This window comes from Agromyces allii (assembly GCF_009749385.1).
Taxonomy (GTDB): Bacteria; Actinomycetota; Actinomycetes; order Actinomycetales; family Microbacteriaceae; genus Agromyces; species Agromyces allii.
On record NZ_WBIN01000003.1, the window covers coordinates 283,864 to 373,439 of the forward strand.

Here is an 89,576-nt window from a genome sequence, read left to right on the forward strand (position 1 = left end):
GGACCGCCACCCTGTCAGGCGTGCTGACCACACCCGACGGGCCGATCGTCGGGCAGCTGGTCGTGCTGTCGCATGTTCGCGGCTACGACCGAGCATCCGCCATGACCGATGCCTCGGGAAGGTACTCGGTGACCGGACTGCTTCCCGGCACCTACGACCTCGATCTCGGATACATCGACCGCACTGGACTGGCCGGATGGGCTCCCGCCGGTTGGGACGGGGAGAGCGTGTCGCTCGGCCTCGGTGAGACGAGGTCCGGTGTCGACGTCGGGTACGAGAAGATGGGGTCGATCTCGGGTATCGTGCGCAATCCGGACGGCACTCCCGCGGCAGGACGCTGGGTGAGCGCAACGAGCGTCTCCCCTCTGCCGCTCAAGGACGGCCGGGGTAGCGGCAGCATCCGAACGGGGCCTGACGGCACGTTCGCGCTCGACGTACCTCCGGGCACCTGGAAGGTAGGTGTCGGGGAGTTGGCGGGCTCACCGTTCTTCGGCGGTTCGTGGGTCGAGGGCGGTCCAGTTGCACTCGACCACGCCGCAGCGACCGTGATCGCGGTCGACCCTGGTGAGGCCGTAGCGGGCATCGAGGCCACGCTGCAACTCGGGGCAACGGTCTCCGGCGTGCTGAAGGCCGCGGACGGCACGCGGTTCGAGGGCAGCGTGAACGTCTTCGTCGTCGACGTCGGAGGCGGATGGCAACGCCACGCCGCAGACGTGAACGGAGCCGGAGAGTACCGGGCCGACGGCCTCAAGCCCGGTCGGTACACGGTCGAGTTCGCATCGTATCCGTCGGATGAAGATCGCTGCACCGTACCGGAGTACGCCGGCGGCAGCCTCCAGTCGTCGAAGGCCGAGGTGTTCGACCTCGCTGCAGGCGAGTCGGCTCGGCGAGACGCGGAACTCCAGTACGGGACGGTGATCACCGGAACCGTGTCCACGCCGACCGGCCCGGCTCGGCAGACCAGAGTGAGCCTGCACCCGGCGTCGGGCGGCGGCTGGACGTGGGAGACCACGGACGACCAAGGCCGATACGAGATCTGTGCGACCTCGGCAGGCGACCACATCGTGGGCTTCCAACCGGACGGCGATGCGCTGCTCCCGCAATGGTGGCGGGACGCCGAAGGCGAAGACGCATCGACACCCCTCTCCGTCGTGCCCGGAACGGACGTGTCGGGCATCGACGCCCGACTGCGGGCCGGGGCGACCGTCGAGGGCGTCGCGAAGGGAGATGACGGGCGAGGACTCGCGTGGGTGACCGTCACGGCGAAGGGCAGAACTGCCGCGGGAACCGCGTGGACGAGTGTCGATCGCACCGACGCGGCCGGCGCCTTCTTGCTCGATGGCCTCCGCTCCGGGACGTACACGCTCAAATTCGAGCCGGACGGCGGCGTCGGGTACTCGACGACGTGGTTCGGGGGAGGCATCACCGAGGCTGGAGCCACGACCTTCGAGGTCGGACGGGAGAACCATCTGACCGGTCGCGACGTTCGCCTCGTGCGGGGTACGACACTCTCGGGCACGACGGTGGACAGCGTCACCGGGAGCCCGCTCGCCGGTGTCGTGGTCACGTGCAACGGCAGGTCGGCCAACTCCGATTCGCGCGGAGCCTTCACGATCACCGGACTCTCGCCGGGCGAGTGCGAGGTGGGCGCTACGCTCGACGGCTACTCCCTCCAGGCACGTCCGCGAGTTGCCATCGGCGCAGACGGCAACGTCGCCGTCGACCTCCCGCTCACCCCGTTCGCCTCGATCAGGGGCACGCTTCGCAGCGACGACGGCAAGGCACTGCAGTACGAGGCCTCACCGACGCTGTACCGGCTCGTGGGGGGGACCTATCGATACCAAGGCCAGGTGCGCGCCGATTCGTCCGCGCGATTCGCGTTCACGAGCCTCTACCCGGGCACGTACAAGGTCGCATTCCTCTCCAGCAACGGGTACGTCAACGAATGGTGGCCCGACGCGTCGAGCCTCGCTTCGGCGACGGCCATCGAGGTGGCTGCGGGCGAGCACCGAACGGGCATCGACGCGGTGTTGGCGGGAGGCCCGGTCGCGATCAAATCGGCGCCGAGGGTGACCGGAAGGTTCGCGGTCGGGTCGACGCTCACGGCGACCGTGGTGACGGAAACGCCGAACGCGCAGGTCGAGTATCGGTGGCTGGCCGACGGCATTCCCATCGAAGGCGCTGCCGGGAACACGCTCCTGCTGACCGCGGCCCAACTCGGCAAGTGGATCACGGTGGACGCCACGGTCAGCGCCGAGGGCAAGGTCAGCCGTACCCTGTCCTGGTCGGACAGCGAGGCGCGCGTGAAGCTCGGAACGATCGAGCTCGGGCAGCCGGATCTCACCGGCATCGGCCTGATCGGCGAGACGCTGACCGTGCAGGTCGCTCCGCCACCGCCGGGGGCGACGCTGGCGTACCGGTGGTACGCGCACGGCAGGCCCCTCGACGGCGCAACCGGTGCATCGCTGGTGCTGACGTCCGCCCATGTCGGAGCCGAGATCTGGGTCCTCGTCACCGGCTCGGGCGTCGGGTATGTCACGGCGAGCCGCTCGGCACCGGTGACCTACTACATCGACACCCGGCCGGTACAGCTCACGCCGCCGAACGTCGCCGGGACGGCGAAGGTGGGGCTGCCGGTGCAGGCGGGCGCGAGCACGAACACCCCCGGTGCGACCCTGTTGTACGCCTGGTCGGCCGACGGGCGGGTCATCGACGGGGCGACGGCCGAGACGTTCACTCCCGGGCTTCCGCAACTCGGCAAGAAGCTGTCGGTGCGGGTGACAGGAGTCGCGGCCGGGTACACCACGGTGTCGTCCACGTCGGCCATGACTGCCGCAGTGCTGCCGCCGAGCCTGTCGGCCCCGGAGGGCGGGCGCGTGCAGGGAGACCTGGTCGCGATCGCGGTCACCCGGTCGAAGGCGCGATTCGCACCCGGCCTGCCCGTCGTCTACATCGCGCTGGCCGCGCCTGCATCGGGTGGCGCTGACGCGCCCGTCGCGGTGTCGGGCGGGCCCGTGCTCCTGACCCCGCCCGACGGGTTGCCCGGGATGGTCTCCGCCGAGCTGGATCGTCTGCGGCCCGGGCGCATCGTGGTTCTGGGTGATGCGTCGGCGGTGGGCGCCTCCCTGATGTCCGAGCTGGCGGGTCATACGGCGGGCGGAGTCACGTTCGCCGACTGACCCCTACTCCCCGCTCGGGTGCGCTCCGGCCCGGTCGATGACCCACGCGTAGGCGAACGCGCGCTCGCGCCAGGCCGAGTAGCGGCCCGAGACGCCGCCGTGGCCGGCCGCCATCTCGATCTTCAGCAGCGGGTCGGCGCCCACCTCGCGCAGGCGAGCGACCCACTTCGCGGGCTCGACGTAGAGCACGCGCGTGTCGTTCAGCGAGGTGACCGCGAGGATCGGCGGGTAGTGCGTCTCGTGCACGTTCTCGAGGGGGGAGTACGACTTCATGTAGTGGTACACCTCCTCGTCGTCGAGCGGGTTGCCCCACTCGTCCCACTCGATGACGGTGAGCGGCAGCGACGGGTCGAGGATCGACGTCAGCGGGTCGACGAACGGCACCTCGGCGAGGATGCCCGAGAAGTACTTCGGGGCGATGTTCGCCACGGCGCCCATGAGGAGTCCGCCGGCGCTGCCGCCCTGCGCGACGAGCCGGTCGGGCGCGGTGATGTCGCGGTCGATGAGGTGCCGGGCCGCGGCCACGAAGTCGGTGAACGTGTTGCGCTTCTCGAGCTTCTTGCCGTGCTCGTACCAGAGTCGGCCCATCTCGCCGCCGCCGCGCACGTGGGCGATCGCGAACACCATGCCGCGGTCGAGCAGGGAGAGTCGGGGGATGCCGAATCCGGGGTCCATGGATGCCTCGTACGAGCCGTACCCGTAGAGCAGCGTGGGGGCGGGCTCGCCGAGGTCGACGAGGTCGTGGCGGTAGACGAGCGAGATCGGGATGCGCGTGCCGTCCTTCGCCGTGGCCCACTCGCGGCGCTGCGCGTAGCGGGTCGCGTCGTAGTCGCCGAGCACGGCCTGGCGCTTGCGCAGGCGGCGCTCGCCCGTGGCGACGACGAGGTCGAGCACGGTCGACGGCGTCACGAAGCTCGTGTAGCCGAGGCGCAGCATTGGCTGCTCCCATGCGGGGTTGCCGCGCAGGCCCACGGCGAAGAGCTCCTCGTCGAAGGCGAGTTCGTGGAGGGTGTCGTCGGGCGTCGCGTCGGCGGGGATCCCGGCGGGCGGCAGCTTCGCGATGGCGACGCGTGACAGCCCGTCACGGCGGTACTCGAGCGCCACGAAGTCGCGGAACGCGTCGACGCCCTCGAGTCGCACGCCCTCGCTGTGCGGCAGCAGCATGCGGCGCGGCCCCTCGGGGTCGGTGGCCGCGACCGAGACGAGCTCGAAGTTCACGGCGCCGTCGTTGTGCACGATGAGCAGGCGGTCCTTGCCGCCCGCGACGACGTGCTCGACGTCGTACTCGACGCCCTCCTTGCGCGGCCACACGACCCGGAACTCGCCCGTCGGGTCGTCGGCGTCGAGCAGGCGCGTCTCGCTCGTGATGTTCGAGCCGGCCTCGATCACGAGGTACCGGCGGCTGCGGGTGACCCCGACGCCCAGCCAGTAGCGCTCGTCGGGCTCGTGGAAGACCTTCACATCTTCGGATGTCGCGGTGCCGACCTCGTGGCGCCAGATGGTGTCGGGCCGCCACGACTCGTCGACGGTCGCGTAGAAGACGTATCGGCCAGACGGATCGAAGATCGCGCCGCCCGCAGTGCCCTGGATGACGTCGTCGAAGGTGCGCCCGCTGTCGTCGAGCGCGCGCAGGCGCAGCGTGTACCGCTCGTCGCCCTCGAGGTCGGTGCCGTAGAGCAGCGTCGTGCCGTCGGGCGTGATGTCGAAGCTGCCGAGCGAGTAGAACTCCTCGCCGTCGGCCTCGACGTTGTCGTCGAGGAGCACCTGCTCGCCCGGCAGACCCGCAGGGGCCGCAGCCGGCCCGCCCGCGGCATCCGTCGCCCCCGGAGTCTCGGAAGCCGCAGCCTCGAGCACCGGCGGCTCCCAGTCGTCGGGCCCGGCGATCGGCGCCCGGCAGTGGATGCCGTACTGCTGCCCCTCGACGGTACGCGTGTAGTACCACCAGTCGCCCTCGCGCGTGGGGACCGAGAGGTCGGTCTCCTTGGTGCGCGCGCGGATCTCCTCGAACAGCTGCTCCTGCAGCAACGAGAGGTGCTCGGTGCGCGCGTTCGTGTACGCGTTCTCCTCGTGCAGGTGGGCGAGGACCTCGGGGTCCTCCTTGGCGCGGAGCCACTCGTAGTCGTCGACCACGGTGTCGCCGTGGTGCGTGCGTTCGGTCGGGCGCTTCGGGGTCTTCGGCGGAGTCAGCACGCGCTCCACGCTACGCGCTTCGGCTTCGAGGTGACCAGCGGATGCCGGTGGCGGGCCGGCTGGGCAGGAATCCGAACTTGCGTTCCCGTGAAGTAAGGCTAGCCTTAGCTCATCCCACCCCTGCGCTTCTCTTGGAGACCCCCGTGCTCGCGACCTATCTGATCGGCCTCCGCGAAGGCCTCGAGGCGGGCCTCGTCGTCGGCATCCTGGTCGCGTACCTCGCGAAGCTCGGCCGCCGCGACCTGCTCGGCCGCCTCTGGATCGGCATCGGGCTCGCGATCGCCGTGGCACTCGGCATCGGTGCGGCCCTGACCTGGGGTCCGTACGCGATGACGTTCCAGGCGCAGGAGATCCTCGGCGGCGTGCTCTCGATCGTCGCGGTCGCGATGGTCACGTGGATGACTTTCTGGATGGGCACGCACGGCGCGGCGCTCTCGAAGGAGCTCCGCAGCAGCGTGGATGCCGCGATCGACCGCTCGTGGTTCGCCCTCGTCGTGCTCGGGGCCGTCTCGGTCGGCCGCGAGGGCATCGAGACCGCGCTCTTCGTCTGGGCCAATGCGGCCGGAGGCAGCGATCCGCTCTTCGCCACGCTCGGCGCCGTGCTCGGCATCCTCACCGCGGTCGTCATCTCGTGGGGCATCTCGCGCGGGCTCGTGCGCTTCAACCTCGGCCGCTTCTTCACGTGGACCGGCCTGTTCCTGATCTTCGTCGCCGCGGGCGTGCTCGCCTACGGCATCGGCGACCTGCAGGAGGCCTCGGTCATCCCCGGCTGGGGCACCCCGGCGTACAGCCTCGTCGCCATCGTGCCGCCGGGCAGCTGGTACGGCACGGTGCTCGCCGGCATCTTCAACTTCTCGCCCGAGCCGACGTGGGCGCAGGTCTTCGCCTGGGTCGGGTACGTCGTGATCACCGTTCCGCTGTACCTGCTGATGCTGCGTCGTCGCAGCCGGGCCCGTGCCGCCGCGGCAGCGGCCAAGGCCGCTGCCGCATCCGTCGCAGCATCCGCCGGTCGAGTAGTGACGCAGGAGCGTATCGAGACCCCATGACGGGCACCCGATTCCACCGAGCAGGGTCTCGATACGGCGCTGGCGCGCCTACTCGACCGACGAACAACCCCACCCAGATCAGGAGCATCAATGAACCGACGTGTCCTCGCGGCATCCGCCACCGCGACCGTGTTCGCGCTCGCCCTCTCGGGCTGCGTCGCGAAAGCCGACCTCGCCGAGGCGATCCCGGTCGCCATCACCGATGACGGATGCGCCGTGTCGGTCGACACCGCGAACGCCGGGGCCGTGACCTTCTCGCTCGAGAACACCGGCACCGACGTGAACGAGTTCGAGATCCTCGCCGACGACCAGCTGCGAATCGTGGGCGAGAAGGAGAACGTCACGCCCGGCCAGAAGGTCGACTTCGTCGCACAGCTCGAGCCCGGCGACTACTACACGGCCTGCAAGTTCCAGCAGGTGGGTGCGCCCATCGGGCTCGCCTCGTTCACGGTCACGGGCGAGGCGTCGAAGGTCTCCGCCGACGAGCAGGAGCTCAGCGACCAGGCCGTGACCGAGTACCTCGCCTACGTGCGCTCGCAGACCTCCGAGCTGCTGCCCCTCGTGCAGGAGCTCGCCGACGCCTACGCGGCCGGCGACGACGAGACCGCGCGCCGGCTGTTCGCCACGACCCGCGTGCCGTACGAGCGCATCGAGCCCACGGCAGAGGCGTTCGGCGACCTCGACCCGAAGATCGACTTCCGCGAGGTCGACGCCGTGGCCGACGGCATCGACTGGACCGGCTTCCACCGCATCGAGAAGGACCTGTGGCCGCCGGCTCAGGGCGACCTGAACTCCGACGGCCAGGACGCGTTCCTCGACTGGGCGCCGTCGACCCCCGAAGAGCGTCAGGCGTACGCCGACGGCCTCGTCGAGAACGTCACCCAGCTGCACGAGCTCGTGACGGCCGACGACTTCTCGGTCAGCCTCGCCGACATCTCGAACGGCGCCATCGCGCTGCTCGACGAGGTCGCCGCCGGCAAGATCACGGGCGAGGAGGACTGGTGGTCCGGCACCGACCTCTACGACTTCCAGGCCAACGTGCAGGGCGCCTACGTCGCGTTCGGCGCGGTGCGCGCGCTCGCCGAGTCCAAGGGCGACGAGGGCACGAAGCTCGCGGCCGAGATCGACGCGCAGTTCACGTCGCTCAACGAGGCGCTCGCCGCATACGGCTCGCTCGAGGAGGGCTTCGTGAACTACGCCGAGCTGACCGACGCCGACAAGAAGGCGTTGAGCGACCAGGTCAACGCCCTCGCCGAGCCGCTCTCCCAGTTGACGAGCACTATCCTCGGAGTCTGATGACCCGACCCGCAGCACCCGAACAGCCCGAGCAGGCCGCCGCAGACTCCGAATCCGGGGTCAGCCGCCGTCACCTGCTCGGGTTGTTCGGCGCGGGCGCCGCGGGTGCGGCCGTCGGTGTCGCCGCAGGTGCGGCGGGCGTCGGCGTGGCCATGTCGACCGGTGCGGCGAACGCGTCCGGCAGCGGTGCGGCATCCGCGTACCCCTTCTACGGCGAGCATCAGGCGGGCATCGTGACGCCGGCCCAAGACCGGCTGCACTTCGCCGCCTTCGACGTGTCGACCACGATCGACCGCGACGGGCTCATCGGGCTGCTGCGGGACTGGACGGATGCCGCGGCGCGCCTCACGCAGGGCCTCGAGGTGTCCGAGGGCGGTGCCGTCGGCGGCTCCGACTACGCACCGCCCGCCGACACGGGCGAGGCGCTCGGCCTGCCCGCCTCGGGGTTGACCATCACCTTCGGATTCGGCCCCGGCCTCTTCGCCGATGCCGACGGCGTCGACCGGTTCGGCCTCGCCGCTCGCCGACCCGCGTCGCTCGAACCACTGCCCCGCTTCCAGGGCGATGCACTGCAGCCCGAGCGCAGCGGCGGCGACCTCTGCATCCAGGCGTGCGCCGACGACCCGCAGGTCGCCGTGCACGCGATCCGCAACCTCAGCCGCATCGCGTTCGGCCGTGCGAGCCTGCGCTGGTCCCAGCTCGGGTTCGGCCGCACGTCGTCGACGTCCACGACGCAGCAGACCCCGCGCAACCTCTTCGGCTTCAAGGACGGCACGGCCAACATCAAGGCGGAAGAGACGGCGGATGTCTCGGAGCAGGTGTGGGTCGCGGCATCCGACGAGCCGGCGTGGCTGGCCGGCGGGTCGTACCTCGTGGCCCGACGCATCCGCATGATCATCGAGAACTGGGACCGCGTGCAGCTCGGCGAGCAGGAGATGCTCGTCGGCCGCTCGAAGGGATCCGGCGCGCCGATGTCGGGCGGCACCGAGTTCACCGAGCCCGACTTCGAGGCCGAGGGCCCGACCGGCGCCACGCTCATCGACACGAACTCGCACGTGAAGCTCGCGCACCCCACCGTCAACGGCGGCATGCGCATGCTGCGCCGCGGCTACAACTTCGTCGACGGCAACGACGAGCTCGGGCGCCTCGACGCCGGGCTGTTCTTCCTCTCGTTCCAGCGGTCGCCCGAGCAGTTCATCACCGTGCAGCGCAGCCTCGCGGCCGACGGGCTCAACGAGTACCTCAAGCACGTCGGGTCGGCGATCTTCGCGGTTCCCGGCGGCATCCGCTCGGGGGAGTACGTGGGGCAGGCGCTCTTCGCCTGAGGGGCCTGACGGGCCTCGCGGCCTTGACGTTCTGGGGCGTGCGTTTCGTCGAGTGACCGGGGCTCAGCCGTTGCCCTCGACGACCTTCCACTGGTCCTCGCCCTGCCACTGCAGGGTTCCCGTGACATGCTCGCCGTCGCGCACGGCGTTGAACTCGATGTCGCCCGGCTGCCCGCCGACGATGCCGGTGCCGCCGCCGAACGTCGGCTCCGAGTAGCCGAGGCTCACGAGCGCGGCGCTCCGCTGCGCCTGGTCCCAGGTGCCCGAGAGGAACGCGAGCAGGAGCACGGTCGAGAGGCCGCCGGCCACGAGTACGACGGTGCCGATGTCGCGCATCCAGCGCCGCCCGCGCAGCTGCCCGAAGAAGGTGAGCACGGCTCCGCCGATCACGACGAGCACGGGGAAGACGAGGGGCCACGGGCTCCATGGCTCGAGGGCGACCGTCGCGACATCCATCAGGCGAGGGTATCGGGTGCGGGCCCCGAGAATCCCGGGTGCTCGGCCGGACTACTCGATCACGACCACCAGCCACCGGTCGTCGCCCTGATGGCGGAGCACGCCCGAGACCGACTCGCCGCCGCGCTCGCCCTGGAAGGCGATGGGCGGAACCGTCCCGCCCGTGATGTCCATCGAGGCGGTGAACGTCGCCCACTCGAATCCGAGCTCGGCGAACGCCTTCTCACGCTGCCCGGAGTCCCAGATTCCCGACATCGACCACGCCATCATGCCCGCGGCCAGCAGGGCGATGACGACCCCGACGTAGCCGCTCTCGCGAAGCGGCTTCGACCGACGACGTGTTCCGATGACGGACGCCGCGATCGCCGCAGCCAGCAGCAGCGCCGGAAAGGCGAGAGGCCACGGATTCCAGGGCGCGAGCTCGATGACGACGTCGTCCACGAGGTCAGGTTAGTCCCGGCGGCCGGGCACCTCGAACGTGCTCGTTCGCACGCGCTCCGGGTGCCCGCTCCGACCGCCTCAGGGCGTGCTGTCGGAAATAGGTCGATCGCCCGATGGGCGGGTGCCGCCTCAGCGACGAGATTCAGTGCAACGAGGAACACCGGAGGAACCATGGACCACGCAGCAGGATTCACCGTCCTGAACCAGTACGGGGCCGACGCCGCGCAGGCCGAGGCGCGCTTCGCCCGGCAGCGGCTCGTGTCCGAGCAGCGTGCGCAGCAGGACGCCGAGCAGGCCACGACGCTCATCGTCGCGGCGCAGCGCAAGGCGAGCCGTCGCGGCCGGTGGCCGCGGTTTCCGCGCTCGCCGCGGATCGCGATCTGACGCCGTGCCGACGCGGGAGCGCGGCGCGGCACCGCGGGAGGAGATGAGTGCGAGCGGAGGAGGGGAACGCAGGGGCGGTCCTCCGCTCGCACTCATCTCCTCCCGCACGTTCGTGTGCGGAGCCGCCGCCTCAGGCGGCCGCGAGCACCGCTGCCCTGATCTGCGCGAGCGCGTCGGCGAGCTCGCGATCGCCGACGCCCGCGTAGCCGAGCACGATCCCGGGTCGGCCCGCACCCGCAGCGGCCGAGTAGTCGGCGAGGCGCGCGACCGCGATGCCGGCGGCATCCAGCCGCCCGATGACCGCGTCGACCACCTCGTGTCGGGGCAGTCGCAGCACCGCGTGCAGGCCGCCGTCGAGCCCGACGAGTTCCGTGGCGGGCAGATCGCCGAGCGCCGCGAGCAGGAGTTGCCGCCGGTGCGCGTAGTCGCGGCGGGTCGCCGCGATGTGGCGCCGCAGCGCGCCCGAGGTGAGGAGGTTCGCGACGGCGAGCTGCACGATGCCCGGCACGGGCGACGGGCTCTCGGTGCGCACGCGCTCGACGGCCGCCCGCAGGCCCTCGTCGCGCGGCAGCACGGCGTAGCCGAGCCGCAGCCACGGCGTGAGGATCTTCGAGAAGCTGCCGATGAGCACGACCCGGCGGTTCTCACGCATGCCGGTTTCATCGTCGGAGCGCGCGCCGGCGGCATCCGTCGCCGTGCGGCCTTGCGCGATCTGCGCATCGTGCCCGCTCGCCTCGCCGGCGGAACCGTCGAGCGACGCGAGCGTCGGCATCGGCGGCCCGACGTGGCGGAACTCGCTGTCGTAGTCGTCTTCGAGCACGAAGGCGCCCGTGCGGCGGGCGTGCTCGAGCAGTTCGAGTCGGGCCGCGACCGGCAGCCGGCCGCCCAGCGGGTACTGGTGGCTCGGGGTCACCAGGATCGCGTCGGGGGTGCGCGGCAGGCGCCGCAGCAGGTCGACGCGCAGGCCGTCGTCGCCGACCTCGACGGGCACGAGATCGGCCCCCGCCCGCTCGAGCATGCGGCGGGCGTTCGGGTACCCCGGATCCTCGACGGCCACGAGCGGCCGGCCGCCGCGCAGGTCGCCGAGCGCCGTGCCGATGAGGCTCGTCGCCTCGCTCGTTCCGGCGGTCACGAGGATGTCGTCGGGCTCGCAGGCGAACCCCCTCGCGTGCCGCACATGGTCGGCGACGGCCGCGCGCAGCAGGGGCTCGCCGAGTCTCGGCGGGTCGTCGACCGGCACGGCGACGGCCGCCGCCCGGCGCCAGGCCGCGCGCCACGCCCGCTCGTCGATGCGGGTCGTCGACGGCCGGCCGGGCAGCAGGTCGATGCGCGGGGGCATCGGGGCGGTCGCCGCCCGAGCGGGTTCGGGCGTACGTCGAGCGGTCTGCGCGACGTCCGCGACGTCCGCGACGGGGGGCTTCGCCGAGGTGCCGGATGCCGCGTGCGGGCGCCTGCGCGCGGCATCCGCGGTGCCGTGATCGATGTCGACGGCCTGGCGCTCACCGCTGCCCGCACCGCTGCCGCGCGGCCTGACGCTCCCGCCGGATCGCTCGCCGAGCGGCGCGACGAGCGTCGGGGCGCCCTGGCGCAGCTCGAGGTAGCCCTCGCCGGCGAGCTGCTCGTAGGCGCTCACGACCGAGCTGCGGGCCGTGCCGAGTTCGGCGGCGAGCAGGCGGGTGGAGGCGACGCGGTCGCCGGGGTGCAGCGCGCCCGTGAGGATCGCGTGTCGCATGGCGTCGACGATCTGGGCGACGACGGGGCGTTTGTCGAGGCGGTCGATGGCGAGCAGCGGCCCGTCCATGGGGACTCCGATCTGCAACTGGTCTGTCCAGTGTTGCACGAACTGGACTGTTCGCAAGTCCAGTCCGATCGGAGACTGGTGCACATGATGAGTTCCGACGCCCTGACCGACCTGGCACCCGACGCTGCACGGACGGCGCCTGCCGCGGGGGAGACCGGGCGCGCCGCGCACGTCGTGCAGAGCGCGCCGGCCGCGCAGGCCTCTGCCGCGACGACCCCCGTCCGCCGCATCCGCCGCCTGTCGGAGCGCCAGGTCGTCGATCGTGCCGCGCTCGACGCGCTGCTCGACGAGGAGCTCGTCGGCCACCTCACGGCCGTCGCCGACGGCGTGCCGATCGTCGTGCCGATGGGCTTCGCCCGCGTCGGCGATCACGTGCTCGTGCACGGCTCGACGGGCGGAGGCTTCGCGCTGCGGGCCGCGGCCGAGAAGTCGACGGTCGCGTTCGCGGTGACCGCGCTCGACGGACTCGTCTACGCGCGCTCGCTCTTCGACAGCTCGATGAACTACCGCAGCGCGGTCGTCTACGGCGTGCTCGAGACGGTCGACGACGATGAGACGGATGCCGCGCTCCTCGCGCTCTCCGAGCGGCTCATGCCGGGCCGGCCCGCCGAGGTTCGCGAGACGATCCGCAAGGAGGTCGCGGCGACGCGGGTGCTGCGCCTGCGGCTCGACGACGTGGTCATGAAGGTGCGTGCGGCCGGCGTCTCCGAGACGCCCGACGACGGCGAGGACCACACGGTGTGGGCGGGCGTCGTGCCGCTCACGCGCACCTGGGGAATGCCGGAACGCTCGGCGCTGACCCCGGTGCAGACCCCGACCCCGGAATCGGTGGTCGCTCTGACGACGCGATCCGCCCCGGATCGCAGACTGCCATAAGGCTCAGCGGAATCTTCGCGGGCCGAGATTCGGAAGGAGGTGCGCCATGTTCATGTTCGTCATCACGCTCGCGGTCCTCGCGATCGCAGCCATCGCGTCGAGCTTCGTCGATGTCGCCCGTGACGGCTACCGCCGTACCCCGACCCTCCAGCACTGAACCCCCATGCCGCGTGTGCGCCCGCCGTCTTCGACTCGACGGGCGGACGCCGCGCTCAGCCGGTCTTCGTCCAATCGAGGTTGATGACATCGCCGATGTAGACGTTCTCGCCGAAGTCGTGCACCTGCGCGTTCATGCGCAGCAACTGCTGCTGCGGCAGGTCGAAGCGCTGCGCGATGTCGAAGAAGCTGTCTCCTTCGACCACCGTGTAGCTCGTCGGCATGCCCGACGCGTCGACCACGGGGGTGCCGGTCGCGCCGTCGCGCGCACCGAGGTCGTACGCCGGCCCGGGCTCGACGACGGGTGCGGGGGCGTTCGGCACGGGCTCGGGCTCGGGCGCAGGCGCGGGCTCGGCGACCGGCGGGGGAGTCGGCGTGGGCGTCGGGGTCGGCTCGGGTTCGGGCGTCGCGGTGACCGTCGCGATGATGGTCACGGGCGGTGGGGTCGGTGCCGGAACGCAACCGCTGAGCGCGAGCACGCCGGCCAGTGCGCCACCGGTCATCGCGATCATCAGCCCGGCGGATGCCGCCGCGCCGCCGCCACTTCGATGCATTCCGCCTCCGCCTCGCCCGCCGTTCGGCGTCCCTCCTTCGGGGCGCACCGTCACCCAGACTCACGGATGCCGCGCTCGCGCGCAAGGGTCTTCTCGTCGGGAACCTCGGCATGATGCCGCGCACGGGCCCCGCTGTCGGCGGTGCGTGGCACGATGAGGAGGTGACCACGTCTGCGCCGGCCATGATCGGCCGGGACGCCGACCTCGCGAGGCTCCTCGAACGCCTCGACGAGGTGCGATCCGGGTCGCCCTTCACGGTCATCATCGGGGGCGAGGCCGGCATCGGCAAGACGCGCCTCGTGCGCGAGTTCGCCCTCAGCCTCGACGGCGAGGTGCGCTTCGTCGTCGGCCAGTGCGTCGACCTCGGCAGCGTCGCGGCGCCGTACGCGCCCGTCAAGGCCGCCCTCCGGGCGCTCGTCGCCGACGTGGGCGCCGAGCGCGTGCTCGACGTCGTCGGCCCCGGGCGCGGGGCGCTGACGGCGCTCCTGCCCGAGCTCGCGGCATCCGCCGGCTCCGACTCGTCGGCCGAGGGCGCGGGCGGCTCGGCTGACGCGGGCACGGCTGACGCGGGCTCGGCTGACGCCGGCGCGGCGCGCGAGGGCACGGGCGCCGAGACCGGTGACGGTGCGCGCGACGGCGGGCCCGCGGCATCCGACGCCCGGAGCCGACCGGCGGCCCCGATCCGCGGCGATGCGGCGACGAGCCAGCTGCACGAGGCCATCGCGGTGCTGCTCGAGACCCTCTCGAAAGAGAAGCCGATCGTCTTCGTCATCGAAGACCTGCACTGGATCGACGCGGCCAGCCTCGCGATGCTCCGATTCCTCATGCGCGTGCTCGGGTCGAGCCGTGTGCTCACGGTGCTCACGTACCGCAGCGAAGACGTCACGCGCGGGCACCCGGTGCGCGGGTTCCTCGCCGAGGCCGACCGCGATCGCTGGGTCGACCGGCAGGAGCTCTCGCGGCTGACGCCCGACGACGCGATGGCGCTCGTCTCCTCGCTCGCGCCCGACCGTGCGCCGACGATCGAGGCCGCCGAGACCATCGTGCGGCGTGGCGACGGCGTGCCGTTCCTCATCGAGGAGCTCATCGGCCTCGACGGCTGCCGCACCGACGACGACGTGCCCGAGACGCTGCGCGACCTGCTGCTCGCCCGCTACGAACGGCTCGGCGAACCCGCCCAGCGCCTGCTGCGCCTGCTCTCGATCGGCGGGGTGCGGGTGCCGCACGCGCTGCTCGAGGCCGTCTACGCGGGCGAGGCGGAGCCGCTCGACGCCGAGGCGCTCGATGCGGCGGCACGCGAGGCCGTGCTCGGCGGCGTGCTCACCGTCGAGGGATCCGACTACGCGTTCCGTCACGCGCTCGTGCGCGAGGCGATCCTCGCCGACCTGCTGCCGGGCGAACGCGCCAGGTACCACGGCCGCTACGCGCGCGCCTACGAGACCGCGGCGCACGGGTCGCGGCGCCTCGCAGCCGAGATCTCGTTCCACTGGCTCGGGGCCAACGACGCCGCCAAGGCGTTCCCGGCCACGATCAAGGCCATGGGCGAGGCGCGGGCCGCGGCCGCCTACGCATCCGCCGCGCAGCTCGGCGAGCGGGCGATCGGCCTCTGGGAGGTCGTGCCCGACGCCGCGGTGACCGCGGGCATGGGCAAGCTCGAGCTCATGGGCCGAACGGCCTCCTATCTCCGCAGCGCCGGCGAGGGCGAGCGCGGGCTGGCGCTCGTCAAGGCCGCGCTCGACGAGTGCCCGCCCGACGACCCGCAGTACCCCCGACTGCTGCGCGACACGGGGCTCTACCTCGCGAACGTCGGTCGCCCGGGCTCGATCCCGCTCCTCGAGCAGGCGCTCGAGGTGCTCGGCGACGACGGCTCCGACGACCTCCGCGCCACGGTGCTCATCGCGCTCGCGGGCCGCCTCATGATCGAGGCCAGGCTCGACGAGGCCGTCGCCATGGCCGAGCAGGCCTACGTCGCCGCCGACCGCGTCGGCTCCGCACGCTACGCGTCGGTCGCGCTCAACATCCAGGGGGTCAGCGTCGCCACGAACGGCGACGTGCCCGGTGGGCTCGCGCTGCTCGACCGGGCGCACGAGCTCGCCCTCGGCGACGGCTCGTCGCTGCTGCGGTACTGGGTCAACGCCTCCGACCTGCACTACCTGATCGGCAACCACGCCGAGGCCGTGCGCCTCGCCGAAGAGGGGCTCGCGCGCGCCAAAGACCAGGGCGTCGAGCGCAGCTCGGGCGTGCTGCTCGCCTCCAACGCCGTCGACCCGCTGCTGGCGCTCGGCGAGTGGGAGCGTGCCGAACGCCTCACCGAGCGAGCCCTCGCGCTCGACCCGGCCCTGCCGCTCAACGTCTACCTGCACCGGGCGCGCATCTGGACGGCCCTCTGGCGGGGAGACGTGAACCGCGCCGCCGAGCTGCACCGATCGCTCCGCCCCGCCATGAACCGCGTCATGGACGCCGAGGTGCAGACCATGCTCGGCATCGGTCGCGTCGCCGCCGAGATCGCCCTCGCCCAGGGCGACCCCGCGGAGGCCTGGCGCGAGGTCCGCGTCGTCGTGCAGGCCGACCGGCACACGCTCCCCGGCTACGCCCTGCCGTTCCTCTGGGTCGCCGGGCGCACGATCGCCGCGGTGCGCAGTCGCGTCGTGCTGCAGGGCAACGACCGCGCTGGCGACGCCGGCGGTTCGCTCGCCGCTCCCGCCCTCGGGTCCTTGGCCGACGAGGTCGAGCGGGCGGTGCCCGTGATCCTCTCGCTCTTCGACCGCATGGCGTTCTGGCCCACCGCGCCGCTCTGGCGGGCCCTCTTCGACGCCGAGCTCGCCGTCGCCGCGGTGCCGGGGTCGCACGCGGCATCCGGAATCCCCGGAACGGATGCCGCAGCCTGGCGCGCCGCGTTCGAGCAGACGACCGAGCCGACCTCGCCCCGATACCTGGGCTCCTACGCGTTGCTGCGCCAGGGCGAGGCCGAACTCGCCGCCGCCGATCGTGCCGGCGCGCGCACGACGCTCCAGGCCGCGCACACGCAGGCCGTGACCGGCGGTGTGACCGCGGTCGTCGAGCAGATCGTGCGTGTCGCCTCGGCCGCGGGCATCGCGCTCGACGGGGTCGGCGGCGGCGCGGCGGCGCGGGCCGCGCAGACCGCGCGCGAGGTCCGCGATGCGAGAGGCGGACGCTCCGCCGGCGGGCTGGGCGATGACCGGGTTCTCGAGGGCTCGAACATCGCCGAGTCGCCCACCGCCGACGCCGTCGAGGCCGCTGCCGCCGTCGACGAGCTCACGACCCGCGAGCGCCAGGTGCTCGAACTCATCGCCGAGGGGCTCAGCAACCGCCAGATCGGCGAGCGGCTCTACATCAGCGGCAAGACCGTGAGCGTGCACGTCTCGGCGATCCTCCGCAAGCTCGGCGCCTCGACGCGCGCCGAGGCCGCGTTCCGCGCGGGCGTGCTGCGCTGACGCGGCGTGCCGACGCCGGTCGGGTCGACCACCGGCATCCGCGCTGTGAGATCGCTGCGTTCGGCGCTCCGTGCGCCGCATCGGGCGTAGCGTGAGGGGAGACCCATACCTACGCATCGGAGGCACGATGAGCCGGCTCGACGAGATCCCCTTCACCACGATGGACGGCGGCACCGCCTCCCTCGCCGACTACGGCGGCCAGGCCGTCATGATCGTGAACGTGGCGTCGCGATGCGGCCTCGCGCCGCAGTACGAGAAGCTCGAGGCGCTGCAGAAGCAGTACGGCGACCGGGGCTTCACGGTGATCGGGTTTCCGAGCAACCAGTTCCTCCAGGAGCTCTCGACGAACGAGGCCGTGAGCGAGTACTGCTCGACCACGTGGGGCATCACCTTCCCGATCGTCGACCGCGTGCGGGTCAACGGCAAGAAGGAGCACCCGCTCTACACCGAGCTGAAGCAGACTCCCGACGCCGAGGGCAAGGCGGGCAAGGTCAGCTGGAACTTCGAGAAGTTCCTCGTGGGCGCCGATCGCAGCGTGCACCGGTTCCGCCCGCGCACCGAGCCCGACGCACCCGAGGTCATCGCGGCGATCGAGGCCTCGCTGCCCGTTCAGGCCGACGAGGCCGAGCCGCAGCCCGCCGAGTAGGCAGCGGCACCGCTGCCCAGGACGCCGCCGGCGGTCGCCCGCCGTCCGATCGCGAAGTGCAGGAGATCGGCCGCCATCTCGCCGGTGGGCCGGGGATGACGCCCGATCTCCTGCATGTGCCCGGGGCCGTCAGGCGCGCGTCGCGCCGCGGAACTCCGGCGTGGTCCACACCTCGGCGAGCCGCACGACGGTTGCGGCCGCCGCGGCCATCTCCTGCACCGACGCCCACTCGCGCACCGAGTGGAACTCGTGCCCTCCCGTGAAGAGGTTCGGCGTCGGAAGCCCCATGGCGCTCAGCTGCGAGCCGTCGGTGCCCCCGCGGATCGACGTGCGGAGGGGATCGAGCCCCTCGGCGCGGATCGCCAGCTCAGCGGCATCCGTCACCTGCGGGAACAGGTCGACGAAGCTGCGCATGTTCGGGTACTGCGGCGTGATCTCGACCGTGGCGCGGGCACGGGGCTCGCGGGCGACGACCTCGGCCACGGTGCGGCGGAGCACCTCGCCGTGCGCGGCCAGCAGCTCGTCGTCGAAGTCGCGCAGGATCGTGCGGATCACGGCGTGCGCCGCCGAGCCCTGCACCTCGTACACGTGGATGAACCCCTCGCGGCCCGACGTGCGCTCGGGCGTCAGGTCGTCGGGCAGCGCCGCGACGATCTCGGCCGCGAGGCGGGCCGCGTTCACGAGCTTGCCGGTCGCGAATCCGGGGTGCACCTCGTGGCCCTCGATCGTGACGATGCCCTCGGTGGCCGAGAACGTCTCGTCCTGCAGTTCGCCGAGCTCGGAGCCGTCGACCGTGTAGGCGCACAGCGCGCCGAAGCCCTCGACGTCGAAGCGGTGCGCGCCGCGGCCGATCTCCTCGTCGGGCGTGAACGCGAGGCGCAGGGTCGGCCGGGGCAGTTCGGGATGCGCGAGCAGGTGCGCCACCGCCGTCAGGATCGCGGCGACGCCCGCCTTGTCGTCGGCGCCGAGCAGCGTGTCGCCCGAGCTCGTGACGAGGTCGTGGCCGACGTGGTCGCGCAGCTCGGCGATCTCGTCGGGGTCGAGCACCGTGCCGCCGCGGGGCAGCTCGATGCGGCCGCCGTCGTAGGCGCGGTGCACGATCGGCTCGACGCCGTCGCCGGGTGCGTCGGGGCTCGTGTCCATGTGCGCGATGAGGCCGATCACCGGCACGGGCCCGTCGGCCGACGAGATCGTGGCGGGCAGCGTCGCGTACGCGTAGCCGTCGGCGTCGAGCACGGCGTCGTCGAGGCCGAGCGCGAGCAGGTCGGCGACGAGCACGCGCCCGAGGTCGAGCTGGCGGGCCGAGCTGGGCGATCCCTCGCCGTCGCGGTCGGACTGCGTGCCGACGCGCACGTAGCGGCCGAAGCGCTCCAGCAGCCCGGGGGCGAGCGACTCGGCGAGGGGGGAGGTGAACGGAGCGGGCGATACGGCGGCCATCCCTCCAGCGTGCCACAGCGGCGCGATGGCGGGGGATGTCGCGCCTCGAGCGCCTCGAGCGGCTCGAGCGCCTCGGGTCAGTGCGGCTTCGTGCGGTGCGCGTCGTCACCGTGCCGGTGCACGGGCTCGTCGTCGGCCTGCGCGTGGTGCTCGTGCTCGTGCTTGTGCTCGCCCTGCGAGAGCGGGAGCCCGCACCGGCGGCAGTACTCGGCCTTCAGCTCGTCGAAGCGCTCATGGGAGACGTGATGCTCGGCGTGCTCTGAATCAGCCATGTCGTTCCCCGTTCCGTCGCAGCCGTGTGCAGTCGATTCTCGTGAGATCCGCAGGGCGGGTCAACCGCCTGCGGGCGGGTAGCGTTGTCGCGACCCCGAGGAGCACCACCGCATGAAGCCCGGACCCAGGCGCAGCATCAGTCAGGCCGACATCGTCGACGCCGCATTCGAGATCTTCGAGGAGAAGGGCGGCGACGCCGTCTCGATCCGCGGGGTCGCCGCGCGACTCGGCCTCACGCCCACGGCGATGTACACGTACTTCACGTCGAAGAACGCGCTCCAGCGGGCCATGGTCGAGCAGGTGTTCTCGAAGCTCGACCTGGCCGCGGCATCCGACCCGTCCGTGGCGTGGCGCGCGCGGGTGCGCACCCTCGCGGCCGACCTGCGGGCGCGGTTCGCCGAGCACCCGGGTGCGGTCGTGCTCGTCGCGAGCGGTCCGCTCGACGGGCGTCACGCCCTGACCTTCGGCGAGACCCTGCTCGAGGGCTTCACGAGCGGTGGGATGCCGCTGGCCGACGCCGCGCGGGCCACGGTCGCCGTGCGGGCCTACGTGCTCGGTGCGATCACGCTGGATGCCGCGGCGGCCGGCACCGACACCGACGCGGCCGATGCGCCCGCACCGCTCTGGACCGAGGCCACGCAGCATCCGCTCACCGAGTCCGCCGCGCTGCTGGGCGACGACGACGCCTTCGCGACGGGCCTGGATCGCCTGCTCGACGGTTTCGGGCTGCCGCCCGCCGCCTAGCCCCGCCCGTTGCGCCGCCTCGGCGCCTCGCCGGCTGCCCGCACATGCGACGAGGCGCCGACCCCGAAGGGCCGACGCCTCGCCGCGACATCCGCTCGGATCAGCCCTTGGGGGCGGTGATCTTCACGAGTGCCGCACGGTTGCCGAGCAGCGGGAGCTGCACCTCGACCCCGGTGCCGTAGCCGACCCCGGCGTCACCGGGGTTGCCCGTGCCGAGCACCATTCCGCCGGCCGGTTCGCCGTACAGGTCGGTGGCAGGCGTGCCATCGGGGTTGACGATGCGCGTCGAGTACGGCGCGTCGCCGACCGAGGGAACCACGACGGAGCCGTTCGCGTATCGCCAGAACAGCGAGTTGTTGCGGAACTCCAGGCCGGGCACCCAGCCCTGGTTGTCGGTGAACTTCTTCACCGCGGGCAGGGCCGGGATGTCGGTGCAGTACTCGGTGAGCGCCTCATCGGTGATGCACTCCTTGAAGGGGTACGTCTTCTGCACGCCGAACGCCGCGTTCGAGGACTGCGCCCTCGACGGCAGGTTCTTCAGCGTCGTCGGGTCGACCGTGGCCGCAGCACCGGTGCGTCGCAGCGGGTCGAAGTGGCTGTCGACGATCAACAGGCCGCCCTTCGCTCCACCGCTCGGCAGTGCCGTGAGGTTCGACTGCACGTGGTTCGCGTCGCCGTACGTGGTGTCGCGGTACCAGACGAGCGCGCCGGGGGCGTTGTACTTGATCTTGTCGACCTTCCACGCGCCCTCGTCGGTCTGGTACACCGTGTCGTAGGCGTACTTCAGGCCCTCGTCGAACCCGTCGAAGTTGCGCCACTCGACCAGGTAGTACTGCGCCTTCGTCGAGGTGCCGGTGTCGATGCGCCAGCCGGGGCCGGTGCTCGCAGCCCACGATGCGACCGTCTTGGTCCAGCCGTTCTCGCCGGACTCGACGTCGTCGCTCCACGTCGGTGCTCCGTCGACGACCAGCGAGAAGTCGTCGGAGAACCAACCGCGGTCCTGGTAGGCCGCGTCGGTCGCGAGCCGCAGGCGCACGCCGATCGTCTGGCCGGCGTAGGCCGAGACGTCGATGTAGTCGTGGCGCCAGCCGTCGGTCGAACCCGTGAGGCCGTACTTGCGCCCGTCGAACGTGGCGAGGTTGCCGTTGGGGTCGGGGTAGCCGTCGGGCGTCGTGACCTCACCGCCCGCCTCGGTCAGGACCTTCTGGTCGGTCCACGTGGTGCCGCCGTCGGTCGAGATCTCGACGAAGCCGAAGTCCCAGTCCTCTTCGATCACGTAGTCGTTCCACATCCAGAACTTCGCGTCGGTCGCGCCGGCGGGCACGTCGATGTTGCGAGCGAGCCGGATGTCGGCCCAGTCCTGGTCGGCGCCGGTGTACCACGCGTTGGCACCGCTGTGCGGCGTCGCGAGCGTGACGACCTTGTCGGGCAGGTTGATCTTGACGCCGTCCTTCGTGCCCTTGAGCGGGCGCGAGTTCTGCCCGATCAGCACGGACTTCGCCGTGTCGCCCGGGTTCACGATCTGCGGGTCGGCCCAGCCGAGCACCCACTTGTCCCAGAGGCCCATGTGCGTGGGCATCGACTGGAAGATGGGGCCGGAGTGCGATCCCGACGACATGAGGTCCCAGAAGTCGACGTCGGAGTCGCCGACGCCCGAGGTGTCGTAGAGGTCGGGCAGACCGAGGTCGTGACCGTACTCGTGAGCGAACACGCCGACGCCCGAGTCCTCGGGCTGCACGATGTAGTTCGACAGCTTGAGGTTCGTCCCGGGGATGTCGGCTCCGCCTGCGACGGCGGAGGAGTGCGCCCAGATGGCGTACGTGCCCTCGTCGCCGCCGCCGCCGGACTTGTCGGCACCGGCGTGCACGAGCACGACGTGGTCGATCACGCCGTCGGGCTCGTTGAAGTTGCCGTCGCCGTCGCGGTCGCCCTGGTCCTCGATGTCGTAGTCGGCCCAGGGGAAGTTCGGCTGCGCCGCTGCGAGGGCCTGCACGGCGTCGACGGGCAGCTGGCCTGCGCCGAGCGGGTTGTCGGGGTGGCCCTGCATGTCCTGCATCGCGCCGGCCTCGTAGACGCCTTCGTCGTTCAGGTGGCAGACGCTCGCGCCGTAGTAGGCCTCGGAGTGCGGCACCTTGACCCACGGCGTCGCCGTGCCGGTCACGGTGTAGGCGCCCTGCGACATCTCCTCGTACATGGCCTTCATGGTGTAGCCCGAGATGTCGATGCCCTTCTTGCCATCGGGGCCCTTGAGGTCCTTGCGCACACGCTCGGTGATGCCCTTCTTCGAGAAGAGCATGTCGTTGTAGTGCTTCGGCGAGAAGTCGGGAACCCACATCGAGTTGTTGTCGAGGTTCGCGAGGTTGGCCGGGTTGGGGAGGTTGTTGTGCAGCGGTCCGCTCTGCACGTCGCCCGGCTTGCAGTCGGAGGCGCCGAACGAGGTCGGCACCTGCACGCCCGTGAAGTCGTCGGCGGCGTTCTCGTCGAACTCGACGAGGATCGTCAGGAGCTTCGCGGTCTGCGTCTCCTTCGCCGACTTGTAGAGGCTCTTCAGCCACTTCGGGCTCTTGCCGCTCTTGATCGACTTCGATTCGAGCTTCGAGAGTCCTGCGGCCGCGATCGGGTTGCCTGCCGTGAACTTGCGCTCGAGTGCGTCGGCCTTCACGAGTGCAGCCTGCTGCTCCTGCGCGTCCACCCCCGCATCGACCTTCTGATCCACGCCGAACGCGGCTTCGGCGCGCGGCTCGACGTAGTTCATGTAGTACTCGGAGTCGCTGATGATCGGCGCCTCGTATGGTGCTGCTGTTGCGGTCGAACCGACCACTCCCGTTGCCGCCAGTGTGGCGGCCGCGAGAGCGATGACCGGGACGATCGCCACCGCGCGCTTTTTCGCACGCGTGGAGATTCCAGACATTCTTCTCCCCTCGGTGCGGCCGACGAGAAGGGTCGTCGGCCGCGACGTCGTCCGTCGGTAGGCGGACGTAAGGGGGAATCTATCTGTGGCCCGTTCGGGGGGTAAACCCTGAACCTATGGATTCGCAGAATATTTGCGTCGAGGGTCCTGTGATGTCGATCGTGCGCGTCGAATGGTCACGATGTGCACATCCGCGTCATCAGCTCGGTCGAAATGACGGATGCCGCGACGCGACCGCTCGGCGAGGGGTCGCCGATCAGCGCCACGGCCGCGTGAACACGATGCGTGGCGGATGCCGCAGAGCGGGCGTCAGCCGAGCAGCAGCCCGCGAAGCTGGTCGGTCGAGTGCACGACCGCCATGGCGCCGTCGGCCTCGGCGGGGGAGCCGTAGCCCCACTCCACGAGGATCGTCGGCACGCCGTTCGCGGAGGCGCCGAGCGTGTCGTAGCCGCGGTCGCCCACCATCACGGAGTTCGTGGTGTCGATGCCGAGCGCCTGAAGGCGACGCAGCGCCTCGGCGACGACATCCGCCTTCGTGCTGCGCGACTCGTCGTCGCTCGCGCCCGCGATGACGGTGAAGTAGCGGCTGAGGTCGGCGTTCTCGAGCACGGCGTGGGCCATGGACTCGGGCTTCGACGTCGCGAGGGCGATCGGCACGCCCGCGCCGTGCAGGCGCTCGAGCACGCCGGCGACGCCCGGGAACACCGGGGAGTGCAGCAGGCGGTTCGCGTAGTCGGCGCGGTAGGTCTCGAGCGCGAGTTCGGCGCCGGCGTCGTCGAAGCCGCCCATGAGACGCAGGCTGTCGAGCAGCGGCGGGCCGACGTAGGCGAGCAGCTGCTCGTCGCTGGGAACGTCGAGGCCGAGCTCGGCGAACATGCGCGCGAGCGAGGCGGTGATGTCGGCTGCGGAGTCGACGATGGTGCCGTCGAGGTCGAACAGCACGGCGGCCCAGGTTCGGGTGGGCGCCAAGGCGTTGGTGTGGCTGGGGGAGATCACCTCGTCATCCTAAGGCCGGATAATCCGAGTGACACTCAGGTTTCGTTCGAAACGCCGCCCGGGCCTCGGACGGGTGCCGCGGGCGGGGTGTCCCGCGCAGGGGTGTCCTCCGTCTCGTCGGCTCGGTAGCCTGACCTCGGGGTACGCCGATCGGCGGGAACGGGGGATGCCATGTCCATCGAGGAGCGTCGTCGTTCGCGACGAGGATTCGCGCACGCGGCGACGACGGTCGCGGCGGCCTTCGCGGTCGCACTCGCGCTCGCCGGATGCGCGTCCTCAGGCGGGACGTCCGCGAGCACGTCGCCGAGTGAATCCGCCAGCACGGGCGCGCTTCCTCCCGTGATCGTCGACCTCGGCGACGCCGACGGCACGACCGTCGAGGTCGCGGTCGGGCACTCGATCGACCTCGTCGGCGACGACGAGCACTTCACGGAATGGACCGCCGAGATCGCCGACCCCTCGATCGTCGAGTTCGTGCCGGGCCACGACGACGGCTCGGCCCAGTTCAACCCGGGCCTCACGGCGACCGCCGTCGGCCAGACCGAGGTCTCGCTCTCGAACGACGCATCCGGCGACGAGGTCGCCTTCACGGTGGTCGTCACCGAATAGCGGCCGGCGCGGAGCAGCGGAGCCGCGGAGCCGCGGCGCGCGTCGAGCCCGCCAGCGCCTCAGAACAGCCGCGAGTCGCTGTCGTCGAGTCCGCGCATGGCGTCGTAGTCGAGCACGACGCAGCGGATGCCGCGGTCTTCAGCCAGGGTGCGGGCCTGGGGCTTGATCTCCTGTGCGGCGAACACGCCGCTCACGGGCGCGAGGAGCGGATCGCGGTTCATGAGCTCGAGGTAGCGGGTGAGCTGCTCGACGCCGTCGATGTCGCCGCGACGCTTGAGCTCGACCGCGACCGAGGCGCCCGAGGCGTCCGTCGCGAGGATGTCGACCGGGCCGATGGCCGTCATGTACTCGCGGCGCACGAGCCGGTGGCCGTCGCCGAGGAGTTCGATCTGCTCGGCGAGCAGCTTCTGCAGGTGCGCCTCGACGCCGTCCTTCTGCAGGCCGGGGTCGATGCCGAGCTCGTGCGACGAGTCGTGCAGCACCTCGTGGATCGAGACGATGAGCTGGTCGGCCGTCTTCTTGTGCGTGACCTTCCAGACCTCGACGACGCCGGCTGCTGCCTGGGCCTCGTCGGGCAGCGTCGTCTCGAGCGTGCACGGCGGGCTCATCCAGTTGAGCGGCTTGTAGCTGCCGCCGTCGGAGTGCACGAGCAGCGAGCCGTCGCCCTTGACCATGAGCAGGCGCTGGGCGAGTGGGAGATGGGCCGAGAGCCGCCCCGCGTAGTCGACGGAGCAGCGGGCGATGACGAGACGCACCCGTCGAGTTTAGGCGTCGGATGCCGCGGCGGAGGCCCCGCCCGACGTACCCGTCGCGTGTCGGAGTCGCTCGGTACGCTTCAGACGCAGCACCGTCGCAGCACCGTCGCCGAGCCGGCGACCGCCCGAAAGGATCGGCGATGATCGAGATCGCACGCGTCACGCGCACGTCCACCGCGCCGGGATCCCGGTTCTTCGAGCGGTGGTGCGACCTCCCGTCCCACCCCGAGTGGGCGCCGAGCATGGAGTACTTCGTCCTCGACGGCCCGTTCGCGCTCGGAGCGACCGGTCGCTCGCGTGCGGTCGGCGGGATCGAGACCCGGTTCACGGTCACCCGCATCGGGCCGGGCTGGGCCTACGCCGACACGACCGACCTCGACGGGGCTTCGCTTACGGTGCTGCACGAAGCCGTCGACGGCGAGCACGACACGGTCGTCACCCTCACGGGGCTGCTCGACGGCCCGGCGCAGGCCGGACTCGGCGCGCGACTCGCGCCCGGACTCCGCCTCGCGCTCGACCACGACCTGGCATCGCTCGTGAGGCTGCTCGAGTCCGAGTAGCGCCCGATCCGGTCGGCACGCGTCGTCGCATGGTGCGGTCGGTCAGGCGGTGCCGGTCGTACCCGTCGTCTCGGGGTGCTCTTCGACTCCCGTCGCGCCGGGCTTGCCGGTGCGCTCGCGCGCCGCGGGTGCGGCGAGTCCGGCCATGACCATGAGCACCAGGATCACGAGCAGCGCGTTCAGCAGCCCGAACTGCTCGCCGAGGAACCCGATGAACGGCGGGCCTACGAGGAATGCGCAGTAGCCGATGATCGCGACCGCGCTCACGCGGGCCGCGGCCTGGGCACGGTCGGGCACGTCGGCGGCGGCCGACATGCCGACCGGGAAGCCCATCGAGGCGCCCACGCCCCAGAGCACGGTGCCGACGATGATGACCCAGAGCTCGCTGCCGAAGATGAACATGCTGAGGCCGATGACGCCGGTCGCGGCGAGCACGCGCAGCGTGAGCACGCGGCCGAAGCGGTCGATGAGCGGACCGCCGAGCACCCGCGCGGTGGTCATCGACACGGCGAAGACCGTGAAGACCGCGGCGCCTGCAGCGGGCTCGAGGCCGTGCCCGTCGACGGCGGCGAGCGTGAGCCAGTCGTTCGCCGATCCCTCGGCGAACGACATGCCGAGCATGATGACGCCGATGAGCAGCAGCTGCACGTCGCCCCAGACCCGGAGGCCGTCGCGGAGGCGCTCGCCGAACGGACGGCGCGGCGCGGCATCCGCTCGCCCTGCCGAAGCAGTGGACGCATCGGCGGGGTCGCCGAGTTCGGTGCGATGCGGCACGAACCGCACGGCGATCACCGCGCCCACGGCGATGATCGCGGCGATCGTGCCGAGGTGCGTGAAGACGGCGATGTCGAGGGCGGCCGCGGCGGCCGCGATGCCCGCGCCGGCGACCGTGCCGAACGAGAAGAACGCGTGCATGAGCGGCATGACCGTGCGGCCGATCTCGCGTTCGGCTTCAGCGCCCTCGACGTTCATCATGACGTCGACCGCGCCGTTGCCGAAGCCGGCGAAGGCGAGCCCGATCGCGATGAGCGGCACCGAGGGCGCCAGGGATCCGCCGATGCCGATGAGCACGAGGCCCAGCGAGACCGAGATGAGCGTGCCGGCCATGCCGATGCGGGCGCCGAACCGCGCCATGAGCGGCGGCGCGGCGATGAGGCCGAGCACCGACGCGATCGAGCCCGAGAGGATCACGAGCCCGACGCCCTGCGTGCTGAGGCCCGTCTCGTCGCGCACCTCGGGCAGCCGCGCGACCCAGCTCGCGAGGCTCAGCCCCGAGAGGAAGAAGATCGCGAAGACGGCGTTGCGCCATGCGGTGAGGCCCTTGCGGGTCGTGGTCGGTGCGCTCATGCTGCTCGGCTTCGTTGTCGGGGAGAGGACGGGGGTCCTCGCTGATCGGTGCGGCCGGCCATGGGTCGAATCGATTCGATACCGGCACTGAAACTGTATCGGCGCGGTTGCGCCGTCGCAACACGACCCGGTCGGGCGGCCGGCTCGACCGTTCGCCCGCCCGGCCAGTCGTCCCGAATTGCGCGTTCCGGGCGACGGCTCGGCGACGAAACGCGCATCCCGGCTGATCGCGCATGCACGCCGAGCTCGCGGGCGAAGCGGGTTCGTCGCCTGCCCGAATCCGCCAGGAGCGTGCATCCGGAGTGCGCGAAAGTCCCGCTTTCCCGCACTTGCACGCAGCGCGAATCCGTGGATATGGTCCAACCTGCTAAACGATTAACAGCCGGGGCCGAAGCTCCGGCCGACCGATCGAACCGTGTCCAAAGGAGGACCATGCGCCACGTCCCGAAGTCCCGCATCACCGCGTCGCTCGCCGTCTCGGCGGCCGCGGCCATCGCCCTGGCCGGATGCTCCGGCGCAGCCGGCGGCGCCGAGGCCGATGGCGACGTCACGCTCACCTACGCGATCTGGGACCAGAACCAGCAGCCGGCGATGCAGCAGATCGCCGACGCGTTCACCGAGGAGCACCCGAACGTCGACGTCGAGATCCAGCTCACGCCGTACAAGGAGTACTTCACGAAGCTGCAGACCGCGGTCTCCGGCGGTGCGGCGGCCGACGTCTTCTGGATGAACGGCCCGAACTTCCAGCTCTACGCGGGCAACGGCGTGCTCGCCCCGCTCGACGGCGACGGGATCGACACCGCCGACTACCCGGCCGGGCTCGTCGACCTGTACACGTACGACGGCGACCTCTACGGCGCCCCCAAGGACTTCGACACCGTGGCCCTCTGGTACAACACGGCGCTCTTCGACGCGGCCGGCGTCGAGTACCCGTCTGCCGACTGGACCTGGGACGACCTGAAGGCGGCCGCCGCGAAGCTCTCCGACCCGGCGACCGGCGTCTACGGCATCGCCGCGAGCCAGTACGGACAGGAGAACTTCTACAACTCGATCGCCCAGGCGGGCGGCGAGGTCGTCTCGGCCGACGGCACCACCACGGGCTACGACAGCCCCGAGGCGCTCGCCGGCATCGAGCTCTGGACCGACCTCATCGCCGACGGCTCCTCGCCGACCGCGCAGCAGATGACCGACACCAACCCCGAGGACTTCTTCCTCTCGGGCAAGGTCGCCATGTTCCAGAACGGCTCGTGGGCCGCGATCGCCTACGCGGACAACCCCGACCTCGCCGGCTCGGTGAACGTCGCCCCGCTGCCCTCGGGCGCCGAGGGCAACCAGAGCGTGATCCACGGCGTCGCGAACGTCGCGAACGCGAAGAGCGCGCACGTCGACCTCGCCAAGGAGTTCGCCGAGTTCGCCAGCTCAGAGCAGGCCGCCGACATCCAGGCCGACTCCGGCACCGTGATCCCCGCGTTCAACGGCACCCAGCAGGCCTGGGTCGACGCCCTGCCGCAGTTCGACCTCCAGGTCTACATCGACGCGCTCGACGACGCCGTGCCCTACCCGGTCTCGAAGAACACGTCCGCATGGACCTCGATCGAGAGCGAGGTGCTCTCGCAGGTCTGGGCGGGGACTCTCACGCCGAAGGACGGCCTCGCGCAGCTCGCCGAGCAGATGCAGGCCGCGCTGGACGCCGAGGCGGAGTGACCCGATGACCGACCTGATCGCGCAGCGTGCCGCGGCGCCGATCTCCGAGCTCGACCGGGGGCGGCAGGACGCCGCCCCCGGCGGGCCCGAGGGCTCGGCCCGACCCGGCGGACCATCGGCCAGGGCCGGCCGCACGCGTCGCCGAGGCCCCTCGCAGTCCGCGTGGTGGGCGCTCGTGTTCATCGGCCCGACCGCGGTGGGCCTCCTGGCCTTCTACATCTGGCCGACGATCCGCACCCTCATCCTCTCGTTCACGAAGTCGGGCCCCTTCGGCGGATCCGAGTTCGTGGGGTTCGACAACTACGTCCGGCTCATGCAGGACCCCGAGCTGCTCGGTGCCCTGCGCAACACGGCGGTGTACACGATCATCGCGCTCGTGGGCATCCCGATCGCGGTCGCCATCGCCGCCCTGCTGAACACCGCGGGACTCCGGGGACGAAGCGTCTACCGCACGCTCTACTTCATCCCCGTGGTCACCATGCCGGCGGCGATCGCGCTCGTCTGGCGCATGATCTACAACGGCGACTACGGCGTCCTCAACGAGATGCTCGGCGCCGTCGGCATCGACGGCAGGTCGTGGCTCACCGACCCGAGCACCGCGCTCGTCGCCATCGCGGCCGTCGGCATCTGGGCCGGACTCGGCACGAACATCGTCATCTTCCTCGCGGGCCTGCAGGGCATCCCCGACACGATCATGGAGGCCGCCGACCTCGACGGCGCCGGACCCGTGCGCAAGTTCTTCTCGATCACGATCCCGCTGCTGAGCCCGAGCATCTTCTTCGTGAGCGTCATCAGCGTGATCGGCGCGCTGCAGGTGTTCGACCTCATCTACATGATGCTCGGCCGCAGCAACCCGGCCATGCCGAACACCCGCACGATCGTCTACCTCTTCTACGAGGCGGGGTTCCTCGACAACGAACGCGGGTACGCGGCGGCCATCGCCTTCCTGCTGCTGCTGATCATCCTCGTGCTCACGGTCGTGCAGTTCCGGCTCCAGAAGAAGTGGGTGCACTATGAGTGACCTCTCGCTCGACACCAGGGCGATGACGGGGGCGGATGCCGCGTCCGCGACATCCGCCGACCGACGCCGTCCCGTCGGCCGCCGCCCGCACCGCGGCCACTGGCTCGTGCACCTGCTGCTGGCCGCCGGCGCGATCGTCATGGTCTTCCCGTTCGTCTGGCAGGCGCTCACCGCGTTCAAGACGTTCCAGGACTCCGTGCAGGTGCCGCCGGTGGTGATTCCCGACCCGTGGGTGTTCACGAACTTCGCCGAGGTCTTCGACTCGATGCCCTTCGGCCAGATGTTCCTCAATTCGGTGCTGCTCACGGTCGGCCGCACGATCGGCCAGGTCGTGCTGTGCACGATGGCCGGCTACGCGTTCGCGCGCATCCCGTTCCGCGGCCGCAATGCGCTCTTCGTGGTGTTCCTCTCGGTGCTCATGGTGCCGTCGCAGCTCTACCTGCTGCCGCAGTACGAGATCATCCAGACGCTCGGGTGGATCAACACGCTCCAGGCGCTCATCGTGCCCGGCCTGTTCAGCGCCTTCGGCACGTTCCTGATGCGGCAGTTCTTCATGTCGATGCCGTCGGAGCTCGAGGAGGCCGCCCGCATCGACGGCGCCAACCCGTGGCAGACGTTCTGGCGCATCATGGTGCCGCTCGCGAAGCCGGGCATCATCGCGCTCACGGTCTTCACGGTGCTGTGGTCGTGGAACGATCTGCTCTGGCCGCTCGTCGTGACCACCGACCCCGCGAAGATGCCGCTCTCGGTGGGCCTGTCGCAGCTCGTCGGGCTGCACGGCACTGACTACCCTGTGCTCATGGCGGGCGCCCTGCTCGCGACGCTGCCGATGCTCGTCACGTTCATGATCCTGCAGAAGCAGTTCATCCAGGGCATCGCGTTCTCGGGAACGAAGGGGTGACGGATGGCGCATCCAGCTGAGTCCGCCGCGCCGAAGCGCCGCCCCACCCTGCGCATGGTCGCCGACCTCGCGGGCGTCTCGACCGCGACCGTCTCGTACGTGTTCTCGGGCCGCTCCGGATCGAACGGGTCGGGCGTCGCCGAGGACACGGCACGTCGGGTGCTCGCCGCCGCCGAGGAGCTGCACTACCGGCCGAACCGCTCGGCGCGCGCCATGCGCACCGGCCGCACGGGCATGGTCCAGCTCTCGCTGCACATGCTGAGCGACCCGTGGTCGCTCGCCGTCGCCGATGCGGTCAACGTCGAGGCGAACCGGCACGGCCTGACCACGCTGATCCTCGCCGACGGCGACTGGCACACGGCCCTCGACCGCGTCGAGAGCGACGTCGCCTACCTCGACGGCGCCGGGCACGACGACGTCGCACGCCGCAAGCTCGCCGACCTCGTCGACCGCGGCCAGCGGCTCGTCGTCTTCTCGGAGCACCTCGAGCCCGACGGCTACGACGTGATCCGGTCCGACGCGATCCCGGGCTGCCACCTCGCGATGGCGCACCTGCTCGAACGGCACACCGAGATCGGATGCCTCGTCGCCGAGGCCGCGGTCACGGGAGCCGCTCATGGCGTCACGAGGTACACCCCGTACCTCGAGGGCCTGCGGGCGCATGGCATCGAGCCCGACCCCGAGTGGACGGCGACCTTCGGCGACTCGCAGGCCAGCGCGTTCCAGGCCGCCGTGCGCCTGCTCTCGGGCGAGCGTCGGCCGACCGCGATCTACGCCTCGACCGACTTCGCGGCGATCGCGGCGATCAACGCGGCGCACATGCTCGGGCTGCGGGTGCCGCACGACGTCGCCGTCGTCGGCATCGGCAACACGCCCGACGCGCAGCTCGTCGCACCGACCCTCACGACCGTCGGCCCGACCGACTTCTACGAGCGCCAGGCCGAGCTCATCATCGGGCGCGCGCTCGAGCCCGAGCGATCCGCGGGGGAGCTGCACGAGTTCCCGTGGTCGGTGCATCCGGGCGGCTCGACCGACCTCGACGCGCCCGCGCCGCGACCCGGCGTCTGACCCGGCGCCCGACCCGGCGCCCGACCCGACCCCGGCCACGCGACCCGCCGCAGCCCGCGCTCGACGCGCATCGGCGGCGTCCGTCGCCCTCACCGTCTTCACCACCCTGTAAGGAGCACCACCAGTGGATCTCACCATCGGCATCGTCGGCTTCGGCGCACGCGCGAGCCTCAGGCACGAGGCGCACCGCCCGGGAGAGGGCAGTCGCATCACCGCGGTCTGCGACCTCTCCGAGCCGGCGCGCGCGGCGGCCTCGGCCGAATACCCCGACGCGCTCGTCACCGACTCGCTCGACGAGCTGCTCGCCTCCGGCATCGACGCCGTCATGGTGCTCACGCCCGACGACACGCACGCCCGCATCGCGATCGCCGCCCTCGAGGCGGGCGTCGCCGTGTTCTGCGAGAAGCCGCTCGCGATCGACCTCGCCGACGCCGACGCGGTGCTCGAGACCGCCCGACGTACGGGCTCCCGCCTGTACGTCGGGCACAACATGCGGCACATGCCGGTGGTCGTGCTCATGCGCAGGCTCATCCTCGAGGGGCGCATCGGCGAGGTGAAGGCGGTCTGGTGCCGGCACTTCGTCGGCAACGGCGGCGACTACTACTTCAAGGACTGGCACGCCGATCGGCGCCGCACGACCGGCCTGCTGCTGCAGAAGGGCGCGCACGACCTCGACGTCATCCACTGGCTCGCGGGCGCCTACGCCGACCGCGTCTCGGCGATGGGCTCGCTCAGCGTCTACGGCGGCATCGAGGACCGCCGCGACCGGTCGGGCGAGCGCATGCCCGACTGGTTCAGCCTCGACAACTGGCCGCCCGCCTCGCTCACCGGCCTGAACCCGGTCGTCGACGTCGAAGACGTGTCGATGGTGAACCTGCACCTGTCGAACGGCGTGCTCGCGAGCTACCAGCAGTGCCACTTCGCACCCGACTACTGGCGCAACTACACGGTCATCGGCACCGAGGGGCGCATCGAGAACTTCGGCGACACCGCGGGCTCGACCGTCGGGCTCTGGAACCGTCGCCACCAGGGTGCGGCCGCACCCGACGAGTCGTTCGTGGTGCCCGAGGTCGCCGACGCCGGGCACGAGGGCGCCGATGCACTGCTCGTCGCCGAGTTCCTGCGATTCGTGCGCGCCGGAGGACTCACGGAGACCTCGCCCGTCGCCGCCCGCGAGGCGGTCGCGGCCGGCATCCTCGCGACCGAGTCGCTGCGCGGCGACGGAGGTGCGCTCGCCGTACCGGCGCTCGCCGACGACCTGGTCGCCTACTTCGAGCGAGGGCAGGTCGAGGCCGACGCATTCGCCGGGGCATCCGCCACCGCCGTCTGACCACGTGCAGGAGATTCGGATGCATCCCCGCCCCGCAGCGAGGATGCAGCCCGATCTCCTGTACGGCGAAGCGCCCCGGCGGCCTGCGGGAGACCGCGGCCGTCGCTCGCGCGCGCATCCGCGCCCGATACGATGGATTCGCCATCCGGCGCACCCACCGGACCACTTCGCATGGGCCGCCGCATCCAGCGGCCCGTGCACCGAACAACGAGGTATCGATGAAGGCCCTCTTCAAGCGCGCACCCGGCGCAGGTTTCGAGTACACCGATCGGCCCGAGCCCGAGCCCGGCCCGGCCGACGTGAAGATCCGGGTGCTCCGCACGGGCATCTGCGGAACCGACCTCCACATCGAGGCGTGGGACGACTGGGCCGCTGCGAACATCGCGACGCCGCTCGTGCCCGGTCACGAGTTCTACGGCGAGGTCGTCGAGGTCGGCCCCCTGGTGCACGACATCGCCGTCGGCGACAAGGTCTCGGGCGAGGGGCACGTCGTCTGCGGCATGTGCCGCAACTGCCGCGCCGGCCGTCGCCAGATGTGCATCCGCACGCTCGGCGTCGGACTGCACCGCGACGGCGCGTTCGCCGAGTACATCGTCATCCCGGGCGAGAACGTGTGGGTGCACCACTCGCCCGTCGAGCCCGACGTCGGCGCCATCTTCGATCCGTTCGGCAACGCCGTGCACACCGCGCTCGCCTTCTCGGTCGTCGGTGAAGACGTGCTCGTCACGGGCTGCGGCCCCATCGGCCTCATGTCGATCGCGGTCGCCCGCCACGTCGGCGCCCGGTTCATCGTGGCGACGGATGTCTCGCCCGCACGCCTCGAGCTCGCGCGCACGATGGGCGCAGACGCCGTCGTCGACGTGTCGAAGGAGCGCGTGCGCTCGGCACAGGAGCAGCTCGGCATGCGCGAGGGCTTCGACGTCGGATTCGAGATGTCGGGGTCGCCGCGCGCGCTGCCCGAGATGATCGAGAACATGAACCACGGCGGGCGCATCGCGATGCTCGGCCTGCCGAGCGAGCCCTACGCGATCGACTGGGGCAAGGTCGTGACGCACATGCTCACGGTGAAGGGCATCTACGGCCGCGAGATGTTCGAGACGTGGAACTCGATGAGCGCGATGCTGCAGACCAGCCCCGTGCTGGGCGAGCGCGTCGCGTCGATCATCTCGGAGCGGCACCCGGCGCGCGAGTGGCGCCAGGCGTTCGACACCGCCAGGGCGGCGGGCGTCGGCAAGGTCATCCTCGACTGGACGGAGGTCTGAGCATGTACGGATCGGTGAAGGACCAACTGCGGGCGGAGCTCGACGAGATCGACGCGGCCGGGCTCACCAAGCGCGAGCGCGGCATCCTCGGGCCGCAGTCGTCGGAGGTGTCGGTCGCCGGGCACGACGTGCTGAACTTCTGCGCGAACAACTACCTCGGCCTCGCGAACGACCCGCGCATCGTCGCGGCCGCGCACCGCGGGCTCGACGAGTGGGGCTACGGCATGGCGAGCGTGCGCTTCATCTGCGGCACGCAGGAGCAGCACCTCGAGCTCGAGCGGCGCGTCTCGGAGTTCCTCGGCTACGACGACACGATCCTCTTCTCGTCGTGCTTCGACGCCAACGGCGGGGTCTTCGAGACGCTCTTCGGGCCCGACGACGCGATCATCTCCGACGAGCTCAACCACGCGTCGATCATCGACGGCATCCGCCTCTCGAAGGCGCGCCGGTACCGCTACAAGAACCGCGACCTCGCCGACCTCGAGGTGCAGCTCGCCGCGGCATCCGATGCCCGTCGTCGCGTGATCGTGACCGACGGCGTCTTCTCGATGGACGGGTACATCGCACCCCTGGCCGAGATCTGCGACCTGGCAGACCGGTACGGCGCCCTCGTGTTCGTCGACGACTCGCACGCCGTCGGGTTCGTCGGCGCGAACGGCCGGGGAACGCCCGAGCTCTGCGGCGTCGAAGGGCGGGTCGACATCACGACCGGCACGTTCGGCAAGGCGCTCGGCGGGGCATCCGGCGGGTACGTGTCGGCCAGGCAGGAGATCGTCGACCTGCTGCGCCAGCGCGCCCGCCCGTACCTCTTCTCGAACACGCTCGCACCCGCGATCGTCGCCGGCACGCTCGAGGCGCTGTCGCTGCTCGAGTCGTCGGGCGACCTGCGCGAGCGGTTGAACGCGAACGCCGCACTGTTCCGTTCGTTGATGACGGAGGCCGCGTTCGACCTGCTGCCTGGCGAGCACGCGATCGTGCCCGTCATGTTCGGCGACGCCGTGGTCACCGGTCGCGTGGCCGAGGAGCTGCAGAAGCGCGGGGTCTACGTGACGGCGTTCTCGTTCCCCGTGGTGCCGCGCGGGGCGGCGCGCATCCGCGTGCAGCTCTCGGCCGCGCACTCCGAAGACGAGATCCGCCGGTGCGTCGCCGCGTTCGTCGAGGCGCGCGCAGCGGTCTGACGGGTCGCCGACCGCCGGTCGAGGAGGCGCGCCAGCGCCGTATCGAGGCCAGCGCGACCGCACGACTCACGCTGGTCTCGATACGCTCCTCCGTCGCTACTCGACCGGCGGAAGGGCGTCAGCGGCCGCGCTCGCCGACGCGCATCGCGAGCGACGCGGGCAGCAGGCGCGTGAGGCCGATGAGCGCCCGGTAGCGCAGCGACGGGATCGACACCGCCTTGCCGCGTGCGGCGTCGCGCAGGCCCTCGGCGACCACGGAGCGGGCGTCGAGCCACATCCAGTCGGGCACGCCCTCCTTGCCCTTGGCCAGCCCCATGCGCTCGTGGAAGCTCGTGTGGGTGAAGCCGGGGCACACGGCCGTCGTGGTCACGCCCTGCACGCCGTACCGGTCGTTCGACCAGCGGCTGAAGGCGATGAGCCAGCCCTTGCATGCGCCGTAGGTCGATCGGGGGATGAACCCGGCCACCGAGGCGACGTTGATGATGCGCCCTCGCCCGCGCGGCAGCATCTGCCCCAGCGCCGCATGGCTCAGCCGCATGGGCACCTCGACGTGCAGTTCGAGGTGCTTCACCTCGTCGTCGATGTCGTTCGAGGCGAAGTCGAGCGGCAGCCCGAACCCCGCGTTGTTCACCAGGAGCTCGATCGGGCGCTCGGCGTCGGCGATGCGCGCGACCACCTTCGCGAGGTGCCGGCGCTTGAGCAGGTCGGCCGGCAGCACCTCGACACCGACGCCGTACTTCGCACGGATGCGGCCGGCGACCTGCTCGAGGGCGTCGCGATCGCGGGCCACGAGCACGAGGTCGGCGCCGGTCATGGCGATCTGGCGGGCGAACTCGGCTCCGAGGCCCGAGCTCGCACCCGTGATGAGTGCGGTCTTCGGCATGCGGCCCAGCCTAGGGCTCGGCATCCGTTCTCGAATCGATTCGAGGTCGATGACCTATGATCGGGCGTATCGGCGACCCCGCCGAACCGCCACCAGAGGATGCCCGAGCATGTCCGAGTCCGCCCGACCGACCCTGTCCGACGTCGCCGCGCGCGCCGGCGTCTCGGCCTCGACGGCCTCCCTCGCGTTCAGCGGGTCGGGCCCCGTCTCCGACGCCACGAAGGAGCGCGTGCTCGCCGCGGCCACCGAACTCGGCTACGCGGGCCCCGATCCGCGTGCCCGCTCGCTCCGCCGCGGACGCTCGGGCATCGTCGGCGTCGTGCTCGAGCAGCGCGTGCGCACGGCGTTCCTCGACCCCGTGAAGATCCAGATGCTCGACGGCATCACCGAGGGCATCGCGCCGCTCGGCGCCGGCCTGCTGCTGCTCACCGACGTGGGCGCCGTCGACCTGCCCGTCGTCGACACCACGGGCGGGGTCGCCGCCGCTCCGGCGCTCAGCGTCGAGAACGCCCCGGTCGACGCCGTCGTGCTCATCGGCTGCAGCCCGCGCCTCAGCCAGACCGTCGCAGCCCTACGCCGTCGCGGCATCCCGACCGTCGCCATCGAGGGCGCGGCCGGCTCCGACATCCCCGAGATCTCGATCGACAACCGCGACGCGACCCGACGCGGCGCCCAGCACCTGCGCGACCTCGGACACACGGATGCCGCGATCGTGACGCTCCCGCTCGACCCCGCCCGTACGCGCGGCCCGCTCACCGCGGCGCTCGAGGCCGGCAGCACGTCCGACACCGCGAGCGAACGCCTGCGCGGGGCCCGCGAGGTCTTCCCGAACGCGACCGGACGCTCGGCCGCCGCGAGCTCGATCGAGGAGGGCCTCGAGGCCGGCCGCGTGCTGCTCGCCGACCCCGCGACCCGCCCCACGGCGATCATCGCGCAGAGCGACCTGCTCGCCGCGGGCGTGCTGCAGGCCGCCGAGGAGCTCGGCGTCGCCGTGCCGGCCGAGGTGAGCGTGCTCGGGTTCGACGGCATCCGCGTCGACGGGCTCCAGCACGACCTCACGACGCTCGTGCAGCCGTCGGTGGCGAAGGGACGTGCCGCCGGCGAGGCCGTCGTGCGCATGCTCGCCGACGACGGCGGGGAGCCGCCCGCCTCGCGCTGCTTCACGAGCGTGCTGCACGTCGGCGAGACCACCGCCCCGCCCCGCGCGCACTGAGCGGCGACGCGCGCACGACGCGCGCACGTGTTCCGAACCCCATGGGCGGACCGCGGCTGCCTAGGCTGGGCGACATGGCCATCGACCTCGCATCCGTCTACCGCGACCTCCACCAGAACCCCGAGCTCTCCTTCCAGGAGCACCGCACCGCCGGCATCGTGGCCGAGGCGCTCACGGGCCTCGGTCTCGACGTGACCACCGGCATCGGGCGCACGGGCGTCGTGGGTGTGCTCGCCAACGGCGACGGCCCCACCGTGCTGCTCCGCGCCGACATGGACGGACTGCCGGTGCTCGAGGCGACGGGCTTGCCGTACGCCAGCACCGCCAGGGGAACCGACCACGAGGGAACCGAGGTCCCGATCATGCACGCGTGCGGGCACGACGTGCACGTGACCTGCCTGCTCGGTGCGACCGAACGCCTGGTCGCCGACCGCGACTCCTGGTCGGGCACGCTCGTCGCGCTCTTCCAGCCCGCCGAGGAGTTCGGCGGGGGAGCCGAGGCCATGGTCGCCGACGGGCTCTACGAACGGGTGCCCAAGCCCGATGTGGTGCTCGGCCAGCACGTCGCGCCGTTCCCGGCCGGGTTCGTCGGACTCCACTCGGGCGCGGCGATGGCGGGCGCGGATTCCCTCAACGTGCGCATCCACGGCACCGGCGGGCACGGCTCCCGCCCCGAGGCCACGGTCGACCCCGTGTACCTCGCCGCCTCCACGACGGTTCGCCTGCAGGGCATCGTCGCCCGCGAGGTCGCGCCGACGGATGCCGCGGTCGTCACGGTCGGCCGCCTGCACGCCGGAACCAAGAACAACATCATCCCCGCCGAGGCGACGCTCGGGCTGAGCGTGCGCACCTTCGACGAGTCCGTGCGCGCAAAGGTGCTCGGCTCGATCGAGCGGATCGTGCAGGCCGAGGCCGTCGCCGCGGGGGCGCCGAAGCCGCCCGAGATCACGTACGACGAGCGCTTCCCGGTGACGGTGAACGAGCCGGCCGCCACGGCACGCACCGCGGCCGCGCTGCGTGCCGCGATCGGCGACCAGCGCGTCATCGACCCGGGCGTTGTGTCCGGAAGCGAAGACGTGGGCGTCCTCGCGACGGCCGCCGGCGTTCCGCTCGTGTACTGGTTCCTCGGCGGGGCCGACCCGTCGCTGTTCGGCGACGCCTTGGCGACCGGGCGCATGCCCGAGGACATCCCCTCGAACCACTCGCCCCACTTCGCGCCGCTCATCGAGCCGACGCTCGAGGTGGGCGTCTCGACGCTCGTGGCCGCCGCGCGCGAGTGGCTCGGCGCGAGCTGACCCGGGGCGAGGTGACACGGCTCGAGCGCTGGCGCGCGGCTCAGGCGGTGGCGCCCGTGATCATCCACGTGGCGCCGCGCGCCCGCAGCGACAGCGTCACCGCGCGGGCGGCGAGGTAGCCGATCGCGAACGATGCGGTGAGCAGCGCGAGCGCCGTCGCACTCGGCAGGCCCGCGGCATCCGCCCACCAGATCGTGCCGAGCGCGAGCGGCACGAACACCGCGAGGTTCACGAGGCCGGTCCAGGCGAGGTAGCGGGCGTCGCCCGCGCCGATCAGCACGCCGTCGAGCACGAACACGAGGCCGCCGAGCGGGGCCGAGAGGCCGAGCACGACGAGCGAGGGCGGCAGCAGCGCCGCGACCTCGGCCGACGACGTGAACAGGGCCGGAAGCACCCACGCGGTCGCGATGACGAGCGCACCGAGCACGACGCCCGAGACCACGCCCCACTGCACGCATCGGCGCAGCACCGCCCGCACCTGCTCGACGTCGCCCTCGCCGAGGCCCTTGCCGATGAGCGCCTGCGCCGCGATCGCGAGGGCGTCGAGCGCGAACCCCAGCGTGAAGTAGATCGTGATCGCCACCTGGTAGGCGGCGAGTTCGTCGGGCCCGAGCGAGGTCGCCGCCCACGTCGCGAGCAGCAGCGCCGCGCGCAGGCTCACCGTGCGGAGGAACAGCCAGCCGCCCGACGTCGCACCGCGCAGCACGCCGGCATGGTGCGGCCACGGGCTCGCGCCCACTCGTGCCGTGTGCCGCGCGACGACCACGACGTAGACGAGCACCATGCCCCACTGGGCGATGACCGTGCCCACCGCCGACCCCGCGATGCCCCAGCCGAGCCCGTAGATGAAGACGAAGTTCAGGGCGATGTTCGCCGCGAACCCGATGCCCGCGACCCAGAGCGGCGTCGTCGTGTCTTGGAGGCCGCGCAGCAGGCCCGTGGCCGCGAACACGAGCAGCATCGCGGGCAGGCCGAGCATCGAGATCGACAGATATGCGGATGCCGCGGCCGCGACCTCTGCCGACGGCCCGAACACGCCGACGAGCCACGGGGTCGCGAACCACCCCAGCACCGCGAGCACGGCACCGAGCCCGGCCGCCAGCCACAGGCCGTCGACGCCCGCCGAGACCGCCGCCCGTTCGTCGCCCGCACCGAGCCTCCGCGCGACCATCGGCGTCGTCGCGTAGGCGAGGAACACCATGAGCCCGATGATCGTCTGCAGCACGGCGCTCGCGATGCCGAGACCGGCCAGCGGCGTCGCGCCCAGGTGCCCGACCATCGCCGTGTCGGCGAGCAGGAAGAGCGGCTCGGCGATGAGCGCGCCGAGGGCCGGCACGGCGAGCCGGAGGATGTCGCGGTCGACGGTGCGCGTCGGCTGCGACGGTGGGGCTGGGGGCGTGGTTTCGGCGTCCATGTGCGGAGTCGAGCCTATGCCGGGCCTCCGACGCGGCATCCGCCCGCTCGGAGGGTCGCGCCCCTGCTCGACGCCGGGGCGCGGCATCCGCTCATCGGATGTCGACGATCTCCTTGCCGAGCGGCGCGAGCGAGACCGGGATCAGCTTGAAGTCGGCGATGCCGAGCGGGATGCCGATGATCGTGATGCAGAGCAGCACGCCCGAGACGAGGTGGGCGATGGCCAGCCAGATGCCGGCGAGCAGGAACCAGATCACGTTGCCGATGAACGACCACGCGCCGCTCGTGGGCTTGGCGACGACCGTGCGGCCGAACGGCCACAGCGCGTAGAGGCCGATGCGGAACGACGCGATGCCCCACGGGATCGTGACGATGAGGATGCACATGATCACGCCGGCGGCGAGGTAGCCCAGGAACAGCCAGAAGCCCGAGAGCACGAGCCAGATGATGTTGAGCACGGTCGACATGCGCCGATTCAATCAGGTTCCGGATGCGACGGCTCGCTCGGTCACCCGGCTCACGCCTTGGGCGCGTCGCCCTCGTCGGCCGCCTGCTCGAAGGCGCGCTCCCACTCCTGCAGCTCGGAGCGCTTGCCGATGAGCCCGTCGAGGGAGACCTGGAAGTGCAGTCCGCGGCGGGCGTTCACCTGCTTGATGTTCTGCACGAGCTCCTCGGAGACGGCCGTCACGGCGTTGCGCACCTCGCGGACGCGCTCGTCGGGGTCGTCCCAGAGCTGGGGGTGCGTGAGGATGTCGAGCAGGTAGTCGCGGTCGAGCGCACCCGTGAGCCGGCGCAGGGTGGCGTCGAGCTCGATCGCGGCGAGCCCCCGCTGGTCGGCGCCGCTGCGCTGGTCGAGCCGGGTGAACAGCTCCTCGACGTTGGTCGCGATGCCGGAGATGTCGGTCGCGGTCTGGGCGGCCACCTGATTGCCGGTCGCGCCGACCTGCGCGTAGGAGGTGCTGAGCGATCGAAGGGTCGCGACATGCCGGCGGATGGCGTCGGGCAGCCGGGTGTCACGGGCGCCGAGCGCCCCGCGTCGCCTCGACCGGATCACGCCGAACACGGTGGCAGCCCCTGCGGCGATCACGGCCGCGCCGATCGCGAGGCCGAGCACGAGCGACCCGCCGCCGTCGGCTCCGCCGATCCCGGGGGTCGGTGCCGACGCCTCCTGCACGCCCTGCACGGTCTCGGTCAGGGCCGGGCCGAGTCCGCCGGCGGTCGACTCGGCCTCGTTCGCGATGCGCATGGCCTCGCCGGCGTCGAGCACGCCCGACCCGGCCGACAGGTCGCCGCCGACGGCCACGATGATCGTGTCGAAGTCGGTCGTCTGGCTCAGCTGGGTGACGATGTCGGGACCGGATGCCTCGAGCGCCGCGTTGTCGGAGAACACCGCGACGCCGATCGACGAGTCGCCGACCTGCGCCTGCAGCTGGCCCTGGAGCGTCGACGCGTCGGAGACCTCGGGCGAGACGTAGACCGAGCCGCTCTGCAGGGCGTCGGTGGCGTCGTCGATGTAGCCGCCGCTGTCGGCGAAGACCACCGTGAACGGCAGGAGGGTGGAGGGCACGGCGGCGAGATCGGAGGTGGCGGTGGGGTGCGTCATCCGTCGCCCTAGAAGTTGTTGATGACCGACGCGAACACGAGGTCGATCTTGGCGGGGTCGGAGGCGTCGAACCACTGCCCGCCGGTCGCCTCGGCGATGCGCTGCAGGGCGCCGGTGTCGGCCCCCTCGCCGTATGCGATCGGGAAGATGCGCACGGGGGCGTCGCCGCCGCCTTCGCCGCTCGACTTGCCGATCTTCGTGATGAGCGAGTCGATCGAGATCGACGAGTCGGTGTCCTGCCCGTCGGAGAGCACGACGATCGCGTTGATGCGGCCGGGCTCGGCGCGCGCGGTCATCTCTTCATAGGCGGCGGCGATCGCGTCGTAGAGCGGGGTGCCCTGGCGGTTCGCGTAGCGCAGGTCGGCGATCGAGGAGCGCAGCGTCTCGCCGTCGGAGCCGAGCGGTGAGACGCCGCGCAGCTCGATGAGGTTCTTGCCCGCGGCCGACTCGACATCGGTCGTGAACGCCCACACGCCGACCTCGTCGGTCGAACGGAAGTGGCCGAGCGTCGCCTGCGCGCCCTCGATGGCACCGTCGAGCTTCGAGCGGCCGTCGCCGATCGGGTCGTCCATCGAGCCCGAGACGTCGATGACCTCGAGCACCGACGACGGCTTGCGGATCTGCGTCCACTGGTCGAGCGCAGCCGAGACGACGTCGACGGCGGGGCGCGGCAGCGTGATCGCCGGACCGGCGGGGTCGACGCCGAACCGCTCGGTGAAGAGGTTGCCGAGCGGCACCGACTCGTCGAGCGGGCGGAATCCGTACAGCGGCAGGATGCTCTGCGCCGGTTCAGTGGCGAGGAAGTCGATGAACGCCGCGCCCGCGGTCGCCTGCGCCTCGGTGACCCAGTCGGCGCCCAGCACGGTCACGGGGTTGTCCGACCAGATCGAGCCGCCCGAGGGGTACACCGCGACGAGCTTCTCCTTCGGCGGCGTGAGGGTCTCGCCGGGCTGCACGGTGTGCGAGTCGGGGTTGCCCTGGTTGTAGTTCAGCAGGGAGGTCTCCTCGAGCGCGACGGCCGAGACGTAGCCCGACCCGCCCGAGCCGTTCTGCGTCTCGTCGTAGAGCGTGGTGAGCACCTTGCCCGTGGTGTCGCCGTAGTGGATCACGCACTCCTCGAACACGCGCGAGAACTCCTCGGCCGCGGCGACGTCGTCTGCCGTGAGGTCGGTCGTCTTGCCGGACGCCTCGTACGACTGCATGAGGATCGCCGAGAGGCCCGTGGTCGACGTGTTCGGGTTCGTCTTCGAGATCTTGAACGAGCCCCAGATCGGCTTGCCGACGCTTCCCCAGCCGGCGGGGTCGGCGCACAGCTTCTCGAAGTCGGCGATGCCGATCTCGGCGTCGGGCCAGCCGAGCGCCTTCGCCATCGTCTCGGGCACGCCGAACACGACGGGCGTGTGCGTGAACGACACGGGCTCGCCGACGAGGGACGGGGATGCCGCGGCCGCGACGCGCTCCGTCCACACCGTCGATGCGGGCGACCACAGGGTGGGCCAGCGGCGCGGGTCGTCATCGGGCCAGTCGCCGCCCGCGGTGAGGAACCGGGTCGCATCGCCGGAGGACACGTTCACGGGGCGCACGGTCGCGCACTCGTCGAGCGCGTCGTGCTCGGGCGACTCCTTGAACGCCTTGGCGAGGGCATCGAGCATGTTCACCTTCTCGGAGGAGGTCGCGACGACCACGCTCGTGCACCCGTCGTCGACGAAGTCGCCGCCGTCGGCGGTGCTGCCGTCGGAGGTGTCGCCGCCGAACGTGCATGCGCTCAGGGCGAGGGCCGCCACCGTCACGAACGCCATCGCGAGCGACGCGCGCGCACCCCGTTTCGAGGTCGTCGGGAACGGGAAGCGAGCGGCCGTGCGCCGCGGAACGGGTGCCATGGGAACAGGGTACGTCCCACGGGCACTGTGCAAGAGACCTCGAGTGCACTCGGTCCTCTGCAGAGCAGGATTCGCCCCTCCGGAACGGCGAAGGCCGGTCCCCTCGGAGTGAGGGGACCGGCCTTCGGGCGATCGGTCTATGAGTCGATCAGTTGGAGTACCACGTGAATTCGTTGCACCCGTACGCCTCGAAGTACTCGCCCTCGTAGACGTACCAGTACACGGTGCTGTCGTACGACTCCGTGTTCTCGTAGATGTCGCTGACCATGCCCGTCGGGGCGTTGAGCGCCGCCACGTAGCAGTAGTCGTTGCCGTACGAGACGTACGCGCCGGGCCTCACCATGGAGCCCACATGGGCGATGCCGTCGCCGGGCATGGTCCACGAGACGTAGCCGGTTCCGTCGAAGCGCACCCATGAGCCGCAATTGGAGGTCACCACGTAGCTGTCGTCGGCGAGGATGGTCATCATGCGGCGGCCGCTTCCGGCGTCGCCGCCGTAGACCGAGCTCTCCGAACCGCTGAGGTCGGAGAGCCTCCACCAACGGCAGTCGGCGGTGTTCGTCGCCGAGGTGAAGTACGTGCCGGGCTGGATGTCGATGCCGACGCGGTACACGCCGTCACCGCCGAGACTGGCGGGCCGCGGCGCGATCTTTCCCGTGTTCACGGTCACCCGCAGTGTCGTGTAGTTCGCCTTCGTGAACGTGACGACGACCGACAGCAGCTTGCCCGCGTCGATGTTTCCGAGCGTGTAGGTGGACGCGGTCTGCCCGCCGATCCGGCTCCCGAGGCGGTACCACTGATAGGTGGCGGTGGCGGTGCTGGGCCAGTACTTGCCGAGGTTCACCGTGAGCTTCGATCCGGATCGCTGCAGGCCCGAGATCGTCGGAGACGCGATGATCGTGCCGGCGGCGATCTTCGACGTTCCGGCCGTGGTCACCGCGACCTGGTTGTAGCCGGTCTTCGTTCCGGTCACCGTCGCGGAGATCGACGTGCCGAAGTCCGCCGTGGTGACGGCATAGGTCGCGCCGTTCGCGCCGGCGATGGCCACGCCGTTGCGGAGCCACTGGTAGGCGAGCTTGACGGGCGCCGGACCCCACGCGCCCGCGCTGACGGCGAGGGTGCCGCCGACGGCTCGGGAGCCCGACAGCTTCGGCGTTCCGGCCGTCAGCGTTCCGCGCGCGATCTTGGAGGTGCCGGCCGAGGTCAGGACGAGCTGGTTGTAGGCCGTCTTCGTGCCGGTGACCCTGATCGCGATCGAGGTGTCGCGGTCGCTCGGGGTGAGGACGTAGGTCGTGCCGGTCGCCCCCGCGATGGGCGCGCCGTCGCGCAGCCACTGGAAGGCGAGCTTGACGGGCGCCGGACCCCAGGTGCCCGCGGTGAAGCCGAGCGTGCCGCCGACGGCGCGCGTGCCCCAGATCTTCGGTGCGGGTGCGGTCAGCGTGCCCCGGACGACCGTGATCGGGAGCGACGTGCGGTTCGCCGTCGTGTAGGAGGTCAGTCGGCCGCTGACCGTGACGGACAGGGCCGTGCCCAGGTCGGTGGGGGCGATGGCGTACGTCGCCGCGGTGGCGCCGGCGATGGCGATGCCGTTGCGGCGCCACTGGTAGCTGAGCGCGGGCGCCGGGCTCCAGACCCCGGGAGCGGCGGTCACGGTCTGTCCGACGGCCACCTGGCCCGTCACGGTGGGATTCGGAGCCGAGCCGAACGAGCCGGTGGTGACGGCGGCGGTCGGTGCCGAGGTGAGCGTGACGCCGGTGTAGCCCGCGAGCGTTCCGGTCACCGTGACGGTGAAGGTCGCACCGAGGTCTGCGGAGGTGGGCGTGTACGACGAGCCGGTCGACACCGCGGCGTTGCTGCCGCTGCGCTTCCAGACGTAGGTGTAGGTCGTGCCGGGAGTCCAGTTCGGCGAGACGGTGAAGGGCGAGCCCACCTTGGCCGTGCCGACGATGACCGGCGTCGTGGTGGCGAGCGCACCCGCAGCGACCGGCGCGGTCGCGGCCGACGACGTCGTCGCCGAAGTCCAGCCCTGCCGGGTCGCCGTCACCGAGACCGTGAGCGCCGAGCCGGCGTCTTCGGGAACAGGCGTGTACGTCGCCGCGGTCGCATCGGCGATCGCGACTCCGCCGCGGTTCCACTGGTAGCCGAAGGCGAGGCCCGAGACGTTCCACCCGCCCGGGTCGGCCGTCAGGGTCGACCCGATGGCCGCGATGCCCGCGATGGTCGGATCCGCGATCGCGGCGACGGCGGCAGGGAGGAGTCGGATGTCGACCGGCGCGGCGGCAACGCCCCCCGTGACGACGACGCCGTCGAGGATCTCGGGCTGTGCGGAGAGGGAGGGAGCCCAGGTGCGGAGGGTGTCGGACGGGGGCGTGCAGGCGTCGGCGCCGACGGCGTAGGTGCCGTCGGCCAGGGCCGTGACGGTGTACGCCCCGGCCGCGTCGGTGCGGACCTCGGGGGTGAGTTGGACGGGCGACCACGCGGTGCCGTCGAAGGTCTCGACGGTGATGCAGAGGTCACCGGCGGCTGCGCCGGCCGGGTCGGTCACCGTGCCGGTGATCGAGGCGACGGAGGTGGGCGGTTCGACGTCGTCGGCGAACGCGGGCGCACCGGGCAGAAGGGTCGCGAGCAGGAGCGCGGCGGTGGTGGTCGCGACCACCGATGCCCGTCGACTGCTGTGGGAAATGGACAAGGTTCTCCGTTCTGGGGAGTCGGGTTGATAGAGCATAGTCAGGCGCCGGAACCCCGGATGACCGTATTCCACAGCGCCCCCTCGAAGTGGGGGCAGGAATCCTTACTCCGAACGCACGCTGCGAGTGCGCCATGAGTCGCGCCGGCGGCATCCGCTCGTCGGTGCACCGACATAGGGTGGAATGCATGACCGACGTCTCGCTCACCTCCGGCATCGTGCACGACGAACTCGACGATGCGGTGCGACCGCAGGACGACCTGTTCCGTCACGTCAACGGCAAGTGGATCGCGCGCACCGAGATTCCGGCCGACAAGGCGCGCTACGGCTCGTTCATCGTGCTGCACGAAGAGGCCGAGCAGGCCGTGCGCGAGATCATCCAGGAGTCGCAGGCGGCGGAGCCGGGCACCGAGGCGCGCAAGGTCGGCGACCTCTTCGCGAGCTTCCTCAACGAGGAGCGCGCGAACCTGCTGGGCGCGACGCCCATCGCGGGCCAGCTCGGCGAGGTGTCGCTCGTGAGCTCGGTGCCGAGCTTCCTCGAGACCCTCGGTCGCCTCGAGCGCCAGGGCGTCTCGGGCCTGGTCCAGCTCTTCGTCGACAACGACCCGGGCGACCCCGAGCGCTACCTCGTGTTCGCCGAGCAGGGCGGCATCGGCCTGCCCGACGAGAGCTACTTCCGCGAGGAGCGGTTCGCGCCGATCCGCGAGGCGTACCTGGCGCTGCTCGAGCGCATGTTCAGGCTCGCCCGCCTCGACGACCCGGCGGCCAGCGCCCGGCGCGTGTTCGACCTCGAGACCGAGATCGCGGCCGCCCACTGGAACAACGTCGAGACCCGCGACAGCCACAAGACCTACAACCTGTACTCCTGGGCGGATGCCGCGGCCGCCGCCGGGGGCACCTCGACCGTGTTCGACCTCGCCGTGTGGCGCGACGCCATGGGCGTGCCCGAGGGCGCGTTCGACGAGATCGTGCTGCGGGAGCCGTCGTTCGTCGAGGCGCTCGGAGCGCTCGTCACCGAAGACCGCCTGCCCGCGCTCAAGGACTGGCTCGCCTGGCAGATCATCCGCGCGAACGCGGCGTACCTCTCCGAAGACTTCGTCGAGGCGAACTTCGACTTCTACGGCCGCACGCTGAGCGGCACCCCGCAGATCCGCGAACGCTGGAAGCGCGGCGTCTCGATCGTCGAGGGCGCCATGGGCGAGGCCGTCGGCCGCATCTACGTCGAGCGGCACTTCCCGCCCGCCGCCAAGGGGGCGATGGACGAGCTCGTCGCCAACCTCATCGAGGCCTACCGCCAGTCGATCACCTCGCTCGAGTGGATGGGCGCCGAGACGCGCGAGCGGGCGCTCGACAAGCTGGGCAAGTTCACGCCGAAGATCGGGTTCCCGGTCAAGTGGCGCGACTACTCCACGCTCGAGATCGTCGCCGACGACTTGGTCGCGAACGTGCGCGCCACCGCAGAGTTCACCTTCCTGCGCGAGATCGGCAAGCTCGGCAAGCCGATCGACCGCGACGAGTGGTTCATGACCCCGCAGACCATCAACGCGTACTACAACCCGGGCTTCAACGAGATCGTGTTCCCCGCGGCCATCCTGCAGTTCCCCTTCTTCGATCAGGGTCGGGATGCCGCGGCGAACTACGGTGCGATCGGCGCCGTCATCGGCCATGAGATCGGCCACGGTTTCGACGACCAGGGTTCGAAGTACGACGGCGACGGGCGCCTCACCGACTGGTGGACCGAGGCCGACCGCTCGGCGTTCGAGGAGCGCACGAAGGCCCTCATCGAGCAGTACGACGCACTCGTGCCGGCGCAGCTCGTCGGCGAGGGCGCGACCGCGGGTTCCGATGAGTCGGAGGCCTCGGAGCAGCACGTTAACGGCGCCCTCACGATCGGCGAGAACATCGGCGACCTGGGCGGGCTCGCCATCGCCTGGAAGGCCTACGTCATCTCGCTCGACGGCGCCGAGCCGCCCGTGATCGACGGCCTCACCGGCGTGCAGCGCTTCTTCCTGTCCTGGGCGCAGGCCTGGCAGCAGAAGGGTCGCGACGCCGAGGTGATCCGCCTGCTCGCGATCGATCCGCACTCGCCGAACGAGTTCCGCTGCAACCAGATCGTGCGCAACATCGAGGAGTTCTACACTGGGTTCGATGTCACTCCCGATGACACGCTCTGGCTCGACCCGGCCGAGCGCGTGACCATCTGGTAGGCCAGCCGCCCCACCGGCTCATCCGACCCCCGTCCGACGCATCCGTGCGCGCGGCCCGCTGAGGCTCGCACACCGATCAGGCCCAGAAAGACCGTGCTAGCAACGTGGTGACGCCGTCGCAGGGATCCGAGCGAAGAGCGCGCCATTCCAACGTGCACCGGGGCAAGCACCGGGGCGTCGAACCGGCCGAGAGCTTCGCCCGCGGCTTCCAGGCCCTGAGCGATCTCGCGCTCGCCGGGGTGCAGGTCACGGCCCGCGCGACCGACCTCGCGACCGGCAAGGAGCTGTTCTCGGTCGACGACCACGTCGTCATGCCGACCGCATCGATCGGCAAGGTGCTCCTGCTCGTCGAGGTCGCCTCGCGCCTGACGGGCACGAGCGCCGAGTCGTTCACGGTGCTCGACCGCGCGCCGCGAGACGCCGTCGGCGACTCGGGCATCTGGCAGCACCTGCAGTCCCCGTCGTTGCCGCTGGCCGACCTCGCGGCCATGATCGGCGCGACGAGCGACAACCTCGCCACGAACGTGCTGCTCCGCCACGTCGGCCTCGAGGCCGTGCGCGCCCGCACCGAGGCGCTCGGCCTCACCCGTACCGCGCTGCTCGACCTCGTGCGCGACCACCGAGGCCCCGACGACGCCCCGCAGCTCTCGATCGGCTCGGCGAAGGAGCTCACGTGGCTCTTCGCCTCGCTCGCGCGCGGCGAGATCGTGAGCCCCGAGGTCTCGCAGCGGGTCATCGGGTGGCTGTCGCTCAACTCAGACCTGTCGATGGTGGCGAGTGCGTTCGGCCTCGACCCGCTCGCGCACCGCACGCCCGATCACGGCGTGCTGCTCGTCAACAAGACCGGCACCGACGGCGGCGTGCGCAGCGAGGTCGGCGTGCTGCGCGGCCCGCGCGCGAGCGTCTCGTACGCCGTCTCGACCTACTTCGCCGACACCGGCCTCTCGTCGCGCCTCGCAGTGCTCGACGGCATGCGCGCGGTCGGCATGGACCTGCTCGAGTACGTGCACTGACCGTCCACGGTCGAGGTGGCGCGCAGCGCTACTCGACCGGTGATCCGGGCGGGCGCGGCAGCGCGGCGAGCAGCGCGATGCCGTCGACCACCGCGGTGGCGGTCTCGGGGGCCTTCAGGATCCTGAAGTGCCCGACCGCGGCGACCTGCACGTTCGTCGCCCCGTCGAGCACGCTGCCCTCGGGCACGTGGGGGTCGAACACGCCGAAGACAGACACGATGCGGCCGTTGACCGTGGCCGAGCCGCCGAGTCGCACGATGGTCTCGTCGGTCGGACGGAGGTCCCGCATGGTGCGGTTCACGAACATCCGGGCGTAGCGGGAGCCGGCGAACGGCGTGCAGATCGCGACGACGCCGAGCACGCCGACGTCGGGCGCCGAGGTCGGGTCATCGGCAGTCCCGACGTCGGGCGGCCCGCCCGCGGCATCCGCCCGCTCCGACCTGGCGACCGCCGCGGCATCCTGATCGATGAGCACGTGCTTGCCGACGAGCCCGCCCTTGCTGTGCGCGACGATCACACGCCCGGCGGTCGGCGTCGGCTCGGCCGCGAGGGCTGCGATGGCGCGCGCCGCGGTCTCGGAGACGGGGATGCGGTTGGTGCTCAGTCCGCGCACGACGCGCACCCGATGGCCCGCCCGGTTCAGGGCGTTGCCGAGCGGTCGCATGAACGTCCAGTGCTCGTAGACGCCGGGCAGCAGCACGACCTGGGGGAGCTCGTCGTCGCCCCGCCGCCAGGCCCGCGAGCGGCGGTTGCCGCGGATCATCGCGAGCTGGCGCCATCCGGCGTAGAGCTCGTCGAGCAGGGTCCACTTCACCAGGGTGAAGACCGAAGGGCGCCCGCTCGACGCCGACATCAGTCGATGGCTCCGGATGCCGCGAGCCGCCGCAGCACGTCGGCCCCCGCCGGCGGACACCGGTCGATCTCGGCGGTGGTCACCCAGTGCAGGGCGCCGACCTCCGCGGACGCGGCGGGCGCGGCATCCGTCTGCGCATGGAACACGCGCATGCGCACGAGGCGGCCGTCGGGCTCGCCGTGGGCCTGCGTCACGACCTCGAACAGCTCGACGAGCTCGTCGGGGTCGAGTTCGAGCGCGACCTCCTCGTAGGCCTCGCGGGCGGCGGCCTGCGCAGGCGTCTCGCCGGGGTCGATCTTGCCGCCGGGCATGTAGAAGACGTCGCGGCCGCGGGCCGTGACCATGAGCACCCGGCGGTCGCGCACGAGCGCGATCGCGGAGACGAGGAGGTCTGGCAGCGTCATCCGCTCCAGCCTAGGTCTCGTCGTCGCCGACGGCCGTTACGCTGGCGGCACTGCCGAAGACGCGAAGGGTGAGGCGATGAGCGACGACGAGCGGGGATTCGGGCGGGCGACGCAGTCCGAGGTGTACCGGGCCGGCCTCTCGGGTGATCGCCCGAAGGTGCCCGTCGACGTGGCCGCGCTCGAGGTCGCGGCGAAGAAGACGCTCTCGGCCGAGGCGTTCGCGTACCTCGCGGGCGGCGCCGGGGCCGAGGCGACCATGGCGGCGAACCGAGCGGCCTTCGACCGCTGGCGGGTGTGGCCGCGCGTGCTCCGCGACGTGTCGAGGCGCGACCTCTCGATCGAACTGCTCGGGCGTCGCCGGCCGACCCCGTTCGTGCTCTCGCCCATCGGCGTCGCCGAGATGGCGCACCCCGAGGCGGATGTCGCGGTCGGCCGAGCCGCGGCGACGCTCGAGGTGCCGTACGTGCTGTCGAACCAGGCGTCGCGACCCATGGAGGAGGTCGCCGCGCAGATGCGCGACGCGTCGTTCTGGTTCCAGCTGTACTGGAGCAGGTCCGATGAACTGAACGCGTCGTTCGTGCGCAGAGCCGAGGCGATCGGGTGCGAGGCCGTCGTCGTGACCCTCGACACGTCCCTGCTCGGCTGGCGCACGCGCGATCTCGACGTCGCCTACCTGCCGTTCACGCGCGGCCTCGGCATCGCGCAGTACACGAGCGACCCCGTGTTCGCCGACCTCGTGCGCGACCGGGTCGCCGCAGGAGGCGCGGCCGGACCGAAGCCGCGCGTCACGCCGACCCTGCTCGCGTCGGCGCTCTCGATCGCCCGCTCGGGGTCGCACACGATGCTCGTCGACGGCGGGGTCGCCGAGGCGCTGCGCTCGCCGCTGCCGCGTGCCGCGGTCGAGACGTTCCTCGACGTGTTCTCGGACCCGTCGCTCACCTGGGACGACCTGGCGAGCCTGCGCGAGTGGACGACGCTCCCGATCCTGCTGAAGGGCGTCATGCACCCCGCGGATGCCGCACGAGCCCTCGACCTGGGCGTCGACGGACTCGTCGTCTCGAACCACGGCGGGCGCCAGGTCGACGGCGCGGTCGCGACGCTCGACGCCCTGCCCGGCGTGCTCGAACGGGTCGGCGGGCGCATCCCCGTGATCCTCGACAGCGGCGTGCGCGGCGGAGCCGACGCGTTCAAGGCGCTCGCGCTCGGTGCCACGGCCGTCGGCATCGGCCGCCCGTACGCCTACGGGCTGGCCGTCGCCGGAGCCGAGGGCGTGCGCGAGGTCGTGCGCAACCACATCGCCGAGCTCGACCTCACCATGGGGCTCGCCGGTCGCACCACGATCGACGCCATCGGCCGCGACGCGCTCGCCCCGGCGCCGGTCTGACGTCGGCCGGGGGTCTTGTCCCGGTTCGAGCCCGATCGATAACGTGATCCGGGGGCGCCGCCTGCGGGCGCCGGAGCGGGGGCTCGATGAACATCCTGGCGCTGCCGATCATCGACGGCCCGGTGCCGTGGGTCGTGTACGCGATCGCGATCGCCTTCGTGCTCGTCCTGCTGATCAGGCGTCCGACGGGCCGCTGGGTGATCACGGCACTGCTCGGCATCCTGATCGGCGGTGCGCTCGGCCTCGGGATCTTCCTGCTCGCCAACGCGCTCGACCTCGTCGACTCGCAACTGCCCGTCGAGGTCGGCTACTGGGCGATCGCCGTCTTCGCGGCGATCGGGCTCGCCGTCGTGAACCTCTGGCGTTCACGGGTCTGGCGCAAGGTCGTCGCGTCCCTCGCGATCGTGTGGTTCGCGATCACCGGCGTCATCGGCGTGAACGCGTTCTTCGGGCTGAACCCCACCCTCGGGTCCCTGTTCGGCGTCTCGAGCCAGGGGCAGATCGCCATCCCCACCGATGGGCCCACCGCGAGCCCGACCGGACCGCTGTACCAGTCGTGGAAGCCGCCGGCCGGCATGCCGAAGCAGGGCGAGCAGGGCACCCAGGAGATCCCCGCCACCGCTTCGGGATTCGACGCGCGCGATGCGGGCATCTACCTGCCGCCCGCGGCGCTGGTCGACTCGCCGCCCCCGCTGCCGCTCGTGATCATGATGATGGGGTTCCCGGGCAACCCCGACCCGAGCTACATCGGGGGAGTGCTCGACACCTTCGCAGCGCAGCACGACGGGCTCGCGCCGATCGTGATCGTCGCCGACCAGATCGGCGGCGACGGGCAGACGACCGACCCGGCCTGCGCCGACTCCACCACCTACGGCAAGGCGGAGACCTACATCACGACCGACGTCGTGAACTGGGCGCGCGCCAACCTGAACATCATCGACGACCCGACGTCGTGGGTGGTGGCCGGGTACTCGAACGGCGGAGGCTGCGCGATCAAGTACATCGCGCAGGACCCGACGCTGTTCCGCAACGTGCTGTCGGTCTCCGGCGAGGAGTTCCCCGGATCGGAGGACCCCGACTCCGTCATCTCGCAGGTGTACGGCGGAGACGAGGCCGCGTTCGAGGCGTCGAAGCCGATCAACATCATGCAGGCCGCCGCGCCCGGCACCTACGACGGCGTGACGGCGGTCTTCACCGCGGGCAGCGAGGACGGCGGGTACGTGGCGAGCCAGCAGGAGATCGCCGCGGCGGCGGCGGCGGTCGGGATGACCGTCACCAACTACGTGATCCCCGGGGCCGGCCACACGGGCGACGCGCTCACCGACGGCCTCACCGAGGGGTTCACGGTGCTGTATCCGGTGCTCGGACTGTCGGCGCCCTGAGTAGGAGGAAGCCCCGAGTCGGCGGCGCCCTGAGTAGGCGGCAGCCCGAGTCGGGCGGCGGCCGGAGTCGCGTGGCAGCCGAAGTCGCGCGGAGCCGCGAAGCGCCCGCGGCTACTCGGCCGCGGGTTCCTCGGCGGCGGGCGGCTCGGCCTCCGGCGGCGCCTCCAGCCCGAGGCGCGGGTAGAGCACCGTGAAGCCCTTCTCGAGCCCGCCCGTGAGGGTCGTCGCGCCGTGGTCGCCGTGGGGCACCTCGTAGAACGTCGTCGTCATGCCGGCGGAGGTCGCGGCATCCGCGAGTCGCTGCGTGCCGGGGATGTACGCGCTGTCGAGCTCGCCGACGGCGAAGATCGCGGTCGAGTCGGGATAGGGCGCCTTCGCCGCCATGATGTTCTCGGGCTTCACCGCGTCGTACGCGGCCTGGTCGCCGAGGAACACCTCCCGGAGCGTCTCGCTGCGGTGCTCGACGCCCGCGTACTCGGTCGGGGAGATCGCGAGGATGTTGCCGAAGGCCTCCGGGTACTTCGCACCGAAGTAGGCCGCGCAGCCGCCGCCGTTCGAGTATCCCGCGACGGTCGTGTACTGCGCGCCCTGGAGCACGTTCAGGTGCAGCCTCGCCCACGGCAGCACGTCCTGCATGACGTAGGTCTCGACGGCGCCGCGGTCGCTGTCGAGGCAGAGCGGGTCCGCGGTCGGGTCGCCGAGCTGGTCGACGACGAGGGCGATCGGCGCGAGCCCGCCGTTGTCGGCGGCGAATCCGTCGAGCGTCTCGGCGATGAAGCTCGCATCGGGCGTGCCGGGCTGACCCATCATCATGATCACGAGCGGCAGCCGGGGCGGGTTCTCGACGAGTGCCGCGGGCGGCAGGTACAGTTCGGCCGGCCGCGCCGCGAAGCCCGAGACCGTGTTCGGCACGGCGGGGTCGGGCGTGCCGGTCTCGCCCTTCGACGGCATGCCCTCCGGTGCGGTCCACGTCGAGTACAACGGCTCGGCCGGGTCGGCGGGCGGGGGGTCCACCCCGGGGTCGCGGATGTCGATGGGCTTCGCGGTCGAGACCCCCAGCAGGTCTCCGAGCGTGCGGTCGATGCCGTACGACGCGTTGATGCCGAGCACCGCGGTGACCACGAACACCGGGATCGCGAGCACCGCGATGAGCTTGCGCCACCACCTGGATCGCCACAGGTTCCACACGGCGAGCAGGCAGGCGCCCGACGCGCCGGCGACCCACAGCCACGCGGCATCCGCCACCGGACCGCCGAACAGGTCGAGCACGTGCACCGCCGCCCAGAACAGGGCGCCGCCGATCATGGCGCCCACGATGAGCACGATGAGCGCCGTCAGCGCCCAGCCGATGGACGCCTCGCGGCCGAGCAGGTAGAGGAACAGCACCGCGGCCACGACGTAGACCGTGATCAGAACCGGCCCCTCGACGATCACCAGATCGAGCACTGCCTCGGGCATGTCGCCTCCCCGCCCCCCGACGATGGCCACAGCGTACTCGTACCCGGGCGGCCAACGTAGGATGGTGGCACCGTTTCTTCCGGGCCGATCGGCCCGAACTCTCGACCATTGGAGCCACCGTGGCCGCTGCCAGCCGTCTCGAATCCGTCATCGCCCTCGCTCAGCACCGGGGCTTCGTCTTCCAGGCGGGCGAGATCTACGGCGGATCCCGGTCCGCCTGGGACTACGGCCCCCTCGGCGTCGAGCTCAAGGAGAACATCAAGCGCCAGTGGTGGCGCTACATGGTGCAGAGCCGCGACGACGTCGTCGGCCTCGACTCGAGCGTGATCCTGCCCAAGGCGGTCTGGGAGGCATCGGGTCACGTCGACGTCTTCACCGACCCGCTCATCGAGTGCCTCAACTGCCACAAGCGGTACCGCGAAGACCACCTCATCGAGGCCTACGAGGAGAAGAAGGGCCGCGCACCCGAGAACGGCCTCGCCGACATCGTCTGCGCCAACTGCGGCACCCGCGGCCAGTGGACCGAGCCGCGCGCGTTCTCGGGCCTGCTCAAGACGTACCTCGGCGTGCTCGACGACGAGTCGGGCCTGCACTACCTGCGCCCCGAGACCGCGCAGGGCATCTTCGTGAACTTCGCGAACGTGCTGCAGGCGGCCCGCATGAAGCCGCCGTTCGGCATCGGCCAGATCGGCAAGAGCTTCCGCAACGAGATCACGCCGGGCAACTTCATCTTCCGCACGCGCGAGTTCGAGCAGATGGAGATGGAGTTCTTCGTCGAGCCCGGCACCGACGACGAGTGGTTCGAGTACTGGCTCGACCAGCGCTGGAACTGGTACGTCGACCTCGGCATCGACCCCGAGAACATCCGCCGCTTCGAGCACGCCCAAGAGAAGCTGTCGCACTACTCCAAGCGCACCGTCGACATCGAGTACAAGTTCGGCTTCACGGGCAGCGAGTGGGGCGAGCTCGAGGGTGTCGCGAACCGCACCGACTTCGACCTGTCGACGCACACGAAGCACTCCGGAAAAGACCTGTCGTTCTTCGACCAGTCCAAGAACGAGCGCTGGACCCCGTACGTCATCGAGCCCGCGGCGGGCCTGACCCGCTCGCTCATGGCCTTCCTCGTCGACGCGTACCACGTCGAAGAGGTGCCCAACGCGAAGGGCGGCGTCGACAGCCGCACCGTGCTGCGCCTCGACCCGCGCCTCGCGCCCGTCAAGGTCGCCGTGCTGCCGCTCTCGCGCAACGAGAAGCTCTCGCCGCTCGCCCGCGAGCTCGCCGCGAACCTTCGCAAGAACTGGAACGTCGACTTCGACGACGCCGGCGCCATCGGCCGCCGCTACCGTCGCCAGGACGAGATCGGCACCCCGTTCGCGATCACGGTCGACTTCGACTCGCTCGACGACGACGCGGTGACCGTGCGCGAGCGCGACACCATGGCGCAGGAGCGCGTGCCGCTCAGCGAGCTGCAGGCCTACCTGGGCGCCCGACTCGTCGGAGCCTGACGGCCGGCCGGCTCCGCCGGCCTTGTCGGTCGAGTAGGCGCGTCAGCGCCGTATCGAGACCAGCCTCCGATCGATTCGGAGCTGGTCTCGATACGCTCCGCTACTCGACCGGCGAAATCCGCGCGGTCCGTTCGGCCCACTCGCGGCGCAGCACCCCGTACATCGCGGTGTCCTGCCACTCGCCGTCGTTGTACTCCTCTTCGAGGATCGTCGCCTCGCGTCGCATGCCGAGCCGTTCGCACAGGGCCGCGGATGCCGCGTTGCGGGCGTCGAGCAGCGCGTGCACGCGGTGCGCGCGCAGCGTGTCGAACGCGACGGCCATCACGGCGGCGGCCGCTTCGCGCGCGAGCCCCTTGCCCTGGAAATCGGGGTGCACGACCCAGCCGATCTCGATCTGCGCGTGCTCGACGCGGTCGGCGCGCAGCATGATGTCGCCGATCACGCGGCCGCCGTCGCTCGCCGAGTCGGACGAGTCGTCGTCGACGGCGGCAGCCGCGGCATCCGTTCGGGGCAGGCGCGGCATGCGCGGTTCGCCGGTGAGCGCCATGGCGAAGAAGATCGCATCCCCGTCGTTCTCGAGGCGGCGCAGGCCTGCACGCTTCGCGGTGTGCTCGCCGGCTTCGCGGCGATCGCGCTCGGGCCAGGGGATGTAGCGCAGCACCTCGGGCAGGCGCTGGTACTCCCAGACGTCGTCGGCGTCGGAGGTCTCGAGCGGGAGCAGCACGAGTCGCTCGGTCGTGATCGGGGCGAACGGCGGGTCGTCGACGTCGAACGGCAGTGCGAGATCGGGCGGGCCGTCGAACGAGGTCACGACGCGTCGGCCCGACGGCCGGGCGCGTCGAGGTCGCCGGAGGCCGTGCCTCGGGCGATGGACTCGTCGGGTGCGGCGGTGACGCCGAAGATGGCCTCGAGGCCGTCGATCCAGGACTGCTGGTCGCCGTTGCGGGCGAGCTCGCGCGAACGCACCATGGGCGTGTGCAGCAGCACGCCGGCCATGTGGCGCAGGGCGGCCTCGGTGCGGCCGTCGTCGTCGCCGCGGGAGGCGGCGCGCTCGATCTCGGCGTCGAGGATGTCGAAGACGTGCTTGCGCAGCGCGACGACGGCGGGCGCGAGGCGCTGCTCCTCGCCGCTGTCGCCGAACGCACGGGCGTCGCGCATGACGATGGCGCGCGCGGCGTCGGTCGCCCCGAGCTCTTCGAGGGGTGCGTGGATCTTGATGGTCTCGAGGTCGAGCAGCTCGACGCCCGGCAGTTCGACGACATCGGGCGCGACGTTGCGCGGCAGGCCGAGGTCGATCACGAGCTGACGGATGCCGCCGGCCGGCGCTTCGACGACGAGGCCGATGCTCGGCAGCGTGCCGACGCGGGCCAGGTCGCCGGCGTGCTCGGTGCGGCCGGCCTCGAGCAGGGCACGGTCGACGACGTGGTGCTCGACCGTGGTGCAGGTGACGATCACGTCGACGGTGGCCGCCGTGACGGCGAACTCGTCACGGGCGACGGCGTCGATGCCGTGTCCGGTCGCGAACTTCTCGGCGCGGCCCGAGGGCGAGTAGACGCGCACGTCGGTGGCGCCGCGGTCGCGGAGGGCGGCGAGCGAGGCTCCCGCGAAGCGGCCGGTGCCGACGAGCAGCACGCGGGCCTGCGCCCAGTCGGTGACGCGGCTCTCGGCGAGGTCGAGGGCGAGGCGAACGAGCGAGCGGCCCTCGCCGCCGAGCTCGGTCTCGTTCTTGACGCGGCGCGAGGTCTGCGACGCACGCTGGAAGAGTCGCTCGAGTTCGGGGGTCGTGGTGCCGTCGCTGCGGGCCTGCTCGAGCGAGCGCCGCACCTGACCGGCGATCTCGCCCTCGCCGACGACGACCGACTCGAGGCCGGACGCGACCGAGAAGAGGTGCCCGGCGACGGCGTTGCCGTGCACGAAGCCGAACGTGCTGCGGAGTTCTGCAGCGTCGAGCCCGGCGACCGCGCCGACGGCTCTGACCGCTTCGTGCACGACCTCGACGGGCGACGACCCCTCGGGGGCGGCCAGGTCGAGGTAGGCCTCGAAGCGGTTGCAGGTGGAGATGACGACCGCGCCCTGCAGGGCGTCGTGGCCGTCGAGAATGCGCGGTGCCGCCTGGGTGGAGCTCGCCGAAAGACGCTCGAGCATGTCGAACCCGGCGTTCTTATGGCTCGCAGTGAGACAGATGAGCACCCGGAGATTCTACTCGCAGCGAGATGGTGGTCTGCCCAGTGCGGTTCCTGAACGCCGCAGGGGTGCGTCAGCCGCGGTGGGCGGCGAGCATCTCGGCCGAGATCACGGGGATCGGCGCGGTCAGCGGCGGCACCTCGAGGCCCTCGGCGGCGAGTGCCGTGCGGTGCCTCGCCTTCCAGTCGCGCACGATGGCGAAGAACGCGGCATCGGAGAGCGCGTACCGGCCGAGGCCGCGCGCGGCGAACACGATCGGCAGTTCGACGCTGTTCTTGTGGCGGCGCACGCGCAGCACGAGCACGGACACGACGGTCGTGCCGATGACGACCGAGTCGGCACGGATGTTGCGCACCTCGCGCCACGGGTAGGCGTCGACGCGGCGTGGGCGCCGGTGCCCGCCGTCCCAGAAGGCGACGCCGAGGTCGTCGACCGCGACCGAGTAGCGGCGGCTGAGGTGCACGGGGGCGGCGCCGTCGATGCGGAGCTCGTTCATGCGCGGCACGAGCTCTGCGGTGCGGATGCCGCAGGCGGGCGCCGTGTTGAACGACCCTGCGAGCGCGGTGCTGCGCGCGGTGCTGCGCGACGCCCGCGCGAGGGCGACCGTCGCGTACACGACCGCAGCCGCGAGGGCGAGCCCGCCGAGGAACAGGGGCAGGCGTTCGGGCGTGGAGACGACCGGGAGTCGTACCACCAGCCTGTCGACGACGGGCGCCGCCGCGACGAGCGCGGCGACGAGGAGGGCTGCCGCGACCGCGACCGCGGTCGTGAGGCTCGTGCGGTGGCGTGCGTCGGCGTTCATCGGCGAAGCTCCGTGAGGACAGGCATCGGGGTGGACGACGTGCCCTGCCCGCCGGATCCGGCGTACTCCGGACGTCGGTGCGACGCATCGAAGCGCTGCACCGCACGACCGATTTTCGGCGCGGGGGACACAGGGGGGAACACGAACAGGGACACGTCGTCGAGTACTCCGTGGGGGGCGGAGGCACGCCACCTAGGGCGCGTCGCCGTGCGAGGGGGCGCACAACGAGACTGACTGTAGCGCCGTTCGCCCCTCGAATGTAAGGGGGGTCAACGAACCCGTGGAAAGTCGGCGCCGATTGCTCATCTGCGCACCGCCGACGGCCCGCCCTGCTCGGTCGACGGGCGGCCCGCACGAGCTCCCAGCCCGATACGCGACAATGTGACCCGTGATCCTCTCCGCGCAGCATCCCCTGTCCGCCGGCCTCACGGGCGACTCGCGTCTCGTGCGTGCATATAGAGGAGAGCGGGCCGACACCACGCCCGTCTGGTTCATGCGCCAGGCCGGCCGATCGCTGCCCGAGTACCGCGACCTCCGCGTCGGCACGCGCATGCTCGACGCGTGCCTCGACCCGGCCATGGCGAGCGAGATCACGCTGCAGCCGGTGCGCCGCCACAAGGTCGACGCGGGCATCTTCTTCAGCGACATCGTCGTCCCCCTGAAGCTGGTCGGCGTCGACGTCGAGATCCAGCCGGGCCGGGGGCCCGTCTTCGGCCGGGGCTACGCGGATGCCGCGGGCGTGGCCGAGCTGACGGCGATCGATCCCGCGCGGCTCGACGAGACATCCGCCCCCATCACCGAGGCCGTGCAGCGCACGATCGCCGAGCTGAACACGACCGACAACGGGTCGGGCACGGCGACGCCGCTCATCGGCTTCGCGGGTGCGCCGTTCACCCTCGCCGCGTATCTCGCCGAGGGCGGTCCGTCGAAGGACCACCTCGCCGCCCGGACGCTCATGCACGCCGACCCGGGCGCGTGGCGCGCGCTCATGGAGTGGACCGCCGAGCTCACCGGGCGGTTCCTGCGCACGCAGGTGCTCGCCGGGGCATCCGCGGCCCAGCTCTTCGACTCCTGGGCCGGTGCGCTCTCGCTCGCCGACTACGAGACGCACGTGGCGCCCGCCTCGGCGAAGGCGCTCGCGCACGTGCACGACCTGTCGTACGAGGTGACGGATGCCGCGGGCACGCGTTCGACCCGCGACGTGCCCGTCGTGCACTTCGGCGTGGGCACCGGCGAGCTGCTCGGCGCCATGCACGGCATCGGCGTCGACGCGGTCGGTGTCGACTACCGGGTGCCGCTGGATGTCGCGGTCGCCCGCATCGGCGAGGGCGTGCCCCTGCAGGGCAACCTCGATCCAGCGCTGCTCGCCGCCCCGTGGCCCGTGCTCGAGGCCGCGGTGCGCGACGTGCTGCGCCGGGGCACCGCCGCTCCCGCCCACGTGTTCAACCTCGGTCACGGCGTGCCACCCGAGACCGATCCGACCGTGCTGACGCGCGTCGTCGAGCTCGTGCACGAGGCGGGCGCATGACCGACCGCGGCGCGACCGACGGAGGTGTCGTGCTCGAGCGCCGCACCGCCGACGTCGTGGTGGTCGGCGGAGGCATCGCCGGACTCGTCGGGGCGCTGGAGTGCGCCAAGATCGGCCTGAAGGTCACGCTGCTCGAGCGCCGCGACGTGCTCGGCGGCTGCGTCGGCCGCATCGAGCTCGACGGGCTCACGATCGACTCCGGCGCCGAGTCGTTCGCGACGCGCGGGGGAGCGGTCGCCGAGCTCATCGCCGAACTCGGGCTCGGCGACGCCGTCGAATCGCCGAACCCCGCGGGCGCCTGGCTCGTCTGGCCTGCGGCGGGCAAGCTCGACGCGGCGCCGCTGCCGAAGACGGGCATGCTCGGCATCCCCGCGAATCCGCTCGGCGACGACGTGCGCCGCATCATCGGCTGGAGCGGCGCGAGCCGCGCGTACCTCGACCGGCTGAAGCCGATCCTCCGCATCGGCCGGGCGCACAGCCTGGGCAAGCTCGTGCGCGAGCGCATGGGCGACGCCGTGCTCGACCGCCTCGTGACGCCCATCTCCGCGGGCGTCTACTCGACGAATCCCGACGACCTCGATCTCGACGTCGTCGCGCCGGGCCTCAACGAGGCGATGACGCGCATGGGCTCGCTCTCGGGCGGCGTCGGCCAACTGCTCGAGGAGCGCAAGGCCGGCGGAGCCGTGCAGGGGCTCGCCGGCGGCATGCACACGCTCGTCGACGCGCTGCTCGGGCAGCTCGACCGGTTCGGCGTCGAGGTCGTGACCGGCGCCGACGTCACCGCGCTCGCGCGCACCGACGGCGGCTGGCGCACGACCGCGACGGTCGCGGGCAAGCCGGGCGTCGCGACGGACGGTGCCGCGATCGACGCGACGGTGCCGGTCGGCGCACTCGCAGACTCCGCCGATGCCGCCTCGACGCTCGTGGTCGACTCCCGATTCGTGCTGCTCGCCTCGCCGGCACCGGCCTCGCGCCACCTGCTCGTCGAGGCGCTCGAGGGGTGGGCCGAGGTCTCGGACTGGCCGGCCGCGGCATCCGTCGAGATCGTGACGCTCGTGCTCGACGCACCCGCGCTCGACGACGCCCCGCGCGGGACCGGCGTGCTCGTCGCCGCCGGCACCCCCGGAGTGACCGCGAAGGCGCTCACCCACTCGACCGCGAAGTGGTCGTGGCTCGCCGATCGCACCGACGGACGCCACGTCGTGCGCCTCTCGTACGGGCGCGCCGGAGAGCAGAATCCGCTCGACGACCGCTCCGACGCCGAGGTGCGTACGATCGCCCTCGCCGACGCCTCGGCCCTGCTCGGCGTCGAGCTCGACGACGCCGCGATCCGCGCCCTCGGCCGGGCGAGCTGGCGAGACGCCCTCTCGCAGGCCACGCTCGGGCAGCGCGACCGGGTGCGTGCACTCGAGGAGGCGCTCGCCGCGGAGCCCGGCATCGAGGTCGCCGGTTCATGGGTCGCCGGCACCGGCCTCGCGTCGGTCGTGCCGCACGCCGTCGCGGCCGCCGCCCGCATCCGCCACCTCGCCGTCGGCCCGACCGGCGGCTCCGCGGTCGACCCTACCGTCGACCCCGGCGCGAACGCATAGCCGGAACGGCATACTTTCGACGCAACCCCCTTGCGCGAGCCGGTGCGGGGTCTACGCTGGAATGACGTCGGTCGCACAACGCGCTGTGGGGAATGGGGTGCACATGAAGGGCAAGGTCCTCTTCGTCGTCGGGCTCGGTGTGGGGTACGTGCTCGGCACGCGCGCCGGCCGCGAGCGCTACGAGCAGATCAAAGACGCCGCCGAGAGCGTGTGGAACACGCCCACCGTGCAGAAGGGCGTCGATTCGGCGAAGGACTTCGCGAAGGCGCGCGTCGGCAACGTCAGCGACGCCGTGCTCGACCAGGTGAAGTCGTTCATCGGCAACGCCACCAAGGCCTCCGGCGCCTCCAAGCAGGACGTGCGCTCCACGGCCCGCTCCGCGAAGGACGGCGTCTCGAAGGCGGCCTCGGCGGCCCGCGACGCCGTCGACGACGCCGCGTCCAAGATCGACGACGTCATCGACGAGGCGGCCAAGACCGCAGCGGCCTCGGCCGAGCCGGCCGCGAAGCCCGCGCGCAAGCCCGCCGCGAAGCCGCGCTCGACGAAGTCCGCGTCCTAGGCCGGAGCGATCATGCCCGCACCCACGAACGACGAACGTTCGCTGTTCCAGATCATCGGCGAACTCCCCGAGACGGTCTCCACGCTCGTGCGCGCCGAGATCGACCAGGTCAAAGCCGAGATCTCGTACAAGCTCAAGCACTTCGGCATCGGCGCGGGTCTCGTCGCCGGAGCCGCCGTGGTCGGCGTCTTCCTGCTCTTCACGCTCATCACGGCCGCGATCTTCGCCTTCGCGCTGATCATGCCCGCGTGGGCCGCGGCGCTGACGGTCGGCGGCATCCTGCTGGTCGTCATCGCGGTGCTCCTCTGGATCGCGTACGTCAACTTCAAGCGCGGCAGCGAGCCGCTCGAATCCGTCGAGAGCCTGAAGGCCGATCTCGACGCACTGAAGGGAACGGGTGACTATGACCGCCGCTGACGCTCCCAAGACCTCGAAGCGCACCGAGAAGGAGCGCGAGCGCAACCTCACCCGGGTGCAGGCGCGCGTCGCCTCCGAGCGTGCACGCGCCGATTTCGCAGAGACGCTGAACGCACTCGAAGACAAGCTCAACCTGCCCAAGCAGGCCAGGCGCAAGGGCCGCCAGCTCCGGGCCAGGATCGATCGCATGGCCGACGAGGCGCCGGGCACGCTGGTCGCCGTCGCGGCCGGAGCGATCACGGTCATCGGCGTCGGCATCTGGCTCATCGTGCGCGCGTCGACCTCCGACGACTGACCGACGCCTCGCGCGAGTGGTCGGTCGAACGGCTGAACGGGTGAACGGGTGAACGGGGCATGAGCCGAGCGGATGCCGCGGCCGACGACGAGCGCAACGCGACCGCCGTCGAACGGGTCGCCGACGCCGTGCGCGACGACATCCTGAGCGGGCGTCTCGCCGCGGGCGAGCCGCTGCGCGAAGAGGCGGCCGCGGCGCGCTACGCCGTCTCGCGCCACACGGTGCGTGCGGCGTTCCAGCGCCTCGCGGCCGAGCGCCTCGCCGTCGCCGAGCCGTACCGGGGCGTGCGGGTCGCGGCGTTCGATCGCGACGAGATCCTCGCGCTGCAGCAGCTGCGCACCGCGCTCGAGGCCGAGGCGATCCGCATCGCGCGCGATCGCTACGGCGCCGTCTGGCCCGACGAGGTGCTCGCTCCGGCGCGAGCCGCGCTCGGACGGTTCGCCGCCTGCGCCGACTGGCTCGAGGCCGAGCGCGTGCACCTCGAGCTGCACCGGGCGCTCGTCGCGACATCCGAGAGCCCCCGCATCATCGAGGCGCACGCCGCGATCGGCAGCGAGATCCTGCTGTTCCTGCTGCACGTGCGACCGCACTACACGCTCGAGACCCTGGTCGTCGAGCACCGGGCGCTCATCGAAGACGTGCAGTCGCGCGGGCCCGACGCGGTCCGCGAGCATCTCGGGCACTCGATGGCGCTGCTCCTCGAGCGGCAGCGCGACTAGGGCGCGACCCGGGCGGCTTTTTTGGCCGATCGCCCTGAAAGGGGGAGACTAGGACCATGTCATCCCCCGCTGCCGAAGCGGCAGCCGACGCGCTCCAGACCGAATCCGACGCCGAGCAGTCTCCTGCGGGTTACACGGTGTTCGCGGTGCTCCGCCGCGATCCCGCACGCCCCGACGACCTCGACGGCCACGACGTTCCGCGCTTCGTCGCCGAACTCGACGGCACGATCGCCCTCGTCGAAGAGGAGGGCGTCACCGTTCGCGGCATCTACGACGTCTCCGGCCTCCGCGCCGACGCCGACGTCATGCTGTGGCTGCACGGCGACACCGCCGAGGGGCTGCAGTGGGCGCTGCGCGAACTGCGCCGCTCACGGCTGCTGCGTGCGCTGCTGCCGACGTGGAACGCCATGGGCGTGCACCGCGACGCGGAGTTCAACAAGGCGCACGTGCCCGGGTTCCTGCGCGGCATCGAGCCGAAGGACTGGCTCACGGTCTACCCGTTCGTGCGCAGCTACGAGTGGTACCTGCTCGACCCGGCCGAGCGCGGGCGCATGCTCGCCGAGCACGGCCGCAAGGGTGCCGCATTCAAGGGCGTCATCGCGAACACAGTCTCCTCGTTCGCGCTCGGAGACTACGAGTGGCTGCTGCCCCTCGAGGCCGACGAGCTCACCGACCTGGTCGACCTCATGCGCGACCTGCGCGCCACCGATGCGCGCCGCCACGTGCGCGAAGAGGTGCCGTTCTACACCGGCCGACGCATCTCGACCGCCGAACTCGTGGAGGTGCTGCAGTAGTGGCCGCCGTCAACCTCGGTTCGACCGGTGCGGATGCCGCGGGCGCGACCCGCGGCCGCAAGCCGTCGCCCGCGACATCCGCCCCCTGCGCGGCCGGTGCGATGGTGCCCGGCGCGACTCCCGCAGCCCGGAGCGGTGCGGAGCACGTGACCGAACCCGTCGCCTACGACGCGATCCTCCTGGCCGGCTTCGGCGGGCCCGAGGGTCAAGACGACGTGATCCCGTTCCTCCGCAACGTCACGAGCGGGCGCGGCATCCCCGACGAGCGCCTCGAAGAGGTCGCGCACCACTACCGGCACTTCGGCGGCATCAGCCCCATCAACGAGCAGAACCGGGTGCTGAAGGCCGCGCTCGAGGCCGAGCTCGCGAGCCGCGGCATCGACCTGCCCGTGCTGTGGGGCAACCGCAACTGGGACCCCTACCTCAACGACGCGCTCGGCGAGGCGAAGACCGCCGGGTACTCGAAGCTCATCGCGATCGCGACGAGCGCGTACAGCTCGTACTCGAGCTGCCGCCAGTACCGCGAGGACTTCGCCGACGCCCTCGAGGACACGCAGCTCGGCGACGTCATCGAGATCGACAAGGTGCGCCAGTTCTTCGACCACCCCGGCTTCGTCACGCCGTTCACCGAGGGCGTCCGCGACGGCATCGCGGGCCTGCTCGCGAGCGACCCCGAGCTCGCCAGGGGCGACATCGAGGTGCTGTTCGCGACGCACTCGATTCCGTCGACGGATGCTGCGAAGTCCGGCCCCGCCGAGCGCGGCTTCGGCGAGGGCGGCGCGTACGCGGCCCAGCACCGGGCCGTCGCCGAGGTCGTCATGCGCGACGCCGGCGCGACCGACGTGCCGTGGCAGCTCGTGTACCAGTCCCGCTCCGGCCCGCCCTCGATGCCGTGGCTCGAGCCCGACATCAACGACGCGATCGCCGAACTTCCGGCCCTCGGCCGCAAGGCGGTCGTGATCGTGCCGCTCGGCTTCGTGAGCGACCACATGGAAGTGCTGTGGGACCTCGACAACGAGGCGCTCGAGACCGCGGGCGAGCATGGACTCGCGGCCGTCCGCGTTCCGACGCCCGGCACGCATCCCGCCTACGTCGCCGGCCTCGTCGACCTCGTGCTCGAGCGCGTCAACGGCACCCCGGTCGCCGAGCGCCCGGCCGTCACCGAGCTCGGCCCCTGGTACGACGTCTGCCGCCCCGGCTGCTGCGAGAACGTGCGCCTCGGATTCCGCCCGGCCCTCGCGGGGATCGCACCATGAGCGGCGTGATCCGGGTCGGCACCCGGGCGAGCGCCCTCGCGATGGCCCAGACGAAGCAGATCGCCGAACGACTCGGCACGGCCGCCAAGGCCGAGATCGAGCTCGTGCCCGTCACGACCGAGGGCGACACCTCGCGTGCTTCGCTCGCCTCGCTCGGCGGCACCGGCGTCTTCGTCACGGCCCTGCGCGACGCGCTGCTCGCCGACCGGTGCGACGTCGTCGTGCACTCCATGAAGGACCTGCCGACCGCCGAGCACGACGGGCTCCGCCTCGGCGCGGTGCCCAAGCGCGCCGACGCCCGCGACGCCCTCTGCGCGCGCGACGGGCTCACGCTCGCCGAGCTGCCGCAGGGCGCCCGGGTCGGCACCGGCTCGCCGCGCCGCATCGCGCAGCTGCTCGCCGTTCGCCCCGACCTCGAGGTGCTCGACATCCGGGGCAACGTCGACACGCGACTCGGCAAGGTCGAGTCCGGCGAGCTCGACGCCGTTCTGCTCGCCGCCGCCGGCCTCGGCCGCCTCGGGCGCTCCGACGCCGCGACCGAACTGCTCTCGCTCGACGAGTGGCCCACGGCCGCAGCCCAGGGTGCGCTCGCGATCGAGGTGCGCCGCGAACGCGGCGATCGTTCGCTCGAGCTGGCGCTCGAAGCCGTCGACCACCGTTCCACGCGCGCAATGGCACTCGCCGAACGCCTCGTGCTGGCCGGCCTCGAGGCCGGATGCGCGGCGCCCGTGGGCGTCACCGCGTTCCTCGAGGACGAACTTCTGTTCCTCAGCGCGAGCGTGTACAGTGCCGACGGGGCCCGGCGCATCACCAGCTCGCATGCCGCGACCCCCGAGAGTCGCTCGGCCGCCGATCTGGCGGAGGCGGCTCGCGATGTCGCCGATCGCGCCGTCGCAGAACTCCTCGGCAACGGTGCCGCTGAACTGGCTGCTGCTGCTCCGGAGGTATCGTGACCGAATTCGAACCCGTCACCGGGGCCATCGGGCTGCCCTCCCACAGCGGAAAGCCGCTGGCCGGGTGGCGTGTGCTCGTGCCCCGTGGCGGGCCGTGGGGCGACGGCGTCGCCGGGGCGCTCCGGGCCCGTGGCGCGACCCCGATCATCGCCCCGCTCATCAACTTCGCGCCGACCGACGACCACCCCGCGCTCGAGGCCGCACTCGCGAAGCTCGCCGCCGGCGGCTTCGACTGGCTGACCATCACGAGCGCCACCACCGTCGACGTGCTGTCGTCGTACCACGCCGTCATTCCGGAGACCACGAGGGTCGCCGCCGTCGGTGAGACGACCGCGGCCGCTCTCGTGGCCGCCGGATACCAGGCCGACATCGTCCCGTCCGAAGACAACTCGGCCAAGGGCCTGCTCGAGGAGTGGGACGCCGCGACCGGGGGCGCCAAGGGCCTCCGCGTGCTCGCGCTGCGCTCGGCGATCGCCAAGCAGGTGCTGTCGATCGGCCTCTCCGACGCCGGGCACACCGTCGAGGCCGTCGTCGCCTACCGCACGGTCGGCGTGCCGGTCGCGCAGAAGGTCGTCGACGACGTGCGCGGCGGGCGAGTCAACGCCGTGCTCGTGACCTCGGGCAGTGTCGCGGAACAGGTGCAGGAGCAGCTCGGCCCGATCCCCGAGTCGATCCTCGTCGCGGCCATCGGCCCGCAGACCCGGCACGACGCCGCCGAGCTCGGCCTCCGGGTCGACGTCGTCGCCCGCGAGCGCAGCGCCGAGTCCCTCATCGAAGCGGTCGTCGAGGCGGCCACGGCGCACGCCTGAGCGGTCCAGCCACTCGCACGTCGCGGTCGAGCTCGCTGGGGCCGGCCGCGGTCGTCAGGCGGGTGCCGACGTGTCGCCCGCCTTGGCGACGATGCCGCGCATGACCGACCAGTAGCCGACGGGCGCGAGGCGCGTGACGAGGTCGGTGAGCCGGGCGTCGCGCCCGATGAACACGCGCGGACGACGGCGCTCGATGCCCTCGACGATGCGTTCGGCGGCCTGCGCGGCGGTCGTGCGGTACAGCGCCGACTGCGCGCTCGCGGCGCGGGCGGCGACATCCGAGGGCACGGATGCCGCGACGCGCGCATGGTGGATGATGCCGGTCTGCACGCCGCCGGGGTACACGGCCGACACCGAGACATCCGTCGCCTCGAGCTCGTGCCGCAGGGCGTCGGTGAACCCGCGCACCGCGAACTTCGAGGTCACGTAGGGCACGCGGCCGGCGGGGGCGCCGAGGGCGTAGAGGCTCGCGACGTTCGCGATGTGCGCGGTCGGGCGCTCCCGCAGCGCCGGCAGGAACGCCTGCACCATCGCGACCGTGCCCCAGAGGTTGATGTCGACGACCCAGCGGAACTCCTCGAGCGTCAGCTGCTCGAACCGGCCGAGCATCGAGACGCCCGCGCAGTTCAGCAGAACGTCGACGTGGCCGTGCGCGGCGAGCACCTCGGCGGGCAGGGCGGCGATCGCGTCGAGATCGGAGAGGTCGACCACGTGGGTCGTGACCTGCGGGTGCTCGGATGCCGCGCCTGCGCGCAGCTCGTCGGCGAGGGTCTCGAGGGCGTCGCCGTTGCGGTCGACGAGCGCCAGGCGGGCGCCGCGGGCGGCCAGGAGCCGTGCGGACTCGAGTCCCATGCCGCTGGCCGCACCGGTCACGACGGCGACGGCGCCCCGGAGGTCGAGGCGGGGACGGCGTGCGCGTCGGGCGGCCGTGGGGGAGCGGTGCATCTGAGTCCTCCTGCGGCCGCGGCATCCGTCGCCCGACTCGCGCGGGCGAAGCTATCACGTGCTCTCGGAACCCTCGCAATCGCGGCGACGTAGGCTGTTCGGGTGACTTCCACGCCCGTTCCCCGCATCCGCCCGCGGCGCCTCCGCGAGACCCCGGCCCTGCGCCGCCTCGTGTCCGAGACCCGCCTCGATCCGGCCGAGCTCGTGCTGCCGATGTTCGTGCGCGAGGGCGCGACCTCGCCGCTGCCGATCGCGTCGATGCCGGGCGTCGTGCAGCACACGCTCGAGAGTCTTCCGCAGGCGGTGGCCGATGCCGCGGCCGCGGGTGTCGGCGGCGTGATGCTGTTCGGCGTGCCAGAGGTGCGCGACGCCCGGGGGTCGGGTGCGACCGATCCCGACGGCATCCTGAACGTGGCGACGCGCATCGCGGTCGAGGCGGCTGCGGGCTCGCTCGTGGTGCAGACCGACCTCTGCCTCGACGAGTTCACCGATCACGGCCACTGCGGCGTGCTCGACGACCGCGGCCGCGTCGACAACGACGCCACGCTCGAGCGGTACGTCGCCATGGCGCTCGAGCAGGCCCGCGCGGGCTCCGAGCTGCTGGGCCTCTCGGGCATGATGGACGGCCAGGTCGCGGCGGTGCGCGACGCGCTCGACGCGGGCGGGCACACCGACACCGTGCTCATGGCGTACTCGGCGAAGTACGCATCGGCGTTCTACGGCCCGTTCCGCGACGCGGTCGAGTCGACGCTCGAGGGCGACCGCCGTTCGTACCAGCTCGATCCGGGGAACCGTCGTGAGGGGTTGCGCGAGGCGCTGCTCGACATCGAGGAGGGCGCCGACATCGTCATGGTCAAGCCCGCGGGCAGCTATCTCGACGTGCTGGCCGACGTGGCCGCGGCATCCGACGTTCCCGTCTGGGCGTACCAGGTGTCGGGGGAGTACGCGATGATCGAGGCCGCCGCGGCCCACGGCTGGATCGACCGCAAGCGCGCCGTCATCGAGTCGGTCCGCTCCATCAAGCGCGCCGGCGCCGACGCCGTGCTCACCTACTGGGCCGTCGAACTGGCCGAATGGATCCGCAAGGGAGACCTGGCATGACCGCCACTGCAACGACCACCGGTGCAACGACCAACGCCGAGTTCTTCGCCCGTGCGCAGGCCGCGATCCCGGGCGGCGTCAACTCGCCTGTGCGCGCCTTCCGCTCGGTGGGCGGCACGCCGCGCTTCCTCGTGTCGGCGAAGGGCGCCTACGTCACCGACGTCGAAGGGCGCGAGTACGTCGACCTCGTGGCGGGCTGGGGTCCGGCGATCCTCGGGCACGCCGACCCCCGTGTGATCGAGGCGGTGACGGATGCCGCGGCCCGCGGTCTCTCGTTCGGCTCGTCCACGCCCGCCGAGACCGAGCTCGCCGAGCTCGTCGAGGCCCGGGTCGCGCCCGTCGAGAAGCTGCGACTCGTGAGCACCGGAACCGAGGCGACCATGAGCGCCATCCGCCTCGCCCGCGGATTCACCGGCCGCGACCTGCTCGTGAAGTTCGCCGGCCACTACCACGGTCACTCCGACGGCCTGCTCGCCGAGGCCGGTTCGGGCCTCGCGACGTTCGCCCTCCCGGGTTCCGCGGGCGTGCCCGCCGACATCGCCGCGCTCACGCTCGTGCTGCCCTACAACGACCTCGACGCCGTGCGCGCGGCCTTCGCCGAGCACGGCGACCGCATCGCGGCCGTGATCTTCGAGGCGGCGGCGGCGAACATGGGCGTCGTGCAGCCCTCGCACCGCTTCAACGCGGAGCTCGTCGAGATCGCGCACGCGCACGGCGCGCTCGCGATCAGCGACGAGGTGCTCACGGGCTTCCGCGTCTCGGCGGCCGGATGGTGGGGCCTCGAGCAGGGCGAGACGGCGTACACCCCCGACCTCCTGACGTTCGGCAAGGTCATCGGCGGCGGCATGCCGGTCGCCGCGCTCGGCGGTCGCGCCGACGTCATGGACCACCTCGCGCCGCTCGGCCCCGTGTACCAGGCGGGCACGCTCTCGGGCAATCCGGTCGCGGTCGCCGCGGGCGTCGCCACGCTCAGGGCAGCGGATGCCGAGGTCTACCGCACCCTGAACACGGCGGCCGCTCGGGTGGCGGGCGAGGTCTCGCTCGCGCTCGACAACGCCGGCGTGCCGCACGCGGTGCAGGCCGCGGGCAACCTGTTCAGCTTCGTGTTCGGCGACAAGTTCGTCGGCACGGGTGCGCAAGACTACGCGTCCGTGCAGCGCCAGGAGGCCTACCGGTACGCGCCGTTCTTCCACTCGATGCTCGAGCAGGGCGTCTCGCTGCCGCCGAGCGTGTTCGAGGCCTGGTTCGTCACGGCAGCTCACGACGACGCGGCGATCGACCGCATCGTCGCTGCGCTGCCCGCAGCGGCGCGCGCCGCGGCATCCGCCCGCCCTGCCTGACGGTCGGGTGGCCTGACCGAACCGCGACCTCGCTCGCGACGCGGCGGCGTCTAGTCTTCTGCCTGTGCCTGCATCCATGAACGCCCCGATGAGGGCTCTGCGAGTCAGAACGACGCATGCGATCGCGACGTCCCTGCGCCGACGCGATCAGGGCGGCAACTGACGTGCGCGGGTCGAAGTCGGCCTGGGTGGTCAGCGCCACGGTCGGCGGGCTGTGGCTCCTCGTCGTGGTGCTCGCGGCGGGCGTCTCGCTGACGCCCTTCTCGCGCGTGCAGCAGGCCGTGCTGCCCGCGGGGGTGACGCCGTACCTCTGGTCGTGGGCGCCGCCGTGGCCGGCCCTGCTGCCGATCGCCGGCGCCGTGGCCGTGGCCCTCGTGCATGCCGCGATCCTGCGGATCGTGCCCGTGCGGGCGCCGTTCGCCGCGACATGGTTGGCCACGGTGGCCGCGGGTGGGGTGGCCGGGCTGACGATCGACGCCGTGCTCGTGTTCGGCAGCCTCGTCACGAACGGCTGGGCGATGTGGGCGCTCGACCTGGGCTCGCGCGCCGCGGTCGGCGCCTACTGGGGCCTGCTGTACGGGTGGATTCCCGCGCTCGTGGCCGTGCGCCTGGAGCGACGGGACGCCGTGGCGGAGGCATCCCAGGCAGACGAACCGGCCGTCGTGCGACGCGGTGCGCCGGTGGTCGTCGCAGCGATCGCCCTCGCGAGCCTGGTGCTGCTCGGTGCCGCGCAGGTGCTCGGCGGCGAGGCGACCCAGGCGCAGTTGCGTGCGGAGGAGCTGGCGAGCGAGCCCGCTCCGGTCGATGGCGCGGCGCGACCCGATCGGGACGCTGAGGGCGACCCGGTGCCCGAACGGGTCGATGGCGACGGGGTGACGGGCGAAGACGGCTGCACGCCCGAGCGTGCCATGGTGCTCGTCGGCGACGTCGACGGAGCGACGGGTCATCGTGCACTCCGATTCGAGCTGATGAACTTCTCGGAGGAGCCATGTGTCGTGGAGGGCTACCCCGACATCGCGTTCGCCGACCAGAACGACCACCTGCTCGACGCCACGATCGCGCCTGGCAGCTCGTTCATGGCCGCCGACCCGGGACCGATGCGCGTCGAGATTCCCGCAGGAGGCTCGGCGGTCGCCTACGTCGGGTGGGACGCCAACCCGACGCAGGGCGCACTGGTGGCGCGGACGGTCTGGGTCGCCGCGCTCGCGGGCGAGACCCGCGGTTCCAAGCCCATCCAGAGCGATGTGATCGAGGGTTCGCGAGTGGAGGTCACGGCTTGGGCGCTGCCGGGGGCCGACGCGCCGACGCCCTGAGGTTCGACCGTCAGTCCTGAGCCGCGAGGACCGTCTTGCGCATCACGGTCTTGCTCTTGCCGATGTGGCGCTCGAACGTGAATCCCGCCTTCTCGAACATCGCCCTCGTGCCGTTGTGGAGGAACGAGGACGACGTCTTCTTGCCCGGGACGAGCTCGTTGGGGAACGAGACGACCTCGCCTCCACCGGCCTGCGCGATGAGCTCGAGCGCGCCATCGAGCGCCTCTCGTGCGACACCGGACCGTCGGTGGTCGCGGTCGACGAAGAAGCAGGTGATGCGCCACGGTGCCGGGGAGGTCTCGCCGGCGTCGTACTGCTTGCGGTGGTAGATGTTCGGCAGTTCGACCGGACTGCCGTACTCGCACCACGCGATCGCGTCGTCGCCGTCGAAGACGAGGGCGGCATGCGCGACGCCCTCCGCCACGAGTCGCTGCTTGAACGTCGGCCGGTCGACCTCGTCTTTGGCGGTGTGCTCCGTGTCGTCGTGGAAGTACGAGCAGTAGCACCCGCCCCAGACCCCGTTGTGCTTCTGCGCGAGCGCCAGCCAGGCCGGGAAGGTCTCGGGGGTGAGCGGCTTGATCACGTGCTCATCGGTCACGGCTGTCTCCTCGCCTCGGTGCCGCCAGTCTGCCGACTGCCTCCGACTCCTGACAAGGCCGGCACGGCCGCCGTGGTGCTCGCCCTGACCCTGGCTTGCTGACAGGCTGGACGCGTGGACGAACTGATCATCCTGGGCGTGATCGCCTTCGTGGTGATCGCGGGCGCGACCCTGCTCGGCCCGCGCCTCGGCATCGCATCGCCGCTGGTGCTCGTCGCGGTCGGCATCGGCGCGAGCTTCCTGCCCATGTTCGAGTCGATCGAGATCGACCCCGAGCTGATCCTCCAGGGCGTGCTGCCGCTGCTGCTCTACTCGTCGGCGGTCTCGATGCCGACGATGAACTTCCGGCGCGAGTTCGGAGCCATCAGCGGACTCTCGGTGCTGCTCGTGATCGCGAGCTCGCTGGTGCTCGGCGTGTTCTTCATGCTCGTCATCCCCGATCTGGGGTTCGCCTGGGGCGTCGCGCTCGGCGCGATCATCAGCCCGACGGATGCGGTCGCGACCTCGATCATCAAGCAGACGCCGGTCTCGAAGCGCGTCGTGTCGATGCTCGACGGCGAGAGCCTGCTCAACGACGCGAGCGCCCTCGTCGTACTGCGCACCGCGATCGTGGCGGTGGCGGCGTCGTTCTCGTTCTGGGGTGCGGCCGGGACGTTCCTCTACTCCGTCGCCGTCGCCGCCGCGATCGGCGGACTGGTCGGCTGGTTGAACCTGGCCGTGCGTCGCCGGGTCACGAATCCTGCGGTCAACACCGTGCTCTCGTTCACGGTGCCGTTCATCGCGTCGGTGCCCGCTGAACTCCTCGAGGCCTCGGGCCTGGTCGCGGCGGTGGTCGCCGGGCTCGTCACCGGAATCCGGGCGCCACGCGAGTTGTCGCCGCAGAACCGCCTGTCGGATTCGCAGAACTGGCGCACGGTCGAGCTCGTGCTCGAGGGAGTGGTCTTCCTGACGATGGGCCTGCAGATCCAGGGGATCGTCGCCGACCTGCAGCGCGACCATGCCGGTGTGCTCCCCGCAGTGCTCGTCGCTGCCGGAGCGCTCGCCATCACGATCCTGGTGCGGGCCGCCTACGTCGCGCCGCTGCTCAGGAGCCTCGGGCGCCGACATCGCCGATCGGCGGCGATGCAGCCCAGACTCGAGGGCCTGCAGGAGAAGCTGGCCACGCCGGAGGGCGAGCAGGAGATCCTCGAGCGCGGAGGCCAGCGGGGGCGGCGGGGGCGGGGGCGCACGACCAGTCGGGACCTCGACCGGTTCCGGCGCCGGGTCACCCAGTCCCTCGGCGACATCGAGTACTTCCGGAGGCAGCCGCTCGGCTGGCGCGAGGGCGTGATCGTGGTGTGGGCGGGCATGCGGGGCGCCGTGACCGTCGCTGCGGCGCAGACGCTGCCCGTCGAGACGCCCCAACGCCCGTTGCTCGTGTTCGTGGCGTTCGCCGTGGCGGTGCTCTCGCTGCTGGTGCAGGGCGGCACGATCGGGCCGCTCGTGCAGCGCATCGCGCCGAAGGCCGACCCTGCCGAGCGGCGAGCGGAGATGCAGGCGGAGCACACGGGGCTGATGCAGATCCTGCGCGACAGCGCGGAGCAGTTCGAGCGGCCGACGCCGTCCGCCGACCAGCCGCGAGACGAGGCGTTCCTCGCCGAGCGGAGATACCGGCTCGAGGTGATCGCCGCGCAGCGGGCGGCGCTCCTCGACGCCCGAGACAACGGCACGTTCGACGCCGACGTGCTCGCCGACGAACTGGCGAACCTCGACGCGGCGCAGATCGCGCTCGAGATGCGCGCCAAGACGGCCGACTGACGGCCCGACGGATGCCGTGGCATCCGCTCGACCGTCGCGCAGCCCTCGCGGGCCGGTAACCGAGATCAACGGTTACTGGAGGAAACCGGCGCGAAACCGTTACCGCCTTGTGGAGCGTCGACCGCCCCCGTGTCGGCGGACTCGGGCAGGATGGAAGGCATGGCCCAGCTCCGAGTGCACCCCGACCGCATCGAGGTTCACCTCACGCCGGCCGAGAAGTCGCTCTCGCTGCGCTCCGCCGACATCGTGGTGCAGCGCGACGACATCCGTTCGGCCACGATCACCGACGACCCCTGGGTCTGGATCCGGGGCATCCGCACGCGCGGCAGCGTCGTGCCGCTCGTCGTCGCCGTCGGCGCCTGGAAGTACCACGGCGGGCTCGACTTCGTCGTCGTCAAGGGCAAGCGCCAGGCCGTCGTGCTCGAGCTCGCGGCCGGCGAGTTCGCCCGCCTCATCCTCAGCACGAACCACGCCGCAACGCTCATCGACCGGCTGAAGCTCGGCGAGACGCCCGGCGACGCCGAATAGCCGGGCACCCGGCACGCCTCGTGCCGAGTCACGGATTCGGCCGGAGAGCGGGCTCCGCTTAGGATGATCGGCGGATGCCGCGACCGCCCAGTCGGCGCATCCGATGACTCGAGACGAACGACCGGTCTGCCGGTGCGTCGACGTACGCCGGCAGAAGGGGACAGGTCGTGCCGAAACGTCTGCCGTCAACACCACCCGTGCTGGCCGGTTACAACTACGTGCGCCCGCTCGGCACCGGCGGATTCGCCGACGTGTTCCTCTACGAACAAGACCTGCCGCGCCGCGTCACCGCCGTCAAGGTGCTGCTCGCCGACGTCATCGACCCCGAGGCCCGACGCACGTTCACGCTCGAGGCCGATGCCATGGCCCGACTCAGCGCGCACCCGTCGATCGTGACGATCCACCAGGCCTCGATCGCCTCCGACGGGCGGCCGTACCTCGTCATGGAGTACTGCCCCGAGTCGCTCGGCGCGCGGGTGAAGCGCGGACCGATGCCGGCGGGCGAGGTGCTCGACATCGGCGTGCGCATGGCCGGCGCCCTCGAGACCGCGCACCGCTCTGGCCTGCTGCACCGCGACATCAAGCCCTCGAACCTGCTCGTCAACTCGCTCGGCGCGCCCGTGCTCGCCGACTTCGGCATCGCCGGCTCCATCAGCGACGACGGCACGAGCGACACGCTCGCCATGTCGGTGCCGTGGAGCGCACCCGAAGTGCTCGGCGAACGCACGAACGGCACCGTCGCGACCGAGGTCTGGAGCCTCGGCGCGACGCTCTACACGCTCCTCGCCGGCCACAGCCCGTTCGAGGTCGCCGACCGCAGCCGCAACACCGTCGACCAGCTCTCGCGACGCGTGCTCGGCGCGAAGTACACGCCGCTCGCTCCACGCGGAGTGCCGTCGCGCATCGACACGGTGCTGTCGGCCGCCATGCAGCGCGACCCCGCCCGTCGCTACCGGTCGATGGCCGAGTTCGGCGAGCAGCTGCGCTGGGCCCAGTACGAGCTCGGCGTCTCGCCCACCAGCCTCGAGGTCGCCTCGCCCGAGTGGGCGGCCGCGGCCCCCATCGACTTCTCGGATGCCTCGCGCCGCGGGCCCGTCGTCACGACGGTCGACCCCGACTCGCGCCGCGCAGGTCGCGCGGCCGCGGTCGCGACGGCCCGACCCGCCGGCCGCGTGGTCGACGCCGGCGGACTCGCACCCGCACGAGCACGCAGCGGCTGGCTGAAGCCCGTCGCGATCGGCGTCGGCTCCGCACTGGCGGTGCTCGCCGCCGCAGCCGCGGCCCTGTTCGCCACGGGCGCGCTGTGACGGCGCGTCGCCCCGCGCGTCGCGGGGCGGTCATCGCCTCGGTCGCCGCCGTGGCCGCGGTCGCGACCGTCGTGACGCTCGCGGTCACCGCGAACGGCTACGAGGCGCAGGAGGTGCCCAGACTCGAGACCTCCGTCTGGGTGACCCGCGACACCGGGCAGTACGCGCGCGTGAACACCGACCTCGCCGAGATCGACCTCGTGCGCGACGTCGACGACCCGAGCACGATCGTGCAGGTCGGCGCCGCGGCATCCGTCTACAACCAGGGGCTCCGGCAGCGCTGGCCCGTCGACGAGACGAACCCCGTCGACCTCGTCGCCGAGGACGGCGGCGGATCGGTGCCGACGCCCACCGGCACGCGCGAGGTCCTCGCCGCCGGCGACTGGATCGCCTACCGCACCGACACCGGAACCGTGCAGGTCGGCCGTGTCGACGGCGACACCGCACCCGTCGACCCCTACGCCGCGCGGCGCAGCGAGGGCGACGACGACGAGACCTACGCGGCCACCGCGATCGGCCTCTCGCCCGAGGGGCTCGTCGCCCTGTACTCGGATCGCGAATCCGCCGTACGCGTGCACGACGCGACGACCGGCCGGTTCACGGGCGACGAGGTCGCGATCGCCGACGCGCCCGCCGCCGACGCCCGCCTCCAGCTGACCTTCGTCGGCGACCGGTGGATCATGCTGGACGCCGCCGAGGGGCGCGCCTGGATCTCGGGGCTCGCCGATCCCGTCGAACTCGACGTCGAAGCCGACGCCGAACTGCAGCAGGGCGCCGGCGCCGCGGCATCCGTCGTCATCGCCGACTCGACCGGACTCGTCGAGCAGCCGCTCGACGGCGCAGCGGCCGAACGCATCGTCGACGCGACCGGAACCCCCGCACGCCCGATCGTCGTCGACGGAGCGATCGCCGCGGCCTGGCTCTCGCTCGACGGGGGCGGCATCTGGACCAGCGCGTCGCAGCAGCTCGTGCCGCTCGACCTGCCCGCAGGCGAGCCGACCGGCGACGGACCGCAGGCCGTCACCCCCGTGCTGCGCGGCAACGGCGACCGCGCCGTGCTCAACGAGACCACGTCGGGCCTCGTCTGGACCGTGCCCGACGGCCGCCTCGTGCCGCTCGAGCAGTGGTCCCTCGACGACGACATCGAGGACCGCGTCGGCACCGAGGAGGTCGAGGACCTCGCCAGGCAGGAACCGCCCGTCGCCGTCGCCGACCGGTTCGGCGTGCGCGCCGGCGCCCAGGTCGAGCTGCCCGTGCTCCTGAACGACCACGATCCGAACTCGAAAGACGTGCTCACGGTCGATCCGGCCTCGATCGCGGGCGGGCTCGCCGACCCCGCATTCGGCGACCTCGTGCTCACCGCGAACGACCAGACACCCGCCGTGCGGGTGCGCGCGACATCCGGATCGACGACCTTCGACTACGCCGCGACCGACGGGTCGGCGAGTTCGGCGCCCGTGGCCGTGACGATGAACGTGGTGCCCGACGACGTGAACACGGCGCCCGTCTGGTGCGGCGTCGACGCGTGCGCGCAGCGCTGGCCGACCCCGCAGCTCATGCCGGGCGGCACGGCGCTCGTCTCGGTGCTGAACGGGTGGGTCGACCCCGAGGGCGACCCGTTCGTGCTCGCCGACGCGCAGCCCGTCGACCCCGCTGCGCCGGTTTCGGTCGTGCCGATGTCCGACGGACGCGTGGCGATCCGCCACACCGACCCGAACGCCGCGACCGAGAAGGTGCAGGTGCGCGTCACCGTCGTCGACGCGTTCGGCGCCGAGGCCGAAGCCACGCTCGACGTGCGCGTCAGCTCGACCGCGGCCCTCGAGGTCTCGCCGGTCGCCGTCACCGCCGGCGCCGGCGAGACGGCGATCGTGCGCATCGCCGACCACGTCAGCGGCGGCTCGGGGTCGATGCGACTGCTCGACGCCGTGCCCACCGCGACCGCCGCGAGCAGCGGCCTCACCGTCGTGCCGAACTCCGCGGGCGGCGAGGTCGAGCTGAGCGCAGGCGAGCCGGGTGCCTACCTCGCGACGTTCACGGTGCAGGACGTCGTGACCCGCGCCGAGCAGACCGCGACGATCCGCGTGACGGTCGCCGCGCCCGGCGCCCCGCTCGCCCTCGCGCCGATGACCGCGTTCGTGCGCGTCGGCGAAGACGCGATGGTCGACGTGCTCGGCGCCGCCCAGAACACGAGCGGCCGCGTGCTCGTGGTCACGAGCGCGGTCTCGACGACCCCCGAGCTCGACGTGGCCGTCGTCGCCCAGTCGCAGGTGCGGGCCACGGGCACGACCCGCGACGGGCAGCCAGGGCTCGTCGGCCGGGCGCGCGTGAGCATCGCCGACGGTGCGGGCGCGACCGCGATCGGCGACCTCAGCGTGTTCCTCGTGTCGCCGTCGGTCGGCCTCAGCCCGATCGCGATGCCCGACACCGTGACGATGCGCGTCGGCGAGCTCATCTCGATCCCCGTCACGGCGAACGACGTCAGCCCCCGCGCCGAACGGCTCGTCGTGCACGCCGAGGTGACCTCCTCGGGCGCCGACGGCGAGCTCGCGTTCGCGGCCGACGACCAGGTGCGCTACCTCGCGCCCTCGAAGCCCGGAACCTACGAGCTCGGGTACGCGGTCGGTCTCGAACAGGCCCCCGACCGCCTCGACCACTCGACGGTCACCGTGACCGTGCTGCCCGAAGGCGCCAACCGCGAGCCCCAGCCGCACCCGCTCGTCGCGCGGGTGCTCAGCGGGCAGAGCGTGCGCATCCCGGTGCCCTCGACCGGCATGGACCCCGACGGCGACCGCACGGTGCTCACGACCGTCACCCAGCCCGAGGCATCGCTCGGCATCGCGACGATCTCGGCCGAGGGCGACGCGATCGTCTACACCGCGCCGGCCGCGGGCACCGGCACGTCGCAGCCCGCCTTCGAGTACACGGTGCGCGACGCGTCGGGCGCGGTCGGCACGGGTTCGGTGCGCGTCGGCGTGCTCACGGCCGCGGTGACGGATGCCGCGCCGGTGACGTTCAGCGACTACGTGCGCGTGCAGCAGGGCGCGGGTTCGCCCGTGACCGTGCAGCCGACCGGCAACGACCTCGACCCCGCGCAGGGCGAGCTGGAGCTCGTGAGCCTCGTGCCGAACGCACCGGAGGGCAGCACCGAGTACGACCGGCTCGCGGCCCTCGTCGACGCGAGCACCTCGCTCGCCGACGACCGCGTCGTGCTGCACCCCGGCGACGTCGCCGGCACGAACTCGTACCGCTACACCGTGAAGTCGGCGCGCACCTCGAGCACGGCCGAGGGCCTCGTCGTCGTCAGTGTGACCGAGGCCGAGTCGCCCGACGCGCCCCTCGTGTCCGACACCGTCGTGACCGCCCGCTCGCGCGGCGACCTGCCCGAGCAGGGGCTCGACGTGGTCGCCGGGCACGTCGTGTGGGCCTCCGGCGACCTCGACGCGCTCGAGGTCGAGCTCTGGAGCGGCGCAGGCGCATCCGGCCGCACGGGCGGATCGGGCGGTGCTGCCGCGTCGACCGACGGCTTCCGGGTGGCGGGCCACCGCATCATCGGGCCGCTCCCCGACGACGGGGGGCTCGTACCGTTCCGCGTGCACGGCGCCGACCGCGCCGGGCGCGAGGTCGAGGCCTTCGGATTCCTCGTGGTGCCCGCGAGCGACGACCTGCGCGTGCAGGTGCGCGCCGGCATCGAGCCGCTCGAGGTCAAGGAGGAGCAGAAGGTCGCGTTCGACGTGCGAGACCTCCTCGACCTGCCCGGCGGCGAACGGGTCGAGGTCGACCCGGGCGGCTATCGCGTGCAGCGGGCCGTGGCCTCCTGCGCCTCGGTCGCGGGCGGCGGCGCCGAGTACTCCGCCGGTCGCGAAGCACCCTGGAGCGACGTCTGCCTCGTGCCGGTCCGGCTCGCCGGCCAGTCCGCGTGGTCGTGGGTCGGCGTGCCGATCGCGATCGTGCCGAAGGACCCTCAGGCGATCCTGTCGGCCGTGAGCCGGACGGTGGCGCCCGGCGCGACCGAGACGGTGCGCCTCTACGACGAGATGACGACCTGGGAGGGCGGGCGCGAGGGCGACCGTTCACGGCTCGACTACACGGTCGACTTCGCGGGCGGGGCGTTCCTCGTGACGCAGGCCGGCGACACCGTCACGTTCGAGGCCCGCGCGGATGCCAGACCGGGCACCCGCGAGACGGTGACCGTGGGCGTCGGCGCGTTCGGCGGCCTCACGTCGGCGATCACGCTGGTCGTCGGCCAGGCGCCCGCCGATGCGCCCCGCGGCGCCGTGTTCGGCGCCCAGTGCTCGGTGGGCCAGGGCGCCTCGTGCACCGTGCAGGTCGTCGGGGTCTCGGGCGAGTACGACCCGTTCGCCGGCAAGACCGGCTCGGGCCTGAAGCTCACGAGCCTGGCCTCCGGCGCGGCGAACTGCCAGGTCGCCGCGGTGCGCGTCGCCGACGACCGGTCGGTCACCGTCACCTGGCCGTCGGGGCAGAACGCCTTCGGCGGCGAGTGCGTGGTGCCGTTCACGGTCGCCGACGCCCAAGGGCGCCCCGGAACGGGCCGCGTGACGGTCGACCTGCTCGGCCTCCCGCAGCCGCCCGCCTCGATCTCGACCGCCGACTACTCCGAGTCCAGCGTGACCCTCGAAGTGTCGCTCGGCGAGGCGATGCGCGCGCACCCGGCGATCTCGGGCATCGAGATCCTCGAGGGCGGGCGCTCGGTCGCGGCCGAGTGCGGGCCGAGCGCACCGGGCACCTGGTGGTGCCGCGTCTCGAACCTCGTGCCCGGTGAACGCCATGTGTTCGCGGCGCGAGCGGTGAACAGCGTCGGCACCTCGACGACCACGAGCCCGGTGACGACCTGGAGCTATCGGGCCCCGGTCATCGCCGACGTCTCGATCGACCCCGTCTACCGGTCGGGAACCACCTCGCCGTCGACGGGTGTCGCCGAGGTGCGCATCACGGCCGACGCCGATGCGCGCTCCTTCCGCGTGCAGGAGACCGGCCAGGTCATCGAGCGACGCGGCGCAACGACGACGGCCGACCTCGTGCTCCGCCCCGGGCCCCAGACGATCACGCTCGTGCCCGCCAGCATCTTCGAGCCCCCGACCGGGCGAGGCGGCAACGAGGGCGGCGTGGTCGCGAAGCCCGTCACCGTGGCCGGCGCCCCGTCGTTCGACCCGAACCGCATCGGGGCCACGGCGACGACGAACACGTCGCTCTCGATCGACGGCATCGGCACCGGCGGCGTCTCGAACCACAGCAAGCGGCCGACCGAGACCGTGTACTTCGCATGGCGCGACGGCGGCGAGCCGCAGTGCTGGGCCGACGGCGACGGTGCGCTCGCCTACGACGCGCGATCGGCGGTCGTGTCGTCGTCGACGGCGATCTCGGGGCTCGCGCAGTACAAGCAGTACCGGGTCAAGGCGTGCGCCTCGAACGGGTACGGCGTCGTGGCGTCCGGCACGGCCGACGTGTTCCTCTACACGATGGTCGACGCCCCCGCCGGCGAACCGAGCTACGTCGTCTCACCGACCCCGTCCGGCGGCGGCGACGCCTTCAGCTACGCGCTCACCGCACCGACCATGACCCCGCTCGAGGACTTCCGCGTCGAGTACCGGTCGGACCTCACCGGCTGGACCACCGACTTCTCGGCGGCCGTGGGCGAGTGGGCCCATCCGGGCCGGGTGTACGTCAGGCAGTGCTACGACCGCGGCCGCTCCTACTGCTCGAACGAGCTGCCCGTCGCGGCGGTGACGGCGCCCGCACCGGTCTCGGTCTCCTTCGCGACTGGATGCCTCGCGGCTCCGGCCGACACTGCGGCCGTCACGCTCTTCGAGGTCGGCGCGAGCGTGTCGGCGGCGGCTGCGGGCTCCGCGGTGATCCGCAACTGGACGGTGCCCGACCCCGTTGCCGCACCGCTCGCCGTCACCTACGACCTCGTGTTCACCGGGGAGTTCGACGACCTCGCGCCCATTCCACGGACGGCGGAGCTCTGTCCGCCGCCCGAGCCGACGGACCCGCCGACCGGCACCCCGACGGACCCGCCGACAGGGCCGTGACGCCCGCCCGCGGCATCCGCCCGCCCTCGAATCACCGAACCCCCTGAAGACTCCCCAGCACCGCCCCCGAGAGGACCACCGACCGTGACGATCGCACCCGAGCAAGCCGCCTGGTTCGCCGAGACGTTCTCGCTCATCGCCGACAACGTCGAGCAGGCCGTGCTCGGCAAGCGCCACGTCGTCGAACTCGTGCTCGCGACGGCCGTGAGCGGCGGGCACGTGCTGCTCGAAGACGCGCCGGGCACCGGCAAGACGGCGCTCGCGCGTGCCATCGCCGAGACGATCCACGGCACCTCGTCGCGCGTGCAGTTCACGCCCGACCTGCTGCCGGGCGACATCACCGGCATCACCGTCTACGACCAGAAAGCCGGGCGGTTCGAGTTCCACGCGGGGCCCGTGTTCGCGAACGTCGTGCTCGCCGACGAGATCAACCGCGCGAGCCCCAAGACGCAGTCGGCGCTGCTCGAGGTCATGGAGGAGGGCAACGTCACGATCGACGGCGTCACGCGCCCGGTCGGCAACCCGTTCCTCGTGATCGCCACGCAGAACCCGATCGAGCAGGGCGGCACCTACCGGCTGCCGGAGGCGCAGCTCGACCGCTTCTCGATCAAGACGTCGATCGGCTACCCCGACGAGGCCTCGACCATGCGCATCCTCCAGGCCGTCGGCGCGCCCAAGCCGAAGCTCGAGGCGATCGTCGGCACCGACACGATCGTCGCGATGACCGAGCTCTCGCGCAGCGTCTACGTCAACCCGATCGTGTCGGACTACATCATGCGCATCGTCGACGCGACGCGTCGCGCGAGCGAGGTGCGCCTCGGCGTCAGCGTGCGCGGGGCGATCGCGCTCTCGAAGCTCGCCATGACCTGGGCGGCCGCGGCCGGCCGCACCTATGCGACCCCCGACGACGTGCGCAGCCTCGCCGTCGCCGCGCTCTCACACCGCCTCGTGCTCGAGCCCGAGGCCGAGTTCGACGGCGTCACGGCGGTCGCCGTCGTCAACCAGATCCTGCTCGACGTGGTCGCTCCCCGGGAGAACGGGGTGGCGTGACCGAGTCCAGCCCGCTCCTCCGCGAACCCGCGACGACCGACACGGTCACCTCGACCCGTGGCCACACCGTCACGAGGCTCGCGCACACGCGCCGTGGCCGCGTCGCCTCGGGCATCGCACAGGCGCGCCGCGGCGTGCGCTCGGCGGTCGGCGTGCTCGTCGGCGCCCGGAACTGGGTGCGCGAGACCGTGTCGCCCGCTGGGCTGCTGCTCGTCGCGATCGCGATCGGCGGCACGGCGGCGGGAGCGGCGTTCGGGTGGTTCGAGGCGTGGGTGGTCGCGGCGATGTCGGCGAGCCTGCTGCTCGTCTGCGTGCCGTTCCTGCTCGGGGCGCACGACTACCGGGTGCGGCTCGACCTCGATCGCGACCGGGTCGTCGCGGGGTCCGAGATCCAGGGCACGCTCGACCTCGTCAACCGCGGCTCGCGGCCGTCGATGCCGAGCGTGGTCGACATCCCGGTGGGCCGTGGGCTCATCGAGGCGCACATCCCGCTGCTGCGCGGCGGCGCGCACCACGAGGAGCGGCTCGTCATCGCCGCGCAGCGTCGCGGCGTCATCGACGTCGGCCCGATGACCGTCTCGCGCGGCGACCCCCTTCGGGTTCTGCGGCGCGAGATGCGCTGGCCCGAGGTGCAGCGCGTGCACGTGCACCCCGTGACGGTGGCGCTGCCGCCGTCGAGCGCCGGGCTCATCCGCGACCTCGAGGGGGCGCCGTCGACCGCGCTCGTCGACGCCGACCTGTCGTTCCACGCGGTGCGCGAGTACGTTCCCGGCGACTCGCAGCGGCACGTGCACTGGAAGTCCACGGCCCGCACCGGGAAGCTCATGGTGCGCCAGTACGAGGAGTCCAGGCACGCCCGCATCGCGGTGCTGCTCGACCTCGACCTCGACGGCTACTCCGACGACGACGAGTTCGAGACGGCCGTGAGCGCCGCCGCCTCGCTCGGCGTGCAGGGCGTGCGCGAGGGCCGCGACGTGCTCGTCGGCGTCAGCTCCGAGCTCGACACCGCCGACCGCGGAGCCGTGCAGGCGATGCGCTCGCTCCCGACGGTGACGCCGCGCGCACTCCTCGACGGCGTCTCGGCGCTGCAGGGCGGGTCGGCAGCGGGGGCGGGTGCTCGCGTCATCCGCCTCGAATCGGTGGCGACGCTCGTCGCGCAGTCGTTCGGCGACCTCTCGATCGCGTTCCTCGTGACGGGGTCGCTCGTGACGCTCGAGCGCCTCCGGCGTGCGGCGATCACGCTGCCGCCCGGCATCACCGTGGTGGCGGTGCGCGTCGACCCCGAGGCCGAGCCCACGGCCCGGCACTCCCGCGAGCTCACCGTGCTCACGCTGGGGCGCCTCGACGACCTCGCCCAGCTGCTCGCCCGCGGAGCCGTGCGATGAGCGCGCCGCAGTCGGGCGCCGCGTCCCGCGCACGCGACGTGCTCGGCATCGCCTACGTCGTCGTCGCGGGGCTGCTCGCGACCGTCGCGGCCTGGCCCGTGTACGAATCGCTGCGGATGCCGGTGGTCGCCGCGGTCGGCATGCTCGCCGGCCTCGGGCTGGCGTGGGCGGCACGCCGACTGCCGGTCGGCGGAGTCGCGCGCGCCCTGCTGCTCGTTCCCGCGACGGCCGTGGTGTTCGCGTTGATCGTCGTGCCGGTCGCGATCCCGAGCGCCATCGGGGCGCCGGGAGTCTGGCTCGCCGGCATCCGCGACGGGTTCGTGGGCGTCGTCGTCGGCTGGAAGCAGCTGCTCACGCTCGCGCTGCCGCTCGGCGAGTACCAGGCCGTGCTCGTGCCGTTCCTGCTCGTCATGCTCGTGGGCACGCTCGTGGCGGCCATGCTCGTCGTTCCCGACCGCAAGGCGTCGCCGTTCGCGGTCGTCGTGGGGCTCGGCATGTCGGGCTTCGGGTTGGCATTCGGGTCGAGCGCCCTCGGCGATCCGCTCGTGGTCGGACCGGTGGCGGTGCCCGCACCCCGCGAGCTCGTGGTCGCGGTCGGCGGACTCGTCGCCGCGCTCGCCTGGCTGCTGCTGCGTTCGCGGTCGATCCGCGCGGTCGCGCTGCGCCGGGCCTCGGCCGACACCGTGCAGCGATCGAGCCTGACCGGCTGGTCGGCGTTCCGTCGTCGCTCGCTCGCGACCGCGCTGGTGCTCGTCGCGCTCGTCGTGGGCGCCGCGGTGACGCCGGCCGCGGCGGGCTTCGCGCAGCGCGAGGCGTTGCGCGACCGCATCGACCCCGAGGTCGTGCTGCGGCAGACCTCGACGCCGCTCGCGAGCTATCGGGCGGCCTTCGCCGGCGACCGGGTCGACGAGCCGTGGCTCTCGCTCGACGGCGACACGACCGGGGTCGAGCGCCTGCGCCTGGCGACCCTCGACACCTACGACGGCGAGACGTTCCACGTGGGTGCCGGCGAGGGGGCCGCCGACGCTGCCGCCTCGCGCTTCAGCCGACTGCCGCGCGCCGCCGTTCGCGCGCCCGGCGACGTCGAGTTCTCGGTCTCGGTCGAGCCCGGGTACGCCGGCATCTGGGTGCCCGCGCCGCAGGGCCTGCGCGCCGCGCCCGACTTCACGGGCGACCGGGCCGCCGTGCTCGACGACGGGTTCCACCGCTCGGGCGACGGGGCGACCTCGATCGACATCGCCGCGGTGCGCTCGGCGGCAACCGGCGGCGCCTCGGACGAGGCGGCGACCGCGGGAGCTTCGGCGACGGATGCCGCTGCGCCGGCGTCGTCGGCGACCCGCGGGCTCGCGGCCGGCGACGAGTACCGCCTCGTCGCGGCGCCCGACCGGGAGGCCGACCTCGACGAGCCGGGCGCGACGCCGCTGCTCGACGCCGAGGACTACCCGGCGCTCGCCGCGTGGATCGAGCTCCAGGAGCAGCCCGACAGCTCGGCCGGATTCCTCGAGCTCGTGCGTCGCCTGCGCGACCGCGGCTATCTCAGCCACGCGGCCGTCGACGGCCCCGACGCCGCCGGATGGATCGCCGGCCTCGGCGGCGGCTACACGTTCATCCCGAGCTACTCCGGCCACTCGAAGGCGCGCATCGAGGCGCTGTTCACGCAGCTCGTCGACCAGCAGCGGCTCGCCGGCCCCGAGGCATCCGATGCCGCCCTCGTCGCGGGCGTCGGCGACGACGAGCAGTTCGCGGTCGCGGTCGCGCTGCTCGCCCGGGCGCTCGGCTACGAGTCGCGCGTGGTGCTCGGCTTCCGCCTCGACGGCGCCGAAGCCGTGCCCGGCGTCGCGGCCTGCGCCGACGTCTGCACGGGCGGGGCCCTCACGGTCTGGACCGAGGTCGCGGGTTCGTCGGGCGCCGGCGCCGCGGCATCCGCCGTCTGGACGCCGATCGACGCGACCCCGCAGTTCGAGGTCGCGCCCAGCCTGATCCGCCAGGGCGAGCAGCTGCCCGAGCACCCGACGACGCCCGACCGCCCCGAGACGGCGACCATCGACCCGCCGTCGGCGCAGAGCGAGTCGAGCGACGCCGACGCCGCTCCCGCCGGCGACGACGCGGCGGCCCCGCTCGCGCTCGCGGGCTGGGTGCGGTGGACCGCGCTCGGCGTCTCGGCGCTCGCGCTCCTGCTGCTGCCCGTGCTCGTGCTGCTCGCCGCGAAGGGAGTGCGCTCGCGCCGTCGGCGGCGCGAGGCCGATCCTGAGGTGCGCATCGTCGGCGCATGGGACGACCTGGTCGACCTGTACGCCGACCACGGCGTGGTCTCGGCCGAACTCGGCACCCGTGCCGGCACGGCTCGGGCCGCAGGCCGCCGCGCCGCGACCGAACTCGCCGGTATGGTCGAGCGAGCCGTGTTCGCCGGAGACCCGCCCCGATCCGACGACGCGGACGCCGCGTGGGCGATCGTCGACGCCGAGCGGGCCGAGCTCGCAGCCGGTGCGGGCCTCAAGGGCCGCCTGTCGGCCAGGCTCTCGTTCGCCTCGCTCGTCAGGACCGCCATGCCCGGCCGGCCGGACTCCGCCCGCACCGCCCCGATCAGCCTCACCCCAGCCAGCGCCGCACTCGAGGAGCCCGCCCGATGACCCCAGCAGATGCCCAGCAGCTCGCCGCCGTCACCCTGACGATGTTCGCCGTCTCGTTCGCGATCGGCGCCGGCGTCTACGTCTGGTACTCCGTGATGCTCGCGAAGGTGTTCGCGCACGCCGGGCTGGCCCCGTGGTCGGCCTGGGTGCCCGTGTACAGCCAGATGCAGGTGTTCCGCCTCGGCGGCCAGAACCCGTGGCTCGCCCTGCTGCTCGTGGTGCCGATCGTGCAGGTCGCCGGCCTGTTCTTCCAGATCCTCGCGCTGCACCGCATCAGCGGGCAGTACTGGCGCGGCGTCGGCACGACCGTGCTCGGCGTGCTGCTGCCCCCGGTCTGGGCGACGGTGCTCGCGGTCGGGCCGTCGCCCGATCCCGAGCGCGGGCGGATGCCGGTGCGCGGCGCCTCGACGGGCACGATCCCGCCCGTGGCTCCCGGCGCCCCGCGCGAGGCGGCGCTGGCCGCCGTCACGGCCGGGTGGCCGGCTCCCGGCGGCCCTGCCGGCCCTGGCGCGCCCGGATCGTCGGATCTCGGCGCGCTCGCCGCCCC

At 72.1% G+C, this 89,576-nt stretch carries 71 protein-coding genes; 46 read left to right on the forward strand and 25 right to left on the reverse strand.

Translation table 11 applies throughout. The features are described 5' to 3' along the window. Positions 1–20: 20 nt before the first annotated feature. The gene (locus tag GQR16_RS06000) at positions 21–3,179 is read left to right on the forward strand and encodes a carboxypeptidase regulatory-like domain-containing protein (RefSeq protein WP_157414222.1); all 3,159 of its coding nucleotides are present in this window, start codon (positions 21–23) and stop codon (positions 3,177–3,179) included. Between the two features lie 3 nt (positions 3,180–3,182). Here GQR16_RS06000 and GQR16_RS06005 read toward each other — a convergent pair whose 3' ends face one another. Next, the gene (locus tag GQR16_RS06005; RefSeq protein ID WP_157414223.1) at positions 3,183–5,369 is read right to left on the reverse strand and encodes a S9 family peptidase; all 2,187 of its coding nucleotides are present in this window, start codon (positions 5,367–5,369) and stop codon (positions 3,183–3,185) included. Positions 5,370–5,512: 143 nt separating this feature from the next. On the opposite strand from GQR16_RS06005, the gene efeU reads away from it, so the two are divergent. From efeU to efeB, 3 genes are all read left to right on the forward strand, one after another. Beyond that, positions 5,513–6,415 carry an iron uptake transporter permease EfeU gene (efeU, locus tag GQR16_RS06010; RefSeq protein WP_157414224.1) on the forward strand — a complete coding sequence of 301 codons (903 nt, stop codon included), beginning with the start codon at positions 5,513–5,515 and terminating at the stop codon, positions 6,413–6,415. A 90-nt stretch (positions 6,416–6,505) separates the two neighbouring features. Beyond that, positions 6,506–7,711: an iron uptake system protein EfeO gene (gene efeO, locus GQR16_RS06015; RefSeq protein WP_157414225.1), complete on the forward strand. Its 1,206-nt coding sequence runs from the start codon at positions 6,506–6,508 to the stop codon at positions 7,709–7,711. Continuing rightward, on the forward strand, positions 7,711–9,036 hold the full coding sequence (gene efeB / locus GQR16_RS06020) for an iron uptake transporter deferrochelatase/peroxidase subunit (protein WP_157414226.1): 1,326 nt from the start codon (positions 7,711–7,713) through the stop codon (positions 9,034–9,036). Before efeO ends, efeB begins: the two co-directional genes overlap by 1 nt. Before the next feature lie 63 nt (positions 9,037–9,099). Here the strand turns inward: efeB and GQR16_RS06025 are convergent, their stop codons facing one another. Both GQR16_RS06025 and GQR16_RS06030 read right to left on the reverse strand, forming a co-directional pair. Next, on the reverse strand, positions 9,100–9,492 hold the full coding sequence (locus tag GQR16_RS06025) for a hypothetical protein (protein ID WP_157414227.1): 393 nt from the start codon (positions 9,490–9,492) through the stop codon (positions 9,100–9,102). Between the two features lie 51 nt (positions 9,493–9,543). After that, complete coding sequence (locus tag GQR16_RS06030) at positions 9,544–9,933, reverse strand: hypothetical protein (RefSeq protein WP_157414228.1); 390 nt, start codon at positions 9,931–9,933, stop codon at positions 9,544–9,546. Between the two features lie 171 nt (positions 9,934–10,104). Here GQR16_RS06030 and GQR16_RS06035 point away from each other — a divergent pair, with 171 nt between their 5' ends. Next, positions 10,105–10,317, forward strand: a complete 213-nt coding sequence (locus GQR16_RS06035) for a hypothetical protein (protein WP_157414229.1) — start codon at positions 10,105–10,107, stop codon at positions 10,315–10,317. A 130-nt stretch (positions 10,318–10,447) separates the two neighbouring features. On the opposite strand, the gene GQR16_RS06040 is transcribed toward GQR16_RS06035, so the two are convergent. After that, on the reverse strand, positions 10,448–12,157 hold the full coding sequence (locus tag GQR16_RS06040; protein WP_157414230.1) for an aminotransferase-like domain-containing protein: 1,710 nt from the start codon (positions 12,155–12,157) through the stop codon (positions 10,448–10,450). Positions 12,158–12,202: 45 nt separating this feature from the next. Here GQR16_RS06040 and GQR16_RS06045 point away from each other — a divergent pair, with 45 nt between their 5' ends. Further along, a complete protein-coding gene (locus GQR16_RS06045; protein ID WP_211373450.1) occupies positions 12,203–12,994 on the forward strand; it encodes a pyridoxamine 5'-phosphate oxidase family protein in 792 nt (263 codons plus the stop codon). Between the two features lie 212 nt (positions 12,995–13,206). Here GQR16_RS06045 and GQR16_RS06050 read toward each other — a convergent pair whose 3' ends face one another. After that, entirely contained in the window at positions 13,207–13,704 is a 498-nt protein-coding gene (locus GQR16_RS06050; RefSeq protein ID WP_157414231.1) for a LysM peptidoglycan-binding domain-containing protein, read from the reverse strand. 161 nt (positions 13,705–13,865) lie between these two features. On the opposite strand from GQR16_RS06050, the gene GQR16_RS06055 reads away from it, so the two are divergent. After that, positions 13,866–17,159, forward strand: a complete 3,294-nt coding sequence (locus tag GQR16_RS06055; protein ID WP_170298426.1) for a helix-turn-helix transcriptional regulator — start codon at positions 13,866–13,868, stop codon at positions 17,157–17,159. 127 nt (positions 17,160–17,286) lie between these two features. Beyond that, entirely contained in the window at positions 17,287–17,805 is a 519-nt protein-coding gene (locus GQR16_RS06060; RefSeq protein ID WP_157414233.1) for a glutathione peroxidase, read from the forward strand. 129 nt (positions 17,806–17,934) lie between these two features. Here the strand turns inward: GQR16_RS06060 and pepT are convergent, their stop codons facing one another. Both pepT and GQR16_RS06070 read right to left on the reverse strand, forming a co-directional pair. Next, complete coding sequence (gene pepT / locus GQR16_RS06065; RefSeq protein WP_157414234.1) at positions 17,935–19,242, reverse strand: peptidase T; 1,308 nt, start codon at positions 19,240–19,242, stop codon at positions 17,935–17,937. 77 nt (positions 19,243–19,319) lie between these two features. Next, positions 19,320–19,514 carry a hypothetical protein gene (locus GQR16_RS06070; RefSeq protein WP_157414235.1) on the reverse strand — a complete coding sequence of 65 codons (195 nt, stop codon included), beginning with the start codon at positions 19,512–19,514 and terminating at the stop codon, positions 19,320–19,322. 112 nt (positions 19,515–19,626) lie between these two features. On the opposite strand from GQR16_RS06070, the gene GQR16_RS06075 reads away from it, so the two are divergent. Then, positions 19,627–20,259 (forward strand): TetR/AcrR family transcriptional regulator, encoded by a 633-nt coding sequence (locus GQR16_RS06075; RefSeq protein ID WP_157414236.1) that lies wholly within the window; start codon positions 19,627–19,629, stop codon positions 20,257–20,259. 100 nt (positions 20,260–20,359) lie between these two features. Here GQR16_RS06075 and GQR16_RS06080 read toward each other — a convergent pair whose 3' ends face one another. Beyond that, a complete protein-coding gene (locus GQR16_RS06080) occupies positions 20,360–23,134 on the reverse strand; it encodes an immune inhibitor A domain-containing protein (RefSeq protein ID WP_246200570.1) in 2,775 nt (924 codons plus the stop codon). Positions 23,135–23,479: 345 nt separating this feature from the next. After that, positions 23,480–24,166: an HAD hydrolase-like protein gene (locus GQR16_RS06085; RefSeq protein ID WP_246200571.1), complete on the reverse strand. Its 687-nt coding sequence runs from the start codon at positions 24,164–24,166 to the stop codon at positions 23,480–23,482. Between the two features lie 171 nt (positions 24,167–24,337). Here GQR16_RS06085 and GQR16_RS06090 point away from each other — a divergent pair, with 171 nt between their 5' ends. Then, positions 24,338–24,775, forward strand: a complete 438-nt coding sequence (locus tag GQR16_RS06090) for a hypothetical protein (protein WP_157414238.1) — start codon at positions 24,338–24,340, stop codon at positions 24,773–24,775. Positions 24,776–24,834: 59 nt separating this feature from the next. On the opposite strand, the gene nucS is transcribed toward GQR16_RS06090, so the two are convergent. Continuing rightward, the gene (gene nucS, locus GQR16_RS06095) at positions 24,835–25,530 is read right to left on the reverse strand and encodes an endonuclease NucS (RefSeq protein WP_157414239.1); all 696 of its coding nucleotides are present in this window, start codon (positions 25,528–25,530) and stop codon (positions 24,835–24,837) included. Positions 25,531–25,670: 140 nt separating this feature from the next. Here nucS and GQR16_RS06100 point away from each other — a divergent pair, with 140 nt between their 5' ends. Continuing rightward, entirely contained in the window at positions 25,671–26,090 is a 420-nt protein-coding gene (locus tag GQR16_RS06100) for an SRPBCC family protein (RefSeq protein ID WP_157414240.1), read from the forward strand. A 42-nt stretch (positions 26,091–26,132) separates the two neighbouring features. On the opposite strand, the gene GQR16_RS06105 is transcribed toward GQR16_RS06100, so the two are convergent. Then, positions 26,133–27,437: an MFS transporter gene (locus GQR16_RS06105; RefSeq protein WP_157414241.1), complete on the reverse strand. Its 1,305-nt coding sequence runs from the start codon at positions 27,435–27,437 to the stop codon at positions 26,133–26,135. A gap of 432 nt (positions 27,438–27,869) precedes the next feature. Between GQR16_RS06105 and GQR16_RS06110 the strand changes: the two genes are divergently transcribed. The 7 genes from GQR16_RS06110 to GQR16_RS06140 all read left to right on the forward strand — a co-directional run bounded on the left by GQR16_RS06110 (position 27,870) and on the right by GQR16_RS06140 (position 35,901). Beyond that, on the forward strand, positions 27,870–29,141 hold the full coding sequence (locus GQR16_RS06110; RefSeq protein ID WP_157414242.1) for an ABC transporter substrate-binding protein: 1,272 nt from the start codon (positions 27,870–27,872) through the stop codon (positions 29,139–29,141). Between the two features lie 4 nt (positions 29,142–29,145). Then, positions 29,146–30,162 carry a carbohydrate ABC transporter permease gene (locus GQR16_RS06115; protein ID WP_157414243.1) on the forward strand — a complete coding sequence of 339 codons (1,017 nt, stop codon included), beginning with the start codon at positions 29,146–29,148 and terminating at the stop codon, positions 30,160–30,162. After that, positions 30,155–31,063: a carbohydrate ABC transporter permease gene (locus GQR16_RS06120; protein WP_157414244.1), complete on the forward strand. Its 909-nt coding sequence runs from the start codon at positions 30,155–30,157 to the stop codon at positions 31,061–31,063. The genes GQR16_RS06115 and GQR16_RS06120 overlap by 8 nt, the downstream gene beginning before the upstream one ends. Before the next feature lie 3 nt (positions 31,064–31,066). Further along, positions 31,067–32,131, forward strand: coding sequence for a LacI family DNA-binding transcriptional regulator (locus GQR16_RS06125; protein WP_157414245.1), 1,065 nt, complete (start codon positions 31,067–31,069; stop codon positions 32,129–32,131). 124 nt (positions 32,132–32,255) lie between these two features. After that, positions 32,256–33,461, forward strand: a complete 1,206-nt coding sequence (locus GQR16_RS06130) for a Gfo/Idh/MocA family protein (protein WP_157414246.1) — start codon at positions 32,256–32,258, stop codon at positions 33,459–33,461. A 218-nt stretch (positions 33,462–33,679) separates the two neighbouring features. Further along, positions 33,680–34,723, forward strand: coding sequence for an L-threonine 3-dehydrogenase (gene tdh / locus GQR16_RS06135; protein ID WP_157414247.1), 1,044 nt, complete (start codon positions 33,680–33,682; stop codon positions 34,721–34,723). A 2-nt stretch (positions 34,724–34,725) separates the two neighbouring features. Next, entirely contained in the window at positions 34,726–35,901 is a 1,176-nt protein-coding gene (locus GQR16_RS06140) for a glycine C-acetyltransferase (protein WP_157414248.1), read from the forward strand. A 118-nt stretch (positions 35,902–36,019) separates the two neighbouring features. On the opposite strand, the gene GQR16_RS06145 is transcribed toward GQR16_RS06140, so the two are convergent. Then, complete coding sequence (locus tag GQR16_RS06145; protein ID WP_157414249.1) at positions 36,020–36,784, reverse strand: SDR family NAD(P)-dependent oxidoreductase; 765 nt, start codon at positions 36,782–36,784, stop codon at positions 36,020–36,022. Positions 36,785–36,893: 109 nt separating this feature from the next. On the opposite strand from GQR16_RS06145, the gene GQR16_RS06150 reads away from it, so the two are divergent. Together GQR16_RS06150 and GQR16_RS06155 are read left to right on the forward strand one after the other, a co-directional pair. Further along, entirely contained in the window at positions 36,894–37,997 is a 1,104-nt protein-coding gene (locus tag GQR16_RS06150; RefSeq protein ID WP_211373451.1) for a LacI family DNA-binding transcriptional regulator, read from the forward strand. Positions 37,998–38,071: 74 nt separating this feature from the next. Continuing rightward, positions 38,072–39,292 carry an amidohydrolase gene (locus GQR16_RS06155; RefSeq protein WP_157414251.1) on the forward strand — a complete coding sequence of 407 codons (1,221 nt, stop codon included), beginning with the start codon at positions 38,072–38,074 and terminating at the stop codon, positions 39,290–39,292. Positions 39,293–39,332: 40 nt separating this feature from the next. Here the strand turns inward: GQR16_RS06155 and GQR16_RS06160 are convergent, their stop codons facing one another. The 5 genes from GQR16_RS06160 to GQR16_RS06180 form a co-directional block, all read right to left on the reverse strand. Then, the gene (locus tag GQR16_RS06160) at positions 39,333–40,706 is read right to left on the reverse strand and encodes an MATE family efflux transporter (RefSeq protein WP_157414252.1); all 1,374 of its coding nucleotides are present in this window, start codon (positions 40,704–40,706) and stop codon (positions 39,333–39,335) included. Positions 40,707–40,797: 91 nt separating this feature from the next. Further along, a complete protein-coding gene (locus tag GQR16_RS06165) occupies positions 40,798–41,172 on the reverse strand; it encodes a YccF domain-containing protein (protein ID WP_157414253.1) in 375 nt (124 codons plus the stop codon). 50 nt (positions 41,173–41,222) lie between these two features. Continuing rightward, positions 41,223–42,308 carry a hypothetical protein gene (locus GQR16_RS06170; RefSeq protein ID WP_157414254.1) on the reverse strand — a complete coding sequence of 362 codons (1,086 nt, stop codon included), beginning with the start codon at positions 42,306–42,308 and terminating at the stop codon, positions 41,223–41,225. Positions 42,309–42,316: 8 nt separating this feature from the next. Further along, positions 42,317–44,188 (reverse strand): substrate-binding and vWA domain-containing protein, encoded by a 1,872-nt coding sequence (locus tag GQR16_RS06175; protein ID WP_246200572.1) that lies wholly within the window; start codon positions 44,186–44,188, stop codon positions 42,317–42,319. A gap of 148 nt (positions 44,189–44,336) precedes the next feature. Then, positions 44,337–46,844, reverse strand: a complete 2,508-nt coding sequence (locus tag GQR16_RS06180; RefSeq protein WP_157414255.1) for a carboxypeptidase-like regulatory domain-containing protein — start codon at positions 46,842–46,844, stop codon at positions 44,337–44,339. A gap of 218 nt (positions 46,845–47,062) precedes the next feature. On the opposite strand from GQR16_RS06180, the gene GQR16_RS06185 reads away from it, so the two are divergent. Together GQR16_RS06185 and GQR16_RS06190 are read left to right on the forward strand one after the other, a co-directional pair. Beyond that, positions 47,063–49,081 carry a M13 family metallopeptidase gene (locus tag GQR16_RS06185; RefSeq protein WP_157414256.1) on the forward strand — a complete coding sequence of 673 codons (2,019 nt, stop codon included), beginning with the start codon at positions 47,063–47,065 and terminating at the stop codon, positions 49,079–49,081. Between the two features lie 104 nt (positions 49,082–49,185). Further along, positions 49,186–50,094 carry a serine hydrolase gene (locus tag GQR16_RS06190; RefSeq protein ID WP_157414257.1) on the forward strand — a complete coding sequence of 303 codons (909 nt, stop codon included), beginning with the start codon at positions 49,186–49,188 and terminating at the stop codon, positions 50,092–50,094. Positions 50,095–50,122: 28 nt separating this feature from the next. Here GQR16_RS06190 and GQR16_RS06195 read toward each other — a convergent pair whose 3' ends face one another. Both GQR16_RS06195 and GQR16_RS06200 read right to left on the reverse strand, forming a co-directional pair. Next, positions 50,123–50,947: a lipase family protein gene (locus GQR16_RS06195; RefSeq protein ID WP_211373452.1), complete on the reverse strand. Its 825-nt coding sequence runs from the start codon at positions 50,945–50,947 to the stop codon at positions 50,123–50,125. Next, the gene (locus GQR16_RS06200; protein WP_157414258.1) at positions 50,947–51,351 is read right to left on the reverse strand and encodes an NUDIX hydrolase; all 405 of its coding nucleotides are present in this window, start codon (positions 51,349–51,351) and stop codon (positions 50,947–50,949) included. The genes GQR16_RS06195 and GQR16_RS06200 overlap by 1 nt, the downstream gene beginning before the upstream one ends. 76 nt (positions 51,352–51,427) lie before the next feature. On the opposite strand from GQR16_RS06200, the gene GQR16_RS06205 reads away from it, so the two are divergent. Further along, on the forward strand, positions 51,428–52,735 hold the full coding sequence (locus tag GQR16_RS06205) for an alpha-hydroxy-acid oxidizing protein (RefSeq protein ID WP_157414259.1): 1,308 nt from the start codon (positions 51,428–51,430) through the stop codon (positions 52,733–52,735). An 86-nt stretch (positions 52,736–52,821) separates the two neighbouring features. Then, positions 52,822–54,117, forward strand: coding sequence for an alpha/beta hydrolase-fold protein (locus tag GQR16_RS06210; RefSeq protein ID WP_157414260.1), 1,296 nt, complete (start codon positions 52,822–52,824; stop codon positions 54,115–54,117). A gap of 111 nt (positions 54,118–54,228) precedes the next feature. On the opposite strand, the gene GQR16_RS06215 is transcribed toward GQR16_RS06210, so the two are convergent. Then, positions 54,229–55,575 (reverse strand): alpha/beta hydrolase, encoded by a 1,347-nt coding sequence (locus GQR16_RS06215; RefSeq protein WP_157414261.1) that lies wholly within the window; start codon positions 55,573–55,575, stop codon positions 54,229–54,231. 119 nt (positions 55,576–55,694) lie between these two features. On the opposite strand from GQR16_RS06215, the gene GQR16_RS06220 reads away from it, so the two are divergent. Next, entirely contained in the window at positions 55,695–57,080 is a 1,386-nt protein-coding gene (locus tag GQR16_RS06220) for a glycine--tRNA ligase (protein ID WP_157414262.1), read from the forward strand. 100 nt (positions 57,081–57,180) lie between these two features. Here the strand turns inward: GQR16_RS06220 and GQR16_RS06225 are convergent, their stop codons facing one another. The 3 genes from GQR16_RS06225 to GQR16_RS06235 form a co-directional block, all read right to left on the reverse strand. Beyond that, positions 57,181–57,891 (reverse strand): GNAT family N-acetyltransferase, encoded by a 711-nt coding sequence (locus tag GQR16_RS06225; protein ID WP_170298427.1) that lies wholly within the window; start codon positions 57,889–57,891, stop codon positions 57,181–57,183. Then, positions 57,888–59,270: a glutamyl-tRNA reductase gene (locus tag GQR16_RS06230; RefSeq protein ID WP_157414264.1), complete on the reverse strand. Its 1,383-nt coding sequence runs from the start codon at positions 59,268–59,270 to the stop codon at positions 57,888–57,890. The genes GQR16_RS06225 and GQR16_RS06230 overlap by 4 nt, the downstream gene beginning before the upstream one ends. 67 nt (positions 59,271–59,337) lie before the next feature. After that, on the reverse strand, positions 59,338–60,066 hold the full coding sequence (locus tag GQR16_RS06235; RefSeq protein ID WP_157414265.1) for a hypothetical protein: 729 nt from the start codon (positions 60,064–60,066) through the stop codon (positions 59,338–59,340). 388 nt (positions 60,067–60,454) lie between these two features. Here GQR16_RS06235 and hemE point away from each other — a divergent pair, with 388 nt between their 5' ends. The 10 genes from hemE to GQR16_RS06285 all read left to right on the forward strand — a co-directional run bounded on the left by hemE (position 60,455) and on the right by GQR16_RS06285 (position 68,985). Beyond that, positions 60,455–61,594, forward strand: a complete 1,140-nt coding sequence (gene hemE / locus GQR16_RS06240) for a uroporphyrinogen decarboxylase (RefSeq protein WP_246200574.1) — start codon at positions 60,455–60,457, stop codon at positions 61,592–61,594. Beyond that, complete coding sequence (gene hemG / locus GQR16_RS06245) at positions 61,591–63,183, forward strand: protoporphyrinogen oxidase (protein WP_157414266.1); 1,593 nt, start codon at positions 61,591–61,593, stop codon at positions 63,181–63,183. Before hemE ends, hemG begins: the two co-directional genes overlap by 4 nt. A gap of 103 nt (positions 63,184–63,286) precedes the next feature. Beyond that, positions 63,287–63,742, forward strand: coding sequence for a hypothetical protein (locus tag GQR16_RS06250; RefSeq protein WP_157414267.1), 456 nt, complete (start codon positions 63,287–63,289; stop codon positions 63,740–63,742). 12 nt (positions 63,743–63,754) lie between these two features. Beyond that, positions 63,755–64,159, forward strand: a complete 405-nt coding sequence (locus GQR16_RS06255; protein WP_157414268.1) for a phage holin family protein — start codon at positions 63,755–63,757, stop codon at positions 64,157–64,159. After that, positions 64,146–64,454, forward strand: a complete 309-nt coding sequence (locus tag GQR16_RS06260) for a DUF3618 domain-containing protein (protein ID WP_157414269.1) — start codon at positions 64,146–64,148, stop codon at positions 64,452–64,454. Before GQR16_RS06255 ends, GQR16_RS06260 begins: the two co-directional genes overlap by 14 nt. Positions 64,455–64,513: 59 nt before the next feature. Next, entirely contained in the window at positions 64,514–65,173 is a 660-nt protein-coding gene (locus GQR16_RS06265; protein ID WP_157414270.1) for a GntR family transcriptional regulator, read from the forward strand. 56 nt (positions 65,174–65,229) lie between these two features. Beyond that, on the forward strand, positions 65,230–65,967 hold the full coding sequence (hemQ, locus tag GQR16_RS06270) for a hydrogen peroxide-dependent heme synthase (RefSeq protein WP_157414271.1): 738 nt from the start codon (positions 65,230–65,232) through the stop codon (positions 65,965–65,967). Positions 65,968–66,068: 101 nt separating this feature from the next. Then, positions 66,069–67,223: a ferrochelatase gene (locus GQR16_RS06275; protein ID WP_157414322.1), complete on the forward strand. Its 1,155-nt coding sequence runs from the start codon at positions 66,069–66,071 to the stop codon at positions 67,221–67,223. After that, positions 67,220–68,176, forward strand: a complete 957-nt coding sequence (hemC, locus tag GQR16_RS06280; RefSeq protein ID WP_157414272.1) for a hydroxymethylbilane synthase — start codon at positions 67,220–67,222, stop codon at positions 68,174–68,176. Before GQR16_RS06275 ends, hemC begins: the two co-directional genes overlap by 4 nt. After that, positions 68,173–68,985, forward strand: coding sequence for a uroporphyrinogen-III synthase (locus GQR16_RS06285; RefSeq protein ID WP_246200575.1), 813 nt, complete (start codon positions 68,173–68,175; stop codon positions 68,983–68,985). The genes hemC and GQR16_RS06285 overlap by 4 nt, the downstream gene beginning before the upstream one ends. A 54-nt stretch (positions 68,986–69,039) precedes the next feature. On the opposite strand, the gene GQR16_RS06290 is transcribed toward GQR16_RS06285, so the two are convergent. Then, positions 69,040–69,930 (reverse strand): SDR family NAD(P)-dependent oxidoreductase, encoded by an 891-nt coding sequence (locus tag GQR16_RS06290; RefSeq protein WP_157414273.1) that lies wholly within the window; start codon positions 69,928–69,930, stop codon positions 69,040–69,042. Positions 69,931–70,032: 102 nt separating this feature from the next. Here GQR16_RS06290 and hemB point away from each other — a divergent pair, with 102 nt between their 5' ends. From hemB to GQR16_RS06305, 3 genes are all read left to right on the forward strand, one after another. Beyond that, positions 70,033–71,031 carry a porphobilinogen synthase gene (hemB, locus tag GQR16_RS06295; RefSeq protein ID WP_211373453.1) on the forward strand — a complete coding sequence of 333 codons (999 nt, stop codon included), beginning with the start codon at positions 70,033–70,035 and terminating at the stop codon, positions 71,029–71,031. Then, complete coding sequence (hemL, locus tag GQR16_RS06300) at positions 71,028–72,371, forward strand: glutamate-1-semialdehyde 2,1-aminomutase (protein WP_157414274.1); 1,344 nt, start codon at positions 71,028–71,030, stop codon at positions 72,369–72,371. The genes hemB and hemL overlap by 4 nt, the downstream gene beginning before the upstream one ends. 164 nt (positions 72,372–72,535) lie before the next feature. Continuing rightward, positions 72,536–73,684 carry a DUF4232 domain-containing protein gene (locus tag GQR16_RS06305; protein ID WP_170298428.1) on the forward strand — a complete coding sequence of 383 codons (1,149 nt, stop codon included), beginning with the start codon at positions 72,536–72,538 and terminating at the stop codon, positions 73,682–73,684. Between the two features lie 10 nt (positions 73,685–73,694). Here GQR16_RS06305 and GQR16_RS06310 read toward each other — a convergent pair whose 3' ends face one another. Beyond that, entirely contained in the window at positions 73,695–74,282 is a 588-nt protein-coding gene (locus GQR16_RS06310; protein ID WP_157414276.1) for a GNAT family N-acetyltransferase, read from the reverse strand. 114 nt (positions 74,283–74,396) lie between these two features. On the opposite strand from GQR16_RS06310, the gene GQR16_RS06315 reads away from it, so the two are divergent. From GQR16_RS06315 to GQR16_RS06350, 8 genes are all read left to right on the forward strand, one after another. After that, complete coding sequence (locus GQR16_RS06315; protein WP_157414277.1) at positions 74,397–76,079, forward strand: cation:proton antiporter; 1,683 nt, start codon at positions 74,397–74,399, stop codon at positions 76,077–76,079. Positions 76,080–76,238: 159 nt separating this feature from the next. Beyond that, complete coding sequence (locus GQR16_RS06320) at positions 76,239–76,607, forward strand: hypothetical protein (RefSeq protein WP_157414278.1); 369 nt, start codon at positions 76,239–76,241, stop codon at positions 76,605–76,607. 167 nt (positions 76,608–76,774) lie between these two features. Next, complete coding sequence (locus tag GQR16_RS06325; RefSeq protein WP_157414279.1) at positions 76,775–77,914, forward strand: serine/threonine-protein kinase; 1,140 nt, start codon at positions 76,775–76,777, stop codon at positions 77,912–77,914. Next, a complete protein-coding gene (locus tag GQR16_RS06330) occupies positions 77,911–83,964 on the forward strand; it encodes an Ig-like domain-containing protein (RefSeq protein WP_157414280.1) in 6,054 nt (2,017 codons plus the stop codon). The genes GQR16_RS06325 and GQR16_RS06330 overlap by 4 nt, the downstream gene beginning before the upstream one ends. A gap of 84 nt (positions 83,965–84,048) precedes the next feature. Continuing rightward, complete coding sequence (locus GQR16_RS06335; protein ID WP_157414281.1) at positions 84,049–85,014, forward strand: AAA family ATPase; 966 nt, start codon at positions 84,049–84,051, stop codon at positions 85,012–85,014. Then, positions 85,011–86,399, forward strand: coding sequence for a DUF58 domain-containing protein (locus tag GQR16_RS06340; RefSeq protein ID WP_157414282.1), 1,389 nt, complete (start codon positions 85,011–85,013; stop codon positions 86,397–86,399). Before GQR16_RS06335 ends, GQR16_RS06340 begins: the two co-directional genes overlap by 4 nt. Next, entirely contained in the window at positions 86,396–89,029 is a 2,634-nt protein-coding gene (locus GQR16_RS06345; RefSeq protein ID WP_157414283.1) for a transglutaminase domain-containing protein, read from the forward strand. Before GQR16_RS06340 ends, GQR16_RS06345 begins: the two co-directional genes overlap by 4 nt. Next, positions 89,026–89,576, forward strand: a 551-nt coding sequence (locus tag GQR16_RS06350; protein WP_246200576.1) for a DUF5684 domain-containing protein, incomplete at its 3' end; no start/stop codon positions are given. The genes GQR16_RS06345 and GQR16_RS06350, both read left to right, overlap by 4 nt.

Bases quoted from the DNA above. Each gene is read 5' to 3' on its own strand.
- GQR16_RS06175 (WP_246200572.1), bottom strand. From the start codon at position 44,188: ATGGCACCCGTTCCGCGGCGCACGGCCGCTCGCTTCCCGTTCCCGACG.
- GQR16_RS06275 (WP_157414322.1), top strand. From the start codon at position 66,069: ATGGTGCCCGGCGCGACTCCCGCAGCCCGGAGCGGTGCGGAGCACGTG.
- GQR16_RS06260 (WP_157414269.1), top strand. From the start codon at position 64,146: ATGACCGCCGCTGACGCTCCCAAGACCTCGAAGCGCACCGAGAAGGAG.
- GQR16_RS06060 (WP_157414233.1), top strand. From the start codon at position 17,287: ATGAGCCGGCTCGACGAGATCCCCTTCACCACGATGGACGGCGGCACC.
- hemL (WP_157414274.1), top strand. From the start codon at position 71,028: ATGACCGCCACTGCAACGACCACCGGTGCAACGACCAACGCCGAGTTC.
- GQR16_RS06140 (WP_157414248.1), top strand. From the start codon at position 34,726: ATGTACGGATCGGTGAAGGACCAACTGCGGGCGGAGCTCGACGAGATC.
- GQR16_RS06170 (WP_157414254.1), bottom strand. From the start codon at position 42,308: ATGACGCACCCCACCGCCACCTCCGATCTCGCCGCCGTGCCCTCCACC.
- efeB (WP_157414226.1), top strand. From the start codon at position 7,711: ATGACCCGACCCGCAGCACCCGAACAGCCCGAGCAGGCCGCCGCAGAC.
- GQR16_RS06265 (WP_157414270.1), top strand. From the start codon at position 64,514: ATGAGCCGAGCGGATGCCGCGGCCGACGACGAGCGCAACGCGACCGCC.
- GQR16_RS06205 (WP_157414259.1), top strand. From the start codon at position 51,428: ATGAGCGACGACGAGCGGGGATTCGGGCGGGCGACGCAGTCCGAGGTG.
- GQR16_RS06235 (WP_157414265.1), bottom strand. From the start codon at position 60,066: ATGAACGCCGACGCACGCCACCGCACGAGCCTCACGACCGCGGTCGCG.
- GQR16_RS06070 (WP_157414235.1), bottom strand. From the start codon at position 19,514: ATGGCTGATTCAGAGCACGCCGAGCATCACGTCTCCCATGAGCGCTTC.
- GQR16_RS06250 (WP_157414267.1), top strand. From the start codon at position 63,287: ATGAAGGGCAAGGTCCTCTTCGTCGTCGGGCTCGGTGTGGGGTACGTG.
- hemQ (WP_157414271.1), top strand. From the start codon at position 65,230: ATGTCATCCCCCGCTGCCGAAGCGGCAGCCGACGCGCTCCAGACCGAA.
- hemC (WP_157414272.1), top strand. From the start codon at position 67,220: ATGAGCGGCGTGATCCGGGTCGGCACCCGGGCGAGCGCCCTCGCGATG.
- tdh (WP_157414247.1), top strand. From the start codon at position 33,680: ATGAAGGCCCTCTTCAAGCGCGCACCCGGCGCAGGTTTCGAGTACACC.
- GQR16_RS06185 (WP_157414256.1), top strand. From the start codon at position 47,063: ATGACCGACGTCTCGCTCACCTCCGGCATCGTGCACGACGAACTCGAC.
- GQR16_RS06025 (WP_157414227.1), bottom strand. From the start codon at position 9,492: ATGGATGTCGCGACGGTCGCCCTCGAGCCATGGAGCCCGTGGCCCCTC.
- GQR16_RS06195 (WP_211373452.1), bottom strand. From the start codon at position 50,947: ATGTCGGCGTCGAGCGGGCGCCCTTCGGTCTTCACCCTGGTGAAGTGG.
- GQR16_RS06200 (WP_157414258.1), bottom strand. From the start codon at position 51,351: ATGACGCTGCCAGACCTCCTCGTCTCCGCGATCGCGCTCGTGCGCGAC.
- GQR16_RS06100 (WP_157414240.1), top strand. From the start codon at position 25,671: ATGATCGAGATCGCACGCGTCACGCGCACGTCCACCGCGCCGGGATCC.
- GQR16_RS06255 (WP_157414268.1), top strand. From the start codon at position 63,755: ATGCCCGCACCCACGAACGACGAACGTTCGCTGTTCCAGATCATCGGC.
- GQR16_RS06050 (WP_157414231.1), bottom strand. From the start codon at position 13,704: ATGCATCGAAGTGGCGGCGGCGCGGCGGCATCCGCCGGGCTGATGATC.
- GQR16_RS06125 (WP_157414245.1), top strand. From the start codon at position 31,067: ATGGCGCATCCAGCTGAGTCCGCCGCGCCGAAGCGCCGCCCCACCCTG.
- GQR16_RS06090 (WP_157414238.1), top strand. From the start codon at position 24,338: ATGTCCATCGAGGAGCGTCGTCGTTCGCGACGAGGATTCGCGCACGCG.
- efeO (WP_157414225.1), top strand. From the start codon at position 6,506: ATGAACCGACGTGTCCTCGCGGCATCCGCCACCGCGACCGTGTTCGCG.
- GQR16_RS06045 (WP_211373450.1), top strand. From the start codon at position 12,203: ATGATGAGTTCCGACGCCCTGACCGACCTGGCACCCGACGCTGCACGG.
- pepT (WP_157414234.1), bottom strand. From the start codon at position 19,242: ATGGCCGCCGTATCGCCCGCTCCGTTCACCTCCCCCCTCGCCGAGTCG.
- GQR16_RS06115 (WP_157414243.1), top strand. From the start codon at position 29,146: ATGACCGACCTGATCGCGCAGCGTGCCGCGGCGCCGATCTCCGAGCTC.
- GQR16_RS06210 (WP_157414260.1), top strand. From the start codon at position 52,822: ATGAACATCCTGGCGCTGCCGATCATCGACGGCCCGGTGCCGTGGGTC.
- GQR16_RS06320 (WP_157414278.1), top strand. From the start codon at position 76,239: ATGGCCCAGCTCCGAGTGCACCCCGACCGCATCGAGGTTCACCTCACG.
- GQR16_RS06075 (WP_157414236.1), top strand. From the start codon at position 19,627: ATGAAGCCCGGACCCAGGCGCAGCATCAGTCAGGCCGACATCGTCGAC.
- GQR16_RS06110 (WP_157414242.1), top strand. From the start codon at position 27,870: ATGCGCCACGTCCCGAAGTCCCGCATCACCGCGTCGCTCGCCGTCTCG.
- GQR16_RS06290 (WP_157414273.1), bottom strand. From the start codon at position 69,930: ATGCACCGCTCCCCCACGGCCGCCCGACGCGCACGCCGTCCCCGCCTC.
- GQR16_RS06215 (WP_157414261.1), bottom strand. From the start codon at position 55,575: ATGCCCGAGGCAGTGCTCGATCTGGTGATCGTCGAGGGGCCGGTTCTG.
- GQR16_RS06120 (WP_157414244.1), top strand. From the start codon at position 30,155: ATGAGTGACCTCTCGCTCGACACCAGGGCGATGACGGGGGCGGATGCC.
- hemG (WP_157414266.1), top strand. From the start codon at position 61,591: ATGACCGACCGCGGCGCGACCGACGGAGGTGTCGTGCTCGAGCGCCGC.
- GQR16_RS06145 (WP_157414249.1), bottom strand. From the start codon at position 36,784: ATGCCGAAGACCGCACTCATCACGGGTGCGAGCTCGGGCCTCGGAGCC.
- GQR16_RS06150 (WP_211373451.1), top strand. From the start codon at position 36,894: ATGTCCGAGTCCGCCCGACCGACCCTGTCCGACGTCGCCGCGCGCGCC.
- GQR16_RS06035 (WP_157414229.1), top strand. From the start codon at position 10,105: ATGGACCACGCAGCAGGATTCACCGTCCTGAACCAGTACGGGGCCGAC.
- GQR16_RS06105 (WP_157414241.1), bottom strand. From the start codon at position 27,437: ATGAGCGCACCGACCACGACCCGCAAGGGCCTCACCGCATGGCGCAAC.
- GQR16_RS06345 (WP_157414283.1), top strand. From the start codon at position 86,396: ATGAGCGCGCCGCAGTCGGGCGCCGCGTCCCGCGCACGCGACGTGCTC.
- GQR16_RS06160 (WP_157414252.1), bottom strand. From the start codon at position 40,706: ATGGACGCCGAAACCACGCCCCCAGCCCCACCGTCGCAGCCGACGCGC.
- GQR16_RS06165 (WP_157414253.1), bottom strand. From the start codon at position 41,172: ATGTCGACCGTGCTCAACATCATCTGGCTCGTGCTCTCGGGCTTCTGG.
- GQR16_RS06155 (WP_157414251.1), top strand. From the start codon at position 38,072: ATGGCCATCGACCTCGCATCCGTCTACCGCGACCTCCACCAGAACCCC.